The 112541-nt window shown below is 63.5% G+C and carries 107 protein-coding genes, 1 tRNA gene and 1 pseudogene (1 of these 109 cut by a window edge); 52 read left to right on the top strand and 57 right to left on the bottom strand.

Features of this window, described 5'->3' with window-relative positions; all coding sequences use genetic code 11:
- Positions 1-168 precede the first annotated feature (168 nt).
- The 3 genes from rpe to AC1D0I_RS04150 all read left to right on the top strand — a co-directional run bounded on the left by rpe (position 169) and on the right by AC1D0I_RS04150 (position 3669).
- Positions 169-846, top strand: a complete 678-nt coding sequence (rpe, locus tag AC1D0I_RS04160; protein WP_477302855.1) for a ribulose-phosphate 3-epimerase — start codon at positions 169-171, stop codon at positions 844-846.
- Between the two features lie 391 nt (positions 847-1237).
- Positions 1238-1984 (top strand): GntR family transcriptional regulator, encoded by a 747-nt coding sequence (locus AC1D0I_RS04155; RefSeq protein ID WP_477393236.1) that lies wholly within the window; start codon positions 1238-1240, stop codon positions 1982-1984.
- 170 nt (positions 1985-2154) lie between these two features.
- Positions 2155-3669 (top strand): malonate--CoA ligase, encoded by a 1515-nt coding sequence (locus tag AC1D0I_RS04150; protein ID WP_457150523.1) that lies wholly within the window; start codon positions 2155-2157, stop codon positions 3667-3669.
- A 24-nt stretch (positions 3670-3693) separates the two neighbouring features.
- Here AC1D0I_RS04150 and AC1D0I_RS04145 read toward each other — a convergent pair whose 3' ends face one another.
- The 5 genes from AC1D0I_RS04145 to AC1D0I_RS04125 are packed head-to-tail and all read right to left on the bottom strand — an operon-like array spanning position 3694 to position 8733.
- Positions 3694-4806: an NAD(P)/FAD-dependent oxidoreductase gene (locus tag AC1D0I_RS04145; RefSeq protein WP_457150524.1), complete on the bottom strand. Its 1113-nt coding sequence runs from the start codon at positions 4804-4806 to the stop codon at positions 3694-3696.
- 9 nt (positions 4807-4815) lie between these two features.
- Entirely contained in the window at positions 4816-5991 is a 1176-nt protein-coding gene (gene nagA, locus AC1D0I_RS04140) for an N-acetylglucosamine-6-phosphate deacetylase (protein WP_477224931.1), read from the bottom strand.
- Entirely contained in the window at positions 5988-7022 is a 1035-nt protein-coding gene (locus tag AC1D0I_RS04135) for an SIS domain-containing protein (RefSeq protein ID WP_477225554.1), read from the bottom strand. The genes nagA and AC1D0I_RS04135 overlap by 4 nt, the downstream gene beginning before the upstream one ends.
- Before the next feature lie 50 nt (positions 7023-7072).
- Positions 7073-7855, bottom strand: a complete 783-nt coding sequence (locus AC1D0I_RS04130; protein ID WP_477393233.1) for a GntR family transcriptional regulator — start codon at positions 7853-7855, stop codon at positions 7073-7075.
- Positions 7852-8733 carry a glucosamine kinase nucleotide-binding domain-containing protein gene (locus AC1D0I_RS04125; protein WP_477224933.1) on the bottom strand — a complete coding sequence of 294 codons (882 nt, stop codon included), beginning with the start codon at positions 8731-8733 and terminating at the stop codon, positions 7852-7854. The genes AC1D0I_RS04130 and AC1D0I_RS04125 overlap by 4 nt, the downstream gene beginning before the upstream one ends.
- 198 nt (positions 8734-8931) lie before the next feature.
- Here AC1D0I_RS04125 and AC1D0I_RS04120 point away from each other — a divergent pair, with 198 nt between their 5' ends.
- The 7 genes from AC1D0I_RS04120 to AC1D0I_RS04090 all read left to right on the top strand — a co-directional run bounded on the left by AC1D0I_RS04120 (position 8932) and on the right by AC1D0I_RS04090 (position 15723).
- Positions 8932-9891 carry an N-acetylmuramic acid 6-phosphate etherase gene (locus AC1D0I_RS04120; RefSeq protein WP_477224934.1) on the top strand — a complete coding sequence of 320 codons (960 nt, stop codon included), beginning with the start codon at positions 8932-8934 and terminating at the stop codon, positions 9889-9891.
- 2 nt (positions 9892-9893) lie between these two features.
- The gene (locus AC1D0I_RS04115; protein ID WP_477224935.1) at positions 9894-11153 is read left to right on the top strand and encodes an ABC transporter substrate-binding protein; all 1260 of its coding nucleotides are present in this window, start codon (positions 9894-9896) and stop codon (positions 11151-11153) included.
- A gap of 255 nt (positions 11154-11408) precedes the next feature.
- Entirely contained in the window at positions 11409-12338 is a 930-nt protein-coding gene (locus tag AC1D0I_RS04110; protein ID WP_477224936.1) for a carbohydrate ABC transporter permease, read from the top strand.
- Positions 12339-12348: 10 nt separating this feature from the next.
- Positions 12349-13188, top strand: a complete 840-nt coding sequence (locus AC1D0I_RS04105) for a carbohydrate ABC transporter permease (RefSeq protein ID WP_095083652.1) — start codon at positions 12349-12351, stop codon at positions 13186-13188.
- Positions 13185-13652 carry a DUF4304 domain-containing protein gene (locus AC1D0I_RS04100; RefSeq protein ID WP_477393231.1) on the top strand — a complete coding sequence of 156 codons (468 nt, stop codon included), beginning with the start codon at positions 13185-13187 and terminating at the stop codon, positions 13650-13652. The genes AC1D0I_RS04105 and AC1D0I_RS04100 overlap by 4 nt, the downstream gene beginning before the upstream one ends.
- A gap of 1 nt (position 13653) precedes the next feature.
- Positions 13654-14709 carry a Gfo/Idh/MocA family protein gene (locus AC1D0I_RS04095; protein ID WP_477393229.1) on the top strand — a complete coding sequence of 352 codons (1056 nt, stop codon included), beginning with the start codon at positions 13654-13656 and terminating at the stop codon, positions 14707-14709.
- Between the two features lie 15 nt (positions 14710-14724).
- Positions 14725-15723: an ABC transporter ATP-binding protein gene (locus AC1D0I_RS04090; RefSeq protein ID WP_457150532.1), complete on the top strand. Its 999-nt coding sequence runs from the start codon at positions 14725-14727 to the stop codon at positions 15721-15723.
- A 165-nt stretch (positions 15724-15888) separates the two neighbouring features.
- On the opposite strand, the gene AC1D0I_RS04085 is transcribed toward AC1D0I_RS04090, so the two are convergent.
- From AC1D0I_RS04085 to AC1D0I_RS04065, 5 genes are all read right to left on the bottom strand, one after another.
- Positions 15889-16734, bottom strand: a complete 846-nt coding sequence (locus AC1D0I_RS04085; RefSeq protein ID WP_477393227.1) for a fumarylacetoacetate hydrolase family protein — start codon at positions 16732-16734, stop codon at positions 15889-15891.
- 25 nt (positions 16735-16759) lie between these two features.
- Entirely contained in the window at positions 16760-17491 is a 732-nt protein-coding gene (locus AC1D0I_RS04080) for an SDR family oxidoreductase (RefSeq protein ID WP_477393226.1), read from the bottom strand.
- A gap of 497 nt (positions 17492-17988) precedes the next feature.
- Complete coding sequence (locus tag AC1D0I_RS04075) at positions 17989-20361, bottom strand: aldehyde dehydrogenase family protein (protein ID WP_477393224.1); 2373 nt, start codon at positions 20359-20361, stop codon at positions 17989-17991.
- A 65-nt stretch (positions 20362-20426) separates the two neighbouring features.
- On the bottom strand, positions 20427-21482 hold the full coding sequence (gene deoC, locus AC1D0I_RS04070; RefSeq protein ID WP_477393222.1) for a deoxyribose-phosphate aldolase: 1056 nt from the start codon (positions 21480-21482) through the stop codon (positions 20427-20429).
- 244 nt (positions 21483-21726) lie between these two features.
- Positions 21727-22554 carry a ferredoxin--NADP reductase gene (locus tag AC1D0I_RS04065; RefSeq protein WP_095083643.1) on the bottom strand — a complete coding sequence of 276 codons (828 nt, stop codon included), beginning with the start codon at positions 22552-22554 and terminating at the stop codon, positions 21727-21729.
- Between the two features lie 220 nt (positions 22555-22774).
- Here AC1D0I_RS04065 and AC1D0I_RS04060 point away from each other — a divergent pair, with 220 nt between their 5' ends.
- From AC1D0I_RS04060 to AC1D0I_RS04045, 4 genes are all read left to right on the top strand, one after another.
- Positions 22775-24859, top strand: a complete 2085-nt coding sequence (locus AC1D0I_RS04060; RefSeq protein WP_477393220.1) for a hydantoinase/oxoprolinase family protein — start codon at positions 22775-22777, stop codon at positions 24857-24859.
- 16 nt (positions 24860-24875) lie between these two features.
- Complete coding sequence (locus AC1D0I_RS04055) at positions 24876-26618, top strand: hydantoinase B/oxoprolinase family protein (RefSeq protein WP_477393274.1); 1743 nt, start codon at positions 24876-24878, stop codon at positions 26616-26618.
- Positions 26619-26734: 116 nt separating this feature from the next.
- Positions 26735-27511 carry an ABC transporter substrate-binding protein gene (locus AC1D0I_RS04050; protein WP_477393218.1) on the top strand — a complete coding sequence of 259 codons (777 nt, stop codon included), beginning with the start codon at positions 26735-26737 and terminating at the stop codon, positions 27509-27511.
- Positions 27512-27579: 68 nt separating this feature from the next.
- Positions 27580-28695 (top strand): aminomethyl transferase family protein, encoded by a 1116-nt coding sequence (locus tag AC1D0I_RS04045; protein ID WP_477393216.1) that lies wholly within the window; start codon positions 27580-27582, stop codon positions 28693-28695.
- Between the two features lie 68 nt (positions 28696-28763).
- Here the strand turns inward: AC1D0I_RS04045 and AC1D0I_RS04040 are convergent, their stop codons facing one another.
- On the bottom strand, positions 28764-30668 hold the full coding sequence (locus tag AC1D0I_RS04040; RefSeq protein ID WP_477393214.1) for a BTAD domain-containing putative transcriptional regulator: 1905 nt from the start codon (positions 30666-30668) through the stop codon (positions 28764-28766).
- 117 nt (positions 30669-30785) lie between these two features.
- Here AC1D0I_RS04040 and AC1D0I_RS04035 point away from each other — a divergent pair, with 117 nt between their 5' ends.
- Positions 30786-30992 (top strand): hypothetical protein, encoded by a 207-nt coding sequence (locus tag AC1D0I_RS04035; RefSeq protein ID WP_457151789.1) that lies wholly within the window; start codon positions 30786-30788, stop codon positions 30990-30992.
- A 124-nt stretch (positions 30993-31116) separates the two neighbouring features.
- On the opposite strand, the gene AC1D0I_RS04030 is transcribed toward AC1D0I_RS04035, so the two are convergent.
- The 5 genes from AC1D0I_RS04030 to AC1D0I_RS04010 all read right to left on the bottom strand — a co-directional run bounded on the left by AC1D0I_RS04030 (position 31117) and on the right by AC1D0I_RS04010 (position 37035).
- Positions 31117-31773, bottom strand: a complete 657-nt coding sequence (locus tag AC1D0I_RS04030) for a methionine ABC transporter permease (protein WP_127266743.1) — start codon at positions 31771-31773, stop codon at positions 31117-31119.
- Entirely contained in the window at positions 31754-32842 is a 1089-nt protein-coding gene (locus AC1D0I_RS04025; protein ID WP_477393212.1) for a methionine ABC transporter ATP-binding protein, read from the bottom strand. The genes AC1D0I_RS04030 and AC1D0I_RS04025 overlap by 20 nt, the downstream gene beginning before the upstream one ends.
- A gap of 88 nt (positions 32843-32930) precedes the next feature.
- A complete protein-coding gene (locus tag AC1D0I_RS04020; RefSeq protein ID WP_477393210.1) occupies positions 32931-33785 on the bottom strand; it encodes a MetQ/NlpA family lipoprotein in 855 nt (284 codons plus the stop codon).
- Positions 33786-34018: 233 nt separating this feature from the next.
- Positions 34019-35506 (bottom strand): aldehyde dehydrogenase, encoded by a 1488-nt coding sequence (locus tag AC1D0I_RS04015; protein ID WP_477393208.1) that lies wholly within the window; start codon positions 35504-35506, stop codon positions 34019-34021.
- Between the two features lie 80 nt (positions 35507-35586).
- Positions 35587-37035 (bottom strand): APC family permease, encoded by a 1449-nt coding sequence (locus AC1D0I_RS04010; RefSeq protein ID WP_095083626.1) that lies wholly within the window; start codon positions 37033-37035, stop codon positions 35587-35589.
- Between the two features lie 169 nt (positions 37036-37204).
- Between AC1D0I_RS04010 and AC1D0I_RS04005 the strand changes: the two genes are divergently transcribed.
- The 6 genes from AC1D0I_RS04005 to AC1D0I_RS03980 are packed head-to-tail and all read left to right on the top strand — an operon-like array spanning position 37205 to position 43667.
- On the top strand, positions 37205-37975 hold the full coding sequence (locus AC1D0I_RS04005; protein ID WP_477393206.1) for an IclR family transcriptional regulator: 771 nt from the start codon (positions 37205-37207) through the stop codon (positions 37973-37975).
- A complete protein-coding gene (locus AC1D0I_RS04000; protein ID WP_477393204.1) occupies positions 37975-39261 on the top strand; it encodes a Tm-1-like ATP-binding domain-containing protein in 1287 nt (428 codons plus the stop codon). Before AC1D0I_RS04005 ends, AC1D0I_RS04000 begins: the two co-directional genes overlap by 1 nt.
- An 8-nt stretch (positions 39262-39269) precedes the next feature.
- Positions 39270-39926, top strand: a complete 657-nt coding sequence (locus AC1D0I_RS03995; RefSeq protein ID WP_477393272.1) for an HAD family hydrolase — start codon at positions 39270-39272, stop codon at positions 39924-39926.
- A 20-nt stretch (positions 39927-39946) separates the two neighbouring features.
- A complete protein-coding gene (locus AC1D0I_RS03990) occupies positions 39947-41296 on the top strand; it encodes an aminotransferase class III-fold pyridoxal phosphate-dependent enzyme (protein WP_477393202.1) in 1350 nt (449 codons plus the stop codon).
- Positions 41297-41325: 29 nt separating this feature from the next.
- Positions 41326-42648, top strand: a complete 1323-nt coding sequence (locus tag AC1D0I_RS03985; RefSeq protein ID WP_477393200.1) for an aminotransferase class III-fold pyridoxal phosphate-dependent enzyme — start codon at positions 41326-41328, stop codon at positions 42646-42648.
- A complete protein-coding gene (locus AC1D0I_RS03980) occupies positions 42645-43667 on the top strand; it encodes a phosphotransferase enzyme family protein (RefSeq protein ID WP_477393198.1) in 1023 nt (340 codons plus the stop codon). The genes AC1D0I_RS03985 and AC1D0I_RS03980 overlap by 4 nt, the downstream gene beginning before the upstream one ends.
- Before the next feature lie 16 nt (positions 43668-43683).
- Here AC1D0I_RS03980 and hpaH read toward each other — a convergent pair whose 3' ends face one another.
- The 5 genes from hpaH to AC1D0I_RS03955 form a co-directional block, all read right to left on the bottom strand.
- Entirely contained in the window at positions 43684-44490 is an 807-nt protein-coding gene (hpaH, locus tag AC1D0I_RS03975) for a 2-oxo-hept-4-ene-1,7-dioate hydratase (protein ID WP_477393196.1), read from the bottom strand.
- Positions 44487-45359: a fumarylacetoacetate hydrolase family protein gene (locus AC1D0I_RS03970; protein WP_477393194.1), complete on the bottom strand. Its 873-nt coding sequence runs from the start codon at positions 45357-45359 to the stop codon at positions 44487-44489. Before AC1D0I_RS03970 ends, hpaH begins: the two co-directional genes overlap by 4 nt.
- 232 nt (positions 45360-45591) lie before the next feature.
- Positions 45592-46572 (bottom strand): 3,4-dihydroxyphenylacetate 2,3-dioxygenase, encoded by a 981-nt coding sequence (gene hpaD / locus AC1D0I_RS03965; protein ID WP_477302805.1) that lies wholly within the window; start codon positions 46570-46572, stop codon positions 45592-45594.
- Between the two features lie 14 nt (positions 46573-46586).
- Complete coding sequence (hpaE, locus tag AC1D0I_RS03960) at positions 46587-48104, bottom strand: 5-carboxymethyl-2-hydroxymuconate semialdehyde dehydrogenase (protein ID WP_477393192.1); 1518 nt, start codon at positions 48102-48104, stop codon at positions 46587-46589.
- 11 nt (positions 48105-48115) lie between these two features.
- The gene (locus tag AC1D0I_RS03955) at positions 48116-48502 is read right to left on the bottom strand and encodes a 5-carboxymethyl-2-hydroxymuconate isomerase (RefSeq protein WP_477393190.1); all 387 of its coding nucleotides are present in this window, start codon (positions 48500-48502) and stop codon (positions 48116-48118) included.
- A gap of 223 nt (positions 48503-48725) precedes the next feature.
- Between AC1D0I_RS03955 and hpaR the strand changes: the two genes are divergently transcribed.
- Positions 48726-49121 carry a homoprotocatechuate degradation operon regulator HpaR gene (hpaR, locus tag AC1D0I_RS03950; protein WP_477225557.1) on the top strand — a complete coding sequence of 132 codons (396 nt, stop codon included), beginning with the start codon at positions 48726-48728 and terminating at the stop codon, positions 49119-49121.
- Between the two features lie 29 nt (positions 49122-49150).
- On the opposite strand, the gene AC1D0I_RS03945 is transcribed toward hpaR, so the two are convergent.
- Both AC1D0I_RS03945 and AC1D0I_RS03940 read right to left on the bottom strand, forming a co-directional pair.
- Positions 49151-49660, bottom strand: a complete 510-nt coding sequence (locus AC1D0I_RS03945) for a flavin reductase (RefSeq protein ID WP_095083603.1) — start codon at positions 49658-49660, stop codon at positions 49151-49153.
- A gap of 6 nt (positions 49661-49666) precedes the next feature.
- The gene (locus AC1D0I_RS03940; protein WP_477393188.1) at positions 49667-51211 is read right to left on the bottom strand and encodes a 4-hydroxyphenylacetate 3-hydroxylase N-terminal domain-containing protein; all 1545 of its coding nucleotides are present in this window, start codon (positions 51209-51211) and stop codon (positions 49667-49669) included.
- A 93-nt stretch (positions 51212-51304) separates the two neighbouring features.
- Between AC1D0I_RS03940 and AC1D0I_RS03935 the strand changes: the two genes are divergently transcribed.
- The gene (locus AC1D0I_RS03935) at positions 51305-52174 is read left to right on the top strand and encodes a helix-turn-helix domain-containing protein (protein WP_477393186.1); all 870 of its coding nucleotides are present in this window, start codon (positions 51305-51307) and stop codon (positions 52172-52174) included.
- 45 nt (positions 52175-52219) lie between these two features.
- Here the strand turns inward: AC1D0I_RS03935 and AC1D0I_RS03930 are convergent.
- A pseudogene (locus AC1D0I_RS03930) lies at positions 52220-53718 on the bottom strand (winged helix-turn-helix domain-containing tetratricopeptide repeat protein).
- A gap of 253 nt (positions 53719-53971) precedes the next feature.
- On the opposite strand from AC1D0I_RS03930, the gene AC1D0I_RS03925 reads away from it, so the two are divergent.
- Positions 53972-54226, top strand: a complete 255-nt coding sequence (locus AC1D0I_RS03925) for a DUF1127 domain-containing protein (protein ID WP_095083595.1) — start codon at positions 53972-53974, stop codon at positions 54224-54226.
- Between the two features lie 181 nt (positions 54227-54407).
- On the opposite strand, the gene AC1D0I_RS03920 is transcribed toward AC1D0I_RS03925, so the two are convergent.
- The 7 genes from AC1D0I_RS03920 to AC1D0I_RS03890 form a co-directional block, all read right to left on the bottom strand.
- Positions 54408-55388 (bottom strand): 2-dehydropantoate 2-reductase, encoded by a 981-nt coding sequence (locus AC1D0I_RS03920; protein WP_477393184.1) that lies wholly within the window; start codon positions 55386-55388, stop codon positions 54408-54410.
- A gap of 2 nt (positions 55389-55390) precedes the next feature.
- A complete protein-coding gene (locus tag AC1D0I_RS03915; protein ID WP_477393183.1) occupies positions 55391-56917 on the bottom strand; it encodes an acyl--CoA ligase in 1527 nt (508 codons plus the stop codon).
- Positions 56918-57245: 328 nt separating this feature from the next.
- Positions 57246-58832 (bottom strand): gamma-glutamyltransferase, encoded by a 1587-nt coding sequence (gene ggt, locus AC1D0I_RS03910; protein WP_477393181.1) that lies wholly within the window; start codon positions 58830-58832, stop codon positions 57246-57248.
- Between the two features lie 29 nt (positions 58833-58861).
- Positions 58862-59662 carry an ABC transporter permease gene (locus AC1D0I_RS03905; protein WP_457151103.1) on the bottom strand — a complete coding sequence of 267 codons (801 nt, stop codon included), beginning with the start codon at positions 59660-59662 and terminating at the stop codon, positions 58862-58864.
- On the bottom strand, positions 59659-60570 hold the full coding sequence (locus AC1D0I_RS03900) for an ABC transporter permease (RefSeq protein WP_477302788.1): 912 nt from the start codon (positions 60568-60570) through the stop codon (positions 59659-59661). Before AC1D0I_RS03900 ends, AC1D0I_RS03905 begins: the two co-directional genes overlap by 4 nt.
- On the bottom strand, positions 60570-61652 hold the full coding sequence (locus AC1D0I_RS03895; protein ID WP_477393270.1) for an ABC transporter ATP-binding protein: 1083 nt from the start codon (positions 61650-61652) through the stop codon (positions 60570-60572). Before AC1D0I_RS03895 ends, AC1D0I_RS03900 begins: the two co-directional genes overlap by 1 nt.
- Before the next feature lie 81 nt (positions 61653-61733).
- Positions 61734-62774: an ABC transporter substrate-binding protein gene (locus AC1D0I_RS03890; protein ID WP_477393179.1), complete on the bottom strand. Its 1041-nt coding sequence runs from the start codon at positions 62772-62774 to the stop codon at positions 61734-61736.
- Positions 62775-63012: 238 nt separating this feature from the next.
- On the opposite strand from AC1D0I_RS03890, the gene AC1D0I_RS03885 reads away from it, so the two are divergent.
- A complete protein-coding gene (locus AC1D0I_RS03885; RefSeq protein ID WP_095083584.1) occupies positions 63013-63714 on the top strand; it encodes a GntR family transcriptional regulator in 702 nt (233 codons plus the stop codon).
- Between the two features lie 677 nt (positions 63715-64391).
- Here AC1D0I_RS03885 and AC1D0I_RS03880 read toward each other — a convergent pair.
- Complete coding sequence (locus AC1D0I_RS03880; protein ID WP_477393177.1) at positions 64392-65156, bottom strand: SDR family NAD(P)-dependent oxidoreductase; 765 nt, start codon at positions 65154-65156, stop codon at positions 64392-64394.
- A gap of 189 nt (positions 65157-65345) precedes the next feature.
- On the opposite strand from AC1D0I_RS03880, the gene AC1D0I_RS03875 reads away from it, so the two are divergent.
- Positions 65346-65558 (top strand): hypothetical protein, encoded by a 213-nt coding sequence (locus tag AC1D0I_RS03875; RefSeq protein ID WP_095084346.1) that lies wholly within the window; start codon positions 65346-65348, stop codon positions 65556-65558.
- A 346-nt stretch (positions 65559-65904) separates the two neighbouring features.
- On the top strand, positions 65905-67836 hold the full coding sequence (locus AC1D0I_RS03870) for an adenylate/guanylate cyclase domain-containing protein (RefSeq protein WP_477393268.1): 1932 nt from the start codon (positions 65905-65907) through the stop codon (positions 67834-67836).
- Positions 67837-67957: 121 nt separating this feature from the next.
- Here the strand turns inward: AC1D0I_RS03870 and AC1D0I_RS03865 are convergent, their stop codons facing one another.
- Positions 67958-68338, bottom strand: a complete 381-nt coding sequence (locus tag AC1D0I_RS03865) for a hypothetical protein (RefSeq protein ID WP_477393175.1) — start codon at positions 68336-68338, stop codon at positions 67958-67960.
- A gap of 184 nt (positions 68339-68522) precedes the next feature.
- Between AC1D0I_RS03865 and AC1D0I_RS03860 the strand changes: the two genes are divergently transcribed.
- Together AC1D0I_RS03860 and AC1D0I_RS03855 are read left to right on the top strand one after the other, a co-directional pair.
- Entirely contained in the window at positions 68523-69974 is a 1452-nt protein-coding gene (locus tag AC1D0I_RS03860) for a LuxR C-terminal-related transcriptional regulator (protein WP_477393173.1), read from the top strand.
- A gap of 650 nt (positions 69975-70624) precedes the next feature.
- Complete coding sequence (locus AC1D0I_RS03855) at positions 70625-71182, top strand: dihydrofolate reductase family protein (protein ID WP_477393171.1); 558 nt, start codon at positions 70625-70627, stop codon at positions 71180-71182.
- A 263-nt stretch (positions 71183-71445) separates the two neighbouring features.
- On the opposite strand, the gene AC1D0I_RS03850 is transcribed toward AC1D0I_RS03855, so the two are convergent.
- A complete protein-coding gene (locus tag AC1D0I_RS03850; RefSeq protein WP_477393169.1) occupies positions 71446-72408 on the bottom strand; it encodes a cupin domain-containing protein in 963 nt (320 codons plus the stop codon).
- 209 nt (positions 72409-72617) lie between these two features.
- On the opposite strand from AC1D0I_RS03850, the gene AC1D0I_RS03845 reads away from it, so the two are divergent.
- From AC1D0I_RS03845 to AC1D0I_RS03835, 3 genes are all read left to right on the top strand, one after another.
- Positions 72618-73388, top strand: a complete 771-nt coding sequence (locus AC1D0I_RS03845) for an alpha/beta hydrolase (RefSeq protein ID WP_477393266.1) — start codon at positions 72618-72620, stop codon at positions 73386-73388.
- A 146-nt stretch (positions 73389-73534) separates the two neighbouring features.
- Positions 73535-74395: an alpha/beta fold hydrolase gene (locus AC1D0I_RS03840; RefSeq protein ID WP_477393167.1), complete on the top strand. Its 861-nt coding sequence runs from the start codon at positions 73535-73537 to the stop codon at positions 74393-74395.
- 68 nt (positions 74396-74463) lie between these two features.
- Positions 74464-74958, top strand: coding sequence for a DUF302 domain-containing protein (locus AC1D0I_RS03835; RefSeq protein WP_477393165.1), 495 nt, complete (start codon positions 74464-74466; stop codon positions 74956-74958).
- A gap of 556 nt (positions 74959-75514) precedes the next feature.
- On the opposite strand, the gene AC1D0I_RS03830 is transcribed toward AC1D0I_RS03835, so the two are convergent.
- Positions 75515-75591 (bottom strand) — tRNA-Arg (locus AC1D0I_RS03830).
- Between the two features lie 279 nt (positions 75592-75870).
- Positions 75871-77361 (bottom strand): ATP-binding protein, encoded by a 1491-nt coding sequence (locus tag AC1D0I_RS03825; RefSeq protein WP_477393163.1) that lies wholly within the window; start codon positions 77359-77361, stop codon positions 75871-75873.
- A gap of 278 nt (positions 77362-77639) precedes the next feature.
- Between AC1D0I_RS03825 and rpmH the strand changes: the two genes are divergently transcribed.
- From rpmH to AC1D0I_RS03805, 4 genes are all read left to right on the top strand, one after another.
- Positions 77640-77774 carry a 50S ribosomal protein L34 gene (gene rpmH / locus AC1D0I_RS03820; RefSeq protein ID WP_008833937.1) on the top strand — a complete coding sequence of 45 codons (135 nt, stop codon included), beginning with the start codon at positions 77640-77642 and terminating at the stop codon, positions 77772-77774.
- 16 nt (positions 77775-77790) lie between these two features.
- Positions 77791-78144 carry a ribonuclease P protein component gene (gene rnpA, locus AC1D0I_RS03815; protein ID WP_477393161.1) on the top strand — a complete coding sequence of 118 codons (354 nt, stop codon included), beginning with the start codon at positions 77791-77793 and terminating at the stop codon, positions 78142-78144.
- Positions 78145-78158: 14 nt separating this feature from the next.
- Positions 78159-79973, top strand: coding sequence for a membrane protein insertase YidC (yidC, locus tag AC1D0I_RS03810; protein ID WP_477393159.1), 1815 nt, complete (start codon positions 78159-78161; stop codon positions 79971-79973).
- A gap of 169 nt (positions 79974-80142) precedes the next feature.
- Complete coding sequence (locus AC1D0I_RS03805; protein WP_457151957.1) at positions 80143-80703, top strand: fasciclin domain-containing protein; 561 nt, start codon at positions 80143-80145, stop codon at positions 80701-80703.
- A 186-nt stretch (positions 80704-80889) separates the two neighbouring features.
- Here AC1D0I_RS03805 and AC1D0I_RS03800 read toward each other — a convergent pair whose 3' ends face one another.
- The 3 genes from AC1D0I_RS03800 to AC1D0I_RS03790 are packed head-to-tail and all read right to left on the bottom strand — an operon-like array spanning position 80890 to position 84180.
- Positions 80890-82437, bottom strand: coding sequence for a DHA2 family efflux MFS transporter permease subunit (locus tag AC1D0I_RS03800; protein WP_477393157.1), 1548 nt, complete (start codon positions 82435-82437; stop codon positions 80890-80892).
- Positions 82434-83723: an HlyD family secretion protein gene (locus AC1D0I_RS03795; RefSeq protein WP_477393155.1), complete on the bottom strand. Its 1290-nt coding sequence runs from the start codon at positions 83721-83723 to the stop codon at positions 82434-82436. Before AC1D0I_RS03795 ends, AC1D0I_RS03800 begins: the two co-directional genes overlap by 4 nt.
- Positions 83716-84180 (bottom strand): MarR family winged helix-turn-helix transcriptional regulator, encoded by a 465-nt coding sequence (locus tag AC1D0I_RS03790; RefSeq protein WP_477393153.1) that lies wholly within the window; start codon positions 84178-84180, stop codon positions 83716-83718. The genes AC1D0I_RS03795 and AC1D0I_RS03790 overlap by 8 nt, the downstream gene beginning before the upstream one ends.
- Before the next feature lie 278 nt (positions 84181-84458).
- Here AC1D0I_RS03790 and AC1D0I_RS03785 point away from each other — a divergent pair, with 278 nt between their 5' ends.
- The 3 genes from AC1D0I_RS03785 (at position 84459) to yihA (ending at position 86082) form a co-directional block, all read left to right on the top strand.
- The gene (locus AC1D0I_RS03785; RefSeq protein WP_477393151.1) at positions 84459-84662 is read left to right on the top strand and encodes a hypothetical protein; all 204 of its coding nucleotides are present in this window, start codon (positions 84459-84461) and stop codon (positions 84660-84662) included.
- 125 nt (positions 84663-84787) lie between these two features.
- Complete coding sequence (locus tag AC1D0I_RS03780) at positions 84788-85426, top strand: CatB-related O-acetyltransferase (protein WP_184872944.1); 639 nt, start codon at positions 84788-84790, stop codon at positions 85424-85426.
- On the top strand, positions 85423-86082 hold the full coding sequence (yihA, locus tag AC1D0I_RS03775) for a ribosome biogenesis GTP-binding protein YihA/YsxC (protein ID WP_111545233.1): 660 nt from the start codon (positions 85423-85425) through the stop codon (positions 86080-86082). The genes AC1D0I_RS03780 and yihA overlap by 4 nt, the downstream gene beginning before the upstream one ends.
- Here the strand turns inward: yihA and AC1D0I_RS03770 are convergent.
- A complete protein-coding gene (locus AC1D0I_RS03770; RefSeq protein ID WP_477393149.1) occupies positions 86079-86813 on the bottom strand; it encodes a TetR/AcrR family transcriptional regulator in 735 nt (244 codons plus the stop codon). The two genes, yihA and AC1D0I_RS03770, sit on opposite strands and share 4 nt — an antisense overlap.
- Before the next feature lie 132 nt (positions 86814-86945).
- On the opposite strand from AC1D0I_RS03770, the gene AC1D0I_RS03765 reads away from it, so the two are divergent.
- Both AC1D0I_RS03765 and AC1D0I_RS03760 read left to right on the top strand, forming a co-directional pair.
- Complete coding sequence (locus AC1D0I_RS03765) at positions 86946-88127, top strand: HlyD family secretion protein (protein WP_095083506.1); 1182 nt, start codon at positions 86946-86948, stop codon at positions 88125-88127.
- Positions 88128-88188: 61 nt separating this feature from the next.
- Positions 88189-89745, top strand: a complete 1557-nt coding sequence (locus AC1D0I_RS03760; protein ID WP_477393264.1) for a DHA2 family efflux MFS transporter permease subunit — start codon at positions 88189-88191, stop codon at positions 89743-89745.
- Positions 89746-89888: 143 nt separating this feature from the next.
- On the opposite strand, the gene msrB is transcribed toward AC1D0I_RS03760, so the two are convergent.
- From msrB to AC1D0I_RS03740, 4 genes are all read right to left on the bottom strand, one after another.
- The gene (gene msrB, locus AC1D0I_RS03755; protein WP_095083502.1) at positions 89889-90392 is read right to left on the bottom strand and encodes a peptide-methionine (R)-S-oxide reductase MsrB; all 504 of its coding nucleotides are present in this window, start codon (positions 90390-90392) and stop codon (positions 89889-89891) included.
- A gap of 231 nt (positions 90393-90623) precedes the next feature.
- The gene (locus tag AC1D0I_RS03750) at positions 90624-91181 is read right to left on the bottom strand and encodes a fasciclin domain-containing protein (RefSeq protein ID WP_477393147.1); all 558 of its coding nucleotides are present in this window, start codon (positions 91179-91181) and stop codon (positions 90624-90626) included.
- Between the two features lie 211 nt (positions 91182-91392).
- Positions 91393-92121: an anti-sigma factor gene (locus AC1D0I_RS03745; protein ID WP_477393263.1), complete on the bottom strand. Its 729-nt coding sequence runs from the start codon at positions 92119-92121 to the stop codon at positions 91393-91395.
- Positions 92118-92657, bottom strand: coding sequence for a sigma-70 family RNA polymerase sigma factor (locus AC1D0I_RS03740; protein ID WP_095083498.1), 540 nt, complete (start codon positions 92655-92657; stop codon positions 92118-92120). Before AC1D0I_RS03740 ends, AC1D0I_RS03745 begins: the two co-directional genes overlap by 4 nt.
- 151 nt (positions 92658-92808) lie before the next feature.
- Between AC1D0I_RS03740 and AC1D0I_RS03735 the strand changes: the two genes are divergently transcribed.
- Positions 92809-94305: an amidase gene (locus AC1D0I_RS03735; RefSeq protein WP_477393145.1), complete on the top strand. Its 1497-nt coding sequence runs from the start codon at positions 92809-92811 to the stop codon at positions 94303-94305.
- Positions 94306-94488: 183 nt separating this feature from the next.
- Positions 94489-95382, top strand: coding sequence for an acetylglutamate kinase (argB, locus tag AC1D0I_RS03730; protein ID WP_112559011.1), 894 nt, complete (start codon positions 94489-94491; stop codon positions 95380-95382).
- A gap of 40 nt (positions 95383-95422) precedes the next feature.
- On the opposite strand, the gene AC1D0I_RS03725 is transcribed toward argB, so the two are convergent.
- The 3 genes from AC1D0I_RS03725 to AC1D0I_RS03715 form a co-directional block, all read right to left on the bottom strand.
- Positions 95423-95821, bottom strand: a complete 399-nt coding sequence (locus AC1D0I_RS03725; RefSeq protein ID WP_477393143.1) for a RidA family protein — start codon at positions 95819-95821, stop codon at positions 95423-95425.
- Positions 95822-96041: 220 nt separating this feature from the next.
- Positions 96042-97589, bottom strand: a complete 1548-nt coding sequence (gene bchE / locus AC1D0I_RS03720; RefSeq protein WP_477393141.1) for a magnesium-protoporphyrin IX monomethyl ester anaerobic oxidative cyclase — start codon at positions 97587-97589, stop codon at positions 96042-96044.
- 114 nt (positions 97590-97703) lie between these two features.
- Complete coding sequence (locus AC1D0I_RS03715; protein WP_457151639.1) at positions 97704-98180, bottom strand: Lrp/AsnC family transcriptional regulator; 477 nt, start codon at positions 98178-98180, stop codon at positions 97704-97706.
- Between the two features lie 139 nt (positions 98181-98319).
- Here AC1D0I_RS03715 and phhA point away from each other — a divergent pair, with 139 nt between their 5' ends.
- The gene (gene phhA / locus AC1D0I_RS03710) at positions 98320-99156 is read left to right on the top strand and encodes a phenylalanine 4-monooxygenase (protein ID WP_477393139.1); all 837 of its coding nucleotides are present in this window, start codon (positions 98320-98322) and stop codon (positions 99154-99156) included.
- Between the two features lie 4 nt (positions 99157-99160).
- Here phhA and AC1D0I_RS03705 read toward each other — a convergent pair whose 3' ends face one another.
- Positions 99161-99643 (bottom strand): MarR family winged helix-turn-helix transcriptional regulator, encoded by a 483-nt coding sequence (locus AC1D0I_RS03705; protein WP_477393137.1) that lies wholly within the window; start codon positions 99641-99643, stop codon positions 99161-99163.
- A 95-nt stretch (positions 99644-99738) separates the two neighbouring features.
- On the opposite strand from AC1D0I_RS03705, the gene AC1D0I_RS03700 reads away from it, so the two are divergent.
- Positions 99739-99906, top strand: a complete 168-nt coding sequence (locus tag AC1D0I_RS03700) for a hypothetical protein (RefSeq protein ID WP_184872957.1) — start codon at positions 99739-99741, stop codon at positions 99904-99906.
- A 114-nt stretch (positions 99907-100020) separates the two neighbouring features.
- Here the strand turns inward: AC1D0I_RS03700 and AC1D0I_RS03695 are convergent, their stop codons facing one another.
- From AC1D0I_RS03695 to AC1D0I_RS03685, 3 genes are all read right to left on the bottom strand, one after another.
- Positions 100021-101460, bottom strand: coding sequence for a GMC oxidoreductase (locus tag AC1D0I_RS03695; protein ID WP_477393135.1), 1440 nt, complete (start codon positions 101458-101460; stop codon positions 100021-100023).
- Positions 101457-101657 (bottom strand): hypothetical protein, encoded by a 201-nt coding sequence (locus AC1D0I_RS03690; protein ID WP_095083471.1) that lies wholly within the window; start codon positions 101655-101657, stop codon positions 101457-101459. The genes AC1D0I_RS03695 and AC1D0I_RS03690 overlap by 4 nt, the downstream gene beginning before the upstream one ends.
- 201 nt (positions 101658-101858) lie before the next feature.
- On the bottom strand, positions 101859-102620 hold the full coding sequence (locus AC1D0I_RS03685) for a GGDEF domain-containing protein (protein ID WP_477302730.1): 762 nt from the start codon (positions 102618-102620) through the stop codon (positions 101859-101861).
- Positions 102621-102781: 161 nt separating this feature from the next.
- On the opposite strand from AC1D0I_RS03685, the gene AC1D0I_RS03680 reads away from it, so the two are divergent.
- Positions 102782-103489 carry a pyrimidine 5'-nucleotidase gene (locus AC1D0I_RS03680; protein WP_457152932.1) on the top strand — a complete coding sequence of 236 codons (708 nt, stop codon included), beginning with the start codon at positions 102782-102784 and terminating at the stop codon, positions 103487-103489.
- A 158-nt stretch (positions 103490-103647) separates the two neighbouring features.
- Here the strand turns inward: AC1D0I_RS03680 and AC1D0I_RS03675 are convergent, their stop codons facing one another.
- A complete protein-coding gene (locus AC1D0I_RS03675) occupies positions 103648-104487 on the bottom strand; it encodes an LOG family protein (RefSeq protein ID WP_457152931.1) in 840 nt (279 codons plus the stop codon).
- Positions 104488-104716: 229 nt separating this feature from the next.
- Between AC1D0I_RS03675 and dapD the strand changes: the two genes are divergently transcribed.
- The 4 genes from dapD to AC1D0I_RS03655 all read left to right on the top strand — a co-directional run bounded on the left by dapD (position 104717) and on the right by AC1D0I_RS03655 (position 107155).
- The gene (dapD, locus tag AC1D0I_RS03670) at positions 104717-105571 is read left to right on the top strand and encodes a 2,3,4,5-tetrahydropyridine-2,6-dicarboxylate N-succinyltransferase (RefSeq protein WP_477393133.1); all 855 of its coding nucleotides are present in this window, start codon (positions 104717-104719) and stop codon (positions 105569-105571) included.
- Positions 105572-105641: 70 nt separating this feature from the next.
- Complete coding sequence (locus AC1D0I_RS03665) at positions 105642-105995, top strand: DUF805 domain-containing protein (RefSeq protein WP_477393131.1); 354 nt, start codon at positions 105642-105644, stop codon at positions 105993-105995.
- Positions 105988-106365, top strand: a complete 378-nt coding sequence (locus AC1D0I_RS03660) for a DUF805 domain-containing protein (RefSeq protein ID WP_056593418.1) — start codon at positions 105988-105990, stop codon at positions 106363-106365. The genes AC1D0I_RS03665 and AC1D0I_RS03660 overlap by 8 nt, the downstream gene beginning before the upstream one ends.
- Before the next feature lie 13 nt (positions 106366-106378).
- Complete coding sequence (locus AC1D0I_RS03655; RefSeq protein WP_477393129.1) at positions 106379-107155, top strand: hypothetical protein; 777 nt, start codon at positions 106379-106381, stop codon at positions 107153-107155.
- Here AC1D0I_RS03655 and AC1D0I_RS03650 read toward each other — a convergent pair.
- Complete coding sequence (locus AC1D0I_RS03650; protein WP_477393127.1) at positions 107055-108098, bottom strand: 2-dehydropantoate 2-reductase; 1044 nt, start codon at positions 108096-108098, stop codon at positions 107055-107057. The genes AC1D0I_RS03655 and AC1D0I_RS03650 overlap by 101 nt on opposite strands.
- A 116-nt stretch (positions 108099-108214) precedes the next feature.
- Between AC1D0I_RS03650 and dapE the strand changes: the two genes are divergently transcribed.
- The gene (dapE, locus tag AC1D0I_RS03645) at positions 108215-109408 is read left to right on the top strand and encodes a succinyl-diaminopimelate desuccinylase (protein ID WP_477393125.1); all 1194 of its coding nucleotides are present in this window, start codon (positions 108215-108217) and stop codon (positions 109406-109408) included.
- 2 nt (positions 109409-109410) lie between these two features.
- Entirely contained in the window at positions 109411-110043 is a 633-nt protein-coding gene (locus AC1D0I_RS03640; RefSeq protein ID WP_477393261.1) for a transporter, read from the top strand.
- Positions 110044-110057: 14 nt separating this feature from the next.
- Here AC1D0I_RS03640 and truA read toward each other — a convergent pair whose 3' ends face one another.
- From truA to def, 4 genes are all read right to left on the bottom strand, one after another.
- Positions 110058-110825, bottom strand: coding sequence for a tRNA pseudouridine(38-40) synthase TruA (truA, locus tag AC1D0I_RS03635; RefSeq protein ID WP_477393123.1), 768 nt, complete (start codon positions 110823-110825; stop codon positions 110058-110060).
- A gap of 88 nt (positions 110826-110913) precedes the next feature.
- Positions 110914-111423 (bottom strand): GNAT family N-acetyltransferase, encoded by a 510-nt coding sequence (locus AC1D0I_RS03630; protein ID WP_095083451.1) that lies wholly within the window; start codon positions 111421-111423, stop codon positions 110914-110916.
- On the bottom strand, positions 111420-112355 hold the full coding sequence (gene fmt / locus AC1D0I_RS03625) for a methionyl-tRNA formyltransferase (RefSeq protein ID WP_477393121.1): 936 nt from the start codon (positions 112353-112355) through the stop codon (positions 111420-111422). Before fmt ends, AC1D0I_RS03630 begins: the two co-directional genes overlap by 4 nt.
- Before the next feature lie 5 nt (positions 112356-112360).
- Positions 112361-112541, bottom strand: the 3' end of a protein-coding gene (gene def / locus AC1D0I_RS03620) for a peptide deformylase (protein WP_095083447.1). 350 nt of this gene lie beyond the right edge of the window; the window shows 181 of its 531 coding nt (coding positions 351-531); its start codon lies beyond the right edge, outside the window; the stop codon is at positions 112361-112363.

Below are 112541 nucleotides of genomic sequence, written 5' to 3'. Positions count from 1 at the left end.
CGCCGGATCAATCCGGCGGGTTTTGTTTGGACCGGGGGCACCGGCAGCCGACATGGGCGGCACGTAGTCTGTGCAGCCAGCCGCCTGTGCACTCGACAAGTCACCTGCGGCGCATTAGGCAGTCGATTGAGTGACCGGATGAAAAGGGCGCTCGGAAAGGCCTTGCCCATGAGCAAAAAAACCTTGATTGCACCCTCGGTGCTGGCATCGGATTTTTCCAGGCTCGGCGATGAAGTCGAAGCGGTGGTGGCTGCCGGCGCCGACTGGATCCATCTTGATGTGATGGACGGACATTTCGTCCCAAACATCACCTTTGGCCCGCCGGTGATCAAGGCGATCCGCAACCGCACCAAGGCCTTCTTCGATTGCCATCTGATGATCGCGCCGGCCGACCCCTATCTGGCCGCCTTCGCCGACGCTGGCTGCGACGGCATGACGGTGCATGCCGAGGCCGGGCCGCATCTCGACCGCTCGCTGCAGACCATCAGGAACCTTGGCAAGAAGGCCGGCGTGTCGCTCAATCCGGCAACACCGGAAAGTGCGGTCGAATATGTGCTCGACCGGCTCGATCTGATCCTGATCATGACCGTTAATCCGGGCTTCGGCGGCCAGGCTTTCATTCCGGCGATCGTCGACAAGGTGAAGCGGGTCAAGGCGCTGATCGGCAGCCGGCCGATCCGCATCGAGATCGACGGCGGTGTGTCAGCCGAAACCGCGCCTTTGGTCACTGCCGCCGGCGCCGACGTGTTGGTGGCAGGCGCCGCGATCTTCAAGGGCGGCAGCGTCGACGCCTACCGGCAAAACATCCAGGCGATCAGGACGGCAGCCGACAAGGCAGCTGGCTAGTCCACGGCGTTCATCCTGTCTTCAATTCCAATTGGCCGCCAACGGCTCTCATGCCCGGCAGGGTCCGTCAGAATCTGATTCGCGAAGCATCGAGCCTGGACGAGTGGCTTGATTCGGTTCGTCTTTTGCGCGCGGCAGAAAAGACGATCGCGCATGCACACAAGAACAGATGATGCTGCGTGCATACAAAACATGTTAAGTTTCCGAAGGTTGTAGAAATACGCGAATTTGCATCGCTGAACGGCAAAATGCCGTATATTTCTTTGTGCTTAAGTACAATAGCGTGATCTTGTGCTTGAGCCTTGGAGGCCAGACGCGATATGGTACGTGTACGAAGGGGGATGCTTCGGACTCGAATTGCCCAAACATAATTTGGGGACAAGGAGTCGCTTTGACATACGGAGCTGCCAATCTGAACGACGACGGCGCAGGGCCCAAGAGCACGCTTGCCAGCACGGTCTATCACCAATTGCGGGATGACCTTCTCGGTGGAGTTCTTGAAGCCGAGAGCAAGCTGCGGGTCGAATGGGTGGTTTCCAAATATGGAGCCGGCGCTTCCCCTGTCCGCGAGGCGCTCAATCGCCTCGCCTCGGAAGGACTTCTTGGCCGGCACGACCAGCGCGGCTTCTTCATCATGCCGGTCAGCGCGGCGGAGCTCGAAGAGCTGACGCGCACCCGTTGCTGGCTCGAGGAGCGGGCGCTTCGCGAATCCATCGCCCACCGCACCGCCGAATGGGAAGAACAACTCGTGCTGGCGCTGCATCGCCTGGGGCGTGCATCACGTCTTTCGCCACAGAATCTCTCGTCGCTCAATCCGGATTGGGAGAAGTTGCACCGCATCTTCCATCGGGTCCTGATTTCGGCCTGCCGGTCGCAATGGCTGGTGGGGTTCTGCGAACAGCTTTCCGATCACGCCTACCGCTACCGACAAATGGCGAGTGACAGCGAAAGTGCCCAGCGCGACGATTTCGGCGAGCATCGCCGGATCGCCGAATGTGCTCTGGACGGCAATGCCGACGGCGCCGTCGAAGCGCTGATCAATCACTACCAGCTGACCGCTGCCATGTGCATGGAACGCATCAGGCAAAGTGAGAGTCTGAAGTCGGTCGCCGGCAAGGCGGCACGCGCCCGGCGATAGCGTCGGCTCCGGCAATCTTTTGCAGCCACGCAGCCCATAAGCGCCCCGGGCAAACACCTGTCCGCGGGTCTTGACGGCGCGGCCAAGAACCGCGAACTCTTCGCCGCCCATGCATGCCGCTCGAAAAGCATGCCCGGCGCCGCCGTCTCTACTATCCCCGGGAAGACTTCATGAGCAACCATCTGTTCGACGCGTTCCGTTCCCGGATGCCGGCGCCCGATCGCTTGTTGATGGAAACCGATGATGGCCGCTCGCTGACCTATGGCGATATGCTGGCGCGGTCGGCGCAGCTCGCGCATGCGCTCTTGCAGTTGGATGTCGAGCCGGGCGATCGGGTCGCCGTGCAGGTCGAGAAGAGCCCCGAAGCCGTCCTGCTCTATCTCGCCTGCCTGCGTGCCGGCGCCGTCTTCCTGCCGCTCAACACCGCCTACACGCTGGCCGAGCTGGAGTACTTCTTCGGCGACGCAGCACCACGCCTGGTCGTCTGCGATCCGGCCAGGGCGGCCGACATCGGCGCACTGGCGGAAAAATCGGGCGCCGTCACCATCACGCTCGGCCGCAATGGCGAGGGATCGCTGACGGATCAGGCCTCGCGATTGCCGGCGGACTTCCACGACGTGGTGCGGGCCAAGGACGATCTCGCGGCGATCCTCTACACCTCGGGAACGACGGGCCGCTCGAAGGGCGCCATGCTCAGCCACGAGAACCTTGCTTCGAACGCGCGGGTGCTGGTCGACCACTGGCGCTTCACGGCCGACGACGTGTTGATCCACGCGCTGCCGATCTTCCACACCCATGGTCTGTTCGTTGCCACCAACGTCGTCCTGATGGCCGGCGCCTCGATGCTGTTCGAGCAGAAATTCGACCCGGCCCGCATCGTCTCGCTTTTGCCGCGAGCCACTGCTCTGATGGGCGTACCGACCTTCTACGTGCGCCTGCTGCAGCAGGACGGGCTGGACCGTCAGGCGGCGAAAAGTATCCGCCTGTTCATTTCCGGTTCGGCGCCGCTGCTGGCCGAGACGCACAAGGCCTGGCGTGAGCGAACCGGCCACGCGATCCTCGAACGCTACGGCATGACCGAGACCAACATGAACACCTCGAACCCCTATGACGGCGAGCGGCGTGCCGGCACGGTCGGTTTTCCCTTGCCGGGTGTGGCGCTTCGCATTGCCGATCCCGACACTGGCAGGCCGCTCGCTCAGGGCGAGGTCGGCATGATCGAGGTCAAGGGCCCGAACGTCTTCGGCGGCTATTGGCGCATGCCGGAAAAGACCAAGGCGGAATTCCGCGCCGACGGCTTCTTCATCACCGGCGATCTCGGCATCGTCGACGCCGACGGCTACGTCCACATCGTCGGCCGCGGCAAGGATCTGATCATTTCCGGCGGCTACAACATCTATCCGAAAGAGCTCGAAAGCGAGATCGACGCGCTTGACGGCGTGAGCGAAAGCGCTGTTATCGGCGTTGCCCATCCCGATTTCGGCGAAGGCGTCACCGCTGTCGTCGTGCGGTCGCCGGCTTCGAACATCACCGGAGCCGAAATTCTCGGCGCCATCGCGGAACGCGTCGCAAAATACAAGCACCCGAAGCAGGTGATCTTCGTCGACGAATTGCCGCGCAACACCATGGGCAAGGTGCAGAAGAACCTGCTGCGCGATACCTACAGGGGTCTCTACACATCTTAAGGCTGGACGTGCGCAGGCAGCTCGTCAGCCGCGGTACAGCAGCTCGACTACATGCTCGGCGATCGCCAGGCTTGCCGTCAGGCCGGGGCTCTCGATGCCGAACAGACTGACGATCGGCCCTGTGCCATGGTCGGCCGGACCCTGGATCATAAAGTCGGCCGCAGGCTGGCCCGGGCCGGACAGTTTTGGCCGGACGCCGGCATAGGCCGGCTGCAAGGCGCCGTCGGCAAGATCGGGCCAATAGCGCCTGATCTCGCCGTAGAAGGCCGCACCACGAGCAGGGTCGACCGTGTAATCCACGCTGTCGATCCATTCGACATCCGGACCGAAGCGCGCGCTGCCGCCCAGATCGAGGGTGAGATGGACGCCGAGGCCGCCATTAACCGGCACCGGATAGATCAGCCGCGAGAAGGGTGACCGGCCCGAGAGTGAAAAATAGTTGCCGCGCGCCAGCCATCGCGGTGGAACAAGGCGTTGCGGAAAACCTTCGATGCGGCCGGCGAGAGCCTGCGCATCGAGGCCCGCGGCGTTGACGAAGGCGCCAGCCTTCAGCGCGAAGCCCTCGCCATCGGCATCGTGGGTATCGATCCGGATCCCATCGGCTTCGATCGCCGCTCCGGTAACGGACGTGAGCAGGGCGAAGGATGCACCGGCGGCCTCGGCGTCGCCGCGCAGCGACAGCATCAGTGCCTGGCTGTCGATGATGCCGGTCGATGGCGAGAGCAACGCGCCGGCGCATTGCAGCGCGGGTTCGAGGCTCTCGGCTTGTGCCTGCGTCAAGATTTCGAGATCGCCAACCCCGCAGCTCTGCGCGTTGGCCCTGATCGCGTCCAGCCTGTCCAACTGGCCCGGTTCGACGGCGACGATCAGCTTGCCGGTGCGCGCATGGGCAACATTGTGCTCGCGGCAATAGGCATAGAGCCGCTCGCGGCCTTCGACGCAGAGCCGGGCTTTCAGGCTTCCCGGCGCATAGTAGAGCCCTGCATGGATGACTTCGGAATTGCGCGAACTTGTGCCGGTGCCGATCGCGCCGGCCTGCTCGACCACCAGCACCTCGCGGCCCGACAGGGCGAGCGCCCTGGCGATGGCGAGCCCGACGACACCTGCTCCTGCAATGACGCAATCGATGTCATGCATGGCCTGATATCACCCAGCGCTGTTGGAGCCTGCAAAAACCTTCCCGCCGCCGATCCAGACGCCTCTGATGTCGAGATCGTCCGACAGCGCAACGATATCGGCTGCCGTGCCATTGGCGAAGCGCCCGAGCCGGTGCGACTGGCCGATCGCTTGCGCCGGGTAGAGCGAGGCCATACGCAAGGCCTCGGAAAGCTCGACCCCGACGACGAGGTGGATGAAGCGCACGGCCGAGATCATGTCGAGATCGGCGCCCGCAAGCGTCCCGTCGGCAAGCCGCAGGCTGCCATCCCTGCGGTAGATGGTGCGGCCGTTGAGCGTGAACGAGGTCATATCGGTGCCGATCGGCGCCATGGCGTCGGTGACCAGCACGATTTTGGCCGGCCCCTGCTTGGCGCGCAGCGCGATCTTGATGGTGGCGGGATCGACATGGATCCCGTCGGCGATGAGGCCGGCCGACAGGGAGCCGATATCGATGGCTGCGCCAGCCAGCCCGGGCTCGCGGTTGCCGATCTGGCTCATCGCGTTGAACAGATGGGTGACCATCGAGGCGCCGGCCTCGGCAAAGGTGCTGGCCGTGGCGTAGCCGGTGTCGGAATGGCCGAGGCTGACGACGACGCCGGCCCTGGTCAGCGCCGAGACCCGCGCCGGTTCGACGGATTCCGGTGCGATGGTGGTGAGCAGCACCGGCAGTTTCTGCCGCGCCGCGATCAGCTTCGCCTGGTCGGCGTCCAGCATCGGCCGGATCAGCGCCGGATCATGCGCGCCCTTGCGGGCGATCGACAGATGCGGGCCTTCCAGATGCAGGCCGAGGAAACCCGGCAGCTTCCGCAGCGTCGCGGCTTCGCCGGCGGCGACGGCGGCGGCGGTGATGGCGGGCGTATCGGTGATCAGCGTCACCAGGAGCGCGGTCGTGCCGAAGGGCGCATGCGCCCGGCAGATGGTTTCGAGCGAGGCCACATCGGGGTGGTCGTTGAGCATGACGCCGCCGCCGCCATTGACCTGCAGGTCGACGAAGCCGGGCGCCAGCATGCCGCCGCCGGTCTCGACGATGCGGAGGTCGGAGGCAAGGGCGCCGGCGGGCAGGATGGCCTCGACGAGGCCGTCGCGCACGACGAGTGCTGCGCCGTCGTGCCAGTCGTCACCGTCGAAAATGCGGGCGCCAGTCAGGGCAAAACGGTCGCTCATACGGTCTCCGTCACCTTGCGAAGATTGCGCGGCGTGTCCGGATCGAGGCCGCGATGGCGGGCAAACGCCTCGACGAACATGTAGAAGGAGACGATCAGCGTCAGCGGATCGGTCAGCGGATGGCCCGTGGCGACATGCGGCAGGCGCACGGCGCGCTGGGCAAGTGCGGAGGTGACGAACACCGGCGCACCCTTGGCCGCCAGGCTGTCGGCGGCCTCGGCAACGGAAGGCTCCGATGCGTCACGCGCGGCCAGCGCCAGCACCGGAAAGTCCGGGCCGATCAGCGCCAGCGGGCCATGCATGACTTCGGCCGCACTGTAGGCCTCGGCATGCATGCCGCAGGTCTCCTTGAACTTCAGCGCCGCCTCGTTGGCCATCGCCGCCGACGGGCCGCGGCCGAGGATGAACAGCGACTTCTGCTTTTCGATCGTTTCGGACAGCACCGTCATCCAGTCGCAGGCGATCGCCTTGCGGAAATGGTCGGGCAATTCGAAGAGCGCAGCCAGCAGCGCCTCGTCTCCAGTGGCATGCGCCATCAGGCCAAGACCGGCGACGGCGGAATTGATGAAGGTCTTGGTCGCCGCGACGCTGCGCTCCGGTCCGGCCAGGATATCGATCGCATAGTCCGAGGCACGCGCCAGCGGCGAATCGGCGGTGTTGGTGATGGCGATGGTCAGCGCGCCACCGGCCCGCGCCGTCTCTGCCATGGCGACGATGTCGGGGCTCTTGCCCGACTGCGAGATCGCCAGGCAGGCCGAGCCGCCGAGCCTGAGCTCGGCTCCATAGATCGAGGCGATCGACGGACCGACCGATGCGACGGCAAGGCCCGCGGTCAGCTCGACGGCATATTTCATGAAGGTCGCTGCATGGTCGGACGAACCGCGCGCCACGGTGACGACAAACTGCGGGTCGCGTTCGCGGATGCCGCGCCCGGCCTCGGTCAGGACAGTGCCGGAGCCGTCGAGCAGGCGGGCGACGGCCAGCGGGATCTCCTCGATCTCGCGCCGCATATGGGTCATCCCAGCCGACATGGTCGGCTCAGCCGACGGGGTCGGTTCATTCGGCATTCTCGGCTCTGTGGTCATGGTCGGCCCTCTTCGCTCGGCCCTGTCAGCCGCAGTTCGGCGACGAAATCATAGGCGTCGCCCCTGTAGATGGAACGGGTGAATTCGATCACCTTGCCGCTCGCCAGATAGGAAATGCGTTCGATGTGCAGGCCGGCAATGCCCGGCGGCACCTCGAGCAGGCGCGCGTCGCCGTCGCCGAGGTTGGCGGCTGAGATGCGCTGCACCGCCCGCACCGGCCGGTTGCCGGTCAATTCCAGCGCCGCATAGAGCGAGGAACCTATTCCCGCCGGGTCGGGCAGCACGCTGGCCGACAGCGAGGCGCGTTCGATCGCCAGCGGCGTGTCGTTGGCGATACGCAGGCGCGCCACCCGCGCCACCAGTTCGTTCGACGACAGGCCGAGCACCATCATCTCGTCGGGCGAGGGCGCATAAAGGCCGCGGTCGAGCCAGGCCGAACGCACCGCCATGCCGCGCCGCGCCATGTCCTCAGTGAAGGAGGTCAGCCGCGACAGCGACTGCTCGACGCGCTCCATGCGCGGCGCCACGAACGTGCCGGAGCCATGGCGTTGCACCAGGATGCCGCCCTTGACCAGGTCCTGCACCGCCTTGCGCACGGTGACGCGCGAAATGTCGGCCTTGCTGGCGATGTCACGCTCCGAGGGCAGTGCGTCGCCCGGTCCGATCAGACCGCGATTGACCGCGTCCTCGATGCTCTTCCTGAGTTGCAGATAAAGCGGCGCGCCGCTCTGCGACGACTGTTTCAGCGTGGCGAAGATCTGGTCGGAGGCATCGCTCATCGAGCCGCCTCCGTTGTCCCGGCGAAAAGCCGGGCCGCCATCTGCACGGCGCCGCCCAGCGCATCGTCGAGCGGCGGCTTCAGCAGCGCCCGGTAGCGGGCCGACAGGCGCGGCGCGTAAAGCGGCGCCAGCCCGCCGAGCAGGCACAGCGGAGCGTCATCCGCTAGGTCGAGCGCGCCGAGCGCGGCTTCGACATCGGCGACCACCCTGTCCAGGATCCAGTTGGCAACGCTGTCGCCCTTTTCGGCATGCTCGAACACCTTGGGCGCGAAGCCGCCGAAATCGCCGGGCTTGGCATTGGTGGTGAATTCCACCACGTCCTGCGGATTGTTGCGGAACACCGCCAGCATGCTCTGCGTCAGCGGCGAGCCCTCGCGGACGCCGTCATAGGCAAGCAGCGTCTGTTCGAGCAGGTCGCGTCCGATGCGGGCGCCGCTGCCCTGGTCGCCGACTTGAAAGCCCCAGCCACCGATGGCGCGCGATTTGCCGTTCTTGCGCGCCATATAGGCGGTGCCGGTGCCGAGGATGGCCATGGCGCCGTCGCCGGAGCCGACAGCCCCTTCCAGCGCGATCTCGGCGTCGGTCTCGACACGGCTGATGCTGAACGGCAGGATCGCTTCGAGCTGCTGCCGGTAGGTGCCGACATTGGCGCCGGCAAGGCCGAGAATGGCCGGTGTCTGCGGGATCAGCTCCGGATCGTGCCCGGCGGCAATGAACGCCTGCCTTGCCGCTTCGACGATGTTCGACCGGGCGCCGGTAAGATCGGTGCGGATGTTGGCGGCGCCGCTCTTGGCGCGGCCAATGACGGCGCCATCCGCGGTTGCCAGGGCGGCCCTGCAGCTGGTGCCGCCGCCATCGATACCGAGCACGAAATTCACGCGATTTCTCCTCCGGGCGGATAATACCAATAAAATACCAATAGCCAAGAGTTAATTTCTGTTTCAAAAAGATTAAGCCGTATTTTATTGAAAAACCTAGGCATTTCGTTGGCTGAGCGATTTCCTGCCAGCGAATTCGTTAATGCATGTGGACAAGTGGTATTTTTTTGGTATTGTTTCCGCATTGGAGGAACCGGGATGGCCGAAACGCGCACCGAAGCGCTTCACCAAAATGCCGAGGGGCTGGATATCCAGGCCCCGGACGCCATCCTTTCTTCTTTGGCCGACGCGCAGATCGAGGCTGCAAAAGTCGTGCGCCACGCCATTCCCTCCATCGCCAGGGCGGCCGAGATCATCGCCGGCAGGTTGAGCAGCGGCGGCAAGCTTGCCTATGCCGCGGCCGGCAGTTCAGGCCTGATGGCGCTGGCCGATGCGCTTGAGCTTCCGGGCACCTTCGGCATTCACCGCGACCGCATCGCCATCCTGATCGCCGGCGGCGACGAAGCCTTCCGGACATTGGCCGGCGGTCCAGAGGACGACGCCGAGGAGGCGGCAGCAGCCGTCATCAATGCTGGCATCGGCAAGGGCGATTGCCTGATCGCCATTTCGGCCAGCGGCACGACGCCCTATGCGGTGCGGGCCATCGAGGAAGCCGCCAATCGCGGGGCCGCCACCATCGGCATCGCCAACAACCGGGACTCGGCTCTGCTGCGGCAGGCCGAAACCGCCATCCTGCTCGAAACGCCGCCGGAACTGATTGCCGGCTCGACGCGCATGGGCGCCGGCACCGCCCAGAAGATCGCGCTCAACATGCTGTCGACGCTGACCGCCGTCCATCTCGGCCATGTGCATGACGGCTACATGGTCAACCTGATGGCCGACAACATCAAGCTGCGCGACCGCGCAGCGCGCATCGTCGCCGCAGTCAGCGGGCGCGGCAGGGACGAAGCGGCGCGCCTGCTCGAGAAGAGCGGCGGCGCGGTCAAGACCGCCATTCTGCTCGCCGCCGGCGCCGACAGCGCCGATGCGGCGGAGAAACTGCTGGAAGGAACCGGCCAGAAGCTGAGGCCGGCGCTTTCCGCGATCGAGGGGAGCAAGGGGCGCGCAGCCTCTGTTCTCATCAAAACCGAACCTGAAAAAGGTCAACAGGGAGACTGAGCATGACAACGAAACTACTGACGGCACTGCTTCTGGGCACCAGCATTCTCGGCTCGGCTGGGGTGGCTAATGCTGCAGACGTAACGCTCAACATCGAAAGCTGGCGCGGTGACGACCTTGCCATCTGGAAGGACAAGCTGATCCCGGCCTTCGAAGCCAAGAACCCGGGTATCAAGGTGGTGTTCGCACCTTCGGCGCCGACCGAGTATGACGCCGCCCTTGGCGCCAAGCTCGCCGCCGGCTCTGCGGGCGACCTGATCACCTGCCGCCCGTTCGACAAGTCGCTTGAACTGTTCAAGAAGGGCAACCTTGCCGACCTCTCGGCGCTGCCCGGCATGGACAATTTCTCGCCGGTGGCCAAGTCCGCCTGGCAGACCGACGACGGCAAGGCGAGCTTCTGCGTGCCGATGGCCTCGGTCATCCACGGCTTCATCTACAACAAGGACGCCTTCGACAAGCTCGGCATCAAGGTGCCGGAGACCCGCGACGAGTTCTTCGCCGCGCTCGACAAGATCAAGGCCGACGGCACCTACATCCCGATGGCGATGGGCACCAAGGATCTGTGGGAAGCCGCGACCATGGGCTACCAGAACATCGGCCCCAACTACTGGAAGGGCGAGGACGGCCGCGCTGCGTTGATCAAGGGCGACCAGAAGCTGACCGACAAGGACTGGGTCGCGCCGTATGAGGAACTGGCCAAGTGGAAGCCTTATCTCGGCGACGGCTTCGAGGCGCAGACCTATCCAGACAGCCAGAACCTGTTCACGCTTGGCCGCGCCGCCATCTACCCGGCCGGTTCTTGGGAAATCGGCCTGTTCAACACCCAGGCCCAGTTCAAGATGGGCGCCTTCCCGCCGCCGGTCGAGAAAGCCGGCGACACCTGCTACATCTCCGACCATACCGATATCGGCATGGGTCTGAATGCGGCTTCGAAGAACGCAGATGCGGCCAAGACCTTCCTGTCCTGGGTCGCCTCGCCGGACTTCGCCACCATCTACGCCAACGCGCTGCCGGGCTTCTTCAGCCTGAACTCCTCGCCGGTGAAGATGGCAGACCCGCTGGCCCAGGAATTCGTCTCCTGGCGCGGCAAGTGCAAGTCGACGATCCGCTCGACCTACCAGATCCTGTCGCGTGGCACGCCGAACCTCGAAAACGAGACGTGGGTTGAATCGGCCAACGTCATCAACGGCACCGACACCCCGGAAGCTGCGGCCAAGAAGCTGCAGACCGGCCTCGACAGCTGGTACAAGCCGGCGAAGTAAGAGCTCAGGCAACGAGATCGGCCGGGCGTACGCCTGGCCGGTCTCGGACTACCCTGGTTCTTCAGATTGCGCCCGTTCAGATAGCGATTGTCGGCACCGCCTCTCGGCCTTACCCTTGCTTTTCATGGGGAAGGCTAGCTGATCAGTCGCAGGCCTTTGTTCTTGCCGCACGGGGCAAGAATGTTCGGGCCGTGCATCGAGGCATCATCTAGATCAACACCCATTTGGAACCGAGAGACGGCGGGGACCGAACTCATGGCCGCAGACACACGACCGAAAAGACCGTTCCGTTGGCACATTGGCGTCTTCCTGGCGCCGGCGGTGCTTGTCTATACGGCGATCATGATCCTGCCGCTGGCCGGCACGCTGCAGCTGTCGCTGTTCCGCAACATCGAGCAGCACCAGGTCTTCGTCGGGCTGGAGAACTTCCGCACGCTGTTCGGCGACCCCAACTGGTCGGTGAATTTCTGGAATGCGCTCCGGAACAACACCTGGTTCTTCATCATCCACATGTTGGTGCAGAACCCGATCGGCGTCATGCTGGCCGCACTTCTGTCCAGCCCGAGACTGAGATTTGCCGCCTTCTACCGCACGGCAATCTTCGTGCCGACCATCTTGTCCTTCGTCATTGTCGGCTTCGCCTGGAAGCTGATCCTGTCGCCGCTGTGGGGCGTGGCGCCGCATCTGCTCGATCTCGTCGGCCTGAAAAGCCTGTTCACGCCGTGGCTGGGCAAGGAAGAATACGCGCTGACGGCGCTCAGCCTGATCTCGGTGTGGCAGTTCGTCGGCATCCCGATGATGCTGATCTATGCCGCCCTGCTGTCTATCCCCGAAGAGGTGATCGAGGCCGCCGAATGCGACGGCATCACCGGCATGTCACAGTTCTGGAAGATCAAGCTGCCGCTGATCCTGCCGTCGATCGGCATCATCTCGATCCTCACCTTCGTCGGCAATTTCAACGCCTTCGACCTGATCTACACCGCGCAAGGCGCGCTCGCCGGGCCGAACTATTCGACCGATATTCTCGGCACTTTCCTCTACCGCGCCTTCTTCGGCTTCCAGTTGCAGGTCGGCGACCCCAACATGGGCGCGGCGATCGCCACGATGATGTTCCTGATCATCCTCGGCGGCGTCTGCGTCTATCTCTTCCTCGTGCAGACGCGCCTGCGTCGCTACCAGTTCTGAGGAGCAAGAGATGAGCACCGCCACCCGTTCCCTGCCCCGCACCATCGGCGCCCACGCAATCCTGTTGACCTATACGGCGATCGCGCTGTTTCCTGTGATCCTCGTCATCATGAATTCGTTCAAGTCCCGCGCCGGCATCTTCGGCGCGCCGCTGACGCCGCCGACGCCAAAAACCTTCGACCTGATCGGCTACACCACCGTCATCGGCCAGGGCGATTTCATCCACTATTTCCAAAACAGCCTCGTCGTCACCGTCGCTTCGCTGTTCTTCGTGCTTCTGTTCGGCGCCATGGCCGCCTTCGCGCTGTCGGAATACCGGTTTCGCGGCAACTCGTTGATGGGGCTCTATTTGGCGCTCGGCATCATGATCCCGATCCGCCTCGGCACCGTCGCCATCCTGCAGCTGATGGTGGCGAGCGGGCTGGTCAACACGCTGACGGCGCTGATCCTGGTCTACACCGCGCAAGGCCTGCCGCTCGCCATCTTCATCCTGTCGGAATTCATGAAGCAGGTGTCCGACGACCTGAAGAACGCCGGCCGCATCGACGGCCTGTCCGAATACACCATCTTCTTCCGGCTGGTGCTGCCGCTGGTCAGGCCATCGATGGCGACCGTCGCCGTCTTCACCATGATCCCGATCTGGAACGACCTGTGGTTCCCGCTGATCCTGGCCCCGTCGGAAGAGACCAAGACGGTGACGCTCGGCGCGCAATTGTTCCTCGGCCAGTTCGTCACCAACTGGAACGCCATCCTGGCCGCGCTCTCGCTGGCGATCATGCCGGTGCTGATCCTCTACGTCATCTTCTCGCGGCAGCTGATCCGCGGCATCACCTCGGGAGCCGTCAAGTGAGCGACGGTCGAGATGTAATCATCAGCGCGCTCGTCGAGACCGCGACCCGTTACGGATTTCGCGGGGTCCGCCAAACAAATTATTATCGCGAGCGGCCAGAAACGATCTGCGTGCTGAACCTTCAGAAGTCTTCCTGGGGACCGCGGTTCTATCTGAATGCTGCGGTGTGGTTTACGCGGCTAGGGCCGGAGCGCCGGCCGAAGGAATACAACTGCCACATCATCTGGCGCGTCGACTCTCTGATGATTGGCGAGCAATCCAAGGCATTTACAGAGGCGCTCAGTCTAGATCATTCGATCCCGGATGATCGGAGATATTCTCTGATCAAAGACGGGGTCGATACATACGGCTTCGGACTTCTGGCCCGTTGTGAAAGCGAAGAGGCTGCCCTGCAGATCGCCAGTGAGAATGGGCCGACTGTGAGGGTGGCGCTGAAGGCCCGCAGGCAAGAAAAGGCAGATTGAAATGGCTCAACCCCTTCGCGTCGTCGTCGCCGGCCTCGGCAATATGGGCCGCAGCCATGCGCTGGCCTATCACACCAATCCGGGTTTTCAGATCGCCGCACTGGTCAACCGCTCCAACGTGCCGCTGCCGGAAGGGCTTTCCGGCTATGGCATCAGGCGCTCCTTCGACGAGGCTTTGCGCGACGAAAAGCCCGATGTCGCCTGCATCGCCACCTATTCCGACAGCCATGCCGACTATGCGGTGAAGGCCTTCGAGGCCGGCTGCCATGTCTTCGTCGAAAAGCCGTTGGCGACAACTGTGGCCGATGCCAAACGCGTTGTCGCGGCCGCCAAGGCCAATGGCAAAAAACTCGTGATCGGCTACATCCTGCGCCATCACCCCTCCTGGATCAGGCTGATCGCCGAGGCACGCAAGCTCGGCGGCCCCTATGTCTTCCGCATGAATTTGAACCAGCAATCCTCCGGCCATACCTGGGAGACGCACAAGCAGTTGATGCAGACGACGTCGCCGATTGTCGACTGCGGCGTCCACTATCTCGACGTGATGCTGCAGATCACCGACGCCAGGCCGGTCGAGGTGCGCGGCATGGGGTTGCGGCTGACCGAGGAGGTTGCGCCCTCGATGTACAATTACGGCCATCTGCAGGTGCTGTTCGACGACGGTTCGGTCGGCTGGTACGAAGCCGGCTGGGGGCCGATGATTTCGGAAACGGCCTTTTTCGTGAAGGACGTCATCTCGCCCAATGGCTGCGTGTCGATCGTTATGAAGGAGGGTGTGAAGTCCGATGACATCGACACCCACACCAAGACCTCGACCATTCGCCTGCACAGTGCGGCGACCGGCCCGGACGGCAAGTTCGCCAAGCCGGACGAAATGCTGTCGATGGCGGGCGAGCCCGGCCATCAGGATCTCTGCGATCTCGAACAGGCCTTCGTATTGAAGGCGATCCGCGAGGATATCGATCTCACCAGGCACATGGACGACGCGGTGAAATCGCTCGCTGTCTGCCTTGCCGCAGACGAGAGCGTGCGCAGCGGCGCAGCCGTCAAACTCTAGAACAGGGACGAAGCCGTGGGCTCGCTGAACATCGAGAACGTGAAGAAGGCCTTCGGGCCGGTCGAGGTGCTGAAGGGCATCAACCTCGAGGTGACGGACGGCGAATTCGTCGTCTTCGTCGGCCCGTCGGGCTGCGGCAAGTCGACCTTGCTCCGGGTCATCGCCGGGCTGGAGGATTCGACCTCGGGCCGGGTCGTCATCGACGGCCAGGACGTGTCCGTCACGCCGCCGGCCAAGCGCGGCATCGCCATGGTGTTCCAGACCTATGCGCTCTACCCGCATCTGACGGTGAAGAACAATATGGGCCTCGGGCTGAAGCAGGCGGGCACGCCGGCGGCCGAGATCGACCGCCGCATCGGCATTGCCTCCTCGATGCTGTCACTGGAGCCCTATCTCGAAAGGCGGCCGGCCGAACTTTCCGGCGGCCAGCGCCAGCGCGTCGCCATCGGCCGCGCCGTGGTGCGCGAGCCCAAGCTTTTTCTCTTCGACGAGCCGCTGTCGAATCTTGATGCAGCATTGCGCGTCAACACGCGGCTGGAGATCGCACAGCTGCACCGCCGGCTGAAGGCGACGATGATCTACGTCACCCACGACCAGGTCGAGGCGATGACGCTGGCCGACAAGATCGTGGTGCTGAACGCCGGCCGGATCGAGCAGATCGGCGGCCCGATGGAGCTCTACAATTCGCCGGCGAATGAGTTCGTCGCCGGCTTCATCGGCTCGCCGAAGATGAACTTCGTCGACGGCGCCCGTCTCGGCGAAACCGCCAAGACCATCGGCGTGCGGCCGGAGCATCTGACCGTCGATCCCAAATCCGGCGCCTGGAAGGGCACGGTCGTCCACGCCGAGCATCTTGGCGCCGACACCAATCTCTATCTCGACTGCGAGAAGGCCGGCCTGATCACCGTGCGCATCTTCGGCGTCTACGACGCCGAGCCGGGCGCCACGCTCTATGCGACGCCGGACCCGGCCAAGACCTATCGGTTTGGCGCGGATGGGAAGGTGCTGAAGTAATATCGCTGCAGAGGGCAGCGCTGCCCCTTACCCTTACCCTCTCCCCGTGAAGAACGGGGAGAGGGGTCGCCAGCGTTGGAGCGTTTCCCTTCTCCCCGTCACTATACGGGGAGAAGGTGCCGGCAGGCGGATGAGGGGCGGCGCAAACTTATCGAACTTAAGTGCTCAAGCGTCAGCCTTGAACGTCTGCTTCTGCTGGCCAAGGCCCTCGATGCCGAGCTCGACAACATCACCGGCCTTCAAGAACACTGGCGGCTTCATGCCAAGCCCAACGCCGGGCGGCGTGCCGGTCGAGATGATGTCGCCGGGGTGTAGCGACATGAACTGGCTGAGGTAGGAAACAAGGTATGCCACGCCATAGACCATGGTCTTGGTCGAACCGTTCTGCATCGTCTTGCCGTTGACGGTCAGCCACATCTTGATGTTCTGCGGGTCGGCGACCTCGTCCTTTGTCACCAGCCACGGGCCGATCGGACCGAAGGTGTCGCAGGACTTGCCCTTGGTCCACTGGCCCTGCCGCTCGGCCTGGAAGGCGCGTTCGGAGACATCGTGGGCGACGCAATAGCCGGCGACATAGTCAAGCGCGTCGGCTTCGCTGACATATTTCGCCGTCTTGCCGATGACCACGGCCAGTTCGACTTCCCAGTCGGTCTTCACCGAGCCGCGCGGGATCAGCACGTCGTCGTCCGGCCCGACGATGGCCGAGCTTGCCTTCATGAAGATGATCGGCTCCGGCGGCACGGTGGCGCCGGTCTCGGCGGCGTGGTCGGAATAGTTGAGGCCGATGCAGATGAACTTGCCGGTGCCGGCAACGCAGGCGCCGATGCGGGGCTTGCCGGAAACCGCCGGCAGCGACTTGGGATCGAGCTTGGCCAGCGTCGCCAGCGATGCCGGATCGAGCGCCTTGCCGCCGATGTCGGCGACACGGCCGGTGAGATCGCGGATCGTTCCATCCGCATCGAGCAGGCCGGGGCGTTCGCTCCCCGCCTCGCCATAGCGCAGCAGCTTCATGGTATGTCTCCTCAGTCGGTTTGGTTCAGATCGACCAGCCGCCGTCGATATTATAGGCCTGTCCGGACGTATAGGTAGCGCCGGCCAGATAGACGGCGAGATCGGCGATTTCCTCCGGCGTGCCGAGCCGGCCCATCGGCTGGCGGGCGATGAAGGCGGCGCGGGCCGCCTCGTAGTCGCCCTGCGCATGCATGCGGTCCTGCAGCGACGGGCTCTCGACCGTGCCGGGGCAAATGGCATTGCAGCGAATGCCCTTGGCGACATAGTCGGCGGCGATTGCCTTGGTCAGGCCGATGACCGCGGCCTTGGTGACTCCATAGGCGAAGCGGTTCGGCACGCCCTTGCCGGCGCCGGCAACCGACGACATGTTGATGATCGATCCGTCGCCGCGCTCCAGCATGCCGGGCAGCACCGCCTTGATGGTGCGTATCATGGCGCGGACGTTGAGGTTGAAGGCGAAATCGAGATCGGGGTCCTTCATCTCGAGGATCGAGCCGGAATGGACGAAGCCGGCACAATTGAACAGCACGTCGACCTTGCCGATCTCGGCGAAGGCGGCGTTGACGGCATCGTCGTTGAGCACATCGAGCTTGCGGGTCTTGATGTCGGAGGTCTTGGCGAGCTCTGCCAGCAGCGCCTCGTTGATGTCGGTGGCGTGGACGACGGCACCTGCCTTGGCGAAGGCCAGCGCGCTCGCCTTGCCGATGCCTTGCGCCGCTGCCGTGACGACAACGACCTTGCCTGCCAGATCCGCCATGCTCTTCTCCTCGTCCGCTTGGGATCGTCCGGGTCTACCGGTGGTCGGCCACGGCGTCATGGGCCAGTCCGACGCCATCATGCGGCCTGCGCGCCTGTCAGCCCACAGATAAAGATGTTTTTTCTCGTTAAAGAACATGCATCCGGGCGTCAAGTCCGAACACGATCACCATCGCGGCAATCGCCTCAAACCAACGACAAGTTCGACTTGTGCGAGACCACCAATTGCCGAAGTCGGCGCCGCACCTCATCGCCCTGCCGGGCACTTCTCCCCGTATAGTGACGGGGAGAAGGGGCTGACCGCAACGCCGGCGCCGATCTTGCGCCGCTGGCGATTGGCGAAATCGTCGATGGCAGCGCCCCTCTCCCCGTCACTACGGGGAGAGGATGCCGGCAGGCATGTGAGGGGCGGCGCCAGCGCCCGGAAAAGGCTGGTGGAGCGAAATCAAACCTGACTCGATTGCCCTGCGCTCACCATCGCGGCAGCGTCGCAACTGCTCAGTCGCCGTAAGGCACCCAGACGTTCTTGACCTCCACGGCGCGGCGCAGGAAGGCATCGCCGGCCGCCTCGTCGGACGCCCAGTCGAGGCCGCGGCCATTGCCGCTCCAGACGCGCTTGAGGTTGCCGATCGACTCGGCCTCCGCCTTGGCGCAGGTGTCGGCATCGGCAAACACCCAGAGCCCGTCGACATCGTCATGCTTGGCCAGCACAGCGGCGAGTTCGGCCGTTCGGCCGGTAACGATGTTGATGGCGCCGGCTGGAACGTCGGAATATTCGATGACCTGGTAGAGGTCGGTGGCGAGCAGCGGGTAGCGCTCGGACGGCACCGCGACCACGGTGTTGCCCATGGCGAGCGCCGGTGCGACGAGCGAGATCAGGCCCAGCAGCGGTGACACGTCGGGTGCCACGATGCCGACGACGCCGACCGGTTCGTGCAGCGCCAGTGTCACGGCACGCGCCGGCGGCTGGTGCACGCGGCCCTCGAACTTGTCGGCAAGGCCGGCATAGAGGAACAGCCGCTCGATCGACTGGTCGACCTCGTCGCGCGCCGCCTTGGGCGTGGCGCCGGTCAGTTCGGTGAGGCGGGCGGCAAACTCGCCAGCCCGGCCGGAAAGATTTTCGGCCATATAGTAAAGCACCTGCGAGCGGTTGTACGCCGTCGCCTCCGGCCAGGCTTTGCAGGCCCGGGCGGCCGAAACGGCATCGCGGATATCTTTGCGGCTGCCGAGACCGACCTCGCCGGCGAGCTTGCCCTTGGCGCTGGCGACAGCCAGCGAATAGTTGCCGTCCGGCCGCACCTGCTTGCCGCCGATGAACAGCTTTGCCGTGCGGTCGATCGTATCGCCGTCGGATTGCTCGGCAGGTTGCGCAGAGACTGCCGCCGGCTTGATCACCGGGCCAAGTGGCAATTTGGCCGCCAGATATTCGAACATGCCTTCGCGCCCGCCTTCGCGGCCGAAACCGCTCTCGCGGTAGCCGCCGAAACCGCAGGCGGCGTCGAACATGTTGGTGCCGTTGACCCAGACGACGCCAGCCTTCAATTGCGGCGCGACATGCAAGGCGAGGTTGACGTTCTCGCTCCACACCGAGGCGGCCAGCCCATAGCGCGTGTTGTTGGCAAGCTCGATCGCTTCCTCGGTGTTGCGGAAGGTCATGGTCGCCAGCACCGGTCCGAACACTTCCTCTTGCGCCAAGATATTAGCCGGCGAAACACCGGTGGCGAGCGTCGGCAGATGGTAATAGCCCGAGGCAGGCAGTGCTGCGTCCGGCTGCCAGCACACGGCGCCCTGTCTGGCGCCCTCGGCAACCAGGCCCTTGACCCGGTCGAGCTGTGTGGTGTCGACCAGCGGGCCGATATCGGTGTTCTTGTCGAGCGGGCTGCCGACGCGCAGCCGGCTCATGCGTGTCTTGACCTTGGCGATCAAGGCATCGGCAATGCCTTCCTGCACCAGCAGCCGGGAACCGGCGCAGCAGACCTGACCCTGGTTGAACCAGATGCCATCGACCAGGCCTTCGACGGCGCTGTCGAGATCGGCATCTTCGAAGACGATGAAGGCCGACTTGCCGCCAAGCTCCAGCGACAGTTTCTTCCCTGACCCCGCCGTGGCTTTCCGGATGATCTTGCCGACTTCCGACGAACCAGTGAAGGCGATCTTCTGGATGCCGGGGTGGTTGACGATGGCCGCACCGGCCTCCGGGCCGCCTTGGACGATGTTGACGACGCCCTTCGGCACGCCGGCACGTTCGCAGATTTCGGCGAACAGGATGGCGGTCAGCGGCGTGAATTCGGCCGGTTTCAGCACCACGGTGCAGCCGGCGGCGAGTGCCGGCGCGATCTTCCAGGCCAGCATCAGCAGCGGAAAATTCCACGGGATGATCTGGCCGACGACGCCGACACCCTTGTGGCCGGGGAAATCCCTGTCCAGCGCCTGCGCCCAGCCGGCATGGTGGATGAAATGGCGGATGGCCAGCGGCACGTCGATATCACGGCTTTCGCGGATCGGCTTGCCGTTGTCGATCGATTCCAGCACCGCGAACAGGCGCTGGTGGCGCTGCATGGCGCGGCCGATGGCATAGAGCACTTTCGCCCTGATATAGCCTGAAGACGCCGACCATTTCGGCAGCGCCTTGGCCGCGGCCGAAGCCGCCGCGTCGATATCGGCGGCATTGGCGTCCGACACTTTGGCCAGCAGCTTGCCGGAGGAGGGCTCACTGGTCTCGAATGTCTTACCGCCAGAAGCGGCTTTCCAGTCGCCGCCGATGAACAGCGCCTTGCCGAAGTCGCGCGCCGCAAGCCAGGCGTCGGCCTCGTTGCGGGCTTCCGGCGCCGGGCCGTACTCCATGGCGTGATAGCGGTCGAGAATGTTCATGGGGTTCCTCCTTCACCTCCCCTCGTGGGGAGGGTCGATCGGCAAAGCCGATCGGGGTGGGGCGTTCAAGCCATCGCGTGGCGATGATTGGCCGAATAGTGCCCGGTCAGATGGTGTTCGAGCTGGCGCTCGATGTCGGTCAAAAGGCTCGAGGCGCCGAAGCGGAACAGCTCGGGCTCCAGCCATGGCCGGCCGAGTTCTTCCTTCATCAGCACTAGCCAGTCGAGCGAGGCTTTTGCCGTGGAGATGCCGCCAGCCGGCTTGAAGCCGATGAGATAGCCGGTCTCCTCGAAATAGGCGCGGATGGCGCGAACCATGGCGAGGCCAACCGGCAGCGTGGCGTTCACGCTTTCCTTGCCGGTCGAGGTCTTGATGAAGTCGGCGCCGGCCATCATAGCGACCATCGAGGCGAGCATGACATTGCGTAGCGTGGCGAGGTCACCGGTGCCGAGGATGACCTTCAGATGCGCGTCCCCACAGGCCGCGCGCATCGAGACGATCTCGTTGTAAAGCTCCCGCCACTTGGCGCCGAACACCAGCCCGCGTGGAATGACGACGTCGATCTCGTCGGCGCCGTCCTTCACCGAGGCTTCGATCTCCTGCAGGCGGGTGGAAAGTGGGGCAAGGCCGTGCGGGAACGCGGTGGAAACGGCGGCGACGTGGATGCCGGTGCCGCGCACGGCATCGACCGCCGTGGCGACGAAGGGATGGTAGACGCAAACGGCGGCCGGGCGAATGACCTCGCCCGCAATACCGAGACCCTCGACGATATCGCGGCGGAACGGATTGATCGCCTTGGCGCACAGCCGGCGCACGCGCTCTTCGGTGTCGTTGGAATTCAGCGTCGTCAGGTCCATGCAGGCGACGGCGCGCAGCAGCCAGGCCGCCTGATTGTCGGCCTTGATAGAGCGCCGCTTGGCCAGGCTCGCGACGCGGCGTTCGAGCGCCGAGCGGTTGACGCTGCGCACCGACTCCATGAAGCCGAGGTCGAGCTTCATGCCGGGGTTGCGCGCGATGCGATGGTCCAGCGGAACGGGGGTATTGGCGGCGGCGCGCGCCGGCAGTGGCGTCACCTTCGACGCGCCGGCACCAAGCTCGGCTTCGCGGATTGTGCTGCTCATCTCCTGCCCTTTCATTCAGCGACTTGCGCCGAAGATAGCCCGTGAATTGACGCTTCACGAGTCCCTTAATGCATGCCGCCCAAAAGTGCGCAGCGGTTTTGGGACAACGGCATGCATCGACAAAAAACAAAAAGCGCGTCGCGTAAGGCGACGCGCTTTTGCGCTCATAGCTTAAAAAGGCCGCGAAAGCAGCTAGTTTTTTGACCGAAAGGTCAAAACTTGATTTCTGAGTGTGTTGGTCGGCTCAGCCGACGAAGGCGCGTTCGACGACAAAACTCGCCGGATGATGCAGCGAGCCCTCCTCGAAGCCGAGGCTTTCGGCCAGCTCCTTGACGTCCTTCAGCATGTGCATCGAACCGCAGATCATGATGCGGTCGGTTTCCGGATTGAGCTTGTCGATGCCGAGATCGGTATAGAACTTGCCGGATCCGATCAGCGCGGTGATGCGGCCCATGCGCGCCGAGTCTTCGCGGGTCGTCGAATTGTAGAGGGTGACACGGCCACCGGTCAGCTCGCCGATCAGCGGATCGCTTTCGAGCCCGGCGACCAGCTCCTGGCCATAGATGAGCTCGGCAGTGTCGCGGCAGGTGTGAGTCAGGACGACCTGCTCGAACTTCTCATAGGTGTCGGGGTCGCGCAGCAGGCTGGCGAAGGGCGCGATGCCGGTGCCTGTCGAGATCATGAACAGGCGTTTTGCGGGCGTCAGCGCGTCAACGACCAGCGTGCCGGTCGACTTCTGGCGCATGATGACGGTGTCGCCGACCTGGATCTTCTGCAGTTCCGAGGTCAGCGGGCCGTCCGGCACCTTGATCGAGAAGAATTCCAGCTCGTCGTCCCAGGCCGGGCTCGCCACCGAATAGGCGCGGAACACCGGCTTCTCGGCATTGGGCAGGCCGATCATGACGAACTCGCCGGAACGGAAGCGCAGCGACTGCGGCCGGGTGATGCGGAACGAGAACAGCCGGTCCGTATAGTGCTTTACCGAGACGACGGTCTCGGCATAGACATTGGCCGGAATCGGAAACTGCAGCGGGCGGGCGCCTGCGGTATTGAATGCGGTTGTGGTGTTCATCAAATCCAACCTTCTGGCCCAACTGCGAACGCGGGCACCAAACCTTCACCTGCGCGCCCGAACCGTTCAGGTTCCGGCGTGCTGCCTGCACACTCCAAAGCAGTAAGCTCTTGTGTCCGGAATTTATTAGTATACAAACGATATTTGCGTCAAGATACCGCCGCGAAACACCTTTCCAAACTGTGACATATCCGTAGTCCGCGCATTTCGGGTTTCGACAATGAAAGAGAATTTTTCGGTGCAGCAGCCGGATTCCCTGGGCAGCGTCGTCGCCGGTATCGATGTCGGCGGGACCTTTACCGACCTGCTTCTGATCGACGGCCGAGACGGTGGCCGGGTGCATATCGCCAAGACCCCGACCACAGTCGATAACCAGGCTTTCGGCGTCGTTTCGGCGCTCGGCGCCACCGGATTTCCGATCGACGGCATCGACCTCATCGTGCATGGTACGACCACCACCACCAATGCGGTGCTCGAACGCCGGCTGGCGAAAACCGGCATGATCACCACGCGCGGCTTTCGCGACGTGATCGAGCTTGGCCGGCGCACGCGGCCGCAGGCCTATGGCATGACCGGCAGTTTCGTGCCGATCATCCCGCGCAATCTGAGGCTCGAAGTCTCGGAGCGCGTCGAGGCGTCGGGCACGGTGCGCACGCCGCTCGATGAAGCCGAAATGCGCAACGCCGTGAGGGCGCTGATCGACGCCGGTTGCGAATCCCTCGTCATCCACTTCCTGCATTCCTACGCCAACCCGGCGCATGAGCTCCGCGCCGCCGAGATTGCCGCCGAGCTCTGGCCGAACGGCTACATCACGTCGGGCCACGCGCTGCTGTCGGAAGCGCGCGAATTCGAGCGCGGCGTCACCGCTTCGGTCAACGCCTCGGTGCAGCCGATCCTCGAGCGCTATGTCGAGCGGCTGCGCAAGGAGTTGGGCGCGAAAGGCTATGCCCGCGACTTCCTGATCATGAACGGCAATGGCGGCATGATCTCGGCCCGCTTCGTCACACGTGAATCGGCCAAGACCGTCATGTCCGGTCCGGCCTCGGGCGTCATCGCCGCCGCCTATACGGGAAAACGCGCCGGCTACGAAAACCTCGTCACCTACGACATGGGCGGCACCTCGACCGACGTGGCTCTGATCCGCAACGCCGAGCCGGCTGTCTCGAACGAGATCGAGATCGAATATGCCATGCCGATCCACGTGCCGATGGTGGCGGTACACACGGTCGGCGCCGGCGGCGGCTCGATCGCCCGCGTCGACGCCGCCGGCCTGATCCAGATCGGTCCGGAAAGCGCCGGCGCCAATCCCGGCCCGATCTGCTACGGGCGCGGCGGCCTCGAGCCGACCATCACCGACGCCAATCTTGTGCTCGGCCGGCTGGCGCCGAAAAAGCTGCTGGCGGTCGAAAACCCGGTCACCGTCGAGCGCGTCACCGGTATCTTCGAGGAGAAGATAGGCAAGGCGACCGGCCTGTCCGGCGTCGAGGCGGCGGGCGCGGTGCTGCGGCTCGGCAACATGAAGATGGCCGGCGCCATCCGCATGGTTTCGGTGTCGCGCGGCCACGATCCGCGCGACTTTGCGCTGTTCGCCTTCGGTGGCGCCGGGCCGCTGCACGCGACCGCCCTGGCGCGCGAACTCGGCCTGCCCAAGGTGCTGGTGCCGGCGCGGCCAGGTATCACCAACGCGCTCGGCTGCGTCGTCGCCGATTTGCGCCACGACTTCGTCAACACCGTCAACCAGCCGGTGGCGGTGCTCGACGAGACCCAGCTTCACGCTGTATTGGAACGGCACCGAAACGAAGGCGAGGAGCTCATCGGCAAGGAAGCGGTGAAGCCCGAGACGATCCGCGTCACTCACTCCGCCGACATGCAGTTCGTCGGCCAGACCCACATCATCAACGTGCCATTGCCATCCTCCTCGGTGACCCGGCACGAGCTGCAAACACTGTTCGAAAAGGCCTATTTCGCCCGCTTCAAGGTCGATCTGCCGGAAATCCGCGCCAACCTCGTCAACCTCAACACCTCGGTGACAGGTGTGCGGCCGGCGATCGATCTGTCGCGTTTGATCGACCCGGCTGGTCGCGGAAAAACGCTCGACGAGGCGCGTCGCGAGATCCGGCCGGTCTGGTACGGCGGGCGCTGGCACGACACGCCGGTTTACGCACGCGAAAAGCTGCCGCTCGACGCGGTCATCGTAGGCCCGGCGATCCTCGAACAGATGGATGCGACCACCGTGCTCGAACCCGGCGACCGGGCGCGTTCGGACGCCGACGGCAACATCATCATCGACATTGGCGAGGCCTGAGATGCCTGAAATTGATATGGCAAAGCTCGACGCCATCACCCTTTCGGTCCTCCAGGCGGCCTTGCAGCAGGTCTGCGACGAGATGGACCTGACCTTCTCCCGCGCCGCCTTCTCGCCGGTCATCGCCGAGGCCAACGACCGCTCCGACGGCATCTATTCGGCCGTTGATGGCTCGCTGATCGCGCAGGGGTCGCAGGGCCTGCCGGTGTTCGTCGGCGTCATGCAGTATTCGACCAAAACGGTGATCGAGATGATCGCCGATGGCCGCTGCCTGCCGCCGGAGCCCGGCGACATCTACATCGTCAACGATCCCTATCTCGGCGGCACCCATCTGATGGATGTGCGCTTCGCCATGCCGGTCTACCGGGACGGCAAGATTTTCTGCTGGCTGTCCAACACCGGCCACTGGCCTGACATTGGCGGCTCGGTGCCGGGCGGCTTCTCGGCTTCCGCGACCGCGGTCGAACAGGAAGGCCTGCGGCTGCCACCGGTCAAGCTGTTCAAGAAGGGCGTACTCGACCCCGAAATCTACGCCATCATTTGCTCCAACATCCGCGTTGCCGACCAGCGGATCGGCGACATCCGCGCCCAGGCTGCGGCACTGCTCATCGGCCAGGATCGGCTTAACGGAATCCTCGATCGTTACGGAGACGAAACCGTTGTCGAGGCGATCGCCGAACTGCGTCGGCGGGCCGCCGAACAGATGCGTGCCAACATATCCGCCATCCCCAATGGCACCTACCATTCCAAGGCCTTTGTCGATTCCGACGGGGTGGTCAACGAGCCGCTGACCATCGCGCTGGCCGTCCAGAAACAGGGCGACACGCTGACCTTCGATTTTGCCGGCTCGTCAAAGCCCTGCGCCGGACCGATGAACAGCGTGCTGGCGACGACCTTGTCCTCGGTCTATCTCGCCATGCGCCACATTTTCCCGGATGTGCCGATTAGCGCTGGCGCTTTCGAGCCGCTTGAGGTCAAGCGGCCGGAAGGCACCTTCCTCGACGCCAAATATCCGCGCCCGGTTTCAGGCTGCGCCGCCGAGGTCTCGCAGCGCATCGCCGAGGCGGTGTTCGCGGCGATGGTCCAGGCGCTGCCGGACAAGGTGACGGCGGCACCGGCCGGCTCCAGCGGCAATTTCGCACTCGGCGGCAACGATCCGGCGCGCGGCCGCGACTACGTCATGTACCAGATCTCCGGCGGCGGCTATGGCGGCAATTCCAGCCATGACGGCCTGACCAATGGCTGCTCGACCATCGGCATCTCCAAGTCGCCGCCGGTCGAGATCATGGAGCAGGCCTTTCCGGTGCTCTACCGCCACTACGCCTTGCGCGAAGGTTCGGGCGGCGCAGGCAAGCAGCGCGGCGGTTTCGGCCTCGCCTACGAGGTCGAAATCCTGCGCGGCGACGCCCGCGCTTCCTTCGTCATGGATCATGGCCGTTTCGGCCCGCAGGGCGCCCTCGGCGGCAAGGACGGCGCGGTCAACACGGTGACCGTCTTCCGCAATGGCGAGGAGCATGTGCCGCCACATCTGTCCAAGGAGCAGGATATCGCGCTTAAGGCCGGCGACCGTGTGCGCGTCGGCACGCCGGGCGGCGGCGGCTATGGTGATCCGATGGAGCGCGATGCCGATCTGGTGCTGCGCGATGTGGCGTTGGGATACTACACGTCAGCGGAAGCCAGCGAAAAATTCGGCGTTGTCCTGTCGGCGGGCGAGTTCGCCATTGACCGGAAGGCGACGGACGAGCAGCGCGCCGGCTAACACTGAAGGCGGCTTGGATCGCTCGCCGCGCCGTGATCGCCGCAGCACATGTCGTTTCCGTCTCCGCCGGAGTCACGAAAGCCCGTAGACTTCTCCGGTCAACGGAGATCTCGGACATGCGTCTTTTCGGTCGTTTCGTGCTTGCCGCCTCGGTCGCCCTGGTTCTCGCCACGGGTGCCGCATCCGCCCAGGACAAGAAGCTCAGGATCGGCACCGAGGGCGCCTATCCGCCCTTCAACTACGCCAATGCCGACGGCACGCTGGGCGGCTTCGACATCGACCTCGGCAAGGCGCTGTGCGCTGAGATGAAGGCCGAGTGCGAGTTCACCGTGCAGGATTTCGACGGTTCTATCCCAGCGCTGCAGGCCGGCAAGTTCGATGCGATCATCAACATCACCATCACACCGGAGCGGGCCGAGAAGGTCGAGTTCACCCACAAATACTACCAGACGCCGCCGGCCATCGCGGTGCGGAAGGATTCGACCATATCAGGCACATCGCCGGAGGACCTAAAAGGCAAGGCGCTCGGCGTGCAGACCGCGACCATCCACCAGAAATTCGCCGAGCAGAAATACTCAGGCTCGACCGTCAAGGCCTATCCGACCGGCGATGACGCCCGCACCGACATGGCCAACGGACGCCTCGACGCGATGATGGACGGCTCGATCATTCTGACCGAGTGGCTGAAGAAACCAGACGGCGCCTGCTGCAAGCTGCTTGGCACCTTGACGGCCGACCCGGCCATTCACGGCCCCGGCGTCGGCATCGCGCTGCAGAAAGGCGACAAGGAGCTGGCCGACAAGTTCAATGCGGCAATAGACGCACTGCGTGCCAACGGAAAATACAAGGAAATCAACGATAAATACTTTTCCTTCGACGTTTACGGCAGCTGATCCCGGCAGAAATTCCCTTCGGCAGCGCTGTCCGGCGCTGCCGATTTCTATGAATAATGGAGACTTTCTTGGCTGAACGGCGCTCCCCCTTCTACAGCAGCATCGTCGGACTAGGCGCGACCATGGGTCGGGTCGGTGGCGATTTCATCTCGGCCAAGACTTATTCCGGCATTGCCGACGAGCACCTGAACACGCGCAGGAATGTCGGCGTGCAGGATCTCAGCACCATGGGCAAGATGGACATCAAGGGGCCAGACGCCGAGGCGCTGGTCAATCATGTCATCGTCAACGATGCGGCGGCGATGAAGCCCGGCCAGGTCCGTTATTCCACCGTCTGCCGCGAGGATGGCGGCATCATGGACGACCTCACCGTGTTCCGTCTGGCGCCCGAACATTTCATGCTGGTGACCGGCTCGGTCAATCGTCTCAAGATGCTGCCGTGGCTTTTGCATCATGCGCAGGGGCGCAAGGCCTATGTCACCGACATCACCGCGGCCATCGCCTTCCCGACCATCCAGGGGCCGCGCTCGCGCGAACTGCTGAAGGCGTTGATCGCGGATGCCGATCTGGACGGGCTCAAGCGCTGGTCGTTCACCTCGGGACGCATCGATGAGACGAAGGTGCTGATCTCGCGCACGGGCGTGACCGGCGAGCTAGGCTTCGAACTGTTCGTGCCGGCCGACGAGGCGGCTTCGGTCTGGAACGCGCTGATGACCGCCGGCCGTGACTTTGGCCTGAAACCCTATGGCGTGCTGGCGATGTTCACGCTCGGACTGGAAAAAGCCTATCCGGCGCATGGCATCGACATGGACGAGACCCGCACGCCGTTCCATGTCGGCCTCGACCGCTGGATCAAGTTCGACAAGGGCGATTTCGTCGGCCGCGAAGCCTTGCTCAAGGTCCGCGACAAGGGCCTGGACGAGCAGTGGGTCGGGCTGATCCTCGACGGTGACAGGCCGGCCGCGACCGACGCCAGGGTTCTGGCCGGTGGCGAGGGCGCCGGCATCGTCACCTACAGCGACCACGGCTATTCCCTCGGCAAGGTGCTGGCGACCGCGCATCTGCGGCTGCCGTTCACGGCTGTCGGCACGGAACTCAGCATCGACATCGACGGCAAGCCGACCCGCGCGGTCGTGGCGCCGATACCGTTCTTCGACCCCGAGGGGGTCAGGCTGAGGGGCTAGCGCGGCTTGTTCCGGAAATCGCTCTTGGGCTTTCCTTTTGGGTTAAGGGTATGGCGGAAGGCCGACATTCATCCGTCGGGTATGCCGACAGCAAGCAGGTCTCTCCGAAGGTCCTCCAGGATTTTTGGGTTACGATACGGATCGATCAAGATGGTGCTCACGGTCGCACCGGGCCTTGCCGCCAGACACTGCCTGGCTGCGTGAGCGGCGAGATGCTCGTCACCCATTCTCAAATGACAGACCGCCAGAAACGCATAGGCCCAAAATGCATAGGAATTGAGATTCCGGTAGGAGGCTATCGCCTCAGGATACCGTCCGAGAACCAGGAGAACCTGTCCGCGTAGATCCCAGAACCAATCGTAATTCAGGGGATCACGGGCGATACAGACGTCCAGATCGGACAAAGCTTCCTCATGCCGACCGAGATAGCTCCAGCACAAGCCCCGTATTGCTCTCGCCCGGGTTTCGTTCGGATTAAGGTTCACACCCTGCTCGAGATGCAGCAACGCCTCCTCTAACTGTCCCATGAAGATGAGCGTGTGACCCACCGCTGTATGGCTCCATGCCTGTTTCGGTTCAAGTTTTAGAGCACGGCGACCGTGGGCAAGAGCGATCGTGAGCGTGTTCCCGTCCCCCTCAAGCAGCCATTTGCTTGTGAGTACGGTCGCCATCATTGCATGGATGGTAGCGACATTCGGGTCGAGCTCAATCGCCCTGGCAAGATAGGGCTCTGCTTCCAGAGTAGTGTCATAGCGAACCATCCGAACGCGAGCCTGAAGATACAGATCGTAGGCATCGAGCTGGGTGATCGGAAGGCGCCGTATCTTCTCCACACCCGAAGTTCGGATTGTGCCGACGACGGTGATAGCGACACTTCTGGCGATCTCCTCCTGGAGCTCAAAAATATCTGTCAGCTCCCGATCGAATCGATCGGCCCAGATTTGATTGCCGGATTTGGCCTCTATGAGTTGCGATGAGATCCTGACCCTGTCGCCGGCACGGCGAATGCTGCCCCGAAGCAGGTAGTCGACGGACAACTGCTTCGCGATGGTGACGGCGTCGACAATCTTTCCCTTGAACACAAAGGAGGAATTGCGCGCTATGAGATGAAGTTCGCCGAATCGTCCCAGTTCGGTGATGATGTCCTCGGTGACGCCGTCGCTGAAATATTCCTGGCTGGCGTCGCTGCTCATATTCTCGAATGCAAGAACTGCAACCACTGGTCCGCGGCTTGATGCGCCACCGGTTTGCGGTTTGGACGTCTCGTCCATGCTCTTGCGCAATAGCCGAAGCTCGTCACCTGGCTCCAGGTTCAGCTCGCGCTTCAGCAACAGCTTGCACGCCTCATAATGCTTGATGGCGAGCGCGGCCTGACCCAGGGCTATATGCGCCCGCATCAACGCGACATGTGACGGCTCCCGCAGCGGATCAAGAGCAACCAGCCGTTCGCAAATTGCAACGCGCTCGATGCCGCTCTCCGATTCTGCCAGAAGCTGGAACACATCGATTGCCCGCAAGGACAGGTCGGCACGGACTTCGCGAAGCCAATCCTCGAAAGCGTTGTCAAACGTGCTCAAGCCATCAAGAAAAGGGCCGGCATAGAGGGTGGCAGCCCGCCGAAGCTCGGCCGCATCACGGCTCGCGGATGCAGCGACGAATTCAGTCGCGTCGATGGTGAAGAACTTCGGATTGAGCGCGACACGATCCCCGACCAGGGCCAAGGCATCCGCTCCCAACTCGGCAAAGTCCTTGCGGATAGCGGCCAGGGCCTGCCGCAGACTGTCCCTTGCCTGCTCCTCGCCTCGATCGCTCCAAAGAAGAGCAGCCAGCTTGTGACGCGTCGCCTCCTGGTTCGGTGCTACAGCGAGAATACCCAGAAGTGCTCTATTCTTCTTGGCAGCCACCTCCAAGGGTTTCCCCTGCGGCGACGTCAGGTGAAAACCACCCAGGAGATCGAGCCGCGCCGGGCTCATCGCGATATACTCTGAACTTCTGCTTTTTCCGCGATATTCACGAGCTTTTCACAGGCATCTCACGCCCCGCATTCGATGTTGCCTCTCGCAGCTAACAACATCCGAGAGGAAACTCCAATGTCCATCGTCACCGAGGTTTTGGGAAAGGCAGGTGAAACGCTCACGAACGAACTGCCGAAGTGGCGCAAGGTCCACCTTGGCCGATTTTTGTACAGCATAGCAGCGGCATATGCCTCTGCGACCTGGAAGGCCTACGGGGCGGCTACTGGCCTTGGTGCGAATAGTCCCGGACGTCGACCTGACGACGACGTCGGCAACTACTGAACTTCTTCGTCCCAACGCCGCGACGCAGACCTCATCCAAGCCATGATCGTCGGACCTTGTGGTTCAGAAGCATCGCTATAGGTTCGTATGGAAGACAACGTCACCCAGATCGTCGGCCCCGTCCTCACCCCCGCCGATCCAGCCTCGCCACCAGCCGGTCGCCGGCCCACTGGATGCCGCAGACCAGGATGATGAGCACGATCACCACGGCGATCATGACGCTAGTCTCGAAACGCTGGTAGCCGTAGCGGATGGCGAGATCGCCGAGCCCACCGGCGCCGATGGCGCCGGCCATCGCCGAGGCGCCGATCAGCGTCACCAGCGTCACCGTGAAACCGGCGACGATGCCGGGCAGGGCTTCGGGCACCAGCACCTCGCGGATGATCGTCCAACGATTGCCGCCCATGGCGCGCGCCGCCTCGATTAGCCCGCGGTCGACTTCGCGCAGCGACACTTCGGCGATGCGCGCATAGTAGGGCGTGGCGGCGATCGACAGCGGCACGATGGCCGCCCACGTGCCGATCGAGGTGCCGACGATCAGCCGCGTCACCGGGATCAGCGCCACCAGAAGGATGATGAAGGGCACCGAACGGAAGCCGTTGATGACGGCGCCGAGCGCGCGGTTCACCCATAGGCTTTCGGCGATGCCGCCGCGTTCGGTGGCGATCAGCGCCAGCCCCAGCGGCAGGCCGAAGACCAGCGAGATCAGGCCGGACGCGGCCGTCATCAGCACGGTTTCCCAGATCGAACGAAGCAGAAGCTCAAACAGGATTGGTGACATGGCCAAGCACCTCCACCCGCGCCTGGCGGGCCTTCAGGAATTTGATGACGGCGGCGAGATGGCTTGCATCGCTGCCAGGGACAGAAACGAACAGCGTCCCGACGGGCTGCTGCTGGATGTGGTCGATGCCGCCATGGATGAGGCCGAAGGGGCCTGGAACAGCAGTGGCGAGATCGGACAGCAATGGGCCGCGAGCCGCCTCGCCGGCCACGTCCACGCGCAGGACCGTCTCCGTGCCGGCCGACGGCAGCAGCCGGGCGGCCAGTTCGGCGGGCAGCTGCGGCCGGATGGCGCCGAGCAGGCTGCGTGTGATCTCGGAGCGCGGCTCGGCAAATACCGACCACACCGGCCCTTCCTCGACGATGCGGCCGGCATCGATCACTGCCACCCGGTCGGCGATCGAGCGGATCACCTCCATCTCGTGGGTGATCAGCAGGATGGTCAGTCCAAGCTGCCGGTTGATGTCTTTCAGCAGGGCGAGGATGGAGCGTGTCGTCTCCGGGTCGAGCGCCGAAGTGGCTTCGTCCGACAGCAGCAGCGCCGGCCGCGCCGCAAGCGCCCGGGCGATGCCGACGCGCTGCTTCTGGCCGCCCGATAGCGACGCCGGATAGGCCTTGGCCTTCTCCGACAGGCCGACAAGGTCAAGCAGTTCGGCGGCGCGCTGCAGCCGCTCGGCCTTCGGCCGGCCCTCTATCTTCAGCGGCAGCGCCACATTGTCCTCGACCGTCTTGGCCGACAAAAGGTTGAAATGCTGGAAGATCATGCCGATACGCCGCCGCAGCGGCTGCAGATCGCGCTCGCCGAGCCGGCTAATCTCGCGGCCTTCGATGAAGACCTCGCCGGAATCGGGCCGCTCCAGGCCGTTCAGGCAGCGGATCAGCGTCGATTTGCCGGCGCCGCTGCGGCCGATGATACCGAGGATCTCGCCCTTGCGCACCGTCAGCGAGATGCCATCGAGTGCCGCTGTCGCGCCAAAACGGCGCTTCAGGTCGACAAGGCGCACCACGTCCTGCGGTGTTGCGCCCGGCTGGTCCGTGGTCTCGGCGGTTGCGGTAAAATGCTGGTTCATGCGCGGATCCCTAGAAATACAATTGCGGCCCGCGCGTTGCGCGGACCGCTTTCCCCGTAAAAGCAGGCACGTCAGTGCCCGCATATGCCTAGTAGGCGCTGAGGCCGGTGCCTTTGTAGACCTTGTCGAACTCGGCCTTCACCGCCTCGTTCTGATAGGACGCCACAAGCGTCTTCACCCAGGCCTCGTTCTCATTGCCGACCTTCACCGCGATGAAGTTGCGATAGGGATTGTCGGCGATGGGCTCCTGCGCGATACGATTTTCCGGCGTCAAGCCGCTTTTCAGCGCCCAGTCGGTGTTGACCACGCCGGCGTCGAGATCCTCGACCGAGCGGCCGACGATGCCGGCGTCGAGCTCTTTGATCACCACCTTCTTGGCGTTCTCAGCGATGTCGGCGGTGGTGGCCAGAATGCCGGTGCCGTCCTTCAGCTTGATCACCCCCTCGTTCTGCAGCACGCGCAGCGCCCGGCCTTCGTTGGACGGATCGTTCGGCACGCCGATGACCGCGCCTTCGGGCAGGTCGGCGACCTTGGTGTACTTCTTCGAGTAGAGGCCGATCGGCCAGACGCCGGTATAGCCGACGCGGACGATATGGTACCCTTGTGTCTTGATCTGGTTGTCGAGATAGGGCTGGTGCTGGAAGGCGTTGGCGTCGATCTCGCCGCGCTCGAGCGCTTCGTTGGGCTGGGTATAGTCGTTGAACACCACGGTCTCGATGGTGAGGCCCTTTTCGGCCGCCTGCGCAACAACGACGCGCCAGACATCCTCGTCCTCACCGCTGATGATGCCGACCTTGATCGCCTTCTTGTCGTCGGCGAGCGACGCATGAGGCGCCATCAGGCTGCCGATGGCGACAGCCGATGCGAACAGCAGAGCAAGGCCAGTGCGCCGGTTGAGGGTTGACCAAAGGGAAGATGGCAAAGTGTTTTTGAAGTCAGTCATGATTGATCTCTGCGGTTGTGAAGTCATGGCAGCCGGGCGGATTGCCGAGCCTTGATCACATCATCAGAAATTCTATCGATTTTATCAAAGAACGCGTTTCGCCGTTCTCGTCACAGCCGGGAATATTCTCTCAAAAATTTCAGGAGAGTGAGCACAAGACGCCGCCTGACCGACCGCGGCGGGACTGCGCCGATCCGACGGAAGCCAGGTTCCAAGACAACCCGGTGCCGGTCTCAGAGAGCGATCCAGGCGGTCTTCAGATCAAGATATTTGTCCAGCGCGTGCAGCGACTTGTCGCGGCCGAAGCCGGACTGCTTGACGCCGCCGAGCGGCACGGTGATGTCGGCGCCGCCATAGGTGTTGACGTGGACGACGCCGGCATTGATGGCGCGCACCATGCGATGCGCGGTGGAAAGGTTGGCTGTCCACACCGCCGAGGCCAGCCCATAGACGGTCGAATTGGCAAGCCGCACAGCCTCCTCTTCGGTCTCGAAGCGCATGACGCCGAGCACGGGCCCGAATACCTCCTCGCGGGCCAGCTGCATCTCCTGCGTCACGTTTTCGAAGATCGTCGGCGCCATGTAGCTGCCGCCAGTCTCGGCGAGAATTCGTTCACCGCCGGTGACCAGCCGGGCGCCTTCGGCTTGCGCCCGCTCGACGAAGCCGAGATTCTTGGCCAGTTGTTCGGAGCTCGACACCGCGCCGACGTCGCTTGAGAGATCGAGCGGATCGCCGACCTTCAGCCGCGTGGTCGCCGAGAGCAGCTCGTCCATGAAACGGTCATAGACCGATGCCTGGACGAGCAGGCGCGAGCCGGCGACACAGACCTGGCCGGAATTGCGGAAGATGCCATTGGCCGAGACGACGGCTGCCTGCTTCAGGTCCGGAGCATCGGCAAAGACGATGTTGGGCGACTTGCCGCCGAGTTCGAGGAAGACCCGCTTCAAATTGGAACGCGCGGAATATTCGAGCAGCCGCCGGCCGACAGGCCCCGACCCGGTGAAGGCGATGGCGTCGACATCCATATGCAGGCCGAGCGCTTCACCGGTGACCGCGCCGCGCCCGGTGACGACGTTCAGCACACCGGCCGGAAGTCCGGCCTCGCTTGCCAATTCGGCCAGCCGCAGCAGCGTCAGCGAAGCGATCTCCGGCGGCTTGACCACCACGCAATTGCCGGCGGCGAGCGCGGGCGCGATCTTCCAGGCGCCGATCATCAGCGGAAAATTCCACGGCACGATGACGCCGACGACGCCGAGCGGCTCCTTGTGGATCAGCCCAAGCACGTTCTCGGCCGTCGGCGCGATCTCGCCATAGATCTTGTCGATCGCCTCGGCATAGTAGCGGATGGTGCCTGCCGCCGACAGCGGTTCGGCCTTGTAGGCCATGCCGATTTCTGTGCCATTGTCGCGGACGCCAAGCACGGCCAGTTCGTCGGCATGCTTTTCGACCAGCTCGGCGAGTCTTGTCAGCACCTTCTTGCGGAAGGCGGGTGCCGAGCGCGACCACGAACCTTTCTCGAAGGCCTTGCGCGCCGACTTGACGGCACGGTCGATGTCGGCGGCATTGCCGTCGGCTATGCGGGCGAAGGGCCGGCCGTCGATCGGCGACGTCACCGGCAGACTCGCGCCGCTCATGCCATCGATCTGTGCGCCATCGATGAACAGGCGTCGCGCCCCGATCTCCGTCTTGCGCAGCGCGTCGATGGCATCCTGGCTGATCATTGTGTTCTCACTTCTGAAGTTAGCAGTACGAGGGGCGGCTTGGCGTGCCGCCCCTTGCTTCCTTCGATCCTGCGCTCCGCTCAATCCTTCAACGGCTGGCCAAGATTTTCGAAGGCGACCGGATCGCGGCTCTTCAGCGCGCTTGCCAGCAGCAGGCCGACAATTGCAGCAATCAGCACCAACCCCGGCAGGAACACGCCAAGGAAGCCGCCGGCGCCTGACAGGCTGCCGAAATTGATGACGATCAGGTAGATGATGACGACGAAGGCGATGAAGGTCAGTCCGGGCAGGATGGTGGTCTTCAGCGCATTCTCCCGGGCGGCCGGATTGGCGCGGAAGAACATCACCACGGCGAGCGACGCCACCGCCATCATGACGATGACGCCGAGCGTTGCGACATTGGTCAGCCACGAAAACAGCGCCAGCACCGGATCGAGGCCGAGCACGGCGAACAGCCCGACGACGATTGCCGCCAGCACGCTCTGGATGACCGACGCGACATGCGGGCTCTGGTGCACCGAATGGGTCACCCCGATCGTTTGCGGCAGAAGCTTTTCGCGGCCAGAGACGTAGATGTAGCGGGCAACCGCATTGTGGAACGCCAGCACGCCGGCAAACAAGCTCGACACGAACAGGATGCTCATCGCATGCGACAGCATCGTTCCGGCGTAACGGTCGGACAGGCCGAACAGGAAGGTCGTCGGGTCCTGCAGCCCCTGCAGCGCCGGCAGCAGCTTGTCGACACCGGCGCCGACCGCCATCAGCCATGCCGTGACCATGTAGAAGACGCCGATCAGCAGCACGGAGAAATAGGTGGCGCGCGGAACCGTCACCTCGGGGTCGCGGGCTTCCTCGGCATAGATGGTCGTCGCCTCGAAACCGATGAAGGCGGCAAAGCAGAACAGGATGGCGATGGCTGGTGCACCTGATGTGATCTGGCTCCAGCTGAACGGCGCCGCCGACAGCCCGCTGTCGCCGCCGGTCTTGAGGATGGCGATGTCGAGGACCAGCACCACCAGATATTCGCACAGGACCAGCACCGTCAGGATCTTGGCCGACAGATCGACTTGGCGATAGCCGAGCACGGCGACCAGCGCGATGGCGATGAAACTCCATACCCACCAGGGCAAATTGATGCCCCAGCCGGCAAACAATCCGGCCGTCGCCGCGCCGAGCAGGCCCATGACGCCGATCTGCATGGCATTGTAGGACAGGATGGCGATCAGCGCCGTGGCGCCGCCGGCCAGGCCGCCGAGCCCACGCGCCGCATAGGCGTAGAAGGCGCCGGCATTGCCGACGTGACGCGACATCGTCACATAGCCGACCGCGAACAACAGCAGCAGGATGGTCACGATGAGATAAGTGCCGGCAAAGCCGGCGCCGTTGCCCATCAACATGCCGAGCGGTGTGCCGCCGGCTACCGCCGTAAGGGGTGCCGCCGCCGAAATCACCATGAAGGTGATGGCGCCGACGCCAAGACTGTTCTTGCGCAGCCTGTTGGCCGGCGCCTGCTCCGTAACTGCTGACATTGGTCCCTCCTGTGTGCGAACCCTTGGGTCCGCTAGCCAATCGGCCTGTCCCATGTGCTCTGGATGTCGGTTCATTATTTGAACCCTTATTTTGAATATAGACTTGCAAACAAAGCCGATGCCTGTCAAGTTAATTCACACGTTAAATGATTAGTCGATGGAGGCGGAGTTGAGTACGGTCGGCAAGGCGATCTCACTTCTGGAGCTGTTCACCGTCGACGAGCCCGAACTCGGGCTGTCGGATCTGGCGCGCCGGTCGGGCTTCGACAAGGCGACGACGCGACGGCTGCTGGTGGCGTTGACCGGCCATGGCTTCGTCGAACAGGATGCCGCCACGCGGCACTATCGCCTCGGCGCCGGCCTGTCGCGTCTGGCCCGCATCCGCGAGGCGCGCTTTCCCTTCCTGCAGACAGCGGTTCCCCTGGTGCGGGACCTCGCGGTGTCCACAGCCGAGACCGTGCATCTGTCGGAATTCGGCGTCGATGCGCTGGTCACCGTCCATGTCGAGCATCCGGCCTGGGCAAACCGGGTCAATATCGATATCGGCCAGCTTCTCCCGCTGCACTCCACCGCCTCCGGCATCGCCTATCTGGCCTTCGCCCGCGACGAGACCGTCAAGGCATGCCTGACGGGCTCCCTCAAGGCCTTCACAACGCATACGCTGATCGAGCCGGCCGCCATCTCCACATCCATCGCCGAGACGCGCGATCGCGGCTATTCGATCTGCGACCAGGGTTTCGAGGAAGGGGTGATCAGCGTCGCGGCGGCAATCCGCGCGGCGGACGGCTTTGCGCTCGGCACCATCGCGGTGGCCGCGCCGAATGCCAGGACGACGCCGGCGGCGATCGCGGAACGGGGACTTGCGGTGATGGCCGCGGCACGGGAGATTTCGATGCGCCTCAATGGCGAAAACCTGCAAACGCTGAGGAGACAGGCGTGATGTCCGTGGAGACGGCAACAGTGCCCCGAATCCTGGTCATCGGCACCGGTGACACCAAGGCCGACGAGCTGCGCTTCATGAAGCAGTGCATCGAGGCGTCCGGTGGCCGCGCCGTGATGATGGATGTCAGCGTGCTGGGCGACCCGCCTTACAGCCCGGATCACGACAAGCATGCCGTTGCCCGCGCCGTGGATGTGACGATCGCCGAGATCGTTTCGAGCGGTGACGAAAACACCGCCATGACGCTGATGGCCGGCGGCGCCGTGCAACTGGCGCGCAAGCTTTATCAATCCGGCGAGATCGACGGCTTCATCGCCATCGGCGGCTCGATGGGAACCGACCTGGCGCTCGACGTGGCGCTTTGCCTGCCGCTCGGCGTGCCGAAATTCGTCGTCTCGACCATCGCCTATTCGCACCTCATCCCGCCCGAACGAGTCGCGCCCGACCTGATGATGATCCTCTGGGCGGGTGGGCTTTATGGCCTTAACAGCATCTGCAAGGCGGTTCTCTCGCAGGCCTGCGGCGCCGTTGTCGGCGCGGCCAAGATCATACTGGCGTCGCGCGCCACGGCTCCCGCCACCGGTCCGACCATCGGCATGACCTCGCTCGGCAGCAGCTGCCTGCGCTACATGAAGACGCTGAAGCCTGCGCTGGAGCAGCGTGGCTATGATGTAGCCGTATTCCACACCACCGGAATGGGCGGCCGCGCCTTCGAATCGATTGCCGGGCAAGGCCATTTCTGCGCGGTGTTCGACTTCAGCCTGCAGGAAATCACCAACCATCTCGCCGGCTCCGTCGTCAGTTCCGGCATCGACCGGCTGGAGAACGCCGGCGCCCGCGGCATCCCGCAGATCGCGGCGCCCGGAGCCGTCGACATGGTCGATCTGCCGACCTGGCAGGATTTGCCGGCTAAATTTGCGCAGCGCCCGTTCCACGCTCATAACAGGCTGATCGGTTCGGTCACCGTCGATGCCGACGATCGCCGCCAGGTCGCCAGAACCATCGCCGCCAAGCTCGGCGCGTCGAAAGGGCGCGCCGCCTTCATCCTGCCCTCCGGCGGCATCCAGGAATGGGACATGCCGGGCGAGCCGCTCTACGAACCGGAGGCTCTCGCCGCCTTCGCCGACGAAATACGCAAGGCCATGCCTGTTGCCGTGGAGTTCCACGAGATCGACGCCCACATCAACAGTGACGACTTCGTCGGCAAGGCGCTCGAGATCTTCGACCGATGGGTCGAGGAAGGCATTGTTCCGCGCGGTGCGCCAGCCAAGGGAGAAGCCGCTTGAGCGTTCCTTTGGCTCAGGCGCTGGTCCTGGATTTCGGCGGTGTCGTCACCCGGACGCTGTTCGAGACCCATTCCTTGACCGAACAGGCGCTCGGGCTAAAGCCAGGCACGCTGCAATGGCGCGGGCCGTTCGATCCGGACAGCGATCCGCTCTGGCGCGCGATGCAGGCCGACGAGATCAGCGAACGCGACTACTGGCGCACGCGCACAAGCGAAGTCGGCCGGCTCATCGGCGAGGACTGGCAGGTGATGGAGACCTTCGTCCAGCGTGCGCGCGGGGCGGAGCCGCAAAAGGTGGTGCGGCCGGAGGCCGACAGCGCCATCCGCGCCGTCCATGCGGCGGGCTTTCGCCTGGCCATCCTGTCTAACGAGCTCGACCTCTTCTACGGCGCCGACTTTCGCCGGCGGCTGCCGCTGCTCGGCCTGTTCGACACAATAATCGACGCCACCTATACCGGTATCCTCAAGCCCGACCCCCGCGCCTATGCCTTCGTCACCGAGGCGCTCGGCCTGCCTGCCGAGGCCTGCGTCTTCGTCGATGACCAGCAGCGCAATGTCGATGGCGGTCGCGCTGCCGGCATGCGCACCGTTCATTTCGACGTTGCGCGGCCAGCACTTTCCTATGCCGAAGCCCTCGGCCATTTTGACCTCGTCCCAGCCGTCTGAGACCATTTGCGGAGCCTGCCATGCGCGACATCAATTTCCTCACCGAGACAAACGCCAAGCCGATCTGGCATCCCATGGCGCATCCGGCCGAGATGCGGGCCAATCCGCCGAAGATCATCATGACGGGCGAGGGGGTCACCGTCACCGACATCGATGGCAGAAGCGTGCTCGACGCCGTCGGCGGCCTGTGGAACGTCAATCTCGGCTACAGCTGCGACCCGATCAAAAAGGCAATCGCGGACCAGCTCACTGCGCTTCCCTACTATTCCGGCTTCCGCGGCACCTCGACCGGACCGTCGATTGAGCTCGCCTACGAGCTCAGTGAATGGTTCGAGCCGGAGGGCATGGTGCGGACCTTCTTCACCTCGGGCGGCTCGGACTCGGTCGAAACCGCGCTACGGCTGGCCCGGCAATACTGGAAGATTCGCGGCCAGGGCGACCGCACCAAATTCCTCGCGCTGAAGAAGGGCTACCACGGCACCCATTTCGGCGGCGCCTCGGTCAACGGCAACGCCAATTTCCGCCGCAACTACGAGCCGCTGCTGCCCGGTGTCTTCCACATCCCGGCGCCGTGGACCTTCCGCAACCCGTTCGACGAGACGGACCCGACGCGGTTGGCGAAACTGTGCGCCAAGGCGCTGGAGGACGAGATCGCCTTCCAGGGCGGCGACACCATTGCCGCCTTCATCATGGAACCGGTTCTCGGCGCCGGCGGCGTCATTGTCCCACATGAGAGCTTCATGCCGCTGGTGCGCGACATCTGCGACCGCCACGAGATCCTTTTGATCGCCGACGAAGTGGTCACGGGCTTTGGCCGGTCGGGCGCATGGTCGGGGTCCAGGCTGTGGGGTGTGAAGCCGGATTTCATAACCATCGCCAAGGCGATCACCTCCGGCTATTTCCCGCTCGGCGCCACCCTCATCGGCACAAAGGTTGCAGACGTTTTTGAAGCCGACAAAACCAGCTTCGGCTCGATAGGCCACGGCTACACCTATTCCGGCCATCCGGTCGGCTGCGCGGCGGGGCTGGCGGCGCTTGCGGAAACCAAACGCCTCCGCCTGGACGAGAACGCGGCGGCGCGGGGTAACGAACTCGCCGCCGTGCTGGAAGGGCTGAAGGCCAGGCACGCCATCGTCGGCGATGTCAGGTACAAGGGCCTGATGGCGGCGCTCGAACTGGTCTCGGATCGCGCCACCAAGAAGCCGACCGACAAGAAGACCATGGCCGTGGTTTCGGAGGCGGCCTACGAAGCCGGCGTCATGTTGCGCGTTTCGGGCAACAACATCATCCTGTCGCCGCCGCTGATCATCAGCGCCGCCGACGTTGTGAAGATCGGCGAAGCACTGGACGCAGGCCTGTCGAAGGTCTGACGCGGTTACAACGGAGGTTCTGTCCGCAAATGGCCTATTCGCAGGAAAAAGTGGGGCAGCAAAATGAGGGTGCTGAGGCGCTGGTTAGCCGGCGTTCCCGGCTGCTCGGCGCGAAATCGCAATTGTTCTATGACGAGCCCGTGCATCTGGTGCGCGGTGAAGGCGTCTGGCTCTATGACGCCGACGGCCGCAAATATCTCGATGCCTACAACAATGTCGCGCATGTCGGACATTGCCATCCGCATGTGGTCGAGGCCCTGTGCCGGCAGGCAAGCCTGCTCAACACCCACACGCGCTATCTGCATACTGCCATCCTCGACTATGTCGAGCGGCTGACCGCGACCTTCGATGCCAGCCTGTCCACCGCCATCCTGACCTGCACCGGCAGCGAAGCCAACGACATCGCGCTGCGCATGGCGCAGGCCGCCACGGGCCGCATGGGCATCATCGCCACCGACGCCACCTATCACGGCAACACGGCAGCGGTTTCGCAGCTCAGCACGCGCATGCCGCCGGTCGGTGGCCGCGCCCGCCACGTCAGGCTGGTGCCGGCGCCCGACAGCTATCGTCATCCGGAGGCGATGGCCAACGGCAAGGCCTTTGGCGACGCTGTGCGCGAAGCCATCGCCTCGCTCGAGCAGGAAGGTATCGGCCTGTCCGGCATCATCCTGTGTCCGCTGCTGGCCAATGAAGGCTTCCCAGCGCTGCCGTCCGGATTCTTCGATGACGCGCTGCGCGCGGTGCGCGAAGCCGGCGGCCTGGTCATCGCCGACGAGGTGCAGCCGGGATTCGGCCGCACCGGCAGCCATTTCTGGGGCCATCAGCGCGCCGGCTTCGTTCCCGACATCGTTACCATGGGCAAGCCGATGGGCAACGGCCACCCTGTCGCCGCCGTGGTCACCACCAGGGAGATCCTGGCGACCTTCCGCGACGCTTTCCGCTACTTCAACACTTTTGGCGGCAACCCGGTATCCTGTGTGGTGGCGAATGCCGTTCTCGATGTTCTGGAGCAAGAAGATCTCGTCGCCAACGCACGCGATGTCGGCGCCTATGCGCAGGGCCTTCTGCGCCCGCTGGCCGAACGCCACGAATGCATCGGCGAGGTCAGGGGCGCCGGACTGTTTTTCGGCGCCGAGCTGGTTCACGACCGCAAGACGCGCGAGCCGGCATCAGACATTGCCGAGCAAGTCGCCAACCGGATGCGCCATCGGGGTGTGCTGATGGGCAAGACCGGCATCCACGGCAATGTGCTGAAGATCCGCCCGCCCATGCCGTTTTCCCGCGACGATGCCGCCTTCCTGATCGGCACGCTCGACGAGGTGCTTGATGAAGTCGGCGGAGTGCCGGCGTGAACGCTGTTTCCGTGCCGTCCGAACCGGAAGATGCCGCCACCGTCACCGAACTGGCGCGGCACGCGCTCCAGCATTGGGGCATCCGCGACGGTGAGCCCGAGCTGCTGAAATTCCGTGAGAACGCCGTGTTTCGGGTCCGCTTGCCCGATGGCCAGCCGGCAGCCATGCGCGTTCACCGGCTTGGCTATCATTCCGACGCCGCGCTGCGCTCGGAACTGCAATGGATGTCCTTCCTGCAGTCGGCCGGCGTCGCCACGCCGTCGCCGGTCGCGACGCTGACCGGCGACCTGTTCGTGCCAGTCGATACCGGCACATCGGCGCCGCCGCGCCAGGTCGATTGCCTCAGCTGGCTGGAGGGCCGCGCCGTCGGGGCGCGAGGCGTGCCCCTGGATTACACGCCCGAGCAGGCAAGGCAGATCTTCACAGCGATCGGGCGAACCATCGCGCATATGCACAACGTCACCGGCGCCTGGACGCCACCCGCCGGCTTTACCCGCCATGCCTGGGATTTCGACGGCTTCTTCGGCCCGGCCCCGACCTGGGGCCGCTTCGAGACCTCGCCCTTCCTCGACGATCTTCGCCGCGAGCTGGTTTTCCAGGCGCGGGACAAGGCCGTGAAGGCGCTGTCGGAGCATGAACGCAGCGCCCGTAATTTCGGCATCATCCATGCCGATCTGGTGCGCGAGAACGTGCTCGTCCACGACGGCGCGATCCGCATCATCGACTTCGACGATTGCGGCTATGGCTGGCACATGTACGATCTTGCCGTTGCCCTCTACCAGAACCGCGAGGAGGCGATCTATCCGCTGATCGAGGCCGCCCTGCTCGACGGTTATCGGCAGTTGCGGGGACTGACGGCGCAGGACATCGCCGCACTGCCGCTGTTTTCAGCGTTGCGCGCTTTCGCCTTCCTCGGCTGGGTGCAGAGCCGCGTCGAAGGCGACATCACCAGGGATGTCGGCATGCGCATGTCGGCCATCGCAGCCGATGTGGTGATCGCCTATCTGCGCGGCGAATAGGGGCGGATAGAGCCGGTCAGCCCTTGGCGAAGTGAATGCTGACGGTGCCTGAACTGCCGAAATCGGCGACGATGGTGTCACCGGGCCGCGCCTCGACCGGCCGCACGAAGGACCCCGAGAGAACCACCTCGCCGGCCGCGATCGACATGCCGTAACGGGCGAGCCTGTCCGCCAGCCAGGCAATGCCCATCGCCGGATGGTTGAGCACGCCGGCGCCAAGCCCGGTCTCCTCGACCTCGGCATTACGCGAGACGATGGCGCCGATCCAACGCATGTCGGCTTCATCGGGTCGTTGCGGCTGCCCGCCGATGACGATGCCGGCATTGGCGGCATTGTCGGAAATCGTGTCGAAGAAGGTGCGCGTCTTCTTCGTCTCCGCATTGACGCGCTCGATGCGCGTGTCGAGGATTTCGAGCGCCGGCGTGATGTAGTCGGTGGCGTTGAGCACGTCGAAGAGGGTCACGCCGGGACCCTTGAGCGGCGCTTTCATGACGAAGGCGATCTCTGCCTCGACACGCGGCTGGATGAAGCGGCCGGCGGGAATCGTCGCGCCGTCGTTGAAGAACATGTCGTCGAAGAGCACGCCCGAGTCCGGCGTGTCGATGGCCAGCGCATACTGCATCGCCTTGGAGGTTAGGCCGATCTTCCAGCCCTTCGGTTTCAGCCCGGCATCGATCTTGCGCGTCACCAGCGCCGCCTGAACGCGATAGGCGTCCTCCATCGTCGCCTCGGGAAAATCGAGGCTGAGCAGCCGGATCTGGCGGCCCGAACGCTCGGCTTCGAACAGCCGGTTGGCGGCGTCTTCCACTTGCTCCGGGGTCATGTCGCTGCCTCGTCGACGACGCTGTTGCGCAACACGCCGATGCCGTCGGCCTCCACCTCGATCACATCGCCCGGCTTCAGCCAGATCGGCGGTTCGAAGCGGGCGCCGGCACCCGTCGGCGTGCCGGTGACGATGATATCGCCGGGCACCAGTGTGGTGAAGGTCGAGACATAGGCGATGATCTTGCGGAACGGAAAGATCATCCGGCTGGTGCGGTCCTGCTGACGCAGTTCGCCATTGACCCGGGTGGAAAGCGTGATGTCGGCGATCTGCGCCTCATCCGTGAACGGCACCAGCCAGGGACCGATCGAGCCGCTGCGGTCGAAGTTCTTGCCTTGCGTGACGTTGAACTTGGCGTGCCGCACCCAGTCGCGGATGGTGCCCTCATTGCACAGCGACAGTGCCGCGATGTGGCCGAGCGCGTCGGTCTCCGCGATGCGCCGGCCACTTTTGCCGATGACGATGACGATTTCGCCCTCATAGTCGAGCTGCGGTGATTCCGGCGGCCGCACCAGCGGCGCGCCGTGGCCGACGAAAGAGCGGGGGAAGCGGATGAACAGCGACGGATTGGCTGGCGCCGCCTGCCCGTCCTTGTACTCCTCGTTGCGGTCGGGATAGTTGACGCCGACGCAGATGATCTTTTCCGGAACCGGGACAGGGATGTCGTAGGCGATGGCGTCGAGCGGGAAATCGGCGGCCAAGGCATCGGCCTCTTCCGCCAGCCGCAGCAAGGCGCCGGCCTCGATCACTTCGCGCAGCGTCGGCCACTGGCCGTGGCGGGCCGACAGGTCGACGACGCCCTTGCTGGTGATCGCTCCATACCGTGCCTTGCCGCCGACGGTGAAGGTGGCGAGCTGTGCCCTGCTCATGCCGCAACTCCGGTGGGCTTCTGCTGGTTTGGAGCTTTACGGCGCCCCCCTCTGTCCTGCCCGACATCTCCCCCACGAGGGGAGAGATTGGATGTCACCTCCGCTTTCGCCAATTTCCGACGCTGCAAGAAAGGCGCCGGCCGAGCTGCCAGCCGATCTCCCCCCAAGTGCGGGAGATGTCCGGCAGGACAGAGGGGGGCGCGAAGGAACGCAGACATCATTTTCGAAACACTCACGGCGCCACAATCGGCGAAGCCGTCAGATCCGACTGGCGCGCCGCAACCCCGGCAAAGCTGCTACCCTCCTCGAACCAGCTCTTCGGCGCCGGCGCGCCCCACAGCGTCTGGCGCTGCGGATCCTTGAGGTCCCATTTGATCGGCTCGAGGTCCGGATCGACCGTCTGATAGTCCGAGCAATAGATCTCGATGCGGTGGTTGTCGGGGTCTCTGATATAGAGGAAGAAGGCGTTGGAAATGCCGTGCCGTCCCGGGCCGCGTTCAATGTTCGGCAGATAGCCAGTCGTCGCCATCAGGTCGAGCAGGTCGATGATGTTGAGCGGCGTCGGCACCCAGAAGGCGACGTGGTGCAGGCGCGGCCCGATGCCGTTTGTGAAGGCGATGTCGTGGACGCCGCCCTTGCGGTGCGTCCACGCCGCCCACAGCTTTCCGCTGCTCGCATCTTCTGTGTATTCGGTGACGCGGAAGCCGAGCTCGTTGTAGAAGGCGACGGACTCGTCGACATTGGGCGAGAAGCAGTTGAAGTGATCGATGCGCAGCGGCTTGACGCCGTGATAGAGCGCGTATTTCTGGTGGATCGGCGGCAGCCGCTCCATCTGGGCATAAAACTCGAGCGGAATGCCGTGCGGATCGCGGGTGCGGAAGGTGCGTGACTGGTAGGGCCGCTCGACCCATTCCACCGGCAGGCCTCTTCCCTCAAAGAAATGCTCGGCCTTGTCGAGGTCCTCCTCGGAGAACAGCTTGAAGCCGAGGTCGCGCGCTTCGGCCGTAGTGGCCTTCTTCAGCACGATGCAATGATGCCCGCGCTCCTCCAATGCCCTGAGATAGATGGTATCGGCGGTTTCGTCGGTGACCTGCAGGCCGAGTGTGTCGACATAGAAGGCGCGGGACCTGGCGAGGTCGGTGACGGCCAGTTCGACATGGCTGAGGCGCACGATGTTGAATTCAGGGTAGAGATTGGGCTTGGGCAAGGGCATTTGATTTCCTCTGATCAGCCGCCGAGTTTCTGGATCGCGTGCGCCGTCGTGGCGAAGGCTATGTTCTTCGTCTCCATGTAGAAGTCGAAGGAATGGTCGCCACCGTCACGGCCTATGCCGGAATTCTTGACGCCGCCGAACGGCGTCGGCAAATGGCGCACATTCTCGGAATTGACCCAAATCATGCCTGCGTCCAGCGCGTCGGTGAAGCGGAAGGCGCGGGTGACGTCCGACGTCCAGAGATAGCCGGTCAGGCCGTATTGCGTGTCGTTGGCCAGCGCCAGCGCTTCCGCCTCATCCTTGAAGGAGATGGCAGTCAGCACCGGCCCGAAGATCTCTTCCTGGGCAATGCGCATCCTGTTGGTGGCGCCGATGAACAGCGTCGGGCTGACATAGCAGCCGCCGCCCGGGCCGGCGAACTTGCCGCCGCCGGCAACGACCACCGCGCCTTCCGATTTGCCGATCTCGATATAGGAGAGCACCTTTTCCTCGTGCACCGGGTGGATCAGCGGACCGACCACCGTTGCGGGATCCAGGGGATGGCCGATCTTGATGCGCTTTGCCTTCTCCGCCACCAGATCGGTGAATTCGTCGTAGACCGACGCTTCGACCAGCAACCGTGACGAGGAGGTGCAGCGCTCGCCGTTCAGCGAATAGATCATGAAGACGGCGGCGTCGGCGGCGCGCTCCAGGTCGGCGTCGGCGAAGACAATCACCGGATTCTTGCCGCCAAGCTCGAAATGGACGCGCTTCAGAGTGTCGGCGCCTTGGCGCATGATCATCGAGCCGGTGCGGCTTTCGCCGACGAAGCCGATCGCCTTGATGTCGGGATGCTCGGTCAGCGCCTTGCCGGCGTGCTCGCCGAGGCCGTTGACGAGGTTCCACACGCCCTTGGGCAGGCCGGCCTCTTCGGCGATCTCGACCAGCAAGCGGGCGGTCAATGGCGAAAATTCAGCCGGCTTATGAACCACGGTGCAGCCGGCGGCCAGTGCCGGCGCGATCTTCCAGGTCGACAGCATGAACGGCGTGTTCCACGGCGTGATGATGCCGACCGGGCCAATCGGCACCCGTGTGGTCATATTGACCTGGCCTGTGGTCCGCAGCGTCTCGCCGTCGCGCGCCTCTGGCGCACGGTCGGCGAAGAAGCGGAAATTCTCGGCACCGCGCAACGCCGCCTTGGCCATGAACTTCAGCGCCTGGCCGGTGTCCATGCATTCGACGAACGCGATCTCCTCGGCGCGCGCTTCGATCGCGTCGGCTATTTTGTGCAGCAGCTTCTTGCGCGCTTCGCCGGGCATCGCGGCCCAGGCCGAAAACGCCGCCTTCGCCGCCTTGGCGGCGCGGTCGATGTCGACGGCACCGCCGCGCGCGACTTTGGCCAGCGGCTTGAGGTCGACCGGCGACAGCGTTTCGAACGTCGTGCCGTCGAGCGCCGGCGCCGCTTCGCCGCCGATCTGGTTCAGCACGCCATCGCGCTTGAAACGGGCCAGATAGGCCTCGGCCTTCTTCAGATTGCCTTGCAGGTCGGACATCTCAGCTTCCGTCACTTGCCGCGCAGTCGCGGGTGGATTGCGTTCTTCTTCCAGCTCAGCACCGGGTCGATTTCCCGGATCTCGAGCGACAGGGCGAAATGCGGTGTCTCGAACAACGCGGCAAGGTGCTCGCTCACCGCCGCGAAGACGGCTTCGCCGGTCCGCTTCTTCTCCTCGGCGCTGCGCCCGATTCCGATGCGAAACGACATGTCGAGGAAGGCGTTTTCCGGCAGCCTGTCGGCCACCGCATAGGCCTCGGCGCGAAACGCCCGCACCCGCACGGCGCCGGTTTCGAACAGCCCGGTGTCCAGCACGGTGCGCAACACCAGTGCGCATAACTCGCCCATATCGACCTTGGCATCGAGATTGGCCGAATACTCGATGGAGAAGTGCGGCACCGCGTTTCGCTCCCCAATCACTTGTCTTGTTGTAGTTAACGCGTTAATTACATGAGGCGCTCATGAAGTCAAGTCTTGCATCGGCCTTGGCGCAACGATACGGGGATGGCTGGAACGGGCTTTCGGTGGGCGGACTCGGCTAAAGGAAGGCCTGTTTTCGATCGCAAGCCAGCGTGGGAGGCTTTTTTTCTTGCTGCCTGAAAACACCCGTCGTTCCCTGCCAATGGCGCTCCTGCACGCCCGCGAAGTGGTGATGGCGCGTTTTCGTCCGATGCTCGCGGCCCACGATGTGACCGAACAGCAATGGCGCGTGCTGCGCGTGCTGAGCGAAGCCGGCCCGGTCGAGGCGACCGAGCTTGCCGATCGCGCATCGGTGTTGCCGCCCAGCCTGACGCGCATCATCAAGGCGCTCGAGGGGCGCAGGTTCATAACCCGCAACAAGGCCGAAGGCGACGGCCGCCGTGTCGTGCTGACAATCGCCCCGGCCGGATCCGCCCTGATCGATGCGCTTTCACCCGAGCGTCGCATCATCTATGACGACATCGAACAGCGCTTCGGCCACGACAGGCTGGAAAAGCTGCTCGATCTCCTGGAAAACCTCATCGACGGCGAGAGCTGACCGTTCGGTCCGGGCGGCATCGCTTGGGCTCACCCGCCAAAGCTGCCAAGCCGCGTCGGCTGCGTATAGTTGCGGTCGACATAGAGCAGCGCCGAGCCGCCGCTGCCGTGCCGGACATCGATGACCCGGCCGATCATGACATTATGCGTGCCGACGATATGCACATCCTCGATCTCGCAATCGAAATTGACGATCGCATCCGACAGTGCCGGCGTGCCGGACGTGAGCGTCTGCCAACGTGCCGCCGAATAGCGTGCTTCCATGTCCCTGGTCGCGCCCGCGAACTTTCCCGCAAGATGCATGTGGTCATGGGTCAGCACGTTGACGCAGAAGCGCCGGTTGGACAGGAACATGGCGGCCTGCGTCGAGCGGCCATTCATGCACACCAGCAGCGTCGGCGGCTCGTCGGAGACGCTGCACATGGCGGTGGCGGTGAAGCCGCCGCGTCCGGCCGGGCCGTCAGTGGTGACGATGTTGACCGGCGCGCAGACCCTCGCCATGGCGTCGCGGAAATCGGCTTTCGAAATCTGCGTGGCCATCTGGGTTCACTCAGCCGGCGAAGCAAGCGGATTGAACCAGGTATCTCCCGTCCAACCGTTCTCGTCATAGTCGGCCATGCAGGTGTCGACCAGCTCTTCCATCGCTTTCAGCCGCCCGCCGCGTTCGGCGCCCTTCAGCACCTGCAGCCGCACCTCTTCCGGCGCCCCGGCATAGTTGAGCTCGTAGAGCGCGTGGCGGCCGCCGAATTCGGTGCCGGTCGCGTCCCACAACAGCTTCATGATCTTGATGCGCTCGATGTGGCCCATGTCGTTGGAGCCGCGCACATATTGCGCGAGATATTTGTCGATCTCGGGATTGTTGAAATCGCGCACCGACGATGGCAGGTAGATCAGCCCCGAGGCGATCACCCGGCGCACGGTGTCGATGACGCGCGGATAGGCTTCCGACATGAAGGTCCGGTAGGCAAGGGCGGCTTCCAGGTTGGGCAGCACCGCGCCGTTCGCCCACGGGATCGGGTTGTACGCCATGGCATTGGAAAAGCTCCAGAACATGTGCCGCAGCGCGATGACCTCGCCCAGCGCCGCCTGGTTGCCGCGGAAGGCATCGCCGCCAGTGGCGCGCAGCGCCTTTGCCAGCAGGCCGGCGAGGAAGTCGAGCTTGACGGCGAAACGCGTGCAGCCCTGGAAGCAATAACCGTGCATGAAGCCGGAAGCCGGATGGAACGATAGGATTTTCTGCGCGTCGCGCAGCACCAGGACGTCCTCCCAGGGGATGAAGACGTTGTCGAGCACCAGGATCGCGTCGTTCTCGTCGAAGCGCGACGACAGCGGATAGTCGAAGGGTGCTGCAACGGTATTGGCCGTCTGCTCGTAGGAGACGCGGCAGAACATCTTTATCCCCGGCGCGTTCATCGGCACGATGAACATCACCGACAGCGACGGATCCTCGGTGACCGTCGCCGAACCCTGCGCCAGGAAATTGTAGTGGGTCAGCGCCGAGGACGTCGCCACCACCTTGGCGCCGGACACGGTGATGCCGGCGTCGGTTTCCCCAGTGATGTGGACGAAGACGTCCTTCACCTGTTCGGCCGGCTTGTGGCGGTCGATCGGCGGATTGACGATGGCATGGTTCATGAACAGCGCCGCTTCCTGGGCACGTCTATGCCAGGACAGCGCGTTGTCCTTGAACGGCCCATACCAGTCGGCATTGGCGCCAAGCGTGTTCATCAGCGCCGCCTTGTAATCGGGCGTGCGTCCCATCCAGCCATAGGACATGCGCGACCACTGGGCGATAGCTGCCTGCTGGGCGACAAGCTCGGCGGAGGATTTGGCGACGCGGAAATATTTGTGGGTGTAGCCGCCCGAACCGGTGTCCGTCGGCGAGGTCAGCGCGTCTTGCTGCTTGGTGTCATGCAGCGCATCATAAAGGCGCGCCAGCGACCGCGCCGAATTGCGCATCGCCGGATGCGTGGTGACGTCGGCAATGCGTTCGCCATTGATATAGACCTCGCGGCCGTCGCGCAGGCTCTGCAAATATTCGGCCCCGGTGAACGGACGCCCCTTGTCGGCACGGAAGTCTTCTGAGCGCATGATGTTCCTCCACTTGCGGTGACGACTGTAGCGCCTGGGCCGGGGATCGGTTATGGACGGAACCACAAAACCGATTGGACTTTTTCCGGCGCCATGAGCCAGAGTTCCATCCCTGACTTCTTCGTCTATGGCGAGCCGGTGCGGCCGCTCGATGTCGGTTTCCTGCATGTCGAGACAGTGCTTGCCCGCAGCAACATCCATCGTGGCGAGGTTCCCGCGCACAAGCATCCGCAGATGGGCCAGATCACCTACTGGACCGGTGGCTCAGGCACCTACCGCATTGAAGACCGGTCATGGGACTTTTCGGCGCCTGCCGTCAGCTTCGTGCCGAGCAATGTCGTGCATGGCTTCTCGATCGGCCCCGGCACCGACGCCATCGTCGTTTCGGTTGCCGATGACGCGCTCGCCGCCATTGCCGGTCAGAGCTTGCTGCCGCTGGACAGGCCGGTGTTTACCGACGGCCCGCCGCACCATACCGCGTGGAAAAGGCTGGCGGCTGTGCTGGAGATGATCGCGGCCGAATACGCCGAGGCGCAAGCCGGCAATGACAAGATGCTACCGGCGCTGATCGCCGTCGCACTCTCCCACATCGCCCGCCTCGGTCCGGACGGGACAACCGCCACAACCTCTTCCGAGGCTTCGCTGGCACTAGGCTTGCGGCGGCTCGTCGACATGCATTTCCGCGACAACTGGCCGGTCGACCGCTATGTCGAGACGCTGGCCACGACACCACATTTGCTCGACAAGGCCGCCCGCACGGTGCGGGGCACCGGCGTCAAACGGGTGGTCAGCGAGCGTCGATTGCTGGAGGCGAAGCGACTGCTGCTGTTCACAGTACGCACGGTCGAGGACATCGCCTATGAGATCGGCTTTGACGACCCCGCCTATTTCTCAAGGGTCTTCCGCGAACGGATCGGCGAAGCGCCGGCCGCCTGGCGCCGCAAGCAGTTGCGGGGGCATTGAGCGGGTGATCTGGATGCGGGCCTTGCGGGAGGTTACGCCGGCGCGTCAGTCCGGTAGACCGGCCTTGCGGAAGCCATCGACGAAATGCTCAAGCGTCGCTGCGTCGCGGAAGGGCTCTGTCGTGGCCCAGTGCCGGGTCGTGAAATGCGGGTTGCCGACGAGGAACAGTTCGACCTCCGCGCGCGCTTCGTCGAGCCGGCCGAGTTGCGCGAGGCTTGCCGCCAGGAAACGGCGTGAGCTTGTCCGATAGGTCTCGTCCCGGCGCAATGTCTCGACAGCGGCTTCGTAATCGCGGGCCGCATATTGCGCCGCGCCGAGGGTCAGATAGTACCAGCTTGACGGAAACGGGTTCAGGCGAAACGCCTTGCGAATATGCTCGAGGGCCTCCTCGACCCGCCCGGCTAGCGCCGCGATGTCGGACAGAGCCGCCCAGGCGTCGGCTTCGTTCGGGTCGAGCTCGAACGCCTTGGCGAACTCGGCATCCGCATCGGTGAAGCTGCGCTCATAGGCAAGCAGGTAAGCCAGGACCCAGCGGCAGCCGGCATCGTTGGGATCGATCGCCACGGCCTTGCGCGCCAGTTCCAGGGCAACGCTGCGGGAAGACTCACTTGGTCCGCCGGAATGCACCGAACCCATCCAGTGGTTCATGGCAAGCCAGCGATACGCCTCTGCATATTCCGGATCGAGCGCCACCGCGCGCGTCAGCATCAGATGCGCTTCCTGCGCCATCTGCGGCGAATCATCCATCAGCTTGCGCGCCCGCACGCAGAGATCGTAGGCCTCCATATTTCTCGGCCGGTTGCGCGGCGGCGGTGCGCGCAGCCGGCCGAGCAGCGCCTCCACGATCTTGGCCGTAACCTCGTCCTGGACGGCGAAGATATCTTCCAGGCCGCGATCGAAGCGTTCCGCCCAGAGATGATCGCCACTCACGGCGTCGACCAGCTGCGCGTTGATGCGCACACGCCCCGCGGCGCGTCGTGCGCTGCCCTCCAGCAGATAGTGCACGCCAAGATCGCCAGCGATCTCACGCACGTCCATAGCACCGAGTTGCGGGCGATGACGAACAGGCCGGATATCCTCGACAGGTCGGTGATCAGGTCTTCCGTCAACCCATCCGCGAAGGAGTCCTGCGCGGGATCGTTGCTGACATTGACGAAGGGCAGCACGGCTATCGATGGTTTGCCGGGTAGCGGCAATGGTTTTCGCTTCGCGTCACCAAGCTGTTGGACGGCCCCCGTGAAGCGGTAGCCGACGCGTGGAACGGTGACGATCCATTCGCCGCCATCCCCAACCGGGCCAAGCAGCTTGCGCAGCTGCGCGATCTGAACGGTGAGGTTGCCTTCCTCGACCGCAGTGCCCGGCCATGCGGCGTCCATCAATTCGGCTTTGCTCAGTATGTCGCCGGGCCGTCCGACGAGCGCCGCGAGCAACTTGAGCCCGCGGTAGCCGACGGCAACGGGCACATCGTTCCGAAGCAGCGTTCCCGCACCGGTATCAAGCACGAACGGACCAAAGGCGAAGCGTGATCCCTGCATAGGGCGCATCTATAGAGCAATTTCAGGAACAGTGTGAAACGGTTTTCCCGGGAAGAGCGCGTAGCGCTTTTCCTCAGGGAATTGCGTCAAAACAAAGAGTTAGGGCAGGTTGCCGGTTCCGAGAATCGGTGAACGGCTCTACCCATTTGGAACTTTTGAGAACTATTTGGGAAGGCTTAATTACGGCGCTGTCCGTAACCTGCAGAATTCGTCCTCTTTCAGGTCGAGGGCCTCCGGACCCTCAAACCATATGGAGGTTGTCATGACCAATATTCTTGAATTTGCCCCGCACAAGACAGCGCGGTCGGGAACGCCCGTGGCGCCGATGGCGCGTCGGCATCTGACGACCCTGCAGAGCATTATTGCAAGCTGGCACGATCGGACCTGGCGCGAGCGGATCCGCTTTCGCTGGGAGCTTGCGCAAATGGCGAGGGACAATCCCTATCTGATCGACGATATCGGTCTGACGGACCGGCAGGTCGAGGCAGAGCTCGCCAAGCCGTTCTGGCAACGATAGCGCGAAGACTGCAAGGGCACCGGATCGCGGCCATGCCATTCGTCATGCTGGCGGCATTGGCTGGGCTGGCCAGCAGTTGTCGGGCGGCGCGGCATGGTCGGCGAACTTTGTGTTCGGTTTCTGAAGCCGGCAGCGAATGATTGGCCGGCAGCGAAGGACTGATAGCAATCGATCCGGGGGCTCAGGAATAGCAGCCGCGCTCGATGGCCAGCCGCCGCACCAGCGCCAGCACGGCATCGATGGTGGGCGTCGGCTTGTCCGTTAGCCGGCCAAGTTCCTGCACCGCCGTCACCAGCGCGTCGATCTCCATCGGCCGGCCGCGTTCCAGGTCCTGCAGCATCGAGGTCTTGTGCTCGCCGACATCGCCGGCGCCCTTGACGCGCCGGTCGACCGCTATGGGAAAGCGCACCCCGAGACTTTCACCGATCGCCTGTGCCTCCAGCATCATGGTGCGGGCCAGCGTTCGGGTTGCCTCGTCGGCAACGATCGCCGCCAGCGTGCTGCCGGTCAGCGCCGAGATCGGGTTGAAGGAGAGATTGCCCCACAGCTTGACCCAGATTTCGCTGCGGATGTCGTCGCGGACCGGAACCTGCAGGCCTGCCTTGACCATCTCCTCGGCCAGAAGCGTGACCCGTTCGCTGCGCTCGCCGGAGGGTTCGCCAAGCGAGAAGCGTTTGCCCTCGACATGGCGGATCAGGCCGGGCGCGTCGACCTCGACGGCGGGATAGACGACCGAGCCGATGACGCGCTGCGGCCCGATCCGCTCCCAGATCTTGCCGCCGGGGTCCACCGCGTTCAACCGCGTGCCTTCCAGCGGCCCGCCGACGTCATGGAAATACCACCACGGCACGCCGTTCTGCATCGTGACGACGGCGGTGTCCGGCCCGAGCAGCGGCGCGATCTGATCAAGCGCAGGGGTGAGGGAATGGGCCTTCAGCGCCAGCACCACATAATGCTGGGCGCTAAGCTCTTCGGCTCTCGCCGCGGCCCGAACGGAAGCCACCGATTCCTGGCCGTCTTCGATCAGGCGCAACCCATTTGCCTTGATCGCATCGAGATGCGCGCCGCGCGCGACGATCGAAAGCTCGGTCCGGCCGGCCATGGCGAGCTTGGCGGCGAGATAGCCACCGATCGCGCCGGCGCCGAAGATGGTGATCTTCATCGTCAAAGTCCGAGTTTGGCGGCAAGCCCGATGCGCTGCAGCTTGCCGGTGGCGCCCTTGGGAATCTCGTCCAGGATCAGGATCTTGCGCGGCACCTTGAAGTCGGCGAGCCGCGTCGCCGCATAGCCGCGGATATCGCTCTCGTTGGCGGCCATGCCTTCGCGCAGCACCACCGCCGCCGCCACTTCCTCGCCGAGCTTGTCATGCGGCATGGCGAAGGTGACGACCTGAGCCACCGCCGGGTGGTCCATCAGCACGTCATCGACCTCGAGCGGCGAGATCTTCTCGCCGCCTCGGTTGATGATCTCCTTGAGCCGGCCGGTGACGCGCAGATAGAAATCCTCGTCCAGCACGCCCTGGTCGCCGGTGTGGAACCAGCCATGCGCGAAAGCCGTCGCATTGGCGTCCGGGTTCTTCTCGTAGCCCGCCGTGACATTGGGTCCGCGAATGACGATCTCGCCGGTTTCGCCGGCTTCGAGCAGCCGCCCGTCAGGCGCCATCACCGCGACCTCCGGTCCGGCGGAGGCGCCGACGCTACCTGGCTTGCGCTGGCCCGGCGGCAGCCGGTTCGACGCCATCTGGTGCGCCGCCTCGGTCATCCCGTAGGATTCGATCACCGGACAGCCGAAGGTCGCCTCCAGTTCGGCCATCACTTGCGCCGGCAGCGACGCCGAGGACGAGCGGATGAAGCGCAGACGCGCTGCCGCCAGCGCCTCGGCATTGCGTGCCGCCCGTGGCAGGATCGCCTGGTGCATGGTCGGCACCGCCGTGTACCAGCTCGGCCGCGCATCGCTCAGCCACTGGAAGAAGCGCAGCGCGTTGAAGCCCGGGGTGCAGTAGATGCTGCCGCCGGCAGCCAGAGAGGAGAGCACCGCCGCGATCAGGCCGTGAATGTGGAACAGCGGCATGATGTTGAGGCAGCGGTCATTGGCCGTCAGGCCGAGCGTCGCACCGATATGGGCGGCCGAGGCCGCGATGTTGGCATGGCTGAGCGGCACCAGCTTGGGTCGCGACGTGGTGCCCGAGGTGTGCAGCAGAAGCGCGATGTCGCCATCCTGCGCCATCTCATCCGCGGCTTGCGGCCCGATCGCAGGGCCCTCGATGGTAAAGCTTCCGGCGGGCGCGTCAGGCAAAGCGACAAGCCGAAGCACGCCGATGCCGAGCCGTTCGGCCACCGTCACCGCCGGTCCAGTCTCGTCCTGCGCCACGAGGATCGCCTTGGCGCCGATATCGGTCAGGTAGAAATCGAGCTCGTCCGCCCGGTAGGCCGGATTGAGCGGTGCCGTCGAGGCGGCTGCCGCCACCGCGACAAAGGCGGTGGCCATCTCCGGCCCGTTGGGCAGCACGATGGCCACCCTGTGGCCCCGACCGATGCCGCGCGCATGCAGTGCGGCAGCTGTGTCGGCGATCAATTCGCGCAGTCCGCGATGCGTCAGCGTGGTTCTCTCGGGCGCCGAAATCGCCGACGCATCATCGGCGCCTGCGGCAAGACGGAGGGAAAGTTCTGCATCGTTTCCAGTATGGGTCATGTCACCGCCTATGTTTCAAGCGACCGCTTACAAAGTCCAGCGGCGATTCCGGCCATCGGGCAAATCGCCTCGGACCGATAGTCGACGTTAGCGCCGCCCCTCATCCGCCTGCCGGCACCTTCTTCCCGTATAGAGACGGGGAGAAGAGGGAGCCCGCACCCTCTGTGCATTTCTCGCAACGCTGGCGATTGGCGAAACCATCGATGAAAGCGTCTTTCTCCCCGTCACTATACGGGGAGAAATGCCCGGCAGGGCAATGAGGGGCTGCGCCAACACCCGGTGATGTAATCGCCCGACTCCGGACCACGCCACCACTTTACCGATCATTTCAATACCCAAGCGCCAAACCATCCTTGCGCGGATCGGAGGCGCCGGTCAGCGTTCCCTTCTCCCAGTCGATCAGCACCACTTGCCCGCCGCCCAACGGGTGATGCGGCTCGGCCACGCGATGGCCGCGCCGGCGCAGGCCCTCGATTGCTTCGGCGGGCACGTTGCGTTCGGCTTCCACGGTATCATCATTGTAGAACACACGTGGCGCATCCAGCGCTTGCTGCGGGTCCATGCCGAAGTCGAGCATGTTGGTCAGCAGATGGACATGTCCGAACGGTTGGTAGCCGCCGCCCATGACGCCGAACGGCATCACCACGCGGCCGTTCCTGGTTGCCATGCCGGGCATGATCGTATGCATCGGCCGCTTGCCGGGCGCGATGGCATTCGGATGTGCCGGGTCGAGGCGGAAGCTTGAGCCGCGGTTCTGCAGCACGACACCGGTCTTCGGCCCGACGACGCCGCTGCCGAACGAATAATAGGTCGAGTTGATGAATGAGACCGCGTTGCGGTCGCGGTCGACGATGGAGATGTAAACCGTGTCGCTGCCTGGCAGGTCCAGGCGCGGCAGATGCGTCATGGCACGCTCGTGATCGATCTCGGCACGCAGCCGGTCGGCATAGGCGCTGGACAGGAGTTGTGCCACCGGCACCGGGACATGATCCTGGTCGCCGACGAAGCGGTCCCGGTCGCGATAGGCCAGCCGCCCCGCTTCGATCTCCAGATGCAGGCGCTCGGCGCCGTTGGGGTCGAGCCCGCCGAGCTTGAAACCAGACAGCACGTTCAACATCAAAAGCGCCGTCAGCCCCTGATTGTTCGGCGGCATCTGGTGGATGTCGTGGCCGCCATAGGAGGTGCTGACCGGCGCCACATAGTCGCCCCTGGTCGCTGCGAAATCCTCGGTCGAATGCAGTCCGCCCAATTCATTGAGCCGACGCACCATATCGTCGGCAACAGCGCCTTCGTAGAATCCGGCGCGGCCATGTTTGGCGATTATCCGCAACGTGGCGGCGAGTTCCGGTTGCCGGTGGACATCGCCGGCCTTCGGCGCTTTACCGCCGGGCAGGAAGATGCGCGCGGCATGCTCGTCGGCCGACAGATCAGTCTCCGGTTCGGCCCAGTCGAAGGCGACGCGGTCATGCACGACATATCCATTCTCGGCATAGTGGATGGCCGGCGCCAGCGCCTCGGCAAGGCCCTTGCGGCCATGGTCCTCCAGCATCCGGGCCCAGGCGTCGACGGCACCCGGCACGGTGACCGCATGCGGTCCCTGCAGCGGGATGCAGTTGAAGCCTTTTTCCAGATACCAGTCGACCGTCGCCTTGGCCGGGGCGCGGCCGGAGCCATTGAAGGCCAGCACGTCGCCTTGTCCCGCAGGGCAGTAGAGCACGAAACAATCGCCACCGATGCCGGTCGACTGCGGCTCGACGACCGCTTGCACGGCGGCGGCGCAGACGGCGGCATCCATGGCGTTGCCGCCGGAGCGCAGCATCTCGATTGCGGCAAGCGTCGAAAGCGGGTGCGATGTCGCGGCAACCGCCTCCGTCGCACGGACCGGCGAGCGGCCGGGAAACTGGAAATCACGCATTCTGTCTGGATATCCCATGGTCACTTGAATCAATTCCTGCGCCCGAACATCTGCCCAACCGACAACAGCACGACCGACAGCACGATCAGGCAGGTCGAGATGGCGGCGATCGTCGGGTCGATCTGGTCGCGCAGCGCGTTGAACATGCGGCGCGTCAATGTCGTCGTATCGCCGCCCGATATGAACAGCGAAACCACCACTTCGTCGAAGGAGGTGATGAAGGCGAACAGCGCGCCCGAGACGATCGAGAAGCGGATCTGCGGCATCGTCACCTGCCAGAACGCGGCGACGCGTCCGGCGCCTAGGCTGCGAGCCACGCGTTCCTGGTTCATGTCATAGGAGCGCAAGCCCGACAGCACGGTCAGCACCACCAGCGGCAAGGCCTGCACGGTGTGCGCGATGACCAGGCCGGTCAGCGTGTTGTTGAGCCCGATCCGCGCATAGAGGAAGAAAGTGCCGATGCCGATCAGGATCACCGGAACGATCAGCGACGCCGTCAGCAGCGCGTTGATGGTGCCGTTGAAGCGCAGCGTGCCGCGGTTGATCGCATAGGCGGCGGCGGTGCCGAGCGGCGTCGCCACCAAGGTCGTCATGATCGCCACCTTGACAGAGACGATCGTCGCGTCGCGCCACTCCAGCGACTGGAAATAGGTCTGGTACCAGCGCAGCGACCATTGCTGCGGCGGGAATTGCAGCAGCGTCGAATCCGAAAACGACATGATGACGATGATGATCGACGGCGCGATCAGGAACAACAGCACGAGGCCGCCGAGGGCGTACAGCCACAGACGTTGCCGGTGCGAGATGGGCAGGCCGATATCCTCGCTCATCGCGAACTCCATACGCCAGTGGCGCGCGCGCCGAGCAGCCATTGGAACAGCCCAAGAAGCGCCAGCGTGACCACCAGCAGCACCACGCCGAGGGCCGCTCCGGCTCCCCAGTTGGAGTAGAGGCTGGTGGTCTGTTCCATGCGCATCGCCCACATGATCACCTTGCCGCCGCCCATCAGCGCCGGGGTGACGAAGAACCCCAGGCAAAGCACGAAGACGATGACCACGCCCGAGGCAAGCCCGGGCAGCGACAGCGGAAAGAAGATCTGCCGGAAGGTGGCGACCGGGCCGGCGCCAAGGTTCATCCCGGCGCGCAGGCAATCGCCGTCTATGGTCTTCATCGAGGCGTAGAGCGGCAGCACCAGGAACGGCAACAAGATATGCGTCATGCCGATGACGACACCGGACAGATTGTTGGCGAGCGACAGCGGCTGGCTGATGACGCCGAGGTCGATTAGCCAGCTGTTGATCAGACCCTTGCGCTGCAGGATCACCAGCCAGGCATAGGTGCGCACCAGGACCGAAGTCCAGAACGGCAGGATGACGAAGATCAGGCAGATCGACGCTGCCCGGCGCGGCAGTTGCGACAGCATGTAGGCCAGGGGATAGCCGAGCAGGACGCAGGCGCCGGTGACGATGAAGGCGACCTTGAAGGTGGTGACGAAGGTCTTGATGTAGGAGGCCTGCTCGAAGAAGCGCGCATAATTGGCGGTGCTGAGGACGCCGGCCTCGTCGAACAGCGACAGCCAGAACAGCCAGCCGATCGGCACGACGATGATGGCAAAGACCAGGAACAGGCTTGGCGACAGCAGCGCCAGCAGCCGCAGCGACTCGCGCCGGGCGTCGTCCCGCAACGACTGCGCATTCAGATCGCCGGCAGATGCGTGCAAGGCAGATTGCGCGCTCATCAGTCTGATGCCACCAGGATCGTGTCCTGCGCGTCGAGGCCGAGGTTGATCGGCTGGCCGGGAGCCGGCATTCTGGCCAGCACGTCGCTGCGGCAATAGTCGCGCAGCGTCAGCTGGCGGCCGTCGCGCAGCGCCGCGTAGCAGACGAAGCTGTCTCCCTGGTAGATGATGTCACCGACCGTCGCATTGATCACATTGACGCCGCTTTGCGGCTCGGCATTTGCCAGCAGCCGCAACTTTTCCGGCCGCACCACCATCAGGTGTTGGCCCGATGCCGGCGCCGGCGCCGCGGTATGGATTCTCCTGTCCTCGTACCAGACGGACCCGTTGCGGCATTCGACCGGAATGAAGTTCGATTCGCCGATGAAGCCGGCTACAAACCGCGTCTGCGGCGTGGCGTAGAGGGTTTCCGGTCTATCGAGCTGTTCGATGCGCCCGCCATTCATCACTGCGATGCGGTCCGACATGGTGATGGCTTCGCGCTGGTCATGCGTGACATAGACGGTGGTCATGCCAAGCCGGCGATGCAGGCTGCGCAGCTCGATCTGCATATGCTCGCGCAGGCCCTTGTCGAGTGCCGACAAGGGCTCGTCCATGAGCACGATGCGCGGCTCGAAGACGATGGCGCGCGCCAGCGCCACGCGCTGGCGTTGGCCGCCGGAGAGCTGGTTGACCCGGCGCTCGCCCAGGCCCTGCAGCTTGACCAGATCCAGCGCCTTCTCGACGCGCTCGGCCGTCTCGGTGCTGGCGACGCCGCGCTGCTTCAGCGGAAAGGCGATGTTGTGGAAGACGTTCATATGCGGAAACAGCGCGTAGTTCTGGAACACCATGCCGATGTTGCGCTTGTGCGGCGGCGTGGTGATGATCTCGTCGTCGCCGACCTTGATGCTGCCGGCATTGGCGCGCACAAAGCCGGCCAGGATCATCAGCAGCGTCGTCTTGCCGGATCCGGAAGGCCCCAGCAGCGTCAGGAACTCGCCGGCTTCGACATCGAGGTTGAGGTCGCGCAGCACCGCTACGCTGCCAAATCGTTTCTCGATCCGGCGCATGCTGATCGGCAGCGCGGATGGCGCAATGGACAAGATCATCGTCTCCTGAACTGAGGCGGCAGAGCAGGGCGAGCGGTTGCGCCGCCCTGCCGTGGTTTGGGTTCTGGCCAGGGCCTATTGCTGGACCAGATTGTTGAACTTTTCCGTCGCCTCGACCAGAGTGTCGCGCCAGAATTCGGCGTCCTGCAGCACCTGCTTCTTGACGTTTTCGGGCGCCGAATTGATGTCCTTGATCCTCTCCTGCGGGATCTTGCCGGTCTCGAAGGCCTTTTCGTTCACCGGCCCGTTGTCGACATAGAGCGGCAGATTGGCCTGCAATTGCGGGCTGACGAACATCGCCAGCGCCTTCATGGCGGCTTCCTTGTTCTTGGCGCCCTTGGGAATGACCATGCAGTCAGCGGTCAGGACACCCTGGTCGAACGAGAAGCTGACCGGCGCGCCTTCCTTCTTCAAGGTGCCGGCGCGGCCGTTCCAGATGCTCGCCATGTCGACTTCGCCGTCCTTGACCAACTGCATGGCCTGGGCACCGGAGGTCCACCAGGCATCGACATGGCCACGGATCTTGTCGACGGATTTCAGCGCGCCGTCTATATCGACCGGATAGACCTTGTCGATCGGAATGCCCTCGGCCAGTGCCGCGACGCTCAGCGTCTCCGTCGCCTGGCTGCCACTCAGCGCGCGCCGTCCCGGAAACTTCTCGACATTCCAGAAGTCGGCCCAGGTCTTCGGGCCTTTGTCGCCGAAAACATCGGTCCGGTAGATGAGCACGACCGAGGTGTAGGAAATGCCGACCCAGTCGTCATGGACCAGCTTCGGGTTGATGCCGCTCTTGTCGATGATGCCGTAGTCGAGTTTTTCGAACAGGCCTTCCTTCGAGCCGCGTGCGCATTCGTCGGCGCCAAGCTCGGTGATGTCCCATTTGACGGCATTGCCGGTGACCTGCAGCCGCACGTCGTCGAGGCCGTTGGTGGTGTCTTCCTTGATGGTGATGCCGAGCGCATCGGCGGTCGGCTTGAAGAACGCCTTGGTCTGCGCCTCCTGGTAGGTGCCGCCCCATGAGGCGACGGTGATGGTATCGCCCGCCATGGCGGGGGCTGCGAGCGACGCCATGAGAGCGGCAACCGCAACAACGCTAACGTTTCTGGTCATGTTCATTTTCGGCTCTCCAACCGGTGTTCCCATTGTTTTCGATTTCGCATGCTATCTTGTATACAATTTTGAGTGTAGCCTAGCGATCGGTGATGTCAACACCGTCCGGCGCGATCGAATTCAGGCGTGTCGAGCAGGGCAAAGATGGAAAGAGACGGCCTCGCTGGGGCGTGGCAAATTACGCCGACTGCGACTACAGCTGTGCGTGTCCCGGCTGAAAGACCGGAGAACTGGGGACGAAACCTTGGCCAAGGAAACCAAAAATACGCTACGCGACTCGGTCTATTCCTCGCTCAAGGCGATGATCGTGACCGGCCAGATTCCACCGGGCTCGCGCGTCACCGAAAGCGACATCGCCGCGAAGCTGAATGTCAGCCGCACGCCGGTGCGCGAGGCCTTCAACCGCCTCGAGCGCGATGGCCTGGTCACCGGCAGGCCGCGCCAGGGCTATGTCGTCACCGAATTCGACATCAGCATGTTCCGCGAGGCCTTCGAGATCCGCGAACTGCTCGACGGCCACGCGACAGAGTTGGCCGCGGCCGTGGCGACGGAGCAGGACAAGGCGCGGTTGCGCGCCATTCTGACTGAGTGCGAGCGGCTGGCCGCCATACCGGATCGCACCACCAGGGAAAAATTCCAGGAGCTCGAGGCCGGCATCGACCTGCATCGCGTCATCGCGCAGATCAGCGGCAATGTCATGCTGCACGGCATGCTGTGCGGCATCCTCGACAAGTGTCAGCACTATGTCTGGACGGAGCTCTTGTGGCTGGACGAATGGAAGATCGCCCGCGACGAGCATGCCGAAATCGTCGACGCGATCTGCGCCGGCGATGCCAGCCGGGCCGGCACGCTGGCGCGCGCCCATGTGCGGGGATCCCGCGACAACGTGCTGCGCCTGCTGCAGGCCAAATCGGACTACCAGAGTTTCCTGGCCAAGGCGTCTTGAACACGCCGGCTAACGGGATGAAGCGCCTGGCAGGCTTTCATTGGCACGCCCGAAGAAGTTCGAACCCCTTAGCGGCCGGCGCCTATCATGGGCTGAGCTCTATGCGCAGCGGCCGGACCTGCGGCCGGCCAACGATAACGGGCGGAGGGGTACAGCCGGCGAGGCCGGCTGCATTCGGCCGCTGGAATGCCATGTCAGCCAGTCGCGTCCTGGTTTTCCAAATAGGCACGAGATGCCAGTGGCTCCTACTTAGCGACGAATATGGATCAGGCTGGCGTCCCCGCCGATCGAAGTGGACCGCTAGGCCTTCGTTGACTGCTGCCAATACAGCGCACCGCTCAAGCTGATCGTCCGACAGCTCGCAATCAGGGACTTTATCTCGAACTGACTGAACTGCCGAAAAGGTCGAGATGATGCGTCCGGGAGCAGAGGAGTCGATATATCCGGCGATAGCGTCAGTGACGTCATCGGGAACAAGAAAGTTGAATTGGCGCGACGTTGTGGAAGCTACGATCCGATTTAGCATTTCGCCTGCTGAAAGCCCCAACGGATATTATCCGCTGCGGACGGTATATCAGCAAGGACTAATGGGCATCGATCGGGTGTTATGCACCGAATTCTAACCTGTCGGAAGGACACGCTGCCTCGTTTCGTTCCGGCGAAGCGCCTTTGGCCCTTCAGCCCTTGCGTTCCTGCAGGCTGTTGCCGCCATCGACCACCAGCAGCGCGCCGTTGACATAGCTGGCGCCTTCCGATGCCAGGAACACGACCGCTGCGGCCACTTCATCCGGCCGGCCGGCTCGCGCCGGCGGCGTATGCAGGGCCGCGGTCCGCTCCATCTCGCTCGACGACCCCGTTTCGATCCAACCGGGGGCCACGGCGTTGGCCGTGATCCCGCTTTTCGCCACTTCGAGCGCCAGCGTGCGGGTCAGGCCGACCATTCCGGCCTTGGCGGCGGAATAAGCGGCGGTGCCTTCGAAGGACACCAGCGGCCCGGTGACCGACGCCACGTTGACGATGCGCCCATAGCCCGCTTCGACCATCGCCGGCAGAAATGCACGGGTGACCAGAAACGCTGTCTTCAGGCTGACGTCGATCCCTTGGTCCCAGTCGGCCTCGGTCATGGAGAGGAACGCCTTGTCGACCGAGGGCGATGCCAGCGAGCCCATGCCGGCATTGTTGACCAGGATATCGACGGTGCCGGCGCTTGCCCGCAGCCGCTCGACATCGGCGGCGACAGTGAGATCGGCGACCAGGGCAGTGGCATCGATGCCCTCGGCACGAAGCTCGGCGGCGCGATCGAGCACACGCGCGCTGGCGCCGGTGAGGACAACGGCATGGCCGGCATGGCTGAGCTGCCGGGCAATGGCAAAGCCGATGCCGTCGGACGCACCGGCCCCGGTGATCAGCGCACGCTTGATGCCGGCAGGGGACTTGGCCAAATCAGCCTCCGATGGTCGCAATCAAAGCACCATAGTCGATGAATGGATTTGGCGCGCCGGATCAGATGAAATTGGTACTGCTGTGTTGTTCGGCGCCTATCAGTTCCAATAGGCTCGGCCATTGCACAGAATGTTGGCGCACCAGTCGCCGGCCGCTGCGCGAACGGCAGATTCGAACCGGAGGCTCAAATGTCAGTTGTCGAGGAAGAAGCTTCGCCCGCGGTCCCCTCACATCCTGAGGAAATCAAATCGGTTTTCGACCTGCGCTTGGGCAAGCATGTTACCTTGCAGGGCAGTGCCAGGATAACGCCGGCAGGCGTGATCAGCGCCGGCATCGCGGTCGCCGTGATGACACTGGCGATGGGTTATCTTGCCTCGTCGACCAGGCGTCGCAGGCAATAGGCGAGACCCAGCTGACGCGCCGGCCGAAAGGAAATTGGGCGCCGCTATATCATTGCTGCGCCTGTTGGTTTCTGAGATCACCCGCTCGGAGTGTTAGGCCCGCTTGGCGGCATGAGCCGACGCTTGGCACCGAGGCGATGAACATCTCAATGGGGCCGGAAGCGACTGTCAGCTTTCAGGCTGGGCAAAACAGCGGCCCTTTGCGTCCAGCGTAGTGCGGACCGCTTTGCGCCGATTCTGTTGAAAGATTCCGACGCACCGCAAAGTCGGCGCCGCGGGGCGGGCCTCTCGTCAGGGCGCAGCATTAGGTGTACCATTTTGGCCCTGTTGCGTCCGGGGCCGGATGATGATCGTCCCTCCATTGAACCGGAAACTGCTGGCGATCCTGGCAGCGGACATGGTCGGCTATTCAAAAGCGATCGAGATCGACGAAGCTGGCACCATCGCACGCCTGAGGGCTATCCGGGCCGATGTGACCGATAAGGCGATCGCTCTGCACCAGGGTCGAATTGTCAAGCTGTTAGGAGATGGCGCACTTGTCGTCTTCGACAGCGTGGTCGATGCGGTGATCTGCGCAGCCGAAATTCAGAAAGCTGTGGCCGTTCGCAATGGTGGATTGCCGGAGCATGAGCGGATTGTGTTCCGCATCGGGATAAATCTTGGCGATGTGGCACTGGTGGATGGCGATGTGTATGGCGACGGCGTCAATATCGCCGCTCGCCTAGAGCAGCTTGCCGAGCCGGGCGGAGTAATGGTGTCAGGTACGGCCTACGACCATTTGCAGGGCAAGCTTGATTGGCCACTCGATTTCGTTGGCGAGCAGCATGTCAAGAACATCAACCGCCCCGTGCGGATGTACCGGGTGAGGCTCGATGGCAAGCGGGTGCGTTGGACCTTACGCAAGGCGATGCCGCGCTGGACCAGGACGGCTGCGGCGGCCGTCGTCGTGGTGCTGGCTCTGGCGGGTGGAGGGACCTGGTGGTTCTTTCAGCCCGCGCCACTGGGGGCCAAGCCGTCGGTCGCGGTGCTGCCCTTCAACAATTATGGCGATGACGAGGTTACCGGTCGTTTGGCCGATGGATTGACTGAGGATATCATCACCGACCTCGCACGGTTTCCCGAACTTGAGGTCGTGGCCCGGAATTCGACGGAAGTTTACAAAGGCAAGCCGGTGGATGCCCGCCAGGTCGCAAGTGCGCTCCATGTCGGCTTCGTGCTGGAAGGCTCTATCCAGCGGCAAAATGGGCGGGTGCGGGTTACCGCGCAGTTGATCGATGCACAAACCGGCAACCATCTTTGGTCGGATCGTTGGGACCGGCCCGCTGAGGACGTGTTCGCCGTCCAGACCGAGATTGCAGAGCAAGTCACCAACCGTCTCGGCAACGGCGTGGGGCTGATTCAGGGAGCGGGGCGGGCTGCGGCGAAGCGTAAACGGCCGGACAACTTGACTGTCTATGATTACTATCTGCTCGGAACCGAAAGGATTGAAAAGATTACCGTAGCGGATGAGGAGGAGGCCATCAGGCTGCTCAACCTCGCTGTCGCGCTGGACCCCGGGTTCGCCCGCGCCTGGGTGGAACTTTATCATGCTCATAACATATTGGCTGGCTTCGGTATCAATCCCGAGAGCGAGATCAAGGCGGCTGCCGATGTAGCCGAACGCGCGGTGCGGCTCGATCCGAGCGACGCCGAGGCGCATGCCGTTTTTGGCATGAGCCTCAAAGAAAAGGGCGACAACGCCCGCGCCAAGGTCGAGCTGGACACGGCCCTCCGCCTCGCTCCGGGTTCGGCCGAAATCCTGACATTCTATTCCGGCTATGCGGCAGGCTTCGACGAACCCGAACGCGGTGCTCAGTTGGTCGACCAAGTTATACGGCTCGATCCGAATTACCCGATGTGGGCAACTAGTTTCTACTCCACGGCCTACTTTATGGCTGGCCGCTATGAGGACGCCGCGAAGATGCTGGAGCGCAAGACGCCCGATAACTACGGCAAAGGGGATTGGGTGGTGCGTAGCAGCTCCCTCGCGGCACTGGGTCGAACCGATGAGGCGAATGCTTCGGTCAGGGAAACCCTCAAACGGTATCCGGACCTGACCGTCGAGGGCCTGGTCAATGAATTCAGCTCGGGCAAGAGGGAACGCGGTCGTTTCATCGAGACAATGCCGCTCGCCGGCTTCCCGCTTTGCGCCAAGCCCGAGGGGCTGGCAAAGCTCGCCAAACCAGTGCGACTACCGGAATGCGAGACGGGGGAGGCGCAGCCTCTCGGGCAGCCATAGAACAGCTCGGCTTGAGTGCTGACCGCCCGGTGAAATGAGCATCTCTACAGTGAAAGCCGGCTCGGCAAGTGAAGTCTGGCCAGTGGCGGTTATGCTGCCCCAGTTGCCCGCTCCAGAACGGTCACTCGTCGAGCCAGTATTGGTGGAGACAGCCGAACTGGCGCGAGGCGACAGATTGGCGCTTGGCGACAAATGCCAGTGCGAAGAGACTCCGGGGCGAGCGGTTCGCTTTCACACCAGGCAGGATCGTGTAACCCTGATCGACCAGTTGCAATTTCAGCTCGCTGAGATGCCGTTTGAAGCCGGTCTCGATTTGGCTCCGAGGGTAGCGCCATCCGTTCCTGCACGCTCGGATCAGAATGTCGGAATACAATTCGGCACTAACGGCTCTCACAGCATCTTCGGAAATCAGCTTGCCGCCAGATTGCGTGCCTTCGGACAAGCACGGTCCAACCGACAGAGGCAGCACCAGCATTGCGGCAAAGATAGATGACTTTGTCATGGACACCTCCTGCTTCCTGAATGGATCGGGATTCTGCGACCCGACCAAACCCCGTCGACAGGAAAGCCTAGAATTGGTGGCGGTCGGATGGCATCGTGCAAATGCAGTGTTTTCGAGATCGCATCTGTAGTATTTTGCCGTGCCGGGTCGGCCACAACTCGTAGCGGATCGGAGACTTGAAGCGATGCTTCGCGCCGTGAGCAATCCTCTGACCAGTCTGTCGGACCGGGAGCGGGTGGTCGCTGCAAAATTTGCCGAGGGGATGACCTACCGTGAAATCGGCGAGACGCTCTTCATAGCGCCGACTACCGTTCGGACCCATCTGTCGGCCATATACCGGAAACTCGATATTCGCAGCAAAGTAGCGCTTGCAAACTTGCTTGCCGACCAACGCGAGCAAGACACGGGCCAGGCATCATCCGGTGGCCTTTCGGTAGAGGCTTCTGGGCCAACAGTCGTTGCGGTTCTCCCTTTCGACAATCTGAGCGCGGACGAGCGATGGAACCGCTTGGCCGATGGCTTGTCGGCGGACATCATGGTCGACCTCGCTCGCTACCCCGACCTTGCGGTCATCGCCCGCCAGACCATGCTCTCGTACAAGGGACGGCGCGATGACGTGCTATCCATCGGGCGGGAACTGAATGCGGATTATCTACTTGAGGGGACCTTGCAGGCGGCAGCACAGCAGCTGCGGATCTGCGTCCAACTCGTCGACGCGCGCACTGGAGTCGATTTGTGGACGGCCCGCTATGATCGATCAGCGGAAGACCTGTTTGCGATGCAGGACATGGTCACCGAAAACGTCGTCAACGTCCTTGCTAGCTGTTGCGGCAAGCTCGCAAAACTTCGACGCGATGTTGTCCGCCGAAAACACCCCGCCAGCCTACGTGCCTATGACTACTATCTGCTCGGCGTCGAGCAGCACAATTTGTACACGCACGCTTCGAATGCGGAAGCGGTGCGGCTTCTGACGCGTGCCATCGAGCTCGACCCTGGACTTGCCAGAGCCTGGACAGTACTGGGGCTGGCGCATGCCGTCGCCGCCATCAATGCGTTTACCAACGACCTTTCCGCCGCAAAGGAGCAATGGAAACTGTGCCTCGAACGAGCTTTGGTGCTCGACTCGGGTGATACCCATGCACGCATATGTCTAGCCGAGCTTCGAGCCTTGCAGGGCGATCTCGATGCCACAGCAAGAGAACATGATCTTGCCTTGGCGGCCGCCCCGCACGATGCCGATACCCTCGCCTTGCTTGCCGGAGGAAAGGCGTTCGTGACAGGCGACCCGCGGGAAGGATATGAACTGGCGAAGCGCGCGATCCGTCTCAATCCGTATGTTTCCTGGTACTATAGCATGCTTGGCCGATCGAGCTTCGTTGTAGGTCTCCACAGGGAGTGCCTGACCGCGTTCAGCCAAGCACCGCCGGACTCGCCTGCAACGCTGCTGTTCCAGGCCATGGCGCACGCCATGCTCGGTGAAACACCTCAGGCAATAAAGATTGCCAACCGGTTGGCGAGAGAATTTCCAAACACTTCGGCCGAAGGGTTTATCGGCTCCTATCCAGTCACCAATCCTCCCGCTATTGCCGCGATCCGGGAGGGTGCCCGCCGCGCGGGGCTGGCAAGCTTCAATTGAGATACCATTGCGGAGACCTCGTCGAGACCAGGCGAATCCTAGCCACAATGTTGATTGCGTATGGTGCCGTAGAGGCTGTCGGCTACGCGCAGGCGCAAAATCTGCTCACAATCATCGCACCAGTGTCCGGTCAGACTGCCGATGGGACGCTCTCCTTTTCCGGGAAGGCTTTCGTCAACAGCATTACACGGCGCGGAACTATTAGCGGACAGACCAATACCGGGGTCGAATGCCGAGGGACGGCTATCGTCAATCTTACGTTCTCGCATGGAGAAGGGACGATCGTTTGCGGGCAACTCTCATCCCGGTTCGTGTTCTCGCTGACCAGCAGACAACCCGTAGCTGGCACAGGAGCGGGAACCCTTTCCGACGGGCGCAAGGTGATGTTGAGAATAGGACAATGACCACAAATCGACCGCCCTTTTGTCAAGAAGTGGCGAGCTGAAACATTGATGCAAGTGGGCTGACTATTACTCTTGCCAAGGCCGACGGATCCCGAGCCGATCGATGACCTCGCACGGGGAAACGGAAGCCCCCGAGCCCGGTTGTAGCGGATCACGGGTGGGCAACGCTTTCTCACGGCGGAAGTTGAACATCAACCGCGAGCAATAGCCCTACGTTTTTTCGAGCGGATGGCTTAGGCTCGTCGCATGGGACTATTGACCTTCAGCATAAACGTCACCCTGGACGGCTGCGTCGATCATGAGGAGGGAATCGCTGACGACGAGACGCACGCGTTCTTCACCCGCCTTATGGACGAGGGCGGGGCGATGCTGTGGGGCCGCATCACCTACGAGATGATGGAGAGCTACTGGCCGGCGGTGGCTCGCGGCGACGTGCAGGCGCCGCCGGCGTTACGCGAGTGGGCGGTCAAGCTGGACGCCAAACCGAAGTACGTGGTGTCGTCGACGCGAACGGACTTCCCGTGGGCCAACAGCCACCATATCGCCGACGACCTGCGAACAGGCGTACAGAGCCTCAAGGACGCGACTCCGGCCGGCGTGCTCCTTGGTAGCGGCAAACTCGCGACCGAGCTGGACCGGCTGGATCTGATCGACGAATATCAGCTCCTCGTCCATCCCAGGATCGCTGGCCACGGCCCGACCCTGTACCAGGGCGGGCTGCCCAGTGCGCGACGGCTCGAACTGGTCTCGGCGAAGGCGCTCCGCAACGGCGCGGTCGCTATGCACTATCGGCGCGAGCGCTGACTCCGAGCAGCCTCAACGCGCCTAGCTCGGGGGTTTGCGCGTCGCAGGAGCGCCGCCGATTAACAGTCGGCTTTGGTAGCCTGGCGGCCCTGGATGAGACCAGATGCACCCAAGCGCCGGGGCGTCTGTAGCGGAGACCTCGGCTGGCTGCCCGTACTGGCGGGGTGACGATTCTGCGCGCCATTTGTGAACAAACTGGACACTCCTGCCGGAGCCGCCCGGCCGCCCATCGCCAGACCTTCCAGTAGCCAGCTTGGTCGAGGTCAATCGGCGACTTCTGCTTCCAGGACGTCCCCTTGCCTTCGGCCACCGTCAGACCGGCGAGCTGCTCGATAACGGCCAGGCGATAGGCCATGATGTCGATGGAACAGCTTCGAAAACGCGGCCGGGGTCTCGTAGCCGACACGGGTCGCAATCCTTGCAATCCCCTCGTCGCTTGTTTCGAGCAGAAACGCAGCCTCCGACATCCGGCGTGCGATCAGATAACGGTACATGGACTGGCCGACGAGGTTGGTGAAGCGAGCTGAAAACGCCGAGCGACCGAGCCCCACGCGCTGCCCTAGGTCGCCAAGGGTCCAGGGTTGATCGGGTCGTTCGTGAATCAACTGAAGCGCCGGTCCTATGTGCGGGTCCGCCATCGCCCCCAGCCACCCGCCTTCTCCGGAATCGAGAGACTTGATCCAGCTTCGCAACACCTCAACGAAGAGCACTTCTGTCAGTCGTGAGAGTGCGACGTCTTGGCCGGGACGCGCAAGCGCCGACTCGCTCACCATGCGTTGCAGGATCGCCTCGAGCCATCCGCCGTCTTCCGTCGGCTTCAGGAGAAGCAGGGGCGGAAGTAATTCCAACACGCTGCCGCGCGAGGGCCGCTCCACAGTGAAATTGCCACAGATCATCGTCGAGAGCGGCTGCGCGTTGCCTCCATGACGAACGACGCCAAGACGTCCGGGCAGTCGATCGAGGTCCACAATCGGTAACGGCGTCGTCCGGCGATCCGAATAAATCAGGTGAGGCTCGCCGCGTGTGACGACGACAAAGTCGCCCGCAGTCATGTGGAGTTCTCGTCCCTGATCGAGCGCGAGGGTAGCTGAGCCACGACTGAGGTAATGGAACAGGGCGTAGGGGCGCGCTGGCAATGCCAGATTCCACGGATGGCCGAGCTCGAAGTGGAAGAGCAGAGTCCCACCGAGGCGAATGCGATCGAGCACTTGGGCGAGGATGTCCATCCTCCCGATATTAATACGACGGACGGTCAGACACAATATTCGGACGATTGATGGCTAACGTCCGAATGCTCCATGTACTACCTGATCTCAAGTCGAACCAGCAGGTCGCGCGGCAAACCATTACGCAAACGGCAGATGGGAGAACCGCGACTTTTGCCGACACGCCTGCCCCGGACCCGCGTCGTCCGTCATCTCAACAGGAGCAATCAATGCGAAATCTTCTACTCTCAGTCGCCACCGTCCTCATGGCCGGAGCAGCACTTGCCGTCCCCGCCCAATCAGCTCAACTGCCCAAGGGGGCGGCTCACAATATCGTGCTCGTCCATGGCGCTTTCGTCGACCAGACGAGCTGGAAGCCGGTTGCCGATATCCTGACGAAGAAGGGCTACAACGTAACGCTCGTCGAAAACCCGCTCACCTCCCTCGCGGCGGACGTCGATGCCACCAAACAGGCGCTCGCGAAACAGGACGGCAAGACCGTTCTCGTTGGCCACTCTTGGGGCGGTGTGGTCATCACCCAAGCAGGCGACGATCCAAACGTCTCGGCGCTCGTCTACGTCTCCGCATTCGCACCCGACGTGGGGGAATCTCTGGCGAGCTTATCCAAGAGCGGTCCGGCAACCGAAGGCGCCGCGGCGATCCATCCCGACGAAAAGGGCAACCTCTACATCGATCCCAAAGTGTTTCCTTCGGCAGTCGCGGCTGACCTTCCTCCGGAGATCGCCGAATCCTTGGCAAACCATCAACTCCCGTTGAACCACACGGCGTTCGAGGCTCCCGTCGATATAGCAGCTTGGCGCGACAAGCCGACGTTCTATGTGATCAGCACGAAGGACAAGGTCATCGCGCCCGAGGTCCAGAAGATTTTCGCCAACAGGATGAAGGCCCAGACGACGGAGGTCGCCGGCAGCCATGCCTCTCTTGTCGTCCACGCGAAGGAAGTCGCCGCCGTGATTGAAAAGGCCGCACTGGTGAAGTGACGATACCGCTCCCGGCACTTTCGTGCCGGGAGCACGCGTGCTCGGCGGACTACGGAATGCCTTGGACCGCGAGCCGCCCAGACCTAGCCAAAACCGCACCAGCTAATCCTACTCGATTATCTTTTGCCAAGCATCCGGAGGATGACATGACTGAGTTCGACACCGCGAGCCAGGACGCCGCCACGCTGGAAACGGCGCCCACCCGTTACATCGAAGGTAGCGGAATCCGCTTCGCCTATCGCCGTCTCGGCCCATCGACCGGAACCGCGCTGGTTCTCCTGCAGCATTTCTCGGGCAACATCGACGCGTGGGACCCCGCCGTCGTGAATGTCCTGGCCGCCGATCGACCGGTGATCGTTTTCGATAACGCCGGGGTCGGCCGCTCGACAGGCCAAACGCCCGACAATATCGCGGCGATGGCCCGAGACGCTGTCGCTTTTATCAAACTGCTCGGCCTCTCCGAAGTCGACCTTCTGGGCTTTTCCCTCGGTGGCTTCGTCGCCCAGCAGATCGCTGCCGAGCACGGACGGCTGGTCCGCAAGCTAATCCTCGTCGGCACCGCGCCGAAAGGCGGAGAGGAACACCTGTTGACGGTTCTCCAGGATGCGTTCTCCCAAACCGAGGCGCCGGACCTCCGCCTGCCGCTATTCTTCACGAAGTCGTCCGCCAGCCAGTCGGCCGGCCTGGCGTTCCTGAAGCGGGCGAAGGTGCGAAGGGAAGATCGGGACACCGATAACGGCGGCGCGGTGACGGATCCGCAGGCCAAGGCGCTTATTACTTGGTGCGCCACACCTGATCCCGAGCACGCCATTCTGCGCGCCATCCGCCAGCCCGCCCTTGTGGTCAGCGGCAGCCACGACACCATGCTGCCGGCGGACAACGCCTACGCAATGTTCAAGGCTCTAAGCAACGCCCAGCTGGTCCTCTATCCCGATTCCGGCCATGGCGCGCTGTTTCAGTACCCCGAATTGTTCGTCAGCCACGTCCGGACCTTCCTGGAAGCGTGATCGGCGGTTGCATAATCCCGGCGCGATCGGTCGCGCCTTTATTCTTGAGAGCTGTTGCGGAGAAAGAAATGACAATCGCAAAGGTCGAGGTTGAGCGTTTCAGCCTGACGTGTTCCAAACCATTCGACGCCGTTGTGGCCGCGCTCAAGTCAGCGGTCGGGCAACCTGACATGGTCGAATTTTTCAAGGCGACGAGGGCTGCAAATTCCTTCTCGGATTTGGAGCGCGTTGTGCATAACGGCCAAGGCCGCACAGGGCTCATGCTCTTCGCGGAATTCGACTTGGGCGCCATTCTGCGCCGCGAAACTGGACGCGACACTCCTAAGAGCATGCGGCTTCTGGTGGGCAATCCACTCATTATGAAAGAAATGGTCAAGCACGTTCCCGATGCTGGATCTTACGCCCCAGTCACAATCCTTGTTGATCAACGTCCCGATGGCGTGCATGTCTCCTATGACAAAATGGAGAGTTATCTGCTCTCTTATGGTAATTTGGATGCTCTTGCTGTCGCCCGCGATCTTGACGCGAAAATCACAAGCTTGTTACGCGAATGCGCGAGCTAAACTCTCCTGATGACGCTTCAGACGGATGGAAGTGAGAGTCCGTCCCGAACACGCATGACCTCCTTGGCGGCGACGGCGTTGAGGAAAGCGGTCGCCGAAGCGATGGTGGCTCGGCATCCTTCCGGGTCGTGCGGAGCGGCTGGGTACAGTATCGCTTCGAGAGACGGTGACAGCCCCGCGAGCGAGCGCGTTCCGTCTCGGCGGCACCACTTGCGTCATGACGCGACCTGCGCTTTTCCCTAGAGCAACTCCAGGAAAAGTGTGAAACGGTTTTTCCGTCCGGAATTGCCTCGAAACAAAGAGTTCGAGCAATTCGCCGTTTCCGTGAAACGGTGAACTGCTCTAGCTCGCGAGCTCGATCGAACTCACCCGCAGGCGCGGCGGCAGCATTCTTTGGCACATTGAATGAACGGCTGCTTTTAGGCGCGGTAACCACCACTTCGAACGGCGATATGCGGCGCAAAGCAGTCATGAGCGCCTTCACCTGTCAGAGTCTGCTGAGGGCCGATCGCGGACCCCGAGTGCCCAGTGTTGCTCTGGAGTGGTGGTGGAAGATTGGCGCGCCCGAAGAGATTCGAACTCCTGACCCCCAGATTCGTAGTCTGGTGCTCTATCCAGCTGAGCTACGGGCGCGCAACAGGCCATGCTTTCCATGACCCCGCTAGCCGATCGTGAACGACCGGCCGCGACGAGACGTGTTCCCTAGCGACTGAATTTCCGAAAAGCAAGCCGATCCGGCAAAAGTTTTGTCGCAAGTATGTCATCCGGCGACGGCGGTCAGGATTCCGCCATGTTCAAAAGGGCCCGAAGTCGAGCCCAAACGCGATCCCTGGAAGGAAGAACACCGACCCCAGAGAAAATGGGCACCGGGCTTGCAGGGAATGAGCATCAGGCCAAACAGCGGCCGAACCATCATGCCGGGCGGCGCAGGCCGTTGCGGGCCTGGTCGAGCCGGACCGGCTGGTCGGGGATGGTGACCGCGAATGTGGTGCGCCCGCCAATGCTTTCGACCAACTCCACCGTGCCGCCATGCGCCCGGATCAGTTCGTGCGCGATCGCCAGGCCAAGGCCGGTGCCGCCGCTGCGGGCCGAGCCGCGAAAGGCCGCGAACAGGTTTTCCCGCGCCTTGGGGGGTAAGCCGGGGCCGGTGTCGGTGACGACGATGCGGCTGACGCTGCCCAGCCGCACTGCCGATACCGCCAGGCGCCGGACCAGCGCGCTTTCATTGTCTGCGGCCATGGCCTGCACGGAATTGCGGCAGAGATTGGTGAGCACGCGGAACAACTGTTCGGAATCGGCATCCACCTCGAAGGCCGGCTCGATCGCATTGACGAACTCTATGCCTTGCTCGATGTCGAGCAGGCCGTGCACATCCTCGACCAGCTGGCGCAGCCTGAGCCTGCGGCGCGAAGGCGGCGGCTCCTGGGTGCGGCCGTAATGAAGCACGCCTTCGGAATAGGAGACGGCGCGGTCGAGCGCGCGCAGCAGTTTCGGCGCGAAGGCCTGCACGGTCGGGTCCTTGACCTGGCGCAGGCGGTCCGACATCAGCTGCGCCGAGGCCAGGATGTTGCGCATGTCATGGTTGATCTTCGACACGGCCAGGCCGAGGTCGGCAAGGTGCTTCTGCTCGGAAAGCATCTTTTGCAGCCGCTCCTGCATCTGCGACAGCTCGCGCTCGGCGACGCCGATCTCGTCGGCGCGGGCGGCGGGATGGATGATGCGCCCGGGATCGTCGGGCGCCTCGGAGAAGGACAGCATCGAACGCGTCATCGTCCGGATCGGCCCGATCATGATCAGGTCGATCGCGGCATAAACCAGCATTGCGGTGAACAGCGAGATCAGCAGCGAGACGAAGGCGACGTTGCGCGAATATCGCAGCATGGCATTGCGCAGACTGTTGTCCGGCATGATCAGCTCGAACTCCTTGTCGCTGTCGCCGACCGGGCCGAAGACGCGCAGCATCCTGTGGCCGCCGAAAAACAGCGTGTCGAGCGCGCCGGTCATGCCCTTGACCATGCCGATCGAGGCGATATCGATGTGTTCGTCGACCTGCGGCGGCATCTCGGCCACCACCAGCAGCCGCGACACGCCGCCGTCACGCACCGCGATCGCCTTGGCGCCGATCGCCATCAGCACGTCGTTCTGGGCCGCACGCGACAGCGAGGTGGATTCACCTTGCACCAGCACGATCGACACCGCCGCAGCCGTGCTCAGCCGCTCCTTCAGCCAGTTCAGCCGGTAGCTGGCGATCCACGGCAGGAAGATCAGCACTTCGGCCAGAAGCACGAAAACGATGGTGAGCAGCAGCAGCTTGGTCGACAGGCCGCGCGACAGCGGCACGGTGCGCCCGGCGGTTGGCGCCGCCGTGTCGATCCGTTCCTCCGCCTGTATGGTTTCGTTCATGCGGCTATGTCTTCACGATCACTTGATCAACGCAGATTAGGCGATTACGGCTTTTTTACCAATTTCATCCTTGGCCGGAAACAAAAACCGGCCTTGACGACGACCGGCTTCGGCCTGGCGACTCCGGATTGACTTCCAAAACCCTTCTTTCTATAAGCCCGCTCACGCTCGGGCCATTCGTCCCGGCGCGGTTTCGATCGCGCCAAAACCGGCCCGGCAAAGCTCCTGTTACACAGTGACAGAATCAAGAAGGGCCGCACCCCGCGGTATTAAAACAAATGAAGCGTACCTACCAACCGTCTAAACTCGTCCGCAAACGTCGGCACGGCTTTCGTGCCCGCATGGCCACCAAGGGTGGTCGCGGCGTCGTCGCAGCTCGCCGCAACCGCGGTCGCAAGCGGCTCAGCGCCTGAACGGAAGACGAGATCGTTGCCCGCATCCGGCAAGCCAGTGGGACCAAATCCCAAGCGGCTTCTGAAGCGCGCCGAATTCCTGGCCGTCCGTCGTGGTGAAAAGCGACGCGGGCGGCTTTTTCTCGTTGAAGTTCTCGACCGCGGCGACGGCCTGTCGCCGCGGGTCGGCTATACCGTCACCAAGAAGGTCGGCAATGCGGTTGTCCGCAATCGCGTCCGGCGACGGCTGCGAGAAGCGGTCCGTACGCATGCGGCAAGTGACATGGCGCCTGGCAATGACTATGTCATCGTCGGGCGCGAAGACGTGATGACGATTCCGTTCGGCCAGTTGAAGGCCGAACTCTCCCGCCGATTGCGCGGAACACGATAGGCCAAGGGCTTTCGATGGAAAACAACCGGAACTTCTTCATCACCATCGCGCTGTCGGTGCTGATCCTGGCGGTATGGCAATATTTCTATGTCTTGCCGCGCAGCGAAGCCCAGCGCGAGGCGGCCCGCATCGAACAGCAGCGCGTCGAAGAGCAGAAGAAGGCCGCCGACGCCGCCAATCCAGGCGCCGGTACCGCAACGCCCGTCGCACCTGGCGCCATTCCGAACGCACCCGGCACCGACGCCGTGACGCCTGCCGGCCGCGAACAGGCTCTCGAGACCACCAAGCGCGCCAAGATCGACACACCGAGCCTCGAGGGCTCGATCAACCTCACCGGTGCCCGCCTCGACGATCTCAAGCTCAAGCACTACACCGAGACGGTCGACAAGAATTCGCCCGAGATCAGCCTGCTCAACCCGGCGGCACTGCCCAACGGCTATTATGCCGAGATCGGCTTTGTCGGTAACGACAAGACCGGCACGGTGCCCGGTCCCGAGACGGTCTGGACCGTCGACGGCAATGCGACGCTGACCCCGACGACGCCGGTCACGCTGACCTATTCGAACGACAAGGGCCTGACCTTCAAGCGCACCTTTTTCATCGACACAAACTACATGTTCACGGTTTCCGATACGATCCAGAATTCGGGCGCGGCCGCCGTCTCGCTGTCCAATTACGGTCGTGTCACCCGGTTCGACAAGCCGGCCGTTGCCAGCACCTATGTGCTGCATGAGGGCCTGATCGGCTTCACCGGCACGGAAGGCCTGCAGGAGCACAAATACGCGTCCATCGAAAAGGACAAGCAGGCGATGCCTGGCAAGTCCACCGACGGCTGGCTCGGCATCACCGATAAATACTGGGCGGTGACGCTGGTGCCGACCGAGAAGCAGCCGTTCCAGCCGCGCTACGCCTATTTTGAGGACGGTCGCCATCGCTACCAGTCCGACTTCCTGACCGACCCGATCACCGTCGATGCCGGTCAGTCGACGACGGTGGAAAGCGAAATCTTCGCCGGCGCCAAGGAAGTCGGCAAGATCAACGCCTATGCCGAAGACCGCCACATCAAGCGCTTCGACCTCTTGATCGATTGGGGCTGGTTCCACTTCATCACCAAGCCGATGTTCTGGCTGATCGACACGCTCTACAAATTCTTCGGCAATTTCGGCCTGGCGATCCTCGCCACCACCGTCATCGTCAAGGCCATCTTCTTCCCGCTCGCCAACAAGTCCTACGCGTCGATGGCGAACATGAAGAAGGTACAGCCCAAGATGCTCGAGATCCGCGAGAAATACGCGGACGACAAGATGAAGCAGCAGCAGGCGATGATGGAGCTGTACAAGACCGAGAAGATCAACCCGCTGGCCGGCTGCTGGCCGGTGGCGCTGCAGATCCCGGTCTTCTTCTCGCTCTACAAGGTGCTCTACATCACCATAGAGATGCGCCATGCGCCGTTCTTCGGCTGGATCCAGGATCTGGCGGCACCCGATCCGACATCGATCTTCAATCTGTTCGGCCTCGTGCCGGTCACTTTGCCGCACATGCTGATGATCGGCGTCTGGCCGCTGATCATGGGAGTCACCATGTTCCTGCAGATGCGCATGAACCCGACGCCGCCGGACCCGACGCAAGCCGCGATCTTCACCTGGATGCCGGTCATCTTCACCTTCATGATGGCGGGTTTCCCGGCCGGTCTCGTCATCTACTGGGCCTGGAACAACACGCTGTCGATCCTGCAGCAGGGCGTGATCATGAAGCGCCAGGGCGCCAAGATCGAGTTGTGGGACAATCTCGTGGCATTGTTCCGAAAGAAACCATCGCCAGCGGAATAGCAGGCCTCTCCTTCCATCAAAGCCCCGGCTGGTCCGGGGCTTTTTTATTGGCCACAGGTCGGGTCACGTTCCCGTGATCGGCGAAACTGAAAGCGGTCGCGGGGCGTGACTGCGTGTGCATTTCCAAAGGCTATCAATCCCGATCAGCCCTCACCCGGAGGAAGACCACATGCGCTTGCCGTCATTCAGGACCATTGCCCTTTCCGCACTCGTCGCCGGTGCGACGATCGTCGCTCCAGCCTATGCCAAGAACCCCAATGTTGGTGGCGCGCCGATGTACACCACCAAGACCATCGTCGAGAACGCCGTCAACTCGAAGGACCACACGACGCTGGTCGCGGCCGTCAAGGCCGCCGGCCTGGTCGACACGCTGCAGGGCGCCGGGCCGTTCACCGTCTTTGCGCCGACCAACGAAGCGTTTGCCGCGCTGCCCAAGGGCACCGTCGACACGCTGCTCAAGCCCGAGAACAAGGACCAGCTCACCAAGGTGCTGACCGCGCATGTCGTGGCCGGCAAGATCTCCGGCAAGGACATGATGGCCAAGGCCAAGGCAATGGGCGGCAAGTATGAGATGAAGACCGTCTCCGGCGATACGCTGACCGCCGAGGTCAAGAAGGGCAAGCTCTACATAATGGATGAGTCCGGCGGCGAGGCCAAGGTGACGATCGCCGACGTCAACCAGTCGAACGGCGTCATCCATGTCGTCAACAAGGTGCTGCTGCCGAAGTAACGGCTTCCGGCGCAGGGGATCAAGGCAGGTCCGTTGGGCTTTCTCGGGCCTGCGATCCCCACCTCATGACGAGGTGCCATGTTTCTTGGGAAGCCGTATCGGCATCGGCCGGGGTCCTGCAGTCCCCCCCACAGGGCCCCGGTTTCTTTTTGCATGGGCATATCCAAAGGGTAGCCCCTCGCGTCGTCACTCCACGACGGCGCTGTGGTCGACCTTGGCCGGCGTCGCCGGCTTGCGCAGCAAAAGAACCAGCGGAACGGCGGCAAGCGAAAGGATCATCATCAGCTTGAAGTCGTTCATGTAGCTGATGATCGTCGCCTGCAGCGTTACCACGCCGTCGAGCGCGGCACGGCCGGCGGCACTGTAAGGGTTCATCGCCTGGAAGATCGCCGGGTTGCTGAACGCCTGGTTGTAGGGCGTCACATAGGTGGCGATGTTGGCGTGGTTGACCTGGACATTCTGGGTCAAAAGCGCGGTGACCACCGATATGCCGACACTGGAGCCGATGTTTCGCGACAGATTGTACAGTCCGGTGCCTTCCGCGCGCCGCTCCGGCGCCAGCGTGGCGAAGGTGATGGTGGTCAGCGGCACGAACAGGAAGCCGAGCCCCGCACCCTGGATGAAGCCGGTGCTGATGATCGTCCATTGCGAGACATCAGGGGTCCAGCCGGTCATGTCGTACATCGCCCAGGCGGTGATCAGCAGGCCGGTCAGGAGCAGCCAGCGCGTATCCACCTTGCCGACCAGCCTGCCGACCAGGAACATGCAAGCCATGGTGCCGAGGCCGCGCGGCCCCATGACGATGCCGGCGGTCACCACCGGATAGCCCATCAGCGTCTGCAGATAGGGTGTCATCAAGGCCAGCGAGGCAAGATAGGTTATGCCGACGATGAAGATGAAGACCATGCCGACGGCGAAATTCCGGTCGAGGAAGAGCCGTGGGTTCACGAACGAGTTGCGGGCGGTGAAGGTGTGGACGAGGAAGATGTAGAAGGCCGACGCGCAGATCAGCGCCTCGACGATGATCTCGGATGACGAGAACCAGTTGAGCTGCTCGCCGCGATCGAGAAACATCTGCAGCGAAGCGATGGTGAGGCTGAGCATGCCAAAGCCCAGCCAGTCCAGCCTTGCCTTGAGGTCGGTCTTGGTTTCCAGGACGAACATCGACACGCCCGCGAAGGCCAGGGCGCCGATCGGCACATTGATGTAGAACACCCAGCGCCAGCTGACATTTTCGGTCAGCCAGCCGCCGATGACCGGCCCGAGCACCGGCCCGACCATCACCGAAACGCCGAACAGCGCCATGGCCGAGCCGCGCTCTTCAACGCTGTAGATGTCGAGCAGGATGCTCTGCGACAACGGCACCAGGGCGGCGCCGAACAGGCCCTGCAGCAGGCGGAAGCCGACGATCTGCGGCAGCGACTGCGCGAAGCCGCAAAGCACCGATGCGACGACGAAGCCGGTGATCGAGGTCAGCAGGATGCGCTTGCGGCCGAAACGATTGGCAAGGTAGCCCGAAGGCGGCGTCATCACGGCCGCGGCGACGATATAGGACGTCAGCACCCAATTTATCTGGTCGGCGCTCGCCGAAACGCTGCCCTGGATGTAGGGAAGCGCCACATTGGCGATGGTCGTGTCCAGCGCCTGCATGATCACGGCCAGGATCACGCAGGCGGTGATGGCGCCGCGATTGGCGACCACCGATGTGCCCCCTGTCGCGGCCGCGCCGGTCATGACTTCTGCTCGACCCGGTTGATGAGATCCGTGACGAAGTCCGGCAGGCCGCGCGCATGGCCGGTATCGATGCCGACGACGGCGCTCATCCCGCCGCGCAGCGGCGGTTTGCCCTGGAGATCGTCAATCGTCACGCGCATCGGGATGCGCTGCACGACCTTGACCCAGTTGCCGGTGGTGTTCTGCGCCGGAAGCAGCGAGAAGCTCGACGACGAGGCGGGGCTGATGGACGCGACCGTGCCGTGCCAGACACTGCCCGGATAGCTGTCGACGCTGATCGTCGCCGTCTGCCCCGGCCGCACATAGGTCAGTTCGGTTTCCTTCGGCTCCGCCGCGATCCACAGGTCCGTCGCCGAAACCAGGCTGAACGCCGGTTGCGACGCCGGCAGGTACTTGCCGACCTGGAGCGCGTCCACATTGGTGACGATGCCGTCGAACGGCGCCTTGACGATCGCATCGCCGAGGTTGCGCTGGGCGTCGTCCACCGCCGACTGGGCCTGCAGGTAGAAGGGGTTCTTCTCGACCGGCTGGCTGGCGTCGCCACCCAGCTGGGCAAGCATCGCCTGTGCCTGCGCCTTGGCGACGGACACTTTCTGGCGGGCGGCATCGAGGTCGTGCTGGGCGCTGTCGAAAGTGGCCTGCGAAGAGGTAGACGTCTTGAGAAGATCCTGCTGACGCTTGAAAGCGGCCTCATAATAGGGAATGTCGGCCTGCGCCTGCTCGATCTGCGCCAGCGACTGCTGGTAACTTGCCTGCAAGGTCAGCACCTGGTTGCGCACCGTTCCCAGCTGGGCCTGGGCCGCGGCAAGAGCGGTTTCGAAGGAGGCCGGCCTCAGGCGGAAAAGCACGTCGCCCTTCTTCACCGCCTCGTTCTCGTGCACGTCGATCTCGGAGACGGTGCCGGAGACGTCGGTGGAAACGCCGAGCGACTGCGCCTGGATGTAGGCATTGTCCGATGTCATGACCTGGCCGCCGACAACGTAGTAATAGCCGCCGACAGCCAGCGCGACGGGAAGCAGGGCGAAAAGGATCGGCCGTGTCAGGCTGCGCCTGGGCTTGACCGGCGCCGCAGGCGCAACCGCCACCATGGCTTGCGGCTGCGGCTCTTTGGAGGGGGCTTCAAGTGCCACCGGCTCCAGCGCAACCGGCGCTTCCAGCTCGCCATCGGCGATGACTGCGCTGACACGCCTCTGCTCGCGTTCGCTATCCAGCCGGATGATCTGGTCGCTCTTGCGATCCGATGGTTCGTCCTTGCCGGGCTTTTTGGGTGAGGTCGATTCAGTCATGGTCGTTCTCCCGGTCGACGGCTGGCTGAGCGCAAGCCTCGAGCAGATTGGATTTGATCAGGCATAGGGTTTGCAGCAGATGCAGCTGGGCATCCGCCGAAAGGCCGACGAAGGCCTCGTCGCGCGTCTTCTGGCCGTTGCTGCGCATGATTTCGAGCAGCGGATGGGCTTGCGGCGTCAGGTAAAGCAGCCATGCCCGGCGATCAGCCGGATTGGGCCGGCGTTCGATGAAGCCGCGCGCCTCCATCTTGTCGAGCAGCCGGGCGAGCGTGATCGGCATGATCTCGATCAGGTCGGCCAGTTTGCTCTGGTGGATGCCTTCATGCCGGGACAGATAGGCCAGCACCTGCCACTGGGCGCGGGTCAGCCCCGACGCCCGCGACCGCTGTTCGAACCGCTTTCGAAGCAGACGCGCGACATCGTGCAGCACGAAGCTGATGTTGGGTGACGATGGCATGGGAGGGGCTGGTTTTCTGAACGCGACTTTTAGTGAGCATGCTTATTATCATCATGCACATAATCCTGCTGGACGCGGCGCACAAGACGCACTAAGTCCGGAAAAAATGTCGCACGCGCTTGCGGCGCCCCAGAAGGGTCGAGCAACAGGCCGTTGCCGGACGAGGATTTGATGATGAATTGGCTCAAGATCGCGACCGTGGCGGCTCTCTTGGGATGGCCCGGCATTGCACTCGCAAGGGAGGTGGTAAGCTGCGGCGGCGCCGCCATGGGGCGCAATTGAACTGCAGCAACGTCGAACCCCAGGCGCCGCCTCAGTTTTGCACGTTTAGCTGGGCTCTGCACACGTCAGCCGGCGATCAGAAAATCGTCGAAGGCACCTTCATGTTGCCGCCCGGAGCTTCGAACGTCACCGTCTACCAGGGCAGCGGTTTCGACAGTGCGCTGTCCGATCCGATCGTGATCTGCCGCGGCAACAAATGAGCAACGCCACCACGCAAGACTCGCTCCTCAGCCGATTGGTGCTATAGGGCGGATCACGCTATTTTGAACCGGCGCATGCGAACTTCGCCTGTTGCCTGGTGGCCAATCATCCGACGGACATCGACATGGACGGACCCAACCCCGACATCAAGCACCCTATCCCGATGCACACCCGCGTCGGCTTCCTCAAGGGATTGGTGAGCGCGCCGAACATCGAGATCGGCGACTACACCTATTACGACGATCCGGACGGGCCGGACAAATTCGCCGAGAAATGCGTGCTGCATCATTATCCGTTCATTGGCGACAAGCTGATCATCGGCAGGTTCTGCGCCATCGCCGAGGGCGCGCGCTTCATCATGAACGGCGCCAATCACGCCATGTCAGGCTTTTCCACCTATCCGTTCAATATTTTCGGCCATGGCTGGGAAAAGGGTTTTGACCCGGCGACATGGTCGAAGGAAGTGCGCGGCGACACCGTGCTCGGCAACGACGTCTGGATCGGCATGGAGGCGGTGATCCTGCCCGGTGTGACGATCGGCCATGGCGCCATCATTGCCGCGAAATCGGTGGTGACGCATGACGTGCCGCCCTATGCGATTGTCGCCGGCAACCCCGCCAAAATGGTGAAGACGCGTTTCAACGACAGGACGATCAGGCGGCTGCTGGCGGTGGCGTGGTGGGACTGGCCGGTGGACAAGATCAGCCGCAACCTCGATGCTATCCGGGGTGCCGATATTTCTCTTCTGGAGGCAGCAGCTTGAACGCTCTGAACAACACCGTGATCGGCACCGAACTGTTTACGCGCGGGTGGATCTTCATCCGCGGCGTGCCGGCGATGAAGTTCCTGCCGCCGGAAGGGCCGCCGGAAATCGCCTTTGCCGGCCGCTCGAATGTCGGCAAGTCGTCGCTGATCAACGCGCTGGTCAATCAGAAGGGGCTGGCGCGCACCTCCAACACGCCGGGGCGCACGCAAGAGCTCAACTATTTCGTGCCGGATGGATTTTCCGGCGAGGGCGCCGACCTGCCGCCCTTGGCGCTGGTCGACATGCCGGGCTACGGCTACGCCACCGCGCCGAAGGAGAAGGTCGACGAGTGGACCAAGCTGGTCTTCGACTATCTCAAGGGCCGCGTCACGCTGAAGCGGGTCTATGTGCTGATCGACGCCCGCCACGGCATCAAGGCCAAGGACGACGAAGTGCTGTCGCTGCTCGACAAGGCGGCGGTGTCCTACCAGATCGTGCTGACCAAGACCGACAAGATCAAGGCTGCCGGCGTGCCGCGGCTGATCGAGGAGACGCTGGCAAAGATCAAGAAGCGGCCGGCGGCATTTCCGTTCGTCCTGGCGACGTCGTCGGAAAAGGCCGAGGGCCTCGAGGAGTTGCAGGCCGCCATCGTGCTTGCCGCGAATGGTGGCTAGGGCTTAGCCTCGATTGCAATCGTCTGGTGGCTTTCTTCCGCGGCAAGGCTTTCGGTGCCGTAGGTCTTCAGGAACATGCCGACGCCGGACCTGACGATGTGGTCGATCTCATCCTGGCCCGGGGCTTTGGTGCGGTAGGCGAAGATGCACTGGCGGAATAGACCGGCCAGGCACAGTTCGGTGAACTGGTAGGCGGCAAGATCGACATCGTCGATCCGCAGCAGGCCGCGCTCGATGGCGGCATCGAGAAAGGCCGCGACCTTGTCATGGCCGCGTTTGGGACCGCGCTCGTAAAAACGCGCGCCAAGCTCGGGAATCCGGTCGGATGCGCCGATCACCGTGCGCTGCGCCTGGATGACCTTGGCCGACGTGATCTTGAGGGCAAGCACCTTGCCGAACTTCACCAGCGTCTCGCGCAGGTCGTCGGCATTGTCCAGCACGTCATACATGTTCTTGAAGATCGTGCCGCGCTCTTCCTCGATCAGCGCTTCGAACAGCTCTTCCTTGTTGGCGAAGTAGACATAGATGGTGCCTTTGGAGACGCCGGCCTCGCGCGTGATGTCGTTCATCGACGCAGCCTCAAAACCCTTGTCGATGAACACACGACGGGCGCCCTCGATGATCTGGCTGCGCTTGACCGGGTCCTGGCCTGCCGCCGGGCGGCCACGGCGCACATGGTCCAGCAGGTCGCCGCACGGGTCGGTTTCGACGTTAGGCTGGGTCTCAACCATAAAAGTCACACCTCGAAAATAATTCGAACCAATCGGTTCGATTGCACTTGATATGGTCCTGTTTCCGCGCTATGTCAACGGCCGGATCGAACCGAACGGTTCAGTATTATAGCTTTATTTTAGAGAGATGTCATGTCCTCGAACGCGCCAGCCACGGCCGAAGTCCGTCCTTTCCCCAATGCCAAGGTCGCTCCGGCGACGGAAGCACCCGAAGTGCCTTTCCAGCCCGCCATCAGCGCGCCGGTGGAAGCACCAGCCAAGAAGAAGCGTTCGGTGCGTTCGTTTCTGCTGCCGATCATCGGCGTTGCCTTGCTGAGCGCAGCCTCCTGGTACGGTTACAACTACTGGACCACGGGTCGCTTCATGATCTCGACGGACGACGCCTATGTCCAGGCCGACATGGCGTTCATCTCGCCCAAGATTTCCGGCTATGTCGATCAGGTCAAGGTGAGCGAGAACCAGTCGGTCAAGGCTGGCGACCCGCTGCTCGTCGTCGATGACGGCGACTACAAGATCGCCGTCGCCCAGGCCGAGGCCCAGATCGCCACCTTGAGCAAGACGCTCGACCGTATCGACGCCCAGACCGAAGCGGCGCGCGCCTCGCTGCAGCAGGCGCAGGCACAGAAGGTCGCTGACCAAGCCGCCGCCGACAATGCGGCGAAGGTAGAGGTACGCGCCTCGCAACTGCTCAAGACGCATGTCGGCACGCAGGCACAGCTGGACGATGCCCAGACGGCGGTCCAGCAGGCCAACGCCGCCCTTGTCGGCGCCGACGCGCAGATCGCCGCGGCACAGGCCAATATCGGCGTGCTGCAGGCGCAGCGCGCCGAATCGGCAAGCACGCTTGCTTCCTTGCAGCTCAGCCGGGACAAGGCCGCGCGCGATCTTTCCTTCACCGTGCTCAAGGCGCCTTATGACGGCGTCGTCGGCAACCGCTCGGTCGAGCAAGGCGATCTCGTCAGCCCCGGCCAGAAGCTGGCCGTCATCGTGCCGATGGACAAGCTCTACATCGTCGCCAACTTCAAGGAGACGCAGCTTGCCCGGCTGGTTCCCGGCGAGAAGGTCAAGATCTCGGTCGATGCGACCGACGGCCAGGATTTCGAGGGAACCGTCTCGTCGCTGGCACCGGCTTCGGGTGCGGTGTTCTCGCTGCTGCCGCCCGAAAACGCCACCGGCAATTTCACCAAGGTCGTGCAGCGCGTCCCGGTCCGCATCGATGTGCCGGCCGACGTGCTGAAGAGCGGCAGGCTGCGCGCCGGCTTGAGTGTCGTCGTCGCCGTCGACAGCCGTACCGCGCCCACGGCCTCGAACTGAGCGGCCGCCGGGGAGCAATGCCATGGCCACCGCAACCCTGACAGCAGGAGCGCTGCCGGCTATGCCGGCCGTGCCTGACACCATCTCGACGCGGCGCGTCATCGCCTTCCTGGCGATGGTGTTCGGCATGTTCATGGCCATCCTGGACATCCAGATCGTCTCGGCCTCGCTAGCCGAGATTCAAGCTGGCCTGAGCGCCAGTTCCGACGAGATCCCGTGGGTGCAGACCGCCTATTTGATCGCCGAGGTGGTGATGATCCCGTTGTCGGGTTTCCTCAGCCGGATGCTGTCGACGCGCGTGCTGTTCACGATCTCGGCGGCCGGCTTCACCGCGGCCAGCGCGCTGGCCGCGACCGCCACCAACATCGACCAGATGATCGTCTACCGTGCCGTCCAGGGCTTCATCGGCGGTGGCATGATCCCCAGCGTCTTTGCCGCTGCCTTCACCATTTTCCCGCCGTCGCGCCGCGCCGTGGTCTCGCCGATGATCGGCCTTGTGGCGACGCTGGCGCCGACCATCGGCCCGACCGTTGGCGGCTATATCAGCCATGCCATGTCCTGGCATTGGCTGTTCCTCATCAATGTCGTGCCCGGCATCCTGGTGACGACGGCGGCCTGGACGCTGATTGACTTCGACAAGCCCAATCTCAAGCTGTTCAGCAAGTTCGACTGGTGGGGCCTCGCCGGGATGGCCGCCTTCCTGGGTTGCATGGAATATGTGCTCGAGGAAGGCCCGAACAACGACTGGCTGCAGGACCAGGGCGTATTCATCTGCGCCATCGTCATGACCGTGGGCGCCGTGCTGTTCTTCTGGCGTGTGTTCACCGCCGAGGAGCCGATCGTCGACCTGAAGGCGTTCACCAACGTCAACTTTGCCTTCGGCTCACTGTTCTCCTTCGTCATCGGCATCGGCCTCTATGGCCTGACCTATCTTTATCCGGTGTTCCTCGGGCGCATCCGCGGCTACGATTCGATGATGATCGGCGAGGCGCTGTTCGTCAGCGGCCTGGCGATGTTCCTCACCGCGCCGGTCTCGGGCATCCTGTCGAGCAAGATGGACCCGCGCCTGATGATGATGGTCGGCTTCTTCGGCTTCGCCACCGGAACCTGGTGGATGACGCATCTGACCGCCGACTGGGATTTTTATGAGCTGCTCATTCCCCAGATCCTGCGCGGCTGTTCGATGATGCTGTGCATGGTGCCGATCAACAACCTGGCACTCGGCACCTTGCCGCCAGACCGGTTGAAGAATGCGTCCGGCCTGTTCAATCTCACCCGCAACCTCGGCGGCGCCGTCGGCCTGGCCGTCATCAACACCGTGCTGATCGACCGCAACGCGTTCCACTACGCCAGGCTCTCCGAGCACGTGCAGTGGGGCAGTGCCGCCGCGCAGCAAAAGCTGCAGAACATGACGCTCAATTTCGAGCAGACCGCCGGCCTCGACGCGACCAGCGCGGCGATCTCCAAGCTGTCGGGCATGGTGCAGCAGCAGGCCGCGCTGCTGTCCTTCATGGACGTGTTCTTCCTGCTGACGGTGCTGTTTGCGACGCTCGGGCTGTTCACCATGCTGATCCGCAAGCCGGCCGCGGCCGGCGGTGGTGGCGGTGGCGGCCACTGATACCAAACGTGGACAGCAGTTTCGGGAAGCTCCTCCAGTCCACGCCCGAAAAGCTCTGACCGCGCAAAAAAACTCCGGGCCGCAAGCCCGGAGTTTTTTCGTATTCCGATTGGAGCACCGGAATTGCGTCAAAATGAGATATCTCAGGCCGTGGCGGGCTTGAAGGTCAGCGCCACGCCGTTGATGCAGTGTCGCAGGCCGGTCGGCGCCGGGCCGTCATCGAAGACGTGGCCGAGATGGCCGCCGCAACGGCGGCAATGTGCCTCAGTGCGGGTCATGCCGAGCGACCTGTCCACGGTCGTGCCGATGGCCTTGGGAATCTCCTGCCAGAAGCTTGGCCAGCCGGTGCCGGAATCGAATTTCGTCTCGGACGGATAGACCGGCAGGTCGCAGCCGGCACAGGCAAAGATGCCCTTGCGATGTTCGTTGAGCAGCGGGCTGGTGCCGGGATATTCCGTGCCCTCCTTGCGCAGCACGTCGAAGGCGGCCGGCGACAGGATGGCTTTCCACTCGGCATCGGTCTTGGTGACCTCGAAGGTTTCGGCAGCCTGTGCGGGCTGTGGTTTGCCCATGCGCAGCATCGTTGCGGCAGCCCCGGCGACGCCGATGGCGGCGGCACCGCTCAAAAGAAAGTCGCGACGGTTCATGACCAGTTCCTCCTGTCGTCTCTTTTGCCAAACTATACCGCCACGCGGAAATCAAAAGCCGGTGACGGTGGCCCTCGAACGAACACTCCGCGCCGTTCCACATCTGAACGTGGGCGGCGCGGAGTGCGCGGGCCGGTTGCGGGTCGCGGGAGCGAGACCATGCAATCGACGGAGAGCCCTTGCTGCAATTTCGTCGGCAGCAGGCCCCGTGTTACATCTTCGCCCCCCTTTTTACATTTTGGGGAGCAGAACCTTGTCGATGACGTGGATGACGCCATTGGACTGCTCGACATCGGCAATCGTCACATTGGCGACGTTGCCGTTCTCGTCGGTCACGGTGACCTTGCCGCCGTCGGCCTTGAGCGACAGTTCGCAGCCGCCAACCGTCTTGACCTTGTGGGTGCCGCCATCGGCCTTGGCCATCGCGGCGACGTCCGCCCCCATCGCCTTGGCGCCGATGACATGGCAGGTCAGGATCTTGGTGAGCTTGTCCTTGTTCTCGGGCTTGAGCAGCTTTTCGACCGTGCCGGCCGGCAGCGCGGCAAAGGCGTCGTTGGTCGGCGCAAACACCGTGAACGGACCAGCGCCTTGCAGCGTGTCGACAAGGCCGGCCGCCTTGACCGCCGCGACCAGCGTCGTGTGGTCCTTCGAATTGACGGCGTTGTCGACGATGGTCTTGCTGGCAAACATGGCAGCGCCGCCAACCATCGGGTTTTCGGCATAGGCCGCAGTGGCAAGAGCGGAAACAGCGATCGCGCTGGCAAGCAAAAGGGTGGCGTATTTACGCATGATGTCAAACTCCTCGGGTTTTTCTCTTCCCAACCTTGGGGACGCGAGGAGATACGGGTTACAAATGCGGGAGTTTCAGAAACATCAGGATTTTTTAAGTTTATTTGCACCGCAGAGTGATTTTCACACAATGCGTTTTGTCCGCTCGCCGACGCGGTTAGACATCATATGCGAAAAATAGACTGAAAGTCTTCTATGTCAGCGGTGCCGATCAGATGCTCTTCAGATCGCCCGCCGCGACCACCGGTCCGGTCGGCTGGCCGGTCGGCGAGCCGCCTGCCGGCTCGAGGCTGACGGCGAGCACCGCGCCCTGGGCGAGCTTCTGCTGGGCTGCCGGCGAGACGACAATATGCGCTGTCGCGCCGGCCGGGATGACGCCCATCGAGACCGGGGGGTTCTTGCCTTCGATCATCCACAGCTCGAAGTCCTTGCCGGCGGCACGCTCGCCGGAGACATGCGACAGGCCGACCTCGTGATGCGCGGCGTCATAGACGGCGAGATATTTGACATCGCTGCCATCGGCGGCCAGCGAGGCGACGAGGCGCGCCTGCGGCTGCTCGACCGGCGGGTTGATAGCGGGCACGGCGATGTAGATCGCCAAAGCGGCGACCGCCGCAGCTGCGAGGCCGCGCCAGAAGGCCAGGCTGGACCACAGCCCGCCGCGCGATTCGGTGGGCGTGGTCACGGCCGCGGTGGACGTGAACAGGCGGCGATCGATCGCAGCCTTGACCGAAGCAGGCGGCTCGATTTCCGGGTAGGCGGCGGCCAGCGGCGAGAACGAGACCTCCCAGCTGTCGACAAGACGGGCGAACTCGGTCTCCGCATCGATGCGCCTGGACGCGATCTGCCGCTCCTCCGCCGGCAGCACGCCGAGAACGTATTCGGCGGCGAGCAGGTCGTCGCCTCCACGTTCCGGTCCGTTGTCTTCCGCCAGCGTCATCTTTCCAGACATTCTCTGAGTTTCAACAGGCTGCGGCGCAGCCAGGTACGCATCGTGTTCAACGGTACGCCATGGCGCTCCGCCAGTTCGGCATAGCTCTCGCCCTTGAGATAGGCGCCACGGACGGCCGCCGCCCGGTCCTTTTCCAACTCGTCGAGACAATGATGGATGCGTTCGGATTCACCGCCCGCCACCACCATCGCTTCAGGCCCTGGCGTCGGATCGGCCACGTCGAGCGCGGCATCGATATCGAGGGCGGGCTTGCGTCGCGCTCTGACGCGATCGATCGCGTGGTTGCGCGCGATCGCCACCAGCCAGGAGATCGGGCTCAAGTCTGAGACAGCAAAACGGTCCGCCTTCGTCCAGATCTTGACGAAGACTTCCTGCAGGGCTTCTTCGGCATCTCCCCGGTCGTTCAATACACGAAGGCAGACGCCGAAAAGTTTCGCACTGGTCTGCCGGTAGAGCAGATCGAACGCTGCCCGATCCTTCATCGAAGTCCGGACGATCAGCTTGGTGATGTCCTGCGGCGTCATGCAGGCAAGTTAGGGGATTGAAACGTATTTGCAACGACGGAAATCGCCTTGTGCACGCCAGACTTGCCGCATTGCCGGCCCGGATCTGTCCGTCGATTGCCAATGAAATCGCCACTGGCTAGCTTGTCTTCCCACGGTGAGGAAAACGCGCATGTCGGTTGAACATACATTGTGGGCGCAAGATGCAACCGGCCTTGCCGACCTGGTCCGCAAGGGCGAGTTGTCACCAATCGAGCTGACCGAAGCGGCGATCGCCCGCGCCGAGGCCACCCGTTCCGACATCAACGCCACGGCGGAGCCGCTTTACGATGCCGCGCGGGCCCATGCGAAGACCGTCGACCGCTCGCTGCCGCTGGCCGGCATTCCCTTTGCCATCAAGGATCTCGGCATCGCCATCAAGGGCGTCTCGACGCATGGCGGTAGCCGTATTCCGGCATGGCGGGCTGATGTCAATTCGGTGCTGACCGATCGCTACCTCGCCGCCGGCCTCATTCCGATCGTCACCTCGACGTCGCCGGAATACGGGCTTCGGCTTATGACCGAATCCAAGGCCTTCGGCATCACCCGCAATCCCTGGAATACCGGCCATACCAGCGGCGGCTCATCCGGGGGTGCGGCGGCGCTGGTCGCTGCCGGCGTCGTGCCGGTGGCGCATGCCTCGGATGGCGGCGGCTCGATCCGGGTGCCTGCCGCCTGCACCGGGCTTGTCGGCCTGAAGACGTCGCGCGGCCGCATACCGCTGACGCCGCTGGTGAGCGAGAGCTGGTACGGCATGGTCGTCGACCATGCGCTCACCCGCTCGGTGCGCGACTGCGCGCTGCTGCTCGACCTCACCCACGGTCCCGATCTTTTGACACCTTATGCGGCGCCGTCGCCCAAGGGCAGCTTCGTTGCAGCTGCCGCGCGCGATCCCGGCAAGCTCAGGCTGGCCGTGTACCGCAAGTCGCCGCTTGGCCTGCCGGTCTCGGCCGAGACGCTTGTCGCGCTCGACGCCGCGGTCGCGCTCGCCCGCGAGGGCGGCCATACGGTCGAGGACATCGACCTGCCCTTTATCCGGCGCGATTTCTTCGCCGATTTTGCCACGGGCGTGGCCTCGGCCGTCGCCGGTACGATGCGGGCCGAGGCGCTGCGTGTCGGCCGTTCCGTTCTGGGCGACATCGAGCGCGCGACGCGCATCCTCGCTCGCTTCGGTGAACTGGTATCGGCCGGCGAGATCTATGCCGGCCTGCAGCGGCTGCATGCGACTTCGCGACAGCTGATCGCGGAGACCGCGCAATATGATGCCGTGCTGATGCCGATCATCGCCCACCCGCCGCTCGCCTGCGGCGCCATGGACCCGAAAGGCGCTGACGAACTCATCGAGAACCTGCTCGACAAGCTTCATCTCACCGTCTTGCTGAAGCTGAAGCCATTGCTCGGCCAGCTGATGGACAAGAGCCTCGGGTTCACCCATTGGCCGGCGATCCAGAATGTCAGCGGCCAGCCGTCGATCGCGCTGCCGGTCCATGTCACCGATGCCGGCCTGCCGCTCGGCATCCAGGCGGTGGGCCGGCCGGGCGACGAGGAGACACTGCTGTCGCTTGCCGCGCAGATGGAGAAGATCTCGGGTTGGTTGGGCCGCAGGGCGCCGCTGAGGGTGCCGTCATGATGACGACGTCGTGAGGCGCTCGAATATGACAGCAAAGCCATTTGCGGCTGGCCGCAATTCCCGCTAAGACGCCGCCGTCTTTACCTGATGCATCATGCATAAACCAAGTGCATGTCGCCCAAGAGTGCACAGCAGTTTTGGGACGACGACATGCACAAAACCAAAAAGCCAGGAACCACGCCGATGACGGAAATCACCGCCACCGCCGAAATGCAGGCCGCCTTGCTTTCGCGGGCGCTGCCTTACATGCAGCGCTACGAGCACAAGACGGTCGTGGTGAAATATGGTGGCCACGCCATGGGCGATATCGAGCTCGGCAAGGCTTTCGCGCGCGACATCGCGCTGTTGAAGCAATCGGGCGTCAACCCGATCGTCGTCCATGGCGGCGGCCCGCAGATCGGCGCCATGCTGGCCAAGATGGGCATCGAATCCAAGTTCGAGGGCGGCCTGCGCGTCACCGACCAGAAGACGGTCGAGATCGTCGAGATGGTGCTGGCCGGCTCGATCAACAAGGAGATCGTGGCGCTGATCAACGCCGAGGGCGAATGGGCGATCGGCCTGTGCGGCAAGGACGGCAACATGGTCTTCGCCGAAAAGGCGCGCAAGACTATGATCGATCCGGACTCCAACATCGAACGCGTGCTCGATCTCGGCTTCGTCGGCGAGCCGGTCGAGGTCGACCGCACCTTGCTCGACCTTCTGGCGCGCTCCGAAATGATCCCGGTGCTGGCGCCGGTGGCACCCGGCCGCGATGGCCACACCTACAACATCAACGCCGACACCTTCGCCGGCGCCATCGCCGGCGCCTGCCAGGCAACGCGCCTGCTGTTCCTCACCGACGTGCCCGGCGTGCTCGACAAGAACAAGAAGCTGATCGACGAACTGACCGTGGCCGAGGCCAAGGCGCTGATCAAGGACGGCACGGTTTCGGGCGGCATGATCCCCAAGGTCGAGACCTGCATCGAGGCGATCGAGCGCGGCGTCGAGGGCGTCGTCATCCTCAACGGCAAGACGCCGCATTCGGTGCTGCTCGAGCTGTTCACCGAACACGGCGCCGGCACGCTGATCGTGCCCTGAGCCGCACGTGGCCCTTTGGTCTTCTGCTGCCGCCTGTCGATCAGGCGGGCTGCGGAAGACGCGCGATGACCTTGATTTCGAAATCGAAGCCCGCCAGCCAGTTCACGCCCACCGCGGTCCAGTTCGTATAGGGCGGTTCGCCGAACGCCTTCAGTCGAACGGCGTCAATCGCTGGCCATTGGGTGGCCGGATCGGTGTGGAAGGTGGTCACGTCGACAATGTCGTCGAACGTGCAGCCGGCGGCCTTCAGCACTGCGGCGAGATTGTCGAAAGCCAGCTGGACCTGCCTTTCGAAGATCGGCTCGGCCGACCCGTCCTCGCGACTGCCGACCTGGCCAGAGACGAACAGGAAGTCGCCCGAGCGGATCGCCGCCGAGTAGCGGTTGATCTCGTAGAGAGCCTGCCGGCCGGCAGGGAAGATCGCGTCGCGTTTGGTCATAGTTCACTCCATTTCAAAACAAGGCAGCCCAGGCCTTTCGGCGTCGCGAATTGGCTTCGCAGGCAGGGCGAGACCCGTTCGCAAGGCTTCAGGGTTTTGGATCACTGCGCTCCACTGTGCGGGACGGCTATTGACATACGCCCCGTATGTTTGATGTGGGTGCATACGCTGCGTATGTCAATACGCATACGCGACGTATATTAATTCAAGAGACGAGCGGTCAGGCATTCGGCGAGATAGTGATCCCAGGCAAAGCCAGCTTGCGCGCCTGATGTCGAACGGTCATCGATTCCTCCTCGGCGTCCTGCGGCGCACCCCAGAACTCGGCAAGCGTCGGGCCGTCTTTCACCCTGCCGTCGCGGACCAGAAATCCCCAGACTTCGCGGAACCAGACGCGACGCCCCATCTGCGTGTACCAGCGCATCGAATGCCGCTGCTCGGGGTCCTTGTGGAACAGGATGCGCGCCAGCGCCTTCGGTCGCGACTGCACCGCCAGTTCGATCAGCTTGACGCTGAAAAACAGCATCCACGGTTTCAGCCGCGTCATCTGCAGCACCTGGTGTTTGTAATCCCACAGGCGCGCATCTTTCTGGATCACCTTGCGATCCCGCGCGATCCTGAAGAACGGTGTCCAGCGATGCGGCGTGACATAAAGCGCCTGGATCTGGTCGGGATCGTAGGCGATGAGCTGGCGAAAGCCGCGCCACAGGTCGCGAAAGCCTTCGTCCTCGAAGCCGGCCACCCAGGTCGCCATCGACAGGATGCCGTTGAGGCGCAGCAGCCTTATCGCCTCGCGGTCGGATGAGGTGCTGCCGCCCTTGCGGATCAATGCAAGCGTCTGTTCGTCGGTATTTTCCATGCCGAGCAGCCAGCGGATGACGCCCGCCTTGCGGTAGAGATGCAGGATGTCGGCATCGCGCACGATGTCGTCGGCGCGGGTCGAGCCGACGATCAGCACCGGTACGTTCTCGGCGATCATGGCGTCGAGAAAGGCGCGCCAGGCTTTCTTCGATACGGTGGGGTTCTCGTCGGCAAGGTTGATCAGCTCGACGCCGTGCTGGCGGTGCAGCCAGGCGATCTCCTTGGCGAATTTCACCGGATCGCGATGCCGCCAGCGGGTCCAGAAGCCGCGCTGGCCGCAATAATTGCACAGATGCGGGCAGCCGCGCGAAAACTGCATGACCACGGCACGCTTGCCGCCCCAGTAGCTGTAGCTGATATGGTCGATCAACTCCCAGCCGACACGGTAGGCGTCGAGATCGGCGATGGTCATTGCCGGCTGCGTGGCGAAGGGACGGCGCAGATCGTCGCGAAAGGCGATGCCCGCCACGCTTGCAGGCGGCTGGTGCATTTCCAGCGCCTCGACCAGCGCCACGACAGTCGCCTCGCCCTCGCCGCGCACGATGAAGTCGAAGACGCCCGTTTCAGCCAGAATGTCGTCCCAGTGGTAGGTCGGAAACACGCCGCCATAGATGATGATGGTCGCTGGCTCGCGCTGCTTGATCATGCGCGCGATCAGCAAGGCGGTCGGGTGCGCCGAGGTCGAGCCGGAATGGCCGATCAGGACGAAATCGGGATCATCGTCCAGCGCATTGCGCACCACCATGTCGAGCGGCATCGGCCCGAACTCGGCGTCGACGAGGCGTACCTGATGGCCGGCATCGATGAGCGGGCCGCCCAGCGCCAACAGGCCGAGCGGCGGCAGGTGATCGTCCGGCACGCGGCTGCCGATGGCGGTGTGCGGTGGATTGATCAGGACGATTTTCATGGCGGACCTCCGACAGTTGGTCCGCGGATGTTGGCCGGCGATATGGACGCCCGATTGGCCCGTTTCAGCAGTTTGCGTGCAGCTTTTCCGCAGGGATGGGCAGGACAGGCACCATCACCGCCTGAGGTGGCCGAGCGGCACGTGGCCGGGGCCCTTGATGTTCTGCAGCACCAGCTGGGTGTGGACATCGCGCACGCCGTCGAGCCGCATCAGCCGGTGCATGACGAAAGCATTGAGCTCGTCGACCGACGGCACCATGACATGCAGCAGGAAATCGTGGTCGCCGGTCATCGTCCAGCATGACGATACCTCGTCCATGCGCTGCACGGCGGCGATGAAGCTTTCAGGCGAGCCGTCGCTGTGGCTGACAAGGCGCACCTGAATGAACACCTCGACCATCAGGCCGACCGCGCGGCGGCTGATCACCGCGGCAAAACCCTTGATGATGCCGGCCTCCTGCAGCGCCTCGAAGCGTCGTGCGCACGGCGTCGTCGATAGCCCGATCTCTTGCGCCAGTTCGGACACCGGCTTGCGCCCGTCGCGCTGCAGGACCTCGAGCATCCTGATCTCGAAATCATCGAATTGAGGCATTTTCACTCCATGAAAGCGTTTCTGGAGTGAATGTTATCCCGAATATCGCGCTCGAGCCATCATCAAAACCGATTTGCCTCGGCAGATCCGGTTATCCTTTCGGCACGTCCGCCATTCATGACTTGCAGGGAGAAGAACCATGACGACGATGAGCATTGCCGAATATGCCCGCGACTGTGCGGCGCAAGGGTTGCGCGGCGACTATTCGGTTTGCCGTGCCGATTTCACCGTAGCGCAGGGTTACGATTACAGCACCGAGGAGCAGGCGGTGTGGCGCACGCTGTGCGACCGCCAGACCAAACTGACGCGCAAGCTCGCCCACCACTCCTATCTCGACGGCGTCGAGAAGCTCGGCCTGCTCGACCGCATCCCCGATTTCGAGGACGTCAGCGCCAAGCTCCGCAAGCTGACCGGCTGGGAGATCGTCGCCGTGCCGGGTCTCATTCCCGCCGCACCTTTCTTCGACCATCTCGCCAACCGCCGCTTCCCGGTCACCAACTGGCTGCGGACCAGGCAGGAGCTCGACTACATCGTCGAGCCGGACATGTTCCATGATTTCTTCGGCCACGTACCAGTGCTGTCGCAGCCGGTGTTTGCCGATTTCATGCAGATGTATGGCCGCAAGGCCGGCGACATCATTGCGCTGGGCGGCGACGAGATGATCACCCGGCTCTACTGGTACACGGCCGAATATGGCCTGATGCAGGAGAACGGCCAGCAGCTGAAGGCCTTTGGCGCCGGCCTGATGTCGTCGTTTACCGAGTTGCAGTTCGCCGTCGACGGCAAGGACGCCCACCACGTGCCGTTCGACCTCGAAACGGTGATGCGCACCGGCTACGAGATCGACAAATTCCAGCGCGCCTATTTCGTGCTGCCGTCCTTCGACGCCTTGCGCGATGCCTTCCAGACCGCCGATTTTGAGGCGATCGTCGCGCGCCGCAAGGGCCAGCCGGCGCTCGACCCGGCGACGGTTTGACCGTTCAGCCGGCCTCGGCCTTCAGCCGTGCCAGCTGGGCGCGCTGCAGGTCGAGGGCGGCGTTGACGAAGCGCGATATGGTCGCTAGCTCGGCGTTGCTGAAGGTCGCGATGACCTTTTCGCCCTCCTTCGCGATGGCGCCATAATAGCGCGCCGACAGGTCCCGCGTGGCCTCGGTCGCCTCTATCACCACCTTGCGCCTGTCCTCGAGACTACGGGTGCGTGTAAGCAGGCCGCGCGCCGCCAGCCGGTCGATCAGCGCTGTGACAGCCGCCGGCGTCAGTCCGGTTGCGGTGGCGATCGCACCGGCCGATTGCGGGCCGCCATGGAGCAGGCCGATACAATGGCGTTCGGCCATGTTCAGCCCCAGCCTCAGCCCCACCGCCTCGTCATAGGCCTGCGTCGCGTCCTGCCATTGCATGATGGCAAGGCCGATGGCCGTCGTCATTTCGGTCCGATTCTCGCTTGACGAATTTATTTCGATCATCTAACTATCAATCTGTCTAACATTTAGACTATCTCAATAATATGCGGTTGCAGCGCCCACAAGGCAAGAGCCGGCCGCCATCATGGAGTGAAAAAATGAGCTTGATTCAACAGCGTACGCCCCTCTCGCATGAGGAAGAGTTCAAATATGCCAAGCTGGCCATGGAATGGTACGGATGGGGATCTCCCATCGGCCTGGGCATTTTGCTCGTGGCGCTGGCCGCTGCCGCGGTTCTGGTGCGCATCGCCGTCTACGGCTTCTGAGCCAGAGCAATTCCGGGAAAGGCGCGTAGCGCTTTCCCTCAGGGAATTGCATAAAAAAAAATCGATGCCGCACATCAGCCGGCGCCATCACTGGCGCCGGCTCCCGTGGAACCGTCAGACGGTGACCACCTTGCTCAGATGGTCACCTAGCCGGCAGGCCAGAGCGGTGATCGTCGTCGTCGGATTGCATTCGCCCGACGTGCAGAACACCGAGGAGCCACCGACATAGAGATTGTCCATGCCGTGCACCTTGCAGTTGGCGTCGACAACGCTCTTGGTGACGTCGGTGCCCATCCGCGTGCCACCCATATGATGATGGCCCGCCGTCTCGTCGTTGGTCGGGTAGTCGCCGCCATTGCTAATCCAGTCGGCAATGCGCACCCGGCCGAGATTCTTCTCGATCAGTGTCGTGCCGAACAGCCTAAGCCCTTCGAGAAGGGTGCGGTGTTCCAGCTCCGATTTCTTCCAGTGCAGCTCGATGCGCGGCACGCCGGCATGGTCGACATCGGTCGTCGACAGTTCGATCCGGTTGGAGGCCAGCGGTGCCTGTTCCCAGGCAACATAAAGCTGGGCCGCGCAGCGCAGATTCTGGCTGAGCTTGGCGGACATCCATTCGGCCATGTCTGGCGCCGTGCAGGCGAGGTCGGCGATCAGGCTCTTGACGCCCGGATAGGGTGTCTCGATCAGCCTGATGCCGAAATTCATGATCTGTAGCCGCTCCATGGCGGCAAGCGTCGGCGAGAAGAAGACCTCGTTGACGGCATCGACCTCGAACTCGCCATAGTCGGCCAGGATGGCATTGCCGCCCTCGAAGGTCGGATGCTCCATCCAGTAGCGGCCAAGCGCCGTCGCATTCGGCACGACGCCGGAGTTCGAGCGCTGGTTCGACCACAGAAGCAGGCGCGAATTCTCCAGTCCGCCGGTGCAGACGATGAAATAGTCCGCGCTGAAGGCGCCGGCATCCTGCCCGTTGGACCACAGCCTGGCGCCCGTCACGCGTTTGCCGTCGCCGGCAAGTTCAGTGGCGTAGGTGTTGAGCACGACCGCGATGTTCCCGCTCTTGTCGAGCTCGTCAGCGAATTTCTCGCCGAAGCGCACCGCCGGGCTCTTGATCAGCTGCACCCAGCGAATGTCGTCGGAGACCGGCACGTCCGGCCGGAAACCGGGAAGTTCGAGGATATCGTGCACTTCCGGCAGATAGGGTTCGATGTCGGCGCGGCGAATCGGCCAACCCGTGTCGGGCGCCCAGGCCTTAGGCTCGAAATCCTGTTTGTCGAGCACGCGGCACCAGCCTGCCCAGTGGTTCGAACTGCCGCCCATGAACCGCAGCCGGGTGACGTCGAGATCGAAGTAGAAATCACCGACCGTCGTGCCACGGTAGAAATCCTGCGACTCGTCGCTGAATTCACGCGAGCCGGCCTCCAGCACCACGACCGGAATGCCGGCGGCGCCAAGCTTGCGGGCAATGGTGGTGCCGGCCGGGCCGGAGCCGAGGATGCAGACCTTGGCAGTGAAATTCGCGGCGCGAAACGCATCGTAGCTGTCGAAGATCATGCCAGATCGCTCCGCTTCAGGATCCAGCCATTGATCTCGACGATCTCGTTCAGATCGGCCCGTGTCGGGTCGGCTCGGTTTGGATCAGCATGCGAGGCATCGGCGTCAGGCAGCGTGCGGAACAGGGACAGGGCAGGCAGTGCGATCAACGCCTGCACAATCGTGCGGCGGGATATTTTCTTGATGAAGAAACTCATGGCTGGTCTCTCGGGTGGGGGCTTCGACGGCGCATGGCGTTACCTGAACGACGGGTCCCGGAACGGCACATGCATCGCGGCAGAAGCCAGTATTGTGCCACGCTACCCGCTAAGCAGCGAAAACCGGGTAAACGGCGTAACCAAGTGTGAACAGGGTTAGGATTTCCTTAACGGGCCGGATCCAGTGGATCGGCGGCCTGATCACGCCGCCTCGGAAATGTCCGTGTCGAGGATCGTCAGATTGCGGCCCCGGTGCTTGGCCTGGTAGAGGCGCCGGTCGGCGGCGCGCATCAGGTCCGATACGCTGATGTCCTCGCCGCAGACGGTTCCGCCGATGCTGACCGTGAGCGGAACGGTCCGCTCGTCGACGGGCCGGAAGCGGATCAGCTCGACTTCGCGGCGAATGCGCTCGGCGACGCGCTTGGCCTCCTGCTCGGTGGCGCCGATCAGCAAGGCGCCGAACTCCTCGCCGCCGATGCGGCCGAGCACATCGCCGCTGCGCACGCCGCGTTCGATCGCGCTGGCGATCAAGAGCAGTGCGTCATCGCCGGTCAGGTGGCCAAAATTGTCGTTGATCCTCTTGAAGTGGTCGGCGTCGATGATCAGCAGCGCCCCGCGATCGGACTTGCGGCGGGAACCATCGAGGGCGGCAAAAAAGTTTTCCCGGTTGAGCATACCGGTCATGTCGTCGCGGCTCGCCTTGTCCGCCAGGCGGCGATGCGCGGCGGCGAGCTGGGCATGGGCTCGGGCAAGGTCGCGATGGGCGCTTTTCAGCCTGTCGCTTTGCCAGAAAGTGCTTGCGCTGGCGACCCAGGCGAGGACCAGCGGACAGAGCGTGGTGGTCAGCCAGATCGTGCGGTTGACCGGAAATCCCATCGCTGGAACGATGATCAGCGTCAAAAGGAGAGAGGCTGCGACAGAGGCAAAAGCAACGGCGGCGGATCTCAAAATTATGCTATTCATCGCGTGCTCCCACAGGTCTGCCTCTGTGCCAGCAAGCCCTGAAGGCTACCTTTCCCGGATGCTTAAAATTTGAAGGGTGACGCTATTTCCGCGACTCTCGGCGCGCATAAGTTGTGGATAAAGTCTCTTTCAGAATGTCTGTTTCATGCCATAAGGAGCGCATGACCACGCTGCCTGACCCCGCCCGCTTCGCTCATGTCACCGACTGGGTGTTCGACCTCGACAACACGCTCTATCCGCATCATTCGAATCTGTTCTCGCAGATCGACGTCAAGATGACCGCCTATGTCGGCGAACTGCTGGCATTGCCTCGCGAGCAGGCACGCAAGCTGCAGAAGGAGCTCTATCTGGAATATGGCACGACGTTGAACGGACTGATGACGCGCCACGGCATCGACCCCGACGATTTCCTCGAGAAGGTGCATGACATCGATTATTCGTGGCTGGTGCCCGATCCTGTTCTCGGCACCGCCATCCGCCAGCTTCCGGGCCGCAAGTTCATCTTCACCAACGGCGACCGCAGGCACGCCGAACGCACCGCGCGCCAGCTCGGCATCCTCGACCATTTCGACGACATCTTCGATATCGTCGCCGCCGGGCTCAATCCCAAACCGGCACGCCAGACCTACGAGAAATTCGCCGAACTCCACGCCGTCACCGGCCACAATGCGGTGATGTTCGAGGACCTTGCCCGCAACCTTGCGGTGCCGAAGTCGCTGGGCATGACCACGGTGCTCGTCGTGCCACGCAATTTCGAGCCGACCTTTTCCGAGATCTGGGAGCGCGACCCGGCCAACGAGGATGATGTCGATTTCGTCACCGACGACCTCGCCGGCTTCCTGACCGCGATCGTCGAGGTCACCGCCTGAGGTTCATGGATATTCAGGTGATGCCGGCCTGCAAACGGCGGCTTCCTGCGCTTTCGGTGCTCACGTACCCGAACGTACGCTCCGCTCCGGTTCTCGGAACCCACCGTTTTCGGCTCGGCCTGACCTGAATCTCGATGAACCTCGAACCGTCAGTGCTCTCACAGATTGTAGAAGCGGCTGATGATCCCCCAGGCCTCGTCGGCGGTGTCAACGAAATCGATGATGTCCTGGTCGCCCGGGCTGATCGTGCCCTGTTCGGCGAGGAAATCGAGATCGATCGCGCGTTTCCAGAAGGATTTGCCAAACAGGATCACCGGCACGCGCTCCATGCGCCCGGTCTGGATCAGGGTCAGCGTCTCGAAGAACTCGTCCATCGTGCCGAAGCCGCCGGGAAACACCGCGACCGCCTTGGCGCGCATGACGAAATGCATTTTGCGAATGGCGAAATAGTGGAAGTTGAAGCAGAGCTCCGGCGTCACATAGGCGTTCGGCGCCTGCTCGTGCGGCAAGACGATGTTGAGCCCGATCGATGGCGCGCCGACGTCGTCGGCGCCACGATTGCCGGCTTCCATCACGCCGGGCCCGCCGCCGGTCACCACGACATATTCGCGGTAGTATGACGCCGCCGACTGCTGCGAGCACAGCCGCGCGAACTTGCGCGCCTCCTCGTAGTATTTGCTGTTTTCCTCGAGGTTCCTCTTCTGCGTCTCGTTCTTGGCCGCCCAGGCCTCGCCGCCGGGTTCCGGCAGGCGTGCGCCGCCGAACAGGATCACCGTCGAGCGGATGCCGCGTTCGGCCAGGATCATTTCCGGCTTCAAGAGTTCGAGCTGCAGCCTGACCGCCCGCAGTTCGCGCCGCGTCATGAACTCGGGATCGTTCCAGGCGAGCCGGTATGTCTCGGCACGCGTCTGCGGCGTGTCCGGCACGCTCTTCGACCGCTCCAGATCCTCGTCCGAATGCGGCAGCGGCGTCCACCCCGCCTTTTCCATAGGAGTCATAATTACCTTACCCGTCCAATTTCTTCACTTGCGCCGTCCCATGGCGCAGCCACGATTGACCCCCATTGAGCCTTAACATAAGCAGGTTCCGCAAAAGTGTCCGGCGGTTTTGCGACAAGAACCTGCTACATGCAAAGACCCAGGCGGGCAAAGCCTGCCCAGGGGTCCGCGCGACGTTCAAAACAGGGTAAGGCGCGGCCCCTTAACAGCTTGGTAATGGAGCAAATTCATGTCGAAGCCCGATCTGGCGAGTCTCGAAAAGACCATTGAGAAGGCCTTCGAGGAACGCGACGCGATTTCGACGGCGACCCGCGGCGAAACCCGCGACGCCATCCAGTCGGCGCTCGACCTGCTCGACCGCGGCACCGTCCGCGTCGCCGAGCGGCAGGCCGACGGCAAATGGCATGTCAACCAGTGGCTGAAGAAGGCCGTGCTGTTGTCCTTCCGGCTCAACCCGATGGAGATCATCAAGGGCGGTCCCGGCCAGGCCGTGTGGTGGGACAAGGTGCCGTCGAAGTTCGACGGCTGGAGCGCCGTCGACTTCGAGAAGGCCGGCTTCCGCGCCGTGCCGTCGTCGATCGTGCGCCGTTCCGCCTATGTCGCGCCGGGCGCCGTGCTGATGCCGTCCTTCGTCAATGTCGGCGCGTATGTCGACAGCGGCACCATGGTCGACACCTGGGCTTCGGTCGGCTCCTGCGCCCAGATCGGCAAGAACGTGCATCTGTCGGGCGGCGTCGGTATCGGCGGCGTGCTGGAGCCGATGCAGGCCGGCCCGACCATCATCGAGGACAATTGCTTCATCGGCGCGCGCTCGGAAGTGGTCGAGGGCTGTATCGTGCGCGAAGGCTCGGTGCTCGGCATGGGCGTGTTCATCGGCCAGTCGACCAAGATCGTCGACCGTGCCACCGGCGAAGTCTTCTACGGCGAAGTGCCGCCGAATTCCGTCGTTGTCGCCGGGTCGATGCCTGGCAAGCCTTTTCCGAACAACGAGCCAGGCCCGGGTCTTTACTGCGCCGTCATCGTCAAGCGGGTCGACGCCAAGACCCGCTCCAAGACCTCGATCAACGAATTGCTGCGCGATTGATCTTTCCCGGAAACGGACGCACCTTCCGCCGGCGCGACAATGAGTCGCGCGTGACTGATGGAGGGGTGACATGGACTGGAAGTATCTGCTGACCAGCTACGAGGGTCGCATCAACCGTGCCAAGTTCTGGGCTTGTGTCGGCGTTGTCTTTGTCGGCGGGATCATCGCGACGATCCTCGACAACATACTCGGCACGACGTTCAACCAAATGCCCTACGGCTTTATCTATTTGCTCTACTCGCTCGCCATGCTCTATTCGATCTTCGCCGTCTACGCCAAGCGCTGGCACGATCGCGGCAAGTCCGGCTGGTGGAGCCTGATCATCCTCGTGCCGATCATCGGCGGGATCTGGTTTCTGGTGGAGTGCGGCATTCTCGAAGGCGCCAAGGGCGCCAATCAATATGGACCGGACCCGATTGCCTGACAGATCAGATCTCACCTGGCTTTTCTTCAAAACATCGGGCCGCGTCAGTCGCGCGGCCTATTTTCTTGGCGGGTTGCTCGTCGCCATCATACAGGCCTTTCCGCTCTACCGCTTCACGCTGGTGCCGGAAGGCTCGGCCGAGAGCAACATGTGGTCGTTCATCTTCTTCGTCGCCTTCATCGCCTCGCTATGGTCGAACATCGCGCTGGCGGTGAAGCGGTTGCACGACCTCGACAAGCCGGGCATTGCCGCGCTGATCCTGTTCGTGCCGGTGGTCTCGATCGTCGCCTTCCTTGTGTTGTGCCTGTTTCCAGGGCAGCCTGGGCCCAACCGCTATGGCCGGCGCACCAACGAGCCGGCGCAATCCTGAGGGCTGATCGGACATGCGCTACCGCACGCTTGATCCGAAACTGATCATCGACACCGCCGAACGGCTGGAGGGCCGCGTCGCCGAGCGCTTTCCCAACGCCGGACTGCGCGGCGTCGCCGCCGAACTGGTGTCGCTGTCGCGCGATCTGACCAAGGCGGCTCAGGCGCTCGAAGCGCCGATCTGGTGGCTGCGCGGGCTCATCGTCGCCGCCGTCGTCGCCGGCGCGCTGGTCTTCCTGTTCGTCGGCACCATCCTGCCGCTGATTCACATCTCCCAGGCCGACGACGCGGTTCAGTCGGTGCAAGGCATCGAAGCCACGATCAACATGATGATCCTCGCCGTGCTCGGCTTCCTGGCGCTGGTCCGCACCGAGGAGCGCATCAAGCGCAAGCGGGTGTTTCGCCAGCTGCACGGCCTGCGGTCGCTGATCCATGTCATCGACATGCACCAGCTGACCAAGGATCCGGCGGCCCTCTCGGCCAATTTCAAGCCGACCTCGCACTCGCCGGCCCGCATCACCAATGCCGCCGACCTGGCGCGCTACCTCGACTATTGCTCCGAAATGCTGTCGATCACCGGCAAGATTGCCGCGCTGTTCGCGCAGTCGGTCAATGACGACGTGGTCATCGACGGCGTCAACGACATCGAGAACCTGGCGTCCAACCTGTCGCGGAAAATCTGGCAGAAGATCACGCTGATCGAGGCCCATCCGGCGGCGCAACAACCTGCTCCGGCGCCAGGCCCGGCGAGCCAAGCCGCCCCGCCTCCGCCGCGCGCACCAAGGCGGTAACCTTTTTAAGCAGGGGCGCCGGCGTACCCGTCTGTTCGGCGAGGCCGAGCACCGCCCCCTGCAGTTCGCCGATCTCCGTCGGCCTGCCGCGTTGAAGATCGTCCCACATTGACGAACGCGCTTGCGGGTCGATCGCCAGCATGCGCCGCGCCAGCAGCCCGAACAGCCAGTCCGGCAGCCTGAGCACCTTCGGCAGCAGTGCCGGCCGCAAGCCGGCGATCCGCGCCGGCTCGATGCCGGACGCTTTCATCGCCGTGAGCGCCTCGTCGATCTGGCCGGCCAGGATCATCCGCCAGCGACGGTCGGCGAGTTCGCTCGCCAACGGCAGGCCGGACAGCGCCACCAGCGCGTTGTTCAAATTCATCAGCAGCTTGCCCCACAGCACGGCCTTCATGTCGCCATGGGTTTCGACCGCAGACCCTTCGACACCGAGAAGGCCAGCCAGGCCGGCATCACCGTCTTCGATCATCACCTTGCCGTCGCTGGCGCGGTGCACACGCAGCGGCAACTCGCCGTCCGGGGATTGCACCACGTTGAACGGCACCATGCCGGCCAGCACCGTCCGGCCGTCGAGCCCGGCGCGCAGCCTGTCGGCATTGTCGACGCCGTTCTGCAGGCTGATCACCACCGCATCGCGGTGGGCGTGAGCCCTGATGAGGTCTGCCATATCCTGCGTCGCGCCGCTCTTGACCGTGACCAGGATCACATCCGCCTGGGACAGGGCGACAGCCGGATCGGCGGTGACGACAAGCGCGTCCGGCGCGATCATGCGGTCGCGGCCCTGGAGGTCGCTGACCCGCAGTCCGCGCTGCCGCAACGCCGCCTCGATGCGCGGCCGCGCCAGCAGGATCACCCGGCGCCCGGCGAGTGCCAGGCAGCCGCCGGCATAGCAGCCGATGCTGCCGGCGCCGGCAATGACGATCCTCTTGTCCGCATTTGCCATCCCGTCGCTCCGCACCGGCCCGCAACTATACGACATGAAAACCATAATGTCGGCGCCATCACTGGCCCTTATGTCTGGCCGTGACAGGCCCGCCGCTTTCGATTATCGCTTTTGCCATGACGCTGCCGACCGATCCCGCCGAGAACCTCGCCGCCCTTATCCGTTGCGCTTCGGTGACGCCCGCCGAAGGCGGCGCGCTGACTGCGCTGGAGACGATGCTGAAACCGCTCGGCTTCCTGGTCGATCGGCCGGTGTTTTCGGAAGATGGCACGCCGGACATCCAAAACCTCTATGCCAGGCGTTCAGGCAACGGCCCGCATCTGATGTTCGCCGGCCACACCGACGTGGTGCCGGTCGGCGACGAAGCCGCCTGGACGCATCCGCCCTTCGGCGCCGAAATCGCCAATGGCGAGATGTATGGCCGGGGCGCCGTCGACATGAAGGGTGGCATTGCCTGTTTCATCGCCGCCGTGGCGCGCCATGTCGAGGACAATGGCGGCCCGAAAGGCTCGATCTCGCTGCTGATCACCGGCGACGAGGAAGGGCCGGCCATCAACGGCACGGTTAAGCTGCTCGAATGGGCGGCTTCCAGGGGCGAGAAATGGGATGCCTCGATCGTCGGCGAGCCGACCAACCCCGACGCGCTTGGCGACATGATCAAGATCGGCCGCCGCGGCTCGATGTCGGGGGCCATCACCGTCAACGGCCGCCAGGGCCATGTCGCCTACCCGCAGCTTGCCGATAATCCGGTGCGGGGGCTGATGGGCCTGGTCGACGCCTTGCTGCATCCTGTCTTCGACAAGGGAACCAGGGACTTCCAGCCGACCAATCTGGAGGTCACCTCCATCGACGTCGGCAACCCGGCCACCAATGTCATTCCGGCCAAGGCGACCGCGACCTTCAACATCCGCTTCAACGACACCTGGACGGCCGAGACCGTGCAGGCGGAAATCCACAACCGGCTCGATCAGGCGGCCAAGCGCAAGAAGTACCGGCAGGGCAAGAAGACGCCGGTCGACTACGACCTTGTTTGGCGCGACCGGCCGAGCCATGTCTTCCTGACCCGTGACGACAGGCTGGTCGAAACGCTGCGCGGTTCGATCAGGTCGGCGGTCGGCAAGGAGCCGACGCTGTCGACATCGGGAGGCACCTCGGATGCGCGCTTCATCAAGGACTATTGTCCGGTGGTCGAGTTCGGGCTGGTCGGGAAGACCATGCACATGGTCGACGAGCGCGTCGCCATTGCCGATCTGGAAACGCTGACCCAAATCTACCAGCGGTTCATCGAAGACTGGTTCGGGCAGGCATGAGCATGCTTTCAGCGGACGAAACCCAAGCTTCGCTGATGGGCGCCTGGCGGTTGATGCTCGGCAAGGCCGACGGCCTGCGCCTGCTCGACCTGTCGGCCGACGGCTTCTGGAATTCCTTTTTTGCCATCATCGTTGCCACACCGGCGCTGATCGTCGGCTGGGTCGGCATCGCCAACGAGATCGGCGATCCCGAGGCCTTTGCCGGACGCTTCAGCATGCTGTTGCGCCTGGCGACGGTCGATATCGGCTCCTGGGTGCTGCCGCTCATCGCTCTGGCCCTGGTCGCGCCGCGCGCCGGCATTGGCGGCCGCTTCGTCCATTATGTCGTTGCCAGCAACTGGGCCTCGGCCATCACCGCCTGGCTGATGCTGCCCTCGGCGCTGATCAGGCTTTTCCTGTCGTCGGCAAGCCAGGTTTCGAGCCTTGTGTCGCTGCTGCTGTTTGCCCTGTCCATGGTGCTGACCTGGCGCATGACCAACACCACAATCGGCAAGGGCGTAGCCATCGGCTCCGCCGTTTTCGTCGGCATGTTCATCGCTTCGCTGTTGGCGCTGTTCGGCCTGCAGGCGCTGCTCGGCATCTCCGTGCCGGACGATGTCGGGTCTCAGAGCCTTTCCGGGTTCATCTCGGGATAGAGCCTTATGGGGCTCTATCCTGGATAATCGACGCCCTCGGGATAATCGACACCAATAAGAAAAAGCCCGTCGGGCGGCGCCACCTGGCCGCAGGCGGCGCGGTCGTGCGCATCGAGCGCCGCTTTCAGGTCGGCGACGGTCCAGGCGCCTTCGCCGACACGTTTGAGGGAGCCGACCATCGAACGCACCTGATTGTGCAGGAACGAGCGCGCCGAAGCCTTCACCTCGATCAGGTCGCCCTCTCGGCCCACATCCAGCCGCTCCAGCGTCCTGATCGGGCTGTTGGCCTGGCATTGGGTCGACCGGAAGGTGGTGAAGTCATGCCGACCGAGCAGGACTTTCGCCGCTTCGTGCATGGCGCCGGCGTCGAGCCGTTTCGGCACCCACCACACCTTGCCCTTGTCGATCGCTGCCGGCGCGCGACGGTTGAGGATGCGGTAGACATAATGGCGGCCGGTGGCTGAGAAGCGCGCGTCGAAGCTGTCTGCGACGACCGTCGCCTTCAGGACGGCGATATGTGCGACGGCCATCTGCAGATGTGCGTTGACGGCATCACGCACCTTGTCGCCCGACCACGCCTTGGCGAGGTCGACATGCGCCACCTGGGCGGTTGCGTGCACGCCGGCATCGGTGCGGCCGGCGGCGCGCAACCGGACCTCTTCGCCGCAGAATTTTTCGATCGCCTGTTCGATCGCTTGCTGCACCGAAGGCTGATCCGCCTGGTGCTGCCAGCCGGCAAACAGACTACCGTCATATTCGATGTCGAGGCGAAAACGCGGCATGCTAGAGCATGATGCCGAAAAGTGTGAAGCGGCTTTCGGACGACATCATGCTCTATCTCTTTGAGTTAGAGGCGCATTCAGATGCCGCTTACGCGGCGAGTGCCGACCCGAAGGCCGAGGCGTAGACCAGCCTGCCGGCTTCCGGGGCGTCGCCCCAGGTCAGTGCCTGCAGGGCCTCGCTCTGGTACTCGCTCTCGAACTTTTCGGCGCGGGCATGGGTGTAGCCGAAACGGCTGTAATAGGCCGGATCACCCAGCACCACGGCCAGCGTCTCGCCGGCATCCCTGAGGCGGATATGCGCCTCGCGGATCAGCGCGCCGCCAATGCCGCTGCCATGGAACGAGGGCTCGACCGCCAGCGGCGCGAGCGCCACGGCCGCAAAGTTCTTGCCGCCGCTCTGCACGAACAGTCGCGAAAACAGGATATGGCCGACCACCTGGCCGTCCTCTTCCGCCACCAGTTCGGCAACGGCGTCGCCGCCGGTCACCAGCGCGTCGACCAGTCCGGCCTCCGCCTGCTGGCCGAAAGCGTGTTCCTCGACGAGGCGGATGGCCTCGCGATCCCGCGGCGTCGCCGCGCGTATCGACATCATGCTCATGAGAATTTCATTCCTTTTTCGATCTTGGCCCCGCGCAGGAATTCCGACGCGGCAGCGGGCCTTCCGCCCGCCCGTTGAACTTCGACCAGACTGATCGCGCCTGCCCCGCAGGCGACCGTCAGCCGGTCATCGAGAATTCCTCCCGACTCGCCGGCGCCTTGCGATAGCGTCGAGCGAAGCAGTTTCAGCCGCTCCGGGCGGCCGCCAATTGCAATCTCGGACCAAGCCCCGGGAAAGGGCGACAGGCCACGAATGGTATTGTGCACTTCGCTCGCCGAGCGAGTCCAGTCCAAGCGAGTCTCAGATTTATCGATTTTTTTGGCGTAGGTCACCCCTTCCACCGCTTGTGCGGTAAATGTCAGGGTGTTCCTTTCCAGTCGCGCCAGCGCTTCCACCATCAGTGCAGCACCGACACTCATCAACCGATCATGCAGATCGCCGGCAGTCATATCGGGTTCGATGGCGCATTTTTCAACCATTGCCACCGGGCCGGTGTCCAGGCCCACTTCCATGCGCATCACCATCATGCCGGTTTCGCTGTCCCCGGACATGATCGCGCGCTGGATCGGCGCGGCACCCCGCCAGCGCGGCAAAAGCGAGGCATGGCCGTTGATGCAGCCAAGCCGGGGGGCCTCCAGAACTGCCTTCGGCAGCAGCAGGCCATAAGCGACGACCACTGCGACATCGGCCCGCAGGGCGCGGAAAGCGGCCTGCTCGGCCCCGCCTTTGAGCGATACCGGTGTGCGTGTCTCGATGCCCAGCCGCTCCGCCTCGCGCTGTACCGGCGACGGCGTCAGCTCAAGCCCGCGCCGTCCGGCGGCGCGCGGCGGCTGCGTATAGACGGCAGCAACTTCATGTCCGGCCTCGGCGATGGCACGCAGCGCCGGCACCGAAAACTCCGGCGTGCCCATGAAGATGACGCGAAGGGGCATTTCCCCTATCCCACCATCTTGCCTGGCGCCTTGTCCCTGGCGAGCTTCTTGAACTTCTTCACCACCATGTCGCGCTTCAGCTTCGAGATGTGGTCGATGAACAAGACGCCATTGAGGTGGTCGATCTCATGCTGCAGGCAGGTCGCCATCAGCCCCTCGGCCTCGATCTCCTGCAGCTTGCCGTCG

The organism is Mesorhizobium sp. P2_D1, from assembly GCF_056404455.1.
Note: the sequence above shows the minus strand (reverse complement) of the source record. Positions and strands in the feature narration are given on the sequence as shown.

Bases quoted from the DNA above. Each gene is read 5' to 3' on its own strand.
- rpe (WP_477302855.1), top strand. From the start codon at position 169: ATGAGCAAAAAAACCTTGATTGCACCCTCGGTGCTGGCATCGGATTTT.
- AC1D0I_RS04150 (WP_457150523.1), top strand. From the start codon at position 2,155: ATGAGCAACCATCTGTTCGACGCGTTCCGTTCCCGGATGCCGGCGCCC.
- AC1D0I_RS04145 (WP_457150524.1), bottom strand. From the start codon at position 4,806: ATGCATGACATCGATTGCGTCATTGCAGGAGCAGGTGTCGTCGGGCTC.
- nagA (WP_477224931.1), bottom strand. From the start codon at position 5,991: ATGAGCGACCGTTTTGCCCTGACTGGCGCCCGCATTTTCGACGGTGAC.
- AC1D0I_RS04135 (WP_477225554.1), bottom strand. From the start codon at position 7,022: ATGTCGGCTGGGATGACCCATATGCGGCGCGAGATCGAGGAGATCCCG.
- AC1D0I_RS04130 (WP_477393233.1), bottom strand. From the start codon at position 7,855: ATGAGCGATGCCTCCGACCAGATCTTCGCCACGCTGAAACAGTCGTCG.
- AC1D0I_RS04120 (WP_477224934.1), top strand. From the start codon at position 8,932: ATGGCCGAAACGCGCACCGAAGCGCTTCACCAAAATGCCGAGGGGCTG.
- AC1D0I_RS04115 (WP_477224935.1), top strand. From the start codon at position 9,894: ATGACAACGAAACTACTGACGGCACTGCTTCTGGGCACCAGCATTCTC.
- AC1D0I_RS04110 (WP_477224936.1), top strand. From the start codon at position 11,409: ATGGCCGCAGACACACGACCGAAAAGACCGTTCCGTTGGCACATTGGC.
- AC1D0I_RS04105 (WP_095083652.1), top strand. From the start codon at position 12,349: ATGAGCACCGCCACCCGTTCCCTGCCCCGCACCATCGGCGCCCACGCA.
- AC1D0I_RS04095 (WP_477393229.1), top strand. From the start codon at position 13,654: ATGGCTCAACCCCTTCGCGTCGTCGTCGCCGGCCTCGGCAATATGGGC.
- AC1D0I_RS04085 (WP_477393227.1), bottom strand. From the start codon at position 16,734: ATGAAGCTGCTGCGCTATGGCGAGGCGGGGAGCGAACGCCCCGGCCTG.
- AC1D0I_RS04080 (WP_477393226.1), bottom strand. From the start codon at position 17,491: ATGGCGGATCTGGCAGGCAAGGTCGTTGTCGTCACGGCAGCGGCGCAA.
- AC1D0I_RS04075 (WP_477393224.1), bottom strand. From the start codon at position 20,361: ATGAACATTCTCGACCGCTATCACGCCATGGAGTACGGCCCGGCGCCG.
- deoC (WP_477393222.1), bottom strand. From the start codon at position 21,482: ATGAGCAGCACAATCCGCGAAGCCGAGCTTGGTGCCGGCGCGTCGAAG.
- AC1D0I_RS04065 (WP_095083643.1), bottom strand. From the start codon at position 22,554: ATGAACACCACAACCGCATTCAATACCGCAGGCGCCCGCCCGCTGCAG.
- AC1D0I_RS04060 (WP_477393220.1), top strand. From the start codon at position 22,775: ATGAAAGAGAATTTTTCGGTGCAGCAGCCGGATTCCCTGGGCAGCGTC.
- AC1D0I_RS04055 (WP_477393274.1), top strand. From the start codon at position 24,876: ATGGCAAAGCTCGACGCCATCACCCTTTCGGTCCTCCAGGCGGCCTTG.
- AC1D0I_RS04050 (WP_477393218.1), top strand. From the start codon at position 26,735: ATGCGTCTTTTCGGTCGTTTCGTGCTTGCCGCCTCGGTCGCCCTGGTT.
- AC1D0I_RS04040 (WP_477393214.1), bottom strand. From the start codon at position 30,668: ATGAGCCCGGCGCGGCTCGATCTCCTGGGTGGTTTTCACCTGACGTCG.
- AC1D0I_RS04035 (WP_457151789.1), top strand. From the start codon at position 30,786: ATGTCCATCGTCACCGAGGTTTTGGGAAAGGCAGGTGAAACGCTCACG.
- AC1D0I_RS04030 (WP_127266743.1), bottom strand. From the start codon at position 31,773: ATGTCACCAATCCTGTTTGAGCTTCTGCTTCGTTCGATCTGGGAAACC.
- AC1D0I_RS04025 (WP_477393212.1), bottom strand. From the start codon at position 32,842: ATGAACCAGCATTTTACCGCAACCGCCGAGACCACGGACCAGCCGGGC.
- AC1D0I_RS04020 (WP_477393210.1), bottom strand. From the start codon at position 33,785: ATGACTGACTTCAAAAACACTTTGCCATCTTCCCTTTGGTCAACCCTC.
- AC1D0I_RS04015 (WP_477393208.1), bottom strand. From the start codon at position 35,506: ATGATCAGCCAGGATGCCATCGACGCGCTGCGCAAGACGGAGATCGGG.
- AC1D0I_RS04010 (WP_095083626.1), bottom strand. From the start codon at position 37,035: ATGTCAGCAGTTACGGAGCAGGCGCCGGCCAACAGGCTGCGCAAGAAC.
- AC1D0I_RS04000 (WP_477393204.1), top strand. From the start codon at position 37,975: ATGTCCGTGGAGACGGCAACAGTGCCCCGAATCCTGGTCATCGGCACC.
- AC1D0I_RS03990 (WP_477393202.1), top strand. From the start codon at position 39,947: ATGCGCGACATCAATTTCCTCACCGAGACAAACGCCAAGCCGATCTGG.
- AC1D0I_RS03985 (WP_477393200.1), top strand. From the start codon at position 41,326: ATGGCCTATTCGCAGGAAAAAGTGGGGCAGCAAAATGAGGGTGCTGAG.
- hpaH (WP_477393196.1), bottom strand. From the start codon at position 44,490: ATGACCCCGGAGCAAGTGGAAGACGCCGCCAACCGGCTGTTCGAAGCC.
- AC1D0I_RS03970 (WP_477393194.1), bottom strand. From the start codon at position 45,359: ATGAGCAGGGCACAGCTCGCCACCTTCACCGTCGGCGGCAAGGCACGG.
- hpaD (WP_477302805.1), bottom strand. From the start codon at position 46,572: ATGCCCTTGCCCAAGCCCAATCTCTACCCTGAATTCAACATCGTGCGC.
- hpaE (WP_477393192.1), bottom strand. From the start codon at position 48,104: ATGTCCGACCTGCAAGGCAATCTGAAGAAGGCCGAGGCCTATCTGGCC.
- hpaR (WP_477225557.1), top strand. From the start codon at position 48,726: ATGGCGCTCCTGCACGCCCGCGAAGTGGTGATGGCGCGTTTTCGTCCG.
- AC1D0I_RS03945 (WP_095083603.1), bottom strand. From the start codon at position 49,660: ATGGCCACGCAGATTTCGAAAGCCGATTTCCGCGACGCCATGGCGAGG.
- AC1D0I_RS03940 (WP_477393188.1), bottom strand. From the start codon at position 51,211: ATGCGCTCAGAAGACTTCCGTGCCGACAAGGGGCGTCCGTTCACCGGG.
- AC1D0I_RS03935 (WP_477393186.1), top strand. From the start codon at position 51,305: ATGAGCCAGAGTTCCATCCCTGACTTCTTCGTCTATGGCGAGCCGGTG.
- AC1D0I_RS03925 (WP_095083595.1), top strand. From the start codon at position 53,972: ATGACCAATATTCTTGAATTTGCCCCGCACAAGACAGCGCGGTCGGGA.
- AC1D0I_RS03920 (WP_477393184.1), bottom strand. From the start codon at position 55,388: ATGAAGATCACCATCTTCGGCGCCGGCGCGATCGGTGGCTATCTCGCC.
- AC1D0I_RS03915 (WP_477393183.1), bottom strand. From the start codon at position 56,917: ATGACCCATACTGGAAACGATGCAGAACTTTCCCTCCGTCTTGCCGCA.
- ggt (WP_477393181.1), bottom strand. From the start codon at position 58,832: ATGCGTGATTTCCAGTTTCCCGGCCGCTCGCCGGTCCGTGCGACGGAG.
- AC1D0I_RS03905 (WP_457151103.1), bottom strand. From the start codon at position 59,662: ATGAGCGAGGATATCGGCCTGCCCATCTCGCACCGGCAACGTCTGTGG.
- AC1D0I_RS03900 (WP_477302788.1), bottom strand. From the start codon at position 60,570: ATGAGCGCGCAATCTGCCTTGCACGCATCTGCCGGCGATCTGAATGCG.
- AC1D0I_RS03890 (WP_477393179.1), bottom strand. From the start codon at position 62,774: ATGAACATGACCAGAAACGTTAGCGTTGTTGCGGTTGCCGCTCTCATG.
- AC1D0I_RS03875 (WP_095084346.1), top strand. From the start codon at position 65,346: ATGTCAGTTGTCGAGGAAGAAGCTTCGCCCGCGGTCCCCTCACATCCT.
- AC1D0I_RS03870 (WP_477393268.1), top strand. From the start codon at position 65,905: ATGATCGTCCCTCCATTGAACCGGAAACTGCTGGCGATCCTGGCAGCG.
- AC1D0I_RS03865 (WP_477393175.1), bottom strand. From the start codon at position 68,338: ATGACAAAGTCATCTATCTTTGCCGCAATGCTGGTGCTGCCTCTGTCG.
- AC1D0I_RS03860 (WP_477393173.1), top strand. From the start codon at position 68,523: ATGCTTCGCGCCGTGAGCAATCCTCTGACCAGTCTGTCGGACCGGGAG.
- AC1D0I_RS03855 (WP_477393171.1), top strand. From the start codon at position 70,625: ATGGGACTATTGACCTTCAGCATAAACGTCACCCTGGACGGCTGCGTC.
- AC1D0I_RS03850 (WP_477393169.1), bottom strand. From the start codon at position 72,408: ATGGACATCCTCGCCCAAGTGCTCGATCGCATTCGCCTCGGTGGGACT.
- AC1D0I_RS03845 (WP_477393266.1), top strand. From the start codon at position 72,618: ATGCGAAATCTTCTACTCTCAGTCGCCACCGTCCTCATGGCCGGAGCA.
- AC1D0I_RS03840 (WP_477393167.1), top strand. From the start codon at position 73,535: ATGACTGAGTTCGACACCGCGAGCCAGGACGCCGCCACGCTGGAAACG.
- AC1D0I_RS03835 (WP_477393165.1), top strand. From the start codon at position 74,464: ATGACAATCGCAAAGGTCGAGGTTGAGCGTTTCAGCCTGACGTGTTCC.
- AC1D0I_RS03825 (WP_477393163.1), bottom strand. From the start codon at position 77,361: ATGAACGAAACCATACAGGCGGAGGAACGGATCGACACGGCGGCGCCA.
- rpmH (WP_008833937.1), top strand. From the start codon at position 77,640: ATGAAGCGTACCTACCAACCGTCTAAACTCGTCCGCAAACGTCGGCAC.
- yidC (WP_477393159.1), top strand. From the start codon at position 78,159: ATGGAAAACAACCGGAACTTCTTCATCACCATCGCGCTGTCGGTGCTG.
- AC1D0I_RS03805 (WP_457151957.1), top strand. From the start codon at position 80,143: ATGCGCTTGCCGTCATTCAGGACCATTGCCCTTTCCGCACTCGTCGCC.
- AC1D0I_RS03800 (WP_477393157.1), bottom strand. From the start codon at position 82,437: ATGACCGGCGCGGCCGCGACAGGGGGCACATCGGTGGTCGCCAATCGC.
- AC1D0I_RS03795 (WP_477393155.1), bottom strand. From the start codon at position 83,723: ATGACTGAATCGACCTCACCCAAAAAGCCCGGCAAGGACGAACCATCG.
- AC1D0I_RS03790 (WP_477393153.1), bottom strand. From the start codon at position 84,180: ATGCCATCGTCACCCAACATCAGCTTCGTGCTGCACGATGTCGCGCGT.
- AC1D0I_RS03780 (WP_184872944.1), top strand. From the start codon at position 84,788: ATGGACGGACCCAACCCCGACATCAAGCACCCTATCCCGATGCACACC.
- AC1D0I_RS03770 (WP_477393149.1), bottom strand. From the start codon at position 86,813: ATGGTTGAGACCCAGCCTAACGTCGAAACCGACCCGTGCGGCGACCTG.
- AC1D0I_RS03765 (WP_095083506.1), top strand. From the start codon at position 86,946: ATGTCCTCGAACGCGCCAGCCACGGCCGAAGTCCGTCCTTTCCCCAAT.
- AC1D0I_RS03760 (WP_477393264.1), top strand. From the start codon at position 88,189: ATGCCGGCCGTGCCTGACACCATCTCGACGCGGCGCGTCATCGCCTTC.
- msrB (WP_095083502.1), bottom strand. From the start codon at position 90,392: ATGAACCGTCGCGACTTTCTTTTGAGCGGTGCCGCCGCCATCGGCGTC.
- AC1D0I_RS03750 (WP_477393147.1), bottom strand. From the start codon at position 91,181: ATGCGTAAATACGCCACCCTTTTGCTTGCCAGCGCGATCGCTGTTTCC.
- AC1D0I_RS03745 (WP_477393263.1), bottom strand. From the start codon at position 92,121: ATGACGCTGGCGGAAGACAACGGACCGGAACGTGGAGGCGACGACCTG.
- AC1D0I_RS03740 (WP_095083498.1), bottom strand. From the start codon at position 92,657: ATGACGCCGCAGGACATCACCAAGCTGATCGTCCGGACTTCGATGAAG.
- AC1D0I_RS03735 (WP_477393145.1), top strand. From the start codon at position 92,809: ATGTCGGTTGAACATACATTGTGGGCGCAAGATGCAACCGGCCTTGCC.
- argB (WP_112559011.1), top strand. From the start codon at position 94,489: ATGACGGAAATCACCGCCACCGCCGAAATGCAGGCCGCCTTGCTTTCG.
- AC1D0I_RS03725 (WP_477393143.1), bottom strand. From the start codon at position 95,821: ATGACCAAACGCGACGCGATCTTCCCTGCCGGCCGGCAGGCTCTCTAC.
- bchE (WP_477393141.1), bottom strand. From the start codon at position 97,589: ATGAAAATCGTCCTGATCAATCCACCGCACACCGCCATCGGCAGCCGC.
- AC1D0I_RS03715 (WP_457151639.1), bottom strand. From the start codon at position 98,180: ATGCCTCAATTCGATGATTTCGAGATCAGGATGCTCGAGGTCCTGCAG.
- phhA (WP_477393139.1), top strand. From the start codon at position 98,320: ATGACGACGATGAGCATTGCCGAATATGCCCGCGACTGTGCGGCGCAA.
- AC1D0I_RS03705 (WP_477393137.1), bottom strand. From the start codon at position 99,643: ATGATCGAAATAAATTCGTCAAGCGAGAATCGGACCGAAATGACGACG.
- AC1D0I_RS03700 (WP_184872957.1), top strand. From the start codon at position 99,739: ATGAGCTTGATTCAACAGCGTACGCCCCTCTCGCATGAGGAAGAGTTC.
- AC1D0I_RS03695 (WP_477393135.1), bottom strand. From the start codon at position 101,460: ATGATCTTCGACAGCTACGATGCGTTTCGCGCCGCGAATTTCACTGCC.
- AC1D0I_RS03690 (WP_095083471.1), bottom strand. From the start codon at position 101,657: ATGAGTTTCTTCATCAAGAAAATATCCCGCCGCACGATTGTGCAGGCG.
- AC1D0I_RS03685 (WP_477302730.1), bottom strand. From the start codon at position 102,620: ATGAATAGCATAATTTTGAGATCCGCCGCCGTTGCTTTTGCCTCTGTC.
- AC1D0I_RS03680 (WP_457152932.1), top strand. From the start codon at position 102,782: ATGACCACGCTGCCTGACCCCGCCCGCTTCGCTCATGTCACCGACTGG.
- AC1D0I_RS03675 (WP_457152931.1), bottom strand. From the start codon at position 104,487: ATGACTCCTATGGAAAAGGCGGGGTGGACGCCGCTGCCGCATTCGGAC.
- dapD (WP_477393133.1), top strand. From the start codon at position 104,717: ATGTCGAAGCCCGATCTGGCGAGTCTCGAAAAGACCATTGAGAAGGCC.
- AC1D0I_RS03665 (WP_477393131.1), top strand. From the start codon at position 105,642: ATGGACTGGAAGTATCTGCTGACCAGCTACGAGGGTCGCATCAACCGT.
- AC1D0I_RS03655 (WP_477393129.1), top strand. From the start codon at position 106,379: ATGCGCTACCGCACGCTTGATCCGAAACTGATCATCGACACCGCCGAA.
- AC1D0I_RS03650 (WP_477393127.1), bottom strand. From the start codon at position 108,098: ATGGCAAATGCGGACAAGAGGATCGTCATTGCCGGCGCCGGCAGCATC.
- dapE (WP_477393125.1), top strand. From the start codon at position 108,215: ATGACGCTGCCGACCGATCCCGCCGAGAACCTCGCCGCCCTTATCCGT.
- AC1D0I_RS03640 (WP_477393261.1), top strand. From the start codon at position 109,411: ATGCTTTCAGCGGACGAAACCCAAGCTTCGCTGATGGGCGCCTGGCGG.
- truA (WP_477393123.1), bottom strand. From the start codon at position 110,825: ATGCCGCGTTTTCGCCTCGACATCGAATATGACGGTAGTCTGTTTGCC.
- AC1D0I_RS03630 (WP_095083451.1), bottom strand. From the start codon at position 111,423: ATGAGCATGATGTCGATACGCGCGGCGACGCCGCGGGATCGCGAGGCC.
- fmt (WP_477393121.1), bottom strand. From the start codon at position 112,355: ATGCCCCTTCGCGTCATCTTCATGGGCACGCCGGAGTTTTCGGTGCCG.